This is a genomic window from Bradyrhizobium sp. 199 (assembly GCF_023073355.1).
Taxonomy (GTDB): domain Bacteria; phylum Pseudomonadota; class Alphaproteobacteria; order Rhizobiales; family Xanthobacteraceae; genus Bradyrhizobium.
Genome location: NZ_JADPJI010000006.1, coordinates 344,108 through 437,984, shown reverse-complemented (window position 1 = coordinate 437,984; position 93,877 = coordinate 344,108). Strand labels below are relative to the sequence as shown.

Sequence of the window (93,877 nt, the reverse complement as noted above, 5' to 3'; positions counted from 1 at the left end):
CTCCCCCTCCACCCCTTTAGGGCGCTCCCGCCTCACCCAGCCGGGAGCATCCTCGCCCGAGCCCGACGATCCCGGCCAGACACCATCAAGCCGGATGGGGGACCCGCCAGGCCGGACCAAGCCTCCCCCGAAGCCAGACTGGGAGGACCTTTAACGCCTGCCGTTCAGGAAACTTTTTCCATGACAGGCGCCGTACTTGAGCCACAATCCCGCGGCGTTCTGATAAGAGACAAGCTTGAATCGCGGGGGATGCCAGAGGGGGCTGCCGGCGGTTTTCATGGGTCAGAGGAAGGCGATCTTGCAGATGACGCAGCCTTCCCCGGACATTCGAGAGACATCAAGAGAGCTTTACCCGTCCAGCTGTTCGTAATTTCGGCCGGCCCCATCGAGGGGCCTTCTGAGCACGGACGCCTGTGCGGCTTGCCTTTTTCCGGCGATCCCCTTCGAGAGGGCGACCGGGACAAGGTTCGAAGCGGGCTTCTTGGGTCGTTGATTGGGGGACTTGAGTGAACCACAGGACGTCACGCGGCGCTTACGGGCGTGAGACCGGGATCATCGATCTCGGCCACGAGCCGCCGCTGTCCGTCGATGGTTCTGAAGCCGCCGTGATCGACCGCCGCCGCGTCTCGGTGCAATGGTTCAGCGGGACAATCTTGACCGGACTCTGCGGCGCAGCCCTGATCGGCGGCGCCGTTTTCGCATCTCTGGACGGCGAGATGACCTTCGCCAAGGTGCCGGAGCGGGTCGAGGGCGCGCTGCGCGGCGCATTCGGCGCCGCCGATCGCGCCGCCACGCTGCACAAGAGCGACCGCCTGCCGCCGCCGAACGAATCCACGGCGTCCCGCAACATCGTGCGCGTCTCCACGGTCGCCCGCGTCGGCAACCGCGACGTGATGCGGGTGCGTCCGTTCGTGCGGATCGCCGGCAATCTGTCGATGACGACGAGCGATCTGTCGGCGAAGATTCCGCCGTTCAACGCCCAGCGCCTGCTCACCGATGTCGGCTCCGATCCGAAGACGGCAGCGGAAGACCCCAACAATCCGGAAGCCGTCGAGCCCGACGCGGAAGTCTCCTTCGTCACCAAGGACCTGTCGCCGGTGCTGCCGAAGGCCAAGATTTCCGCGGTGGTGGCGCTCGATGACATCCTGATGCGGGTTCGCGACGCCGCCAATTGGCGCGGCAATGGCGGGGTGCGCTACGCCTCCCTCGCCAATGCCGCCGCCGACATCTCCGGCGCGACCGGCCACTCCGACATCAGAACCGCCTACGCGGCCGAATCCTCGCCGTCTGATCCCTATGCCGGATTCGAGACGCGCGTGGTGCCGGAAAACGTCACGCTGCTGCCCAAGACGAAGGAGCAGATCACCGGCGGCAATCCCAACGGCGAACGCGTCCATCTGGTCAAGAAGGGCGACAGCGTCGCCGCCGTGCTGCGCGATCTCGGCGCGAACGCCGACGAGATCAAGGCGATCACCGCGACGCTCGGCCCTCGCGGCCGCGACGGCGGCCTCAGGGAAGGCGAGAAGCTCCGCATCCTGATGGCGCCTGCGAACCCCGGCGCCCGCCTCCAGCCCTACCGTGTCGTCGTCGCAAACGAGACCATGGTCGAGGCGATCGCGGCGCTGTCCGATCTCGGCAAATACGTCGCGGTCGACGTTTCCAGCATGAACACCGTCGCGGACGCTGCGGCCAGCGCCAACAGCGACGACGATGACGACGATGACGGCTCCGGCGTGCGGCTGTACCAGAGCATCTACGAGACCGCGATGCGCAACAAGGTGCCGATGCCGGTCATCGAGGACATGATCAAGATCTATTCCTACGACGTCGATTTCCAGCGCAAGGTGCAGCCGGGCGATTCCTTCGACGTGTTCTACGCCGGCGAAGACGAGGGCGTGACCTCGAGCGAAAAGAACGACGTGCTGTTCGCCTCCCTCACCGTTGGCGGCGAAACCAAGAAATACTACCGCTATCAGAGCCCCGACGACGGCGTCGTCGACTACTATGACGAGACCGGCAAGAGCGCGAAGAAGTTCCTGGTGAGGAAGCCGGTCAACAACGCCATCATGCGCTCCGGCTTCGGCGGCCGCCGCCACCCGATCCTCGGCTACGTGAAGATGCACACCGGTGTCGACTGGGCCACCTCCTACGGCACGCCGATCTTCGCCTCCGGCAACGGCCTGATCGAGAAGGTCGGCCCCGAGGGCGGCTACGGCAAATACATTCGGATCAAGCATTCCAACGGCTACGAGACCGCCTACGGTCACATGTCGGCCTTCGCCAAGGGCATGGAGGCGGGCAAGAAGGTGCGTCAGGGCCAGGTGATCGGCTTCGTCGGTTCGACCGGCCAGTCGACCGGCCCCCATGTCCATTACGAGATCCTGGTCAACGGCCGCTTCGTCGACCCGATGCGCGTGAAGCTGCCGCGTGGCCGCTCGCTCGAAGGCCCGATGCTCGCAGGCTTCGAGAAGGAGCGCGACCGGCTCGAGGGCATGATGAGCGGCCGCGGCGGCGCCATTGCCCGCATGTCGGATGCGACCGGCGGCCCGCTACAGGTCACCAACCGGTAGGAAACCGGTTATCGGCCGACATCGGCCTGATATCTCCGCACACGATCCGAATTTCGACGTAGTCGCGCGAAGTCGCTTCGCTGCGTCACAATTTCAAGTTTCGTTTGCCAAAGCCGCGTGAGGGGCGAATACTTCCCAAAAAAACGGGAGGTCTCGCCATGAAGAACAGGCTCGCCTGCGCAGCCTTCGTCGCTGCGCTTTTTGCCACCACCAGCGCATCCGCCGAGGGCTGGGAGGTCACGAAACTCGTCCCGGGCTCCGCGTTCCACGGCGTGCACGGGCTCGGCATCGACAAGGCCGGCCATCTGTTCGCCGGCAGCGTCGCCGGCGCGGCGCTCTATGAGGTGGACATATCAGCCGGTAGCGCCAAGGTTGCAATCCCTTCTCCCGTCGGCATGGCCGACGACATCGCATTCGCGCCTGATGGCACCATGGCCTGGACGGGATTTTTGGCCGGCGATCTCTATTCGCGCAAGGGCGACGGTCCGATCAAGAAGCTCGCCAGCGGGCTTCCCGGCATCAATTCGCTCGCCTTCCGCAAGGACGGCAGGCTCTACGCCACCACCGTTTTCCTGGGCGACACGCTCTATGAGATCGACGTCGAGGGCGTCAAACCGCCGCGCCAGATCATGGAGAAGATGGGCGGCCTCAACGGCTTCGAGTTCGGCCCCGACGACAAGCTCTACGGTCCGCTCTGGTTCAAGGGCCAGGTCGCCAAAGTCGACGTCGACAAGGCCGAGCTGACCGTCGTCGCCGACGGCTTCAAGGTCCCGGCCGCGGTGAACTTCGATTCCAAGGGCAATCTCTGGGTCGTCGATACCGCGCTTGGCCAGCTCGTCCGGGTTGACCCCAAATCCGGCGCCAAGACCGTGGTGGCGCAGCTGAAGCCCTCACTGGACAATCTCGCGATCGACGACAAGGACCGCATTTACGTCTCCAACATGGCCGATAACGGAATCCAGGAGGTCGATCCCGCGACTGGCCAGGCGAAGCAGATCATCATCGGCAAGCTCGCGCTGCCCGGCGGCATCGGCGTCACCTCGGAAAACGGCAAGGATACCATCCACGTCGCCGACGTGTTCGCCTATCGCACGGTGGACGGCACGACCGGCGAGGTCACCGAGAAGGCGCGCATGCACGCTGCCGGCACCACGCTCGAATACCCGATGAGCGCGACGGCGAGAGGCAACGACGTGGTGCTGTCGAGCTGGTTCACCGGCACCGTACAGGTGATAGACGGCAAGACCGGCGCAACGCGCGACATGCTGCACGGCTTCAAGGCGCCGCACGATGCGATCGTGCTCGCGGACGGAAGCATCCTGGTGGCCGAGCTCGGCACCCAATCGCTGGTCAAGGTGACCGGCGAGCACGGCAAGGATCGCACCACGCTGATTGGCGACCTCCAAGGCCCGGTCGGGCTCGTCGGCGGGAAGGCTGACGAGGTCTACGTCACCGAGGCCTTTGCCGGCACCGTGTCCCGGATCGACAGCAATGGCGAGAAGACCGTGCTCGCCAAGGAGCTGAAAATGCCCGAGGGCATCGCACGCGGGAGCGACGGCAAGCTGATCGTGGCGGAAGTCGGTGCCAAGCGGCTGATCGAGATCGAACCGGAGAGCGGCAAGGTCTCCGAGATCGCGGCCAATCTTCCGATCGGCCTGACCGGCGCGCCCGGCGGGCTGCCGAGCAACATTCCGACAGGTGTGGCGGTCGGAGCTTCAGGCGTGATCTACTTCTCTTCCGACATCGAGAACGCGATCTACAAGGTGGCCAAGAAATAGCGGCGGCCGGCGGCCTCCGCAAAAGCAAACCGCCCCGGAGAGGCTGACCTCTCCGGGGCGGTTTGTCGTTTCAGGCTCGAATGCCGCTGCTCAATTCAACTTGCGTTTCGCCACCGGCGCCTCGAACTGCGCAATCTCAGCGGTCTGCGGCGCCTTGCCGTTGAAGGTCAGCACGTTGCCTTCGGACGAGATCGCGACGGCATCTCCGTCCCTGACATCGCCGGCCAGGATCATCTCGGCGAGCGGATCCTGGACGTGACGCTGGATCACGCGCTTGAGCGGCCTTGCGCCATAGGCGGGATCCCAGCCCTTGGCTGCGAGCCAGTCGCGGCCGGCTGCATCGAGCGTCAGCACGATCTTGCGGTCGGTGAGGAGCTTCTGCAGCCGTGCGAACTGGATCTCGACGATCCGGCCCATCTCGCTCCGCTGCAAGCGGTGGAACAGGATGATCTCGTCGACACGGTTGAGGAATTCGGGGCGGAAATGCCCGCGCACCATTCCCATCACCTGCTCGCGCACGGCCGAGGTGTCCTCGCCTTCCGGCTGGTTCACCAGGAATTCCGAACCAAGGTTCGAGGTCATGATGATCAGCGTGTTGCGGAAGTCGACGGTGCGGCCCTGGCCATCGGTCAGGCGGCCGTCATCGAGCACCTGCAGCAGGACGTTGAAAACATCAGGATGCGCCTTCTCGATCTCGTCGAACAGCACTACCTGATAGGGCCGGCGCCGCACCGCTTCGGTGAGCGCACCGCCCTCATCATAGCCGACATAGCCCGGAGGCGCGCCGATCAGCCGCGACACCGAGTGCTTCTCCATGTATTCGGACATGTCGAGGCGAACCATCGCAGTCTCGTCGTTGAACAGGTACTCCGCCAGCGCCTTGGTCAGCTCTGTCTTGCCGACGCCGGTAGGCCCCAAGAACATGAACGAGCCGGTGGGGCGGTTCGGGTCCTGCAGGCCTGCGCGAGAGCGACGCACGGCGGTTGCGACCGCACGCACGGCCTCGGCCTGACCGACGACACGGTTGCCGAGCTGCTCCTCCATCTTCAGGAGCTTCTCCTTCTCGCCCTCCAGCATCTTGTCGACGGGCACACCGGTCCAGCGCGAGACCACCTGCGCGATGTGGTTGGCGGTGACCGCCTCCTCCATCATCTCGCCGGAGCCTTCGCGCGCTTCGATATCCGCAAGCTGCTTCTCGAGCTCCGGGATCCGGCCATAGGCCAGCTCGCCGGCCTTCTGGAATTCGCCGCGCCGCTGCGCATTGGCAAGCTCGACACGCAAGCCATCGAGTTCGGCCTTCAGCTTCTGGGCATCGGAGAGCTTGTTCTTCTCCGCGCTCCAGCGCGCCGTGAGGGCAGCGGACTTCTCCTCGAGCTCGGCGAGGTCCTTCTCAAGGGTCTGGAGCCGGGTCTTGGAGCCCGGATCGCTTTCCTTCTTCAGCGCCTCCTGCTCGATCTTGAGCCGGATGATCTCGCGGTCCAGCGAATCCAGCTCTTCCGGCTTGGAATCGACCTGCATCTTCAGCCGCGCCGCGGCCTCGTCCATGAGGTCGATCGCCTTGTCGGGCAGGAAGCGATCGGTGATGTAGCGGTTGGACAGCGTCGTGGCGGCCACGAGCGCGGAATCGGTGATCCGCACGCCATGATGCTGCTCGTACTTGTCCTTCAGCCCGCGCAGGATCGAGATGGTGTCCTCGACCGAGGGCTCGCTGACGAAGATCGGCTGGAACCGGCGTGCCAGCGCGGCATCCTTCTCGACGTGCTTCTGATACTCGTCGAGCGTGGTCGCGCCAATGCAGTGCAGCTCGCCGCGCGCGAGCGCCGGCTTGAGCAGGTTGGAGGCGTCCATCGCGCCGTCGCCCTTGCCGGCGCCGATCAGCGTGTGCATCTCGTCGATGAACAGGACGAAGGTGCCTTCGCTCCCGGTCACTTCCTGAAGCACGGCCTTCAGCCTTTCCTCGAACTCACCACGATATTTGGCGCCGGCGATCAGCGCGCCGAGGTCCAGCGACAGCAGCTTCTTGTCCTTCAGGCTCTCCGGCACGTCACCGTTGACGATGCGCAGCGCAAGGCCTTCGGCGATGGCGGTCTTGCCGACGCCGGGCTCGCCGATCAGGACGGGGTTGTTCTTGGTTCGGCGCGACAGCACCTGGATGGTACGGCGGATCTCCTCGTCGCGGCCGATGACCGGATCGAGCTTGCCGTCGCGCGCAGCCTGGGTCAGGTCGCGGGCATATTTCTTTAGCGCGTCATAGGCATTCTCGGCGGTCGCGCTGTCGGCCGTGCGGCCCTTGCGCAGCGCCTCGATCGCCGCGTTGAGGTTTTGCGGGGTAACGCCGCCCTTGCTGAGGATCGTACCAGCCTCGCTGGTCTTCTCCAGCGCGAGACCAAGCAGCAGCCGCTCAACGGTAACGAAGCTGTCGCCGGCCTTCTCACCGGCCTTTTCCGCCGCGTCGAAGGTGCGGGCGAGCTCGGGCGCCAGATAGATCTGCCCGGCACCGCCGCCTGAGACCTTCGGCACCTTGTTCAGGGCGTCCTCGGTCGCCTTCAGAATTGCACGGGAATTGCCACCGGCGCGATCGATCAAGCCGGAAGCGAGGCCCTCATTGTCGTCCAGCAGGACCTTCAGCACGTGTAGGGTCGAAAACTGCTGGTGCCCCTCGCGCATCGCGAGCGACTGCGCAGACTGGACGAAGCCCCTGGAGCGTTCGGTATATTTGTCGATGTTCATCTTTCTGTCCCTCGGCCTGCCCTTGGGGCCCTCTAAGGCACCCCAACACGGCATCTTCATTGGGTTTCCGCTCACCGCAATGAGGTTTCTCAAGCGGGAACGGGCGTGTTTGCCGGCGCGGGACGCCGGCCTGAGACAAATGTGGGAAGCGGGTTGCGGATGCGAAAGAGGCGCGTTCACAATTTCGTGCTCTCATCCGGCGGCTTGGCGGGTCCGGGCCGAATCCCTTAAGTAGCAGCATGACAGCCAGCCACATCGCCGAGATCACCGGCCTGTATCGCTACCCGATCAAGGGCCTGACGCCGGAACGCCTGTCGCGCGTCCCTTTGCGGGTTGGTCAGACCCTGCCCGCGGACCGCCGCTACGCCATCGAGAACGGCCCGAGCGGGTTCGACCCTGATGCGCCCGAATGGAAGCCGAAGATCCAGTTTCTGATGCTGGCGCGCAACGAGCGGCTGGCTGAGCTCGACAGCCGGTTCGACGACGCCACCAATGTGTTGACCATCCGCAAGGACGGCCTGACCGTCGCCAGCGGCAATCTGGAGACCGCTGCCGGGCGCGCCGCCATCGAGCGCTACTTCACGGAGAATTTTCAGCCCGAGCTGAAGGGGCCGCCCAAGGTGCTATCGGGCCGCGAGCACAGCTTCTCCGACGTCGCCCGCAAGGTCGTCTCCATCATCAATCTCGGCAGTGTCCGCGCCATCGAGGCCATGCTGGGCGGCGCTGCCGTGCATCCGCTGCGCTTCCGCGCCAATCTCTACGTGAAGGGCTGGCCGGCCTGGTCGGAGCTCGATCTCGTCGGCCAGACGCTTGCGATCGGGCAGACCCGGCTGAAGGTTGTCAAGCGCATCGTCCGCTGCCCCGCCACCAATGTCGATCCTGAGACCGGCAAGCGCGATCTCGAAATCCCGCCCACGCTTTCGCGCACGCTCGGCCACATGGACTGCGGCATCTATGCCGAGGTGGTCGCCGACGGCGAGATTGGGGTCGGCGATGCGCTTGCGGTGGAAGAGCCGAAGCTCATCTAAGCTGCTGTAGGCGGGCAAAGCTTAGCGTGCCCACCATTCCGGTTTTCAAACGTTGATACACCGCTGGTGGGCACGGCGCTTGCGCGCCTTTGCCCACCCTGCCGCTGCATCACTAGTTTGGCATCACATACGCATAGATGCGGCCGCGCGAGACCGGCGCCTCGCGGACGCGGTTGCCGTTGTTGCCGGAGATCATGATCGGATTGCCCTGCGCGTCGATGCCGGTGATGATGCCGACATGGCCACCGCGGCCGCCGCGCGACATCACCGCGATGGCGCCGACCTGCGGACCGGAGACGCGGGTGCCGTAACGCGCGAACGAGCTCGCCATGTCGGAGCCGGTGCCCTGATGCCCGGTCTGCTGCAGCACCATGTTCATGAAGCGCGCGCACCACAGGCTCCCACGCCCGGTCGGATTGCTCCCGACATAGCGGCGTGCCTCCGAGACGAGACCCGATCCACCGCCGAAGCCGCCGCTATTCATGCCATTGCCGGCCATGCCGCCGTTCGCACCCGTCGCCATTCCATCGCTACCGCCATCGCGCATGGCCATTCGACGGCTACCGATCGAGGCCATTCGACCGCTGCCCCTAATAATCGTTTCACCGTTGCCCCTCATGGCAAGGCTGGGGCTATTGGCGTTCGGATCATAGCTGGCAAAGGCGCCGCCGAATCCGCCCGCCTGTAACTGCGCCGCGCTGCGCTCGAAGCGCGAGCTGCGTGCATGGTGGCGGTAATGATGCTGCCTGGCGTGGTGAACGTAAGCGTGCCGCTCTGCGCTATGACGATGATGCGGCCGCGCTGAGGCCGGAGAGACGAACGCGGCAACCGCTGCGAAGAAGATCGCCAGCGCGACAACACAACGCGACAGGCGAGACGCAAACAACTCAAACATTCTTCATCCTTCGTTGACACCCCACTTCCCGATCGGCCCGTGCGGTGGCCGACATCTGCTTTGCGTATCAGAATCCTGATGTGGCGAGATCAAGACGCGTTCTGGAAGATTTTGCGCGCAGGTTAACGGATGTTAGAACTCACATGCGTGAACTGCAGAACGGCATTCCAATGCCGCAACATCCTAAGGGAGAAAACGCGATGCCTTACGCCGTCACCGAGGACAAGTGCCGTCTCTATTTCGAAGAAGCGGGCAGCGGCACGCCGATCATCTTCCTCCACGAATTCGCGGCCGACTACACCAATTGGGAACCGCAGATGCGCTACTTCTCACGTGGCCATCGCTGCATCACCTATTCGGCGCGCGGCTACACGCCATCGGACGTGCCCGAGGGCGAAGTCTATGGCTACACGCACTTCTACAGCGACGCGCTCGCGGTGCTCGATCATCTGAAGATCGAGCGCGCGCATCTCGTCGGCCTGTCGATGGGCGCCTATTCGTCGCTCCAGATCGGGCTCAACGCGCCGCAACGCGCGCTGTCGATGACGCTGGCCGGTGTGGGCTCAGGTTCGGAGATCGAGAACCTCGACGCCTGGCGCCAGCAGTGCCGCGCTAACGCGGAGCAATTCGAGACGCTGGGCTCCGCCGAGGTCGCAAAAGTCACGCGCGAGGCGCCGAGCCGGATTCCGTTCCTGGTGAAGGATCCGCGCGGGCACGCCGATTTTTACGCCGCGCTGGCGCGCCACGATGCCAAGGGATCGGCGCGGACAATGCGCGGCTTCCAGGGCGGCCGCCCCTCGATCTACACAATGACGGATGCGATCAAGAAGGCGACGACGCCGGCGTTGATCATCTGCGGGGACGAGGACGATCCGTGCGTGGGCGCAAGCCTGTTCCTGAAGAAGCACCTGCCGACAGCGGGCTTGGCGATGTTTCCGAAGTCGGGCCACGTGCTCAATCTGGAAGAGCCCGCGCTGTTCAACGAAAGCGTGGAGCGGTTCGTGACGCTGGTGGAAGCGGGCCGCTGGCCGGTGCGCGATCCGAGGTCGCTCGCGGCGCATTAGCCGTCATTCCGGGATGCGCAGGCCCGGAATGACGGAGGGACTATTTCCCGCCGCCGCGGCTCAGCAAAAACACGCCCTGCTCGCCGAACATGTTCCACACCCACCAGGGCAGGTTCAGCGGCACCGGGCGGCCGTAGAGATCGAGCGCGACCGAGCGCTCCATCTTGACGTTGATCTCGTCGCAGAGCTGCACGAAGTCCTTGATGGTGCAGAAATGGATGTTGGCGGTGTCGTACCAGGTCGCCGGCAGGTTCTCGGTGCGCGGCATGTGGCCGCCGATCAGGAGCTGGAGCCGCATCTTCCAGAAGCCGAAATTCGGGAACGAGACGATGGCACGGCGGCCGATGCGCAGCAGATTCTCCAGCACCACCCTCGGCTGCCGCGTCGCCTGCAGCGTCTGCGACAGGATCACGTAGTCGAAGGCGTCATCCGGATAATTGACGAGGTCGGTGTCGGCATCGCCCTGCACCACCGCAAGGCCCTTGGCCACGCAGCGATTGACGCCCTCGCGCGATAGCTCGATGCCGCGGCCGTCGATGCCGCGGGTTTCCAGCAACTGAAGCAGATCGCCCTCACCGCAACCGACGTCGAGCACCTTCGAGCCCGGCTTGACCATCTCGGCGACCAACCGATGATCGGCGCGAAAATCACCGGACTGCCCGGTCGCAACGCCGCCCAGCGGCAAGACTTCCTGCACCGACATGCTAGCTCCCCTTCAGTCCGCGCGCCTTGCCTGCCGATTGCAGGAATGCGCGGGAAATGTCGAAGAATTCCGGAACGTCGAGCAGGAAGGCGTCATGCCCGCGATCGGTCTCGATCTCGGCGAACGACACCCGCGCGCTCGAGGCGTTCAGCGCGTGCACCAGCGCGCGCGATTCCGAGGTCGGAAATAACCAGTCGCTGGTGAACGAGACCACGCAGAAGCGGGTCTTGATATCGGCGAACGCCTTCGCCAGCACGCCGCCATGGTCTGCGGCGATGTCGAAATAATCCATCGCGCGCGTCAGATAAAGATAGGAGTTGGCGTCGAAGCGCTCGACGAAGGACGATCCCTGGTAGCGCAGGTAGCTCTCGACCTGGAAATCGGCATCGAACGAGAAGGTCGGCAGCTCGCGGTCCTGCATGCGCCGGCCGAACTTGCGATGCAGCGCGGCGTCCGAGAGATAGGTGATGTGTGCCGCCATCCGCGCCACGCCGAGTCCGCGATGCGGATGGATGCCGTGATCGGCATAGCCGCCACCGTGCCAATCGGGATCGGCCATCACGGCCTGGCGGCCGAGCTCATGGAAGGCGATGTTCTGTGCCGAGTGCCGCGTCGAGCAGGCAATCGCCAGCGCGGAGAACACGCGCGCCGGATAGGCCGCCGTCCATTGCAGCACCTGCATGCCGCCCATCGAGCCGCCGACGACCGCAAACAGCGTGTCGATGCCGAGCCGGTCGACCAGCATCGCCTGCGCGCGCACCATGTCGGGGATGGTGATGACAGGGAAATCCAAACCCCAGACCTTGCCGGTGGAAGGATTGATCGAGGCGGGTCCGGTCGAGCCCATGCAGCCGCCGATCACGTTGGAGCAGATGATGAAGTACTGCTTGGGATCGATGGGCCGGCCGGGGCCGACCAGCGTCTCCCACCAGCCGGGCTTGCCAGTCACGGGATGCACATTGGCGACATGCTGATCGCCGGTCAGCGCATGGCAGATCAGAACGGCGTTGGAGCGATCGGCATTGAGCTCGCCATAGGTCTGGTAGGCGATCTGGAACGGGGTGAGATCGACGCCGCAATCGAGCCGCAGCGGCTGCTCAGCGCCGAAATGTGCGACCTGCGAACTCGGATGATCCACCTCGTGCGACCGCTCGTCGGTGCTGATCGCAGGACTCGGTATCGACTTGACGCCACCCATCTGACCATCGACCTCGTTTGCGATCAGACGTAAGATCGCAGTGACATCAGGCCATGAAAAACCCGGCCTGAACGATAGGTTCGGCCGGGATCAGAAGCGTCCCCGGCCTGTTTAGCGAGTTTTTTAACGTGGCTGCAAGCCGGCCGGCTCAAATGACCACGGAACGGGCAAAAGCTACCGTCTTGGGCGGTTTTCGTCAAGTCGCGGGCCGGATCGATCGGATTTGCTTCCGGGCCGTGGGCTGGAGCATGCCGTCATTTCTCTTTGCTTTCGCCGCCCTGACTGCCTAATCAGGACATCAACCGCAGCGGTGCCGGCACTGGCCGAACCGCATTGGAAAGCCTCTCAACAGCGCAAGCTCTTCAACAGTCCAAGTCAGATATGTCCCAACGTCCGCCCGCGCCGCCATCGCTGCAGGAACTGCGCAAGGAGATCGACGCGATCGACGAGGGCATGCATCGCCTGTTGATGCAGCGCGGCGACATCATCGACCGCCTGATCCAGGTGAAGCAGACCCAGGAGGTCGGCTCGGCGTTCCGTCCGGCGCGCGAGGCCGCCATGATGCGTGACCTCGTGCAGCGCCATCGCGGCATCCTTCCGCTCGACACCGTCGAGAGCATCTGGCGCGTCATCATCTCGACCTTCACCTATGTGCAGGCGCCGTTCTCGGTGCATGCCGACATATCGGTGAGCGAGCCGGCGATGCGCGATTCCGCGCGTTTCCATTTTGGTTTTACCGTGCCCTACGTCGCGCATTTCAGCGCGCAGGCCGCGGTCGAAGCGGTGGCGAAGTCCAAAGGCGATCTGGCGCTGGTCTCGGCGACGTCCAGCCGCACGCCATGGTGGCTCTCGCTCGAGCAAGAAGGCGCGCCAAAAATCATCGCACGGCTGCCGTTCGTCGAGCGCGCCGACCATCCGGCGGCGATGCCGGTGTTCGCGGTCTCGCGGGTCGCCGACAGCGCCCTGGTCACGGAAGTCGAGACCTTCAGCGTCCGCGTCTCCGGATGGAATGCCGAGGTCGCGCGTGCCCTGTCGCCGCTCGCCGAGATCGTGGCAGTACCTGACGCCGCCTTCGACGGCGCGGCGCTGCTGGTCTCAGTCACGGGTGCGACCAGCATCGACAAAGTCAGGGCTGCCCTGATCGAGGCGGGGGCCTCGGTGCGCTCCACGGCCCTCGTCGGCAGCCACGCAACGCGCTATACGGTGCCCCCGACCGGGGCGAAATCGTAATCCGCGCGCCACGCCCCGCCATCTCGGAGTTGAAGATGTCCCGCCCCGTGCCGAATCCCGGCATTCTCGACATTGCGCCCTACACGCCCGGCAAGAGTCCGGTCGCCGAGCCGGGCCGCAAGGTGTTCAAGCTGTCCGCCAACGAGACGCCCTTCGGGCCCTCACCCAAGGCGATCGAGGCGTTCAAGGGCGTGGCGGACCATCTGGAAGACTATCCGGAAGGAACCTCGCGCGTGCTGCGCGAGGCGATCGGCCGTTCTTTCGGGCTGGACCCCAACCGCATCATCTGCGGCGCGGGTTCGGACGAGATCCTCAACCTGCTCGCGCACACCTATCTCAGCCACGGCGACGAGGCGATCTCGACCACCCACGGCTTCCTGGTCTACCCGATCGCGACTATGGCGGTCGGCGCCAAGAACGTGGTCGCGCAGGAGACCAACCTCACCTGCGACGTCGACGCCATCCTGAAAGCCGTGACGCCGCGCACCAAGCTGGTCTGGCTCGCCAACCCCAACAATCCGACCGGGACCTATGTGCCGTTCGACGAGGTCAAGCGGCTGCGCGCCGGCCTGCCCTCCCACGTGCTGCTGGTGCTGGACGCTGCCTATTGCGACTACGTCTCGCGCAACGATTACGAGATGGGGATCGAGCTCGTCGCCACCACGGAGAACACGGTGGTGACCCACACCTTCTCCAAGATCCACGGCCTCGCGGCGCTGCGCATCGGCTGGATGTTCGGCCCCGAGCACATCATCGACGCCGTCAATCGCATCCGCGGTCCGTTCAACGTCTCGACGCCGGCGATGTATGCCGCGGTCGCCGCGATCGAGGACACCGCGCACCAGGCGATGTCGAGGCAGTTCACCGAGACCTGGCGCAACTGGCTCACCGAGGAGATCGGCAAGCTCGGTCTGAAGGTGACGCCGAGCGTCGCCAATTTCGTGCTGATCCACTTCCCAACCGACAAAGGCAAGACCGCCGACGACGCCGACGCGTTCCTCACCAGGCGCGGTCTGGTGCTGCGCGCGTTGAAGAATTACGGCCTGCCGCATTCGCTGCGCATGACCATCGGCACCGAGGAGGCCAATCGCCTCGTGGTCGATGCCTTGCGCGACTTCACGGCCGGCAAATGAGCGCGGATCCGCACTTCCAGCGTGTCGCGCTGATCGGCTTCGGCCTGATCGGCGGCTCGATCGCGCGCGCTGCGAAGCTTCAGGGCCTGGCCGGCGAGATCGTTACCACCGCGCGCTCGGAGAAGACGCGCGCGCGGGTGATGGAGCTCGGTATCGTCGACCAGGTGGTAGCGACCAATGCGGAGGCGGTGAAGGATGCCGATCTCGTCATCCTCTGCATTCCCGTCGGCGCCTGCGGCCCCGTCGCCCAGGAGATCGCCGCGCACCTGAAGCCGGGCGCTGTCATCTCCGACGTCGGCTCGGTGAAGGGCGCGATCGTCAGGGACATGGCGCCGCATCTGCCGAAGTCGGTTCATTTCGTGCCGGCGCATCCGGTCGCAGGCACCGAGCATTCGGGGCCGGATTCAGGTTTCGCCGAGCTCTTCATCAACCGCTGGTGCATTCTCACCCCGCCCGAAGGCGTCGACGCCGCGGCCACCGATCGCCTGCGCGCGTTCTGGGCGGCGATGGGCGCCAAGGTCGAGGTGATGACGCCGGATCATCACGATCTCGTGCTCGCCATCACCAGCCATCTGCCGCATCTGATCGCCTACACCATCGTCGGCACCGCCGACGAGTTGGCGCAGGTGACGGAATCCGAGGTCATCAAGTTCTCCGCCGGCGGCTTTCGCGATTTCACCCGCATCGCCGCCTCCGACCCGACGATGTGGCGCGACGTCTTCCTGGCCAACAAGGAAGCCGTGCTGGAGATGCTCGGCACCTTCACCGAGGACCTCGCAAAGCTCACCCGCGCCATCCGCCGCGGCGATGGCGAGGCGCTGTTCGACCACTTCACCCGCACCCGCGCCATCCGCCGCGGCATCGTCGAGATCGGCCAGGATTCGGCCGCGCCCGATTTCGGCCGGCCGCATGCGGCGCTGAAGAAGCCGTAGCGCGCTCTCACCTCCTCATTGCGAGGATCGCAACGACGAAGCAATCCAGACTGTTTCCGAGGAGAAAGTCTGGATTGCTTCGCTTCGCTCGCAATGACGGAGGGGTCAATACAGCGGCGGGATCTGGCCGACCTTGACGGGCCCGAGCAGCACGGCGCCGTCGACGAATTTCAGCGGGAAGCTTCTCGCCTTCTTGCCTTCCAGCGTGCTCTCGGTGCCGATCGAGTTGATGCCGGCGGCAACGCCGGCATTGGCGTTCTGCTTGATGACCTTGCCGAGACCGGGCACGGCGCGGTCGAGCGCGCCGAAGAGGTTGGTGAGATCCTGCGACTTCACGCCGGGCGCGACGCGGTCGAGCGTTGCCTGCGGTACGCCCTCCTCCAGCATCTTCTCGATGCCGAGCGCCGGGATCACGCGCTCGAGGCCCGTCACCGTCATCTGCAATTCGCCGTCGAGCCGGCCGTTGGCCGAGAGGGCGAGCGTGCCGGCCGCAACCGCGATCATCTCGCCCTGCTGGATCCGTGACTGCACGATCTCGATGTGACCGCCGGCGGCCTGGATCTCGCGGAAGCGCTGCGGCCAGGGCTTTGGCGTCAGGTCGGAGAGGCCGGTGACCTTGGCGCGCGTGTCCGCCTCGAACGGCTCGGCGAGCAGGGGATGAACGCCCTGGATGCTGCCCTGCGCGACATGGAGCACCGTCTCGATCACAGGATGATCGGCCGGTGATCCCTCTGCGAGGCGACCGTGCAACTCGACCTGCTTGGCGCGTGCCAGCGGCACCTGCACGCTGCCGTCGAGCCGGTTGAGCGAGGGATCGTCGAACACGATGGAGGCGCGGTCCGGCACGGCCGGCAGGCCGACCACGCTGCTACGGCCCTTGCTCCAGTTCACCACGAAGGTGTTCTGCGTGACGCCGTCCGTCAGCGTCGCGGGTGCGGAGAATTCGGCGATAACGCGCTTGGGATCGTACACCTGGGCAACGACCAGGATGTTGTCGAGCTTCGCCGTGAACGGCGTCTTGCTCGCATTCTGCGAGACCAGGGCGACGCTGGCGCCGGAGCACTGGACCTCGAAGCGGAACGGAAAGCCGGCGATCGAACGCCTGGCGCAATCATAGATGCGGCCGGACTTGGCCTCCTGCGCCCGCCAGGCGTCGGCGGCAATTTCGGCCTGCGACGCCGCATAGAACCAGAAGCCGCTCCACGCCACGGCGAGGATCAGGACGAGAACGGGTGCGATGAAAAGGCCCCAACGGGAGCGGCGGCCTGCGGCAACGGTCTTATTGGACATGCAGCGACCCTTTGACCCCAGATTCAGGCAAATGTAAGCGAGGGCGGACTGCGACGAAAGACGGAGAATTCGCTTCGCTTGGGGGCGCGGTTCTGGTAGCCGTGCCCGAAATGTCGGAAATCACCCTTCCCTCCGTCACCACAGCCAGCGGCGATCTCTGGGTGTTCGGCTACGGCTCGCTGATGTGGCGGCCGGGCTTTGCATTCGAGGAGCGCGTCCCGGCGCGGCTGGTCGGCGAGCACCGCGCGCTCTGCGTCTATTCCTTCGTGCATCGCGGCACGCCGGAGAAGCCCGGCCTGGTGCTCGGGCTCGACCGCGGCGGCGCCTGCCGCGGCATCGCCTTCCGTGTCGCCGAAAAGAACCGCGCTGACGTCGTCGCTTACTTGCGTGCGCGCGAGCAGGTCACCTCGGTCTACCGCGAGGTGATGCGCTCGGTGTGGCTGGAGAACGATGCACGGCAGCGCGTTTCCGCGCTCGCTTATGTCGTCGATCGCGGCCATGTCCAATATGCCGGCCGTCTCTCGCTCACCGAGCAGCACCGCCATGTCCTCCAGGGCCACGGCCAGTCCGGCGCGAACCGCGACTACGTGACGGCGACGGTGAAGGCGATCGAGGCCGAAGGCTTTCGCGACACGCAACTGCATCAGCTCGCATTGATGCTGCATGGTGATGCGCATTCCCTGCACGCGCCGGCACCCGCCGAAGACCGCTAAAGCGCGATGCGATTAGGATGAATCGCCATCGCGCTTTAGGTTGTTGTTTAAGCATGATCTTTTCGGAAAACCGCTGCGCACTTTCCCGGATCATGCTTTAGCCCCCGGTCGGGGCATAGCTCGGCGCGGAGCCGATCAACTGCTCCTGCTCTTTCCGGCCCGCTTCGACGAGGCGACCGGTCGCGTCCTCGATGGCCGTCTGCACGCGGGAAAGAAACTGGTCCTTCGGCAGGCCCGGGGGCAACGGATCGAGGAATTCCACCACCAGCGTGCCGGGATAGCGCATGAAGGTCCGGCGCGGCCAGAACAGGCCTGAATTGAGCGCGATCGGCAGGCACGGCACTCCGCAGGACGAATAGATCTGCGCAAAGCCAGTCTTGTAATCGGGCGGTGCACCGGGGGCGCGGCGCGTGCCTTCGGGAAAGATGACGAGCTGCTTTCCGCTGCGCACCGCCTCACGCGCGCGGCGCGTCATGTCGAGCAGCGCCTTCACCCCGGCATTGCGATCGATCGCGATCATGCCAGTCTTGACCAGGAACTGGCCGAACACCGGGATCTGCATCAGCTGACGCTTGAGGATGAAGATCGGGTGCTCGAAGAAGCCCAGCAGCACGAACGTCTCCCAGAACGACTGGTGCTTCGCCACGATCACCAGCGGCCCCTGCGGAATCTTCTCCGCACCCCGGAATTCCACCTTGATGTTGCAGACCAGGCGCATCAGGACCAGCGTCGCCTTCGCCCACCACTTCGCAACCGTCAGCATCGCGCGCGGCGGCAATGCGAAGGTCGGCAGCGCCACGATGGCGAGGCACACCAGCACGGCGTAGAACAGCACGTTGAACACCAGCGAGCGCAGGAAAATCAGAAACATCGATGGTCCGATCAATTTGCCGATCAATTGGCCTGTGCAGTGTTGGGCCGCTTCGGCTGCACGCTTGCGGGCTGCTCCAACATCTCGGGCGAAAGGTCAATCCCGAAATTCTCAAGGCTTACCCTGAGCTCGGCCGCGATATACTTGACATATTCCAACAGCAGCAGCCGCAAGGTGGACGCCGAGGTCCACCACGGCTCCTCGCGCCATTTGTCGCCGACCACCGCGAACGGGATCAGTGTCGTCTGCGGCATCGCATGCGAGAACTCCACCAGCGCGCGCGGCATGTGATAGTTCGAGGTGACCACGATCAGCGATTGGAATCGGCGCCGCTCGGCCCAGCGCCGCGCCTCCGCCGCATTGCCGCGGGTCGATAGCGCGGTGCGGTCGAGATCGACGCAACAGCTCATGAAGGACTGGTTCTCCGGCAGGGTCCGGGAGATGTCGCTCGCCGTCGAGGTCGGATGCACGCCCGAGATCAGCAGCCGCCTGCCGTAGCCGGCAGCGAGCAGCTCCATCGCATCCGACACCCGCGAGGAGCCACCGGTCAGCACCACGATGCCGTCAGCCTTGCGCCCCGGCGCGATCTCGGCGCCGCGCAATTGCGACAGGAAGGCGATGAAACCAGCCGCGGCGCCGACGAAGGCGAACGCAATCGTCGACACCAATGCCGCGCGCAGCCAGCCGCGCGGCAGGTTCGGCGAACGATCGTCGGTCGGCGAGGTCATGTGATGTCGGTGATCCCTTCCCTCAGGTGATTTTATGACGTTTTGAGACGAAGTGGAGTCTGGTTTCTTCATCCTCGCCGCTTGCGGGAGCCGGCTGAGGGGGTTTTCTCCGCGAACTCAATCCACATCATTCAGCGTCGCAAACAGCGTCTGGCGCGCGGCCACCGCGGTGATGGCGCCGATCAGCACGGCCTGGACCGCGAGCACGATGTAGCCGGATGGCCGCAGCGAGAAGGTGCCGAGCAGCGCGGCGAACTGGTCGCCGACGGGGGTACCGGAAAACCAGCCGGCGATCGACTCGGAGAAGCCGAACACCAGCATGGCGGCGCCGCCGCCGATCAGACCGCCCTCCAGCCCCAGCCTGAGGAAATGACGCAGGAAGTGGTTGGCGATGTAGCGGTCGCCGGCGCCGACGAAATGCAGCACCTCGACGATCGGGCGGTTCGCGGCCATGGCGCCGCGGGTCGCAAACGACACCGAGATGATGGTGGCGATGATGACCAACGCGAGAATGCCGAGGCCGGCGAGCACGGTGGCGTTGGTCATCGAGCGCATCCGCTCGATCCAGGCGCGGTGATCGTCGACGCTGGCGCCCGGCGCGACCTGGGTCACGCGCGCGCGCAAGGTGCCGAGATCAAGCGACGTGCCGGGCTGCACGCGCGCGATAATCATGCGTGGCACCGGCAGATCGTCCATCGACAGCCCGGTGCCGAGCCAGGGCTCGAGCAGCTTGCCGCTCTCCTCCCTGCTGAACGGCTTGACCTCGACGATGCCGGCCTGCGCGCGCATTGCCTCGGTCACCGCCGCGGTGTCGCGTTCGAGATCGCGGCCGGCCTGCGGGCGAACCTGGATGGTGATCTCGCTCGCAACGTCCGACTGCCATTCGGCGGCGGAGGCGCTGACCAGCAGCACCGTGCCCGTGGTCATCGAGGCGAGAAAGGTCATGATGGCGACGACGGCGACCAGGGCGCGGCCGTGGATCGAGGCGCGCGGCACGATCGGCGACATGTTGCGCGCCTTCGCGGGGAGCTGCGGACGCTCCTGTCCGAGGTCGACCAGTACGCCGCGCTCGTCGGTCCTACTCATAGACGTGCAGCCGCCCCTGGTGCAGCACGAGCCGCCGTGCCTCGTACTGGTCCATCAGGCCGATGTCGTGAGTCGCGATGATGACGGCGGTGCCCGATTTGTTGAGCTCGATGAAGAGCCGCAACAGGCGGCGTCCGAGCGTCGGATCGACGCTGCCGGTCGGCTCGTCCGCGAGCAGCAGCTGCGGCCGCGAGATCACGGCGCGCGCGATCGCAGCGCGCTGCTTCTCGCCGCCCGACAGAATCGGCGGCAGCGCGTCCATGCGCTCGCCGAGCCCGACCCAACGCAACAAATCGATTACCTCCTTGCGATAGCTCGACTCGCTGCGCCCCATGACGCGAAACGGCAACGCGACGTTCTCATAGGTCGTCATGTGATCGAGCAGGCGGAAATCCTGGAGCACGATGCCGATGCGCTTGCGCAAATCGGCGATCTCGTCCTTTCCGAGCTGCGAGATATCGTGGCCAAACAGATTCACGAGGCCCCGCGTCGGCCGATGCGACAGGAACAGCAGGCGCAGCAGCGAGGTCTTGCCAGCACCCGACGGGCCGGTGAGGAACTGGAACGAATGCGCCGGGATCTGGAAGCTGAGGTCGCGCAAAATCTCCGGCCCCAGACCGTAACGCAATCCGACATTTTCGAACCGAACCAAGCTCAGCTCCGTTCGAGAGGGGGCGCGGGTCGCACTGCTGCGCTCCGCCATACGCGATCAACGGGTTTTGCCGCCGTTATGGTTTCCGGTTCGTTAACGGTCGCGCTGTAGCATACATGGTCAAGTCCTCGTTCATGCATCAAGGCTCGTCCATGCATATCGTCTGCCCCCACTGTATGACATCGTACGCCGTCAAGCTTGCGAGCCTTGGGGCGAACGGACGGGCGGTCCGCTGTTCCCGCTGCAAGGAGACCTGGATCGCCCATGCCGAGGATGCCATTGAGGAGGCGTCCGTCCCGGCTATGGCCGCTGCCAGCCAGGGCGACGACCAGTCCGATCTCGCCGAGCAGTGGAACTCCTATGCCAAGGATGACGGGATGGCTGATGCGCCTGTCGTCGATAGCCCCTCGATCGCCAGCGACTGGCCCGATGAAGAGGCCAGGGAAACCGAGGACGAATGGTCAGCGGCGGCCCGCGAGGTCGAAGAGGAGGTCGTTGGCGCGCAGCATCAGTCCTGGTTCCGCGGCCTGTTCGGCCGCCGCGGTGCACGGGTCAGCCGCCCGGCTGCCACCATTGCTCCGCGAAAATCCTATTTCGGGCTGCCGACCGCCTGCGCCGCGATGGGCGCGCTGGTGCTGGCGCTGGTGATCTGGCGGGGCGACATGGTGCGGCTGCTGCCGCAGACCGCGGCTTTCTACAAGATGGTCGGGCTTGAGGTGAACCTGCGAGGCCTCGCCTTTAAGGACGTGAAGCTCTCCAGTGAGACCGTGGACGGTAAGCAGGTATTGGTGATCGAGGGCGTGATCGTCGGCGAGGGCAAGAAGCCACTCGACATCCCGCGGCTGCGCTTCGCCGTGCGCGACGCGCAAGGAGCGGAGATCTACGCCTGGAACTCGGTGCTGGAGCAGACCGTGCTGCGGCCCGGCGAGCGCGCCTTCTTCCGCTCTCGGCTCGCCTCGCCGCCGCCCGAGGGCCGCAATATCGACGTTCGCTTCTTCAACCGGCGCGACATCGCCGGCGGCAGCGTATAATTAACTTGTAGAGTCCCGCACGGGAGGGTTCGTCCCATGCCGAAAATCCTGATCGCCGATGACGAGGATTCGATGCGCACGCTGGTCGCGCGCGCCATCGCCATGGACGGCCACGAGACCGTCACCGCGCAGGACGGTGCCGAGGCGCTGGAGATCCTGACCCGCGAAGGCGGCGCCTTCGACCTTCTGCTCACCGACATCCAGATGCCCATCATGGACGGTATCGCGCTGGCGCTCTCCGCCGCGCGCGATTTCCCTGATCTGACCATCTTGCTGATGACCGGCTTTGCCGACCAGCGCGAGCGCGCCTCGAACCTGAATGCGCTTGTGCACGACGTCGTGACAAAACCGTTCTCGGTCGCCGACATCCGCACGGCGGTGGCGGACGCCCTCGCGGCGAAGAACGGGTAGCGGCGAGGTCGGCCACGTATTCCGTTGTCATGCCCCGGCTTGACCGGGGCATCCAGTACGCCGCGGCCTATCGATTGAATCACAATGTCTCGGAATACTGGACGCCCGATCAAGTCGGGCGATGACAGTGAGTTAGGGGTGAGTTCGCCTCAAAAATCCTTCAGCAGCCGCTCGATGTAATCGAGCTCGATCTGCGGGCGCGAGCTGTCGCCGAGGCGGCGGCGGAGCTCTTCGAGGATGCGGCGGACGCGCTGGGCGTCGATCTCGCCGGGGATCTTGACAGAGTAGTCGTCGCTGAGATCACGGCCGTGAAGCGGACGCCCCAGCGGATCGGTCTGATTGCCGCCGCTCTGCTGACGGCCTGGCCGGTTGCCGGGACCATCGCCCTGCCCGTCGCCATCGCCCTGCTGCATCGCCTCGGCCATCTTCTGCGCGCCCTTGCGCATCGCGTCGAGTGCCTTGCCCTGCGAGTCCACGGCCCCGTCGGCATTGCCCTCGCCGAGTTTTGAACCGGCATCGCCCATGGCGCCGTCCGCGGTGTCGAGGCTGCCATCGTCATCGCCGTCGTCGCCGTCCTGATCGCCGTTCTGGCCCTGGTCGCCCTGCTGGCCTTTCTGTCCCTGCTGTCCCTGTTGACCCTGCTGGCCCTTCTGACCCTTTGGTCCCTTCTGCGCGAGGCCGCGCTTGGCGAGCTCGTCCTGCAGCTTCTTCAGGCGGTCGCGCAGCGACTGCTGATCCTGCTGGAGGTCCGACATCGACTGATCGCCCTGCTTGCCGCGCGAGCGGTCACGCCGGGAGTCTTGCCCCTGCTTGAATGTCTTGTCGCGCAATTGCTGCTGCTTGCGGATCATGTCGCTGAGCTCGTTCAGCGCCTGCTCCATCTCGCTCTCGCCGGATTGCCCAGGCTGCGCCATCTGGAGATTTTCCATGATCTGCGCGAGCTGCTCGAGCATGCGCTGCGCAGCCTCTTTATTGCCCTCGCGCGCCGCCTTCTCGATCTGCCGCAACAGATCGTCCAGATCCCGCTGCGTGATGACGGAACGATCGCGGCTGGAAGATTGGCTTCTCTCCGTCGCGCGCTTGTATTCCTCGAGCTTCTGAATGGCGTCGGATTGGTTGTTCAGGCTCTTCCCGGACTCCTTCTGCCTGAGGCTGTCGCCGGAATCCTGCATCGCCTTTTCCGCGCTGTCGAGCAGCGCATCGGGGTCCTGATCCTGCTGCGCCGCGACGCGGGGAACGCCTCCCAACAGGACGACGAGACAGGCGATCGACATCGCCTTCAAGACTGGCACGCGTGCTAGCTTCCGCATTTCCGGTCCCGCGTAAACTGGTTGGTCTTGTCGTCCACCGCCTTGTTGGCACGGCTGTTCGCCGACTTCCGGTAGGCTTGAAGCTGCTCGCGCAAGACGTCCTGCTGCTGCGCCAGCTCTGCGAGCTGCTCGGGCGTCGCATGCTGGGTCTTTTGCCGCAGCTCGATCGCTTTGTCGAGGATGAGCTGCACCTCCGCGGGGAACGGCTGCCGGGCCCCGAGCGGATTCTGCTCGGCGCGCCGGGCGACGTCGCGCACCTTGCCGGCCATGGCCTCCCGCAGCTTCTGCGTCAGGACCCTGAGCTCGTCCTCGCCGGCACCGCGTTCCAGCGCGGCCTTGAGCGCGTCCTGCGCCGAGCGCAGCGCGGCGTTGACGCTGCCGGCAACACCGTCGTCCTCGATGGTGACCGCGAAAGCCCACATGCTCGCCACGACATTGCGCAGGGCGACGTCGGTGCGGGCAGCCTCGAGCTGGCTCGCGAGGCTCCGGAGGCCGAGATAGCAGCCGGCATCCGGCGTGAACAATTCGGGCGCGATCATCAGCGCGTCGAGCGCGGTGTAGACGTCGGAATTCCTGTTGGCGTCGAGCGCGAGGATGCGGCGTTGCTCGATCAGCGCGCGCGCGAGCGAGTTGGTGAACAGACGCTCGGGCAGGCGCATGTTGAAGGGTTCGCTCTTGGCCTCATTGCCGGCCTCGTCCTTGGCGGTCAGCGTCAGCGTGACGTCGGCGCCGGCATAGGGGTCCTCGCTGAGGTCCTTCACCGTCTGGCCGACGCCGTTGCGGGTGCGCGCGTTCGGCAGCACGAGCGGAAATTGCGGCGGCTCGAACAACGGCCGCGCCGCGGCCTTGCCGTCGGTCTCCTTGCTGCCATCTTTGGCCTCGGCAGGGCGCAAGGCAATGTGCGCATCCGCGCCGGTGACGCCGTAATCGTCCTCGATCCTGTAGGAGAGCTGCAGCCCGCCGCGCGCCTGGCGCTCGGGATCCTTGGCGAGCGCGATCGTCGGCGCACGGTCCGGCGTGGCCGCAAACGCCCATTGCGGCTGGCCGGAGGGCGCGCGGACACGCGCGGTGCCGTCAGCGGTGATGGCAAAATGCTTCTCGTTGGTGCCCTTGGGTGCGGCCTCCGCGGGAGCGATTTCCTTGAGGCCGCCGGAGACGGCGACATCCAGACTGCCGCCGGAGGAGCGCACGATCAGGGTCGAGCCTGCGGGAACGGCAAGCGGGCCTGAAGCCGGCAGCGCGGCGGCCTCCTTATTGGCGGCCGACAGGATGACCGGCGGTTTGCCGGTGTAGATCGGCGGGGTGACCCAGGCATCGACGCGAATATTCGGCGGCGCCAGCACGCCGTTCCAGTCGAAGGCGGCACCGAGCCGCATCGCGCGCTCGTCGCCGGCGGCGAAGAAGGTCGCAACCAGCATGACCATGACCAGCGCGCGCAGCGCCCAGGGATCATGGAGCGCGAGCCGCGGTTGGGGCAGACCGGCGCGGATGCGCTTGAGCGAGGCCAGCGTCCGCTCGCGCTGCGCCTGCCACAGCGCCCGTGCCACCGGATCCTGTGAGGATAGCGTGTCGGTCAGCGTCGTCGCCGGGCGGTGACGGATGCCGGAGCCACGGTCGAGCCGGCCCAGCGCCTCCTCGCGGCTCGGCCAGCGGAAGCGAATCAGGGGCAACAGGACGGCGATTGCGATAGCGGCGAAAACGACGAGACCGATGGCACGGGCGATGAACGGCAGCACGAGCCAGAGGCCGGCCCAGGACACCACCAGGAACAGGCCGACGACGGTCAGAAGCCGCGCCAGATTTGGCCAGGCACGCTCCCACGCGATGGCATAGGTGGCCCGGTCGAGGGCCTGCGCCAGCTTCAGCCGCGACAGAGCGTCGCTGTTGCGGATCGGGTCTGACGGGTCGGGGGTGACGCCGTTCAATCAACTCTCCAGGTTGCCCGGTGGAGAGGAGCCTATCACAACGGCAGCACTGAGGCATCCGTTCCGGTACGGGAGACACCCCTTTTCCCGCATAACACGAGGACGTGACTGGCCCCGCCCAAGCCCGTAACTTCCGCGCACCACCCCAGAGAAACGCAAGGGAAGTAAGGGAAGCGCCATGGACAAGAAGATGCACGACAAGGGCCTGGAAGTCCGCAAAGCGGTGCTGGGCGAGACCTATGTCAACAACGCCCTGAAGAGCGTCGATGATTTCAATCGTCCGTTCCAGGAGATGCTGAACGAGTATTGCTGGGGCGCGGTGTGGGGCCGCGAGGAGCTGCCGCGCAAGACCCGCAGCATGCTCAACATCGCCATGATCGCGATCCTCAATCGCCAGCATGAGTTCCGCGCGCATCTGAAAGGCGCACTCACCAACGGCGTCAGCCGCGAGGAAATCCGCGAGATCCTGATGCAGGTCGCGATCTATGGCGGCATGCCCGCCGCGGTGGACAGCTTCCGCATCGCGCGCGAGGTGTTCGCGGAGATCGACGGGAAGGCTTAAGCCGAACAGTAGCTTTCAACGTATCGCTGCGTCATTGCGAGCAAAGCGAAGCAATCCAGAAATCCCTCCGCGGACACGTCTGGATTGCTTCGAAGCTTCGCTCCTCGCAATGACAACAGGAAGGAAACACCATGGACATTGGATTCATCGGCCTCGGAAACATGGGTTTCCCGATGGCGCGGCGGCTGATCGAGGCGGGACACAGGCTCGTCGTGTTCGACGCGCGCAAGGAGGTCATGGGCAAGCTCGTGGCGCTTGGCGCTACGCCCGCGACATCGCCGAAGGACGTCGCCGACCAGGTCGAGACTGTGATGGCGAGCCTGCCCTCGCTGCAGGCCTCACTCAAGGTCGCAACCGGGGCGAACGGCGTGATCGAGGGCAGCCGGGCAAAGCGCTTCATCGATCTCTCCACGGTCGGCTCGGCAATGGCCGCAAAGATTCACGGCCTCCTCGCCAGACGCAACATCGTGCAGATCGACTGCCCGGTCTCCGGCGGCGTCGGCGGCGCTGAGAAGGGTACGCTGGCGGTGATGGTCTCCGGGCCGAAAGCCGAGTTCGAGCTGCTCAAGCCCGCCCTCGACGTGATCGGGAAAGTATTCTTCATCGGCGAGAAGCCCGGCGCGGCGCAAACCATGAAGCTCGCCAACAACTTCCTCTCGGCCACCGCGATCGTGGCAACGTCGGAAGCCGTGGTGATGGGGGTGAAGGCCGGGCTCGATCCCGCCGTGATGATCGACGTCATCAATGCCAGCTCCGGCATGAACACGGCAAGCCGCGACAAATTTCCGCGCGCGGTGCTGCCGCGCACGTTCGACTTCGGCTTCGCCACGGGATTGATGGTGAAGGACGTCCGGCTGGCGCTGGAGGAGATGAAGCAACTCGGCCTGTCGATGGAGGTCGCCGACGCAGTTGGGCGGTTGTGGGAGACCGTGATAGCTGCGGAAGGCGCCGAGTCCGATTTCACGGCGGCGATCAAGCCGATCGAGAAGAAGGCGGGCGTGGTGGTTGGCGGGAAGGCATAACGCCAGGCCCGTAGTCCGGATGGAGCGAAGCGTATCCGGGGCTTTGTTACGGCTTGGCGAGACCCCGGATTTCGCTCCGCTCCATCCGGGCTACGATAGGTTGCTCACAGCCACGGCGCCGGCTTATCCATCGCGATCAGCTGCTCCACCTCCATGCGCGGGCGGACCACGGCGTACTGATCGTCCTTCACCATCACCTCCGGCACCAGGGGCCGGGTGTTGTACGTGCCGGCCTGCACCGCGCCGTAGGCGCCGGCGGTCATGATGGCGAGGAGATCGCCGGGCGCGGGCGTCGGCAGCGTGCGGTCAAGCGCGAGATAGTCGCCGGTCTCGCAGACCGGGCCGACGACATCGGCCGTGATGGTGGCGGCGCCCCTGACAGGCTGCTTCACCGGCAGGACGTCGTGATGCGCCTCGTACAGCGTTGGGCGAATGAGGTCGTTCATCGCAGCGTCGATGATGACAAAATTCTTGCCGTCGCCGTACTTCGCATAGATCACCTTGGCGACCAGGATGCCGGCATTGCCGACGATCATGCGGCCGGGCTCGAACATCAGCGTGCAGCCGAGATTGTGGCTGACGCGCTTGACCATCGCGGCATAGGCGGCCGGCGCTGGCGGCGCCTCGCGGTCCATGTCATAGGGAATGCCGAGACCACCGCCGAAATCGACGTGGCTGATGTTGTGACCGTCGGCGCGCAGGGTCTGCACGAATTCGGAGAGGATGCGGAACGCGGTCTCCATGCCGGAGAGCTCGGTGATCTGGCTGCCGATATGCACGTCGGTCCCGGTCACCTCGATGCCCGGCAGCTTGGCGGCGCGGGCATAGACCTCACGGGCATGCACGATCGGGATGCCGAACTTGTTCTCGGACTTGCCGGTCGAGATCTTGGCGTGGGTGCCGGCGTCGACATCGGGATTGACGCGGAGCGAGATGCGCGCGGTCTTGCCCATCTCGGTGGCAACGCGCGACAGCAGCTCGAGCTCGGGCTCGGATTCGACGTTGAGACAGAGGATGTCGGCGGCCAGCGCTGCGCGCAGTTCGGCTTCGGTCTTGCCGACGCCGGAGAACAGGATCTTGTTTGGCGGAATGCCGGCGGCCAGCGCGCGCTTCAATTCACCACCGGAGACCACGTCGGCGCCGGCCCCGAGCTTGGCCAGCGTGCGCAGCACCGACTGATTGGAGTTCGCCTTCATGGCGTAGCAGACCAGCACCTTCTCGCCGGCGAAGGCCTCGGTGAAGACGCGGTAGTGCCGCTCCAGCGTCGCAGTCGAATAGCAATAGAACGGCGTGCCGACGGTCGCGGCCAGCTCGGACAGGTTCACCGCCTCGGCGTGCAGCACGCCGTTGCGATAGTCGAAATGGTTCATGGCTTAAGCTCGGTTGTCCCGGCTTATTTCTTGCCGGGAGGATCGTCCAGGAGCGGGTCGAGAATAAACGGTTTCTTCCGGCCCTTGGCCGCCGCGGGCGCGGCATCCGCACCATTGGCAGGATTGAACACGCTCGGCGTCCGCTGAGCTTCGGTCTCGGTATCGGATGGTGCGGCACCGCTGGCCGTGGACGCGTTGGAGGCGGTCGGCGGCAAATCAAGCGGACCCTTGCGGCCGCAGCCGGCAAGCGCAAGCGCCGTCAGGCTCAAGACAATGATGGCCCACCCCGAACCGGCCGGGCGAAACTTTGACGTCACGACGAAATCCCCACTACGCGCGGTGCACCATACAGAGATTGGCGCGCTCTGGCGAGAGCCGGATGGCCATGAAACATCAGGGAAATTTTACCCTCAGCCCAATTTTCGCTCTTTTTCCAGCCGCCTCACCCAAGCCTTGGCCTGGGCCGCCACGTTCTTCGGCGCGGTGCCGCCGAAGCTGGTGCGGCTCTTCACCGACGATTCGACCGAGAGCACGCCGAACACGTCCTTGGTGATTTTTGGCTCGATCGCCTGCATCTCCTTGAGCGGCACCTCGTGCAGCGCCACGCCGCCCTCGGCGGCCTTGGCGACGATGCGGCCGGTGACGTGATGGGCCTCGCGGAACGGCATTTTCAGCGTCCGCACCAGCCAGTCGGCAAGGTCGGTCGCGGTGGCATAGCCCTCGCCCGCAGCAAGCTTCATCTTGGCTTCGTCGGGCACGAGGTCGCGGACCATGCCGGTCATGGCGCGGATCGCCAGCGACAGCGCGGCAAAGCCCTCCATGGCGCCCTGCTTGTCCTCCTGCATGTCCTTTTGATAGGCGAGGGGCAGGCCCTTCATGACGATCAACAGGCCGTTGAGCGCGCCGATGACGCGGCCAGTCTTGGCACGCACCAGTTCGGCCGCATCAGGGTTGCGCTTCTGCGGCATGATCGAGGAGCCCGTGGTGAACTTGTCGCTGAGCCGGATCAGGCCGACGAGCGGCGAGGTCCAGATCACGATCTCCTCGGCAAAGCGCGACATGTGCACGGCGCAGATCGAGGCTGCCGACAGCGTCTCCAGCACGAAGTCACGGTCGGAGACCGCATCGAGCGAATTCGCCATGGGACGATCGAACAGAAGCGCCTTTGCGGTAGCGTGGCGGTCGATCGGGAACGAGGTGCCCGCGAGCGCCGCCGCGCCGAGCGGCGATTCGTTCAGCCGCTTGCGCGCGTCGTGGAAGCGGCCGCGATCGCGCGCGGCCATCTCGACATAGGCGAGCAGATGATGGCCGAAGGTCACGGGCTGTGCCGTCTGCAGATGCGTGAAGCCGGGCATCACGGTGCCTGCGTGCTCCAGCGCACGCTCGACCAGCGCCTGCTGGAACGCGGCGAGCGCGGCGTCGGTCTCGTCGAGAACGTCACGCACATAGAGACGGAAATCGGTCGCGACCTGGTCGTTGCGCGAGCGGGCGGTGTGCAGGCGGCCGGCGGCGGGGCCGATCAGCTCAGACAGGCGGCTCTCGACATTCATGTGAATGTCCTCGAGCGCGCGCTTGAACGCGAAGCCGCCCTTGCCGATCTCTGACAAAATCGTGTCTAGACCCTTGCCGATATTTTTCGCATCAGAGCCCGTGATGATGCCTTGGCTGGCGAGCATTGCAGCGTGGGCCTTGGACGCGGCAATGTCCTGGGCGTAGAGGTGACGATCGACGTCGATGGAGACGTTGATCTCTTCCATGATCTCATCGGGACGTTCAGAGAACCGGCCGCCCCACATCTTGTTGCTCATGATCGCCTGCTCACGCCTTGATTTGCCGCACGTTTGCTGGCCGGTGCCAGCCGTATTAAGAGGCACCTGATAGCCATATCTGCGACCGGATGACAAACGATATGCTCGACAAGACGCCCTCCGCCACGCGCCGGGTCCCTCTCGTCATCGCCGCCGTGGCGGTCGGAGGGCTGGCCGGCTTCGCCGCGCTGTACGGGCTGGGCCTGAGCCGGGCGCCATCAGGCGATCCGACCTGCAAGCCGGCGGTGGCGACGGCGCAAAAAATCGCTCCGCTCGCCCATGGCGAGGTGGCGGCGCTGACCATGGCGAGCGCCCCGCTCAAGCTGCCCGACCTCGCCTTCGAGGACGCCGACGGCAAGCCGAAAAAGCTGTCCGATTTCCGCGGCAAGACGCTACTTGTGAACCTCTGGGCGACCTGGTGCGTGCCCTGCCGCAAGGAAATGCCGGCGCTGGACGAGCTCCAGGGCAAGCTGTCGGGCCCGAATTTCGAGGTGGTGGCGATCAATATCGACACCCGCGACCCCGAGAAGCCGAAGACTTTCCTGAAAGAGGCCAATCTGACCAGGCTAGGCTATTTCAGCGATCAAAAAGCCAAGGTTTTCCAGGATCTTAAGGCTATAGGCCGGGCGCTGGGCATGCCGACCTCCGTGCTGGTGGATCCACAAGGCTGCGAGATTGCGACGATCGCGGGGCCGGCGGAATGGGCGAGCGAGGACGCGCTCAAGCTGCTCCGGGCGGCAACCGGCAAGGCCGCCGCGTCCCTCTAAGAATGGTTCAGGCGGTGACGTTGAGGTTGCCGCCGACGCCGGAGCCGACATTGGCGAGCGAGGGCTGGCCGGCACCGAGCAGCGTCAGGACGGTGGATTTCTCCATATCCGCGTTCTGCTTGGTCAGGGTCGCCGCAATATTCGACTGCAGCGCGCCTTGCTGAGCGGCCAGCATGGTGCTGACCATTGCCATCATGTCCATTACGCGAACCCTCGTACCGGCCGTAAACCTAGGCGCGGGAGGTTAACGGCACATGAAACGTCACGTGCGGTGCCCACCGAGGGCAATGGTGCCGCAGGGTGGCAAAGCCGCACCTGACCGCGCCCAACATCTGTCTACATATTGGAATGAAGCGGTGGGCACGCTTGGCTTTGCCCCCCTGCGGCACCGCCGCCTTAGCGCGTCGGAACCGGCTTGGCGCCGCGGTAGTCGTAGAAGCCGCGCTGGGTCTTGCGGCCGAGCCAGCCGGCCTCGACATATTTCACCAGCAGCGGGCAGGGACGGTACTTGGAATCGGCCAGGCCTTCGTGCAGCACCTGCATGATGGAGAGGCAGGTATCGAGGCCGATGAAATCGGCAAGCTCGAGCGGACCCATCGGATGGTGCGCCCCGAGCTTCATCGCCGCGTCGATCGCCTCGACATTGCCGACGCCTTCATACAGCGTGTAGATCGCCTCGTTGATCATCGGCAGCAAAATGCGGTTGACGATGAAGGCCGGGAAATCCTCGGAGACCGCGATCTGCTTGCCGAGCTTGCCGACGAATTCCTTGGATGCCTCGAAGGTCGAATCGTCGGTGGCAATGCCGCGGATCAACTCGACCAGTTCCATCAGCGGCACCGGATTCATGAAGTGAATGCCGATGAAGCGCTCGGGGCGGTCGGTAGCGGCGGCGAGCCGCGTGATCGAGATCGAGGAGGTATCGGAGGCGACGATCGCCTCCGGCTTCAACACCGCGCAGAGCTCGTGGAAAATCTTGCGCTTGACCTCTTCCTTCTCGACCGCGGTCTCGATCACGAGGTCGCAATCGGCGAGATCGTCGAGCTTTTCGGCGGCCGTGATGCGCGCCATCGCCTTGGCTTTGTCGTCTTCGGACACGGCCTTCTTGGAGACCTGCCGGGCCAGATTGCCGTTGATGGTGGCCATCCCCGACTTGAGGCGGTCGGCCGAGATGTCGTTGAGCACCACGTCGAAGCCGGCCAGCGCCGCAACGTGCGCGATGCCGCTGCCCATCTGACCCGCGCCGATCACGCCGACCTTCTTGATCACTGCCGCCATCTTGTCATCCACCGAAGGGCGCGCTGCTAACCGCGCCTGCTATCCCCCTGAGCCGGGAGGTCCGATTTAATCAGAACCCGGCCTCGAAACCTAGATTGGATCGCTTCGAAGGCGTGCCCCACGCCAAAGAAAACGCCTCAGAAATGAAACACCGGCCGGAGTTTATAGCTCCGGCCGGTGTTTTGGCTGTTTTACTTGCCGAGCTTGCCGAGTTCGGTCGTCAGCTCGGGAACCGCCTGGTAGAGATCGGCGACCAGGCCGTAATCGGCGACCTGGAAGATCGGCGCGTCCTCGTCCTTGTTGATCGCGACGATCACCTTGGAGTCCTTCATGCCGGCCAGGTGCTGGATGGCGCCGGAAATGCCGACGGCGACATAGAGCTCGGGGGCCACGACCTTGCCGGTCTGGCCGACCTGCCAGTCGTTGGGCGCATAGCCGGCGTCGACCGCCGCACGCGAGGCGCCGACACCGGCGCCCAGCTTGTCCGCGAGCGGCTCGATGTACTTGGCGAAATTCTCGCGGCTCTGCATGGCGCGGCCACCGGAGACGATGATCTTCGCCGAGGTCAGCTCGGGACGGTCGCTCTTGGCGACCTCCTCGCCGACAAAGGACGACAGGCCCGGATCGGCGGCCGCCGCGACGCTCTCAACCGACGCGCTGCCGCCTTCACCCGCCGCAGCGAAGGTGGAGGTGCGCACCGTGATAACCTTCTTGGCGTCCTTCGACTTCACGGTCTGGATGGCGTTGCCGGCATAGATCGGGCGCTCATAGGTGTCGGGGGCGACCACCTTGATGATCTCCGAGACCTGCATGACGTCGAGCAGGGCTGCGACACGCGGCATCACGTTCTTGAAGCGCGAGGTCGCGGGCGCGACGATCGCGTCATAGCCGGAAGCCAGCGAGACGATCAGCGCGGCCAGCGGCTCGGCAAGATCGTGCGCGTAGAGGTCGCCGTCGGCGAGCAGCACCTTCTTCACGCCCGCAAGCTTGGCGGCGGCGTCCGCCGCGGCCTTGGCGTTCTGGCCGGCGACCAGCACCTCGACATCCGCGCCGAGCGCGGCAGCCGCAGTCAGAGCCTTGTTGGTCGCATCCTTGAGCGACGCATTGTCGTGTTCGGCAATCAGAAGCGTCGTCATCAGAGCACCCCGGCTTCGTTCTTGAGTTTCGACACCAGCTCGGCGACGTCCTTGACCTTGACCCCCGCCTGGCGGCCGGGCGGCTCCGTCGTCTTGACGACCTCGAGACGCGGAGCGACGTCGACGCCATAGTCGGCAACGGTCTTGTCCGCGATCGGCTTTTTCTTCGCCTTCATGATGTTGGGCAGCGAGGCGTAGCGCGGCTCGTTGAGACGAAGGTCGGTGGTGACGATCGCCGGTCCCTTCAGCTTCACGGTCTGCAAACCGCCGTCGACTTCGCGGGTGACCTTGAAGTCAGAACCTTCGACCTCGAGCTTCGAGGCAAACGTCGCCTGCGACCAGCCGAGCAGCGCAGCCAGCATTTGGCCGGTCTGGTTGCTGTCATCGTCGATCGCCTGCTTGCCGAGAATGATCAGGCCCGGCTGCTCTTCTTCTGCGATCTTCTTCAGGATCTTGGCCACCGCGAGCGGCTCGACGCTGCCCTCCGCCTTCACCAGGATGCCACGGTCGGCGCCCATCGCAAGACCCGTGCGGATCGTCTCCGACGCCTGCGCCGGTCCAATGGAAACCACCACGACCTCGGTGGCCTTGCCGGCTTCCTTCAGGCGCAGCGCTTCCTCGACCGCGATTTCGTCGAAGGGGTTCATCGACATCTTGACATTGGCGAGTTCAACGCCCGATCCATCGCCCTTGACGCGGACCTTGACGTTGTAATCGACCACCCGCTTTACCGGCACTAAGACCTTCATCGATCCTCTTTCACTCAATTTGGGAAGGGGGTTATCAACTGGCGCGGAACCTAAAGGCCTGATCTGCCCCGGTCAACGCGCGAACGGGCCTAATTTTGGCCTCCTGAAATGCGGCGGCTCGATCGGTCAGCGGTTCTGGCCCGGAACCCAGAGCACGTCGCCGGCACCATTGCCGTTGGCGGCTCGGCTGGCCACGAACAGAAAGTCTGACAGGCGATTCATATATTGGATGCCAGCTGCGCTGACCGGCTCGTCGGGCCTGGCCGCCAGTTCCACCATCACGCGTTCCGCCCTGCGGCATATCGTACGCGCAACGTGGAGATGGGCTGCGGCCGGCGTGCCGCCCGGCAGCACGAAGGAAGTCAGCGGTGCGAGCTTGTCGTTGAGCGCGTCGATGTCGCGCTCGATCCGCTCGACCTGGCTCACCACCACCCGCAGCCGCTCCGCCTTGCCTTCACGCGCGGGCACCGCAAGGTCGGCGCCAAGATCGAACAGATCGTTCTGGATGCGGCCGAGCATCGCGTCGAGCTCGGGCATGTCGCCGGCATGGAGCCGGACGACGCCGATCGCGGCGTTGGTCTCGTCGACGGTGCCATAGGCTTCGATGCGCAGATCGTATTTCGGACGCCGCTCACCGGTTCCGAGCGCCGTCGTGCCATCGTCCCCGGTCTTCGTGTAGATGCGGTTCAACGTGACCATTTAGCGCCCCATCGCCCAGACCGCAGCCATCGCGATGACGATCGCCACGAATTGAAGCAGCACGCGCCAGCGCATCAGCTTTTGCGAGGTGTTGGGCGAGCCGCCGCGCATCATATTGATCAGACCGAGCAGCAGCACCAACGCCACGGCGCCGACCGCAATCGGCAGGATGAAAGTACTCAGGATAGATGCCATTGGGGGGTGATAACACCGTGCGCGCCGGTCCGCTATGGTGCCGCGAGAGCGTCCGGCGTCATTCCGGGGCGATGCGAAGCATCGATCTTGGAATTCGTCGGGCCATCTGTCCTGCGGCGAAACGGATTCCGGGCTCGCGCTGCGCGCCCGGAATGACAACGGGGTGCTTCGCGAACTGGCTTTTGGGCCAATAATATCAGATGGTAGTCGCGATGATTTCCGATTTGCGCCCATTGCCTGTTCTCTCGATCTCTCCCTGCGCGCAGGGGGAGAGAGCAGCAGTGTAGGTGCCCCGTGAAAGCCGTCCGTTACATCTACTGCGTCTTGGAAGATGCGTTCTACACGTTCCTGGCCGATGACGGCTGGGCGATCGCGAGCCACATCGCCCTGTCGACGCTGATGGCGCTGTTCCCGTTCCTGATCGTGCTCACCTCGCTTGCCGGCTTCTTCGGCTCCAAGGACCTCGCCGACCAGGCCGCCAGCCTGATGCTGCAGATCTGGCCCAAGCAGGTCGCCGATTCGATTTCGGGCGAGGTCCACGACGTGCTGACCACGACCCGCACCGGCATTCTCACCATCGGCGCGGCGCTGTCGGTCTATTTCGCCTCCAACGGCGTCGAGGCGCTCCGGGTCGCCCTCAACCGCGCCTATGCGGTGGTGGAGATGCGGCGTTGGTACTGGCTGCGACTGGAATCGATCCTCTACACACTGATCGCTGCTTTCACCGCGCTCGCCATGGCGTTCCTGATCGTGCTCGGCCCGCTCCTGATCGAAGCGGCACGGCGCCATATCCCGCTGTTCGTCGAATCGAACGAGAGCATCCTCACCTGGCTGCGCTACGGCATCACCATCAGTGCGCTGGTGGTGGCGCTGATCATCCTGCACGCCTGGCTGCCGGCGGGACGGCGCAGCTTCGTCCAGATCCTGCCCGGCATCGTCTTCACCATCGTGGCCTCGCTGATCTCCAGCGTCGTGTTCGGACAATATCTGGCCCGCTTCGCCAACAACTACGTGACGATGTATGCGGGGCTCGCCTCGGTGATCATCGCGCTGGTGTTTCTGTACTTCATCGCCGCGATCTTCGTTTACGGCGGCGAGCTCAACGCCGCGATCATCAAGTCGCGGCTTCCTCACGGCGTGTCGCTTCAAGCAGCGCAGTCGCTAGCGCCCGCGGAGACACAGGCTTGACCAGGAAGGCGTCGGCGCCGGCCTCGCGCGAGGCCGCCTCGTCCTCGCCCCGCCCGGAAACTCCGATGATGGGGATCTGAGCCAGCGGTGCCGGCATCGCGCGGATCCGCCGGATGGCTTCGACGCCGTCGATCCCCGGCAGCACCATGTCCATCAGCACCGCGTCGAATGCGCCCTGCTCCAGCCGCTTCACGGCGTCCTCGCCGCGCCCGATGAACTCGGCATGATGGCCGAGCTCGGTCAAAATGGTGTTGAGCACGACACGACCGAACGGATTGTCCTCGACGCTAAGGACACGCAGCGCCGCGACCGCATCTGCGTCCGCTTGGCCCTTCGTCTTGCCGGATTTGCGAGGTTCTGCGGCATCGACCGACACCGTCAGCGTGAAGGTGGCGCCGCCGCCGCGGCGCGGTGCGACGGTGATGTCGCCACCCATCGCGCGTGCCAGCTGCTTTACCGAGGATAGGCCGAGGCCGGCGCCGCCGAAGCGCGAGGCAATGGTGACGTTGGCCTGGGTGAACGGGCGGAACAGCCGCTTGATCTCGGCCATGGTCAGGCCGATGCCGCTGTCCGACACCGCGAAAGCAATGCCGACCCTGCCTTTGGCTTTGACTTTGCCGTTGACGGGACGCCACGGCTCGACCGCAAGCGCCACGCCGCCCTGATCAGTGAATTTCACGGCATTGTCGATCAGGTTCTCGAGCGCGGCACGCAGGCGGACGGGATCGCCGACCACCAGCCCCGGCAGCCTTTCGGAGATTGCCACCTCGGCTTTCAGCCCCTTGGCCGCGGCCCGGCCGGCCAGCGAATCGCCGGCATTGCGGGCAAGCGTTCGCAGGTCGAACAGGTCCTGCCGCAGCGCGCTGCCGCCCTGCCCCGTTCTCGCAGCGTCCACGAACAGCGTGGCAAGGCTCGCCAGATGCTCGGCACCGGCCTTGATGGTGTCGGCCCAGCGCCGTTCCCGTTCGCCGAGATCGGAGGTCGCGAGCAGGTCGCTGATCGCCAGAATGCCGGTCAGGGGGGTGCGGACCTCATGGGCAAAGGCAGCAAGCGCGGCCTGGACCACATCAGGCGTGACCGCCTTGGTGCTGCGCCTGGGCAACCTGGCGGTCGGCCCGGACCGCTTCCGAACCACTCGCTTGGACGTTCGCGTAGTGCGCGCTGCGCGCGTTTTCGCCGCCATAACTCCCCTTCGAAGTATCCCTTCGAACCCCGGGCCGTCAGGCGAGCATGGCACGGCGGAACACCCGGAGTCACGGCGGCGTTTGGCTAACCCCCAGAGAAACTTAACCTAATCCCACCAGCTGACGGATGCCGGCAGGCATAATGCCGGCCGCGCGCAATTCGCGCAGACCGGTCGAGCCGCTCGATTTCGACAGCTTCCGCCCCTCGGCGTCGCAAACCAGCCGGTGATGGCGGTAGGCGGGTTCGGGCAGGCCGAGCAGGACCTGGAGCAGGCGGTGCACTGAAGTGGCGTGGAACAGGTCTTGGCCGCGCACGATCTCGCCGACGCCCTGGAGCGCGTCATCGACGACAACAGACAGATGGTAGCTGGTCGGTGTCTCCTTGCGGGCCAGAATCACGTCGCCCCACGCCTCGGGGCGTGCCGGGACGATGCCGCGTGCGCCGTCGAGGCCCTCCCCGAGCTCGCTCCACGTCAGCCCCCCGGCGGCGCGCTGACAGGCGGCCGCCATGTCGAGCCGCAGCGCGTAAGGCACGCCTGACGCGATCAACCGCGACCGCTCGTCGGCGGGTAGCGATTTGGATTCGCCGGGATAGAGCGGCGCGCCGTCGGGATCATGCGGCCACGGGCCATCCGCCTCACGTATGGCAACGAGCTTTGCGATCTCGGCACGGCTTTCGAACGCGGGATAGACGAGGCCAAGCGCCGACAGCCTCTCCAGCGCGGCGCGATAATCGGCGAGGTGCTCCGACTGCCGCCGCACCGGTCTCTCCCAGTCGATCCCGAGCCAGACGAGATCCTCGTAGATCGCCGCCTCGAATTCCGGCCGGCAGCGCGTCGCGTCGATGTCCTCGATCCGCAGCAACAGCCGCCCGCCGGTCTCGCGCGCCCGCTCGAAATTCAGCAGCGCCGAATAGGCATGGCCGAGATGCAGGTAGCCGTTCGGGCTGGGGGCGAATCGGAAAACAGGTGGCATGATGCGAAAGAACTCGTCATGGCCGGGCTTGACCACCACGGCTGTCATTCCGGGGCGGTCGGCAGGACCGAACCCGGAATCTCGAGATTCCGGGTTCGATGCTTCGCATCGCCCCGGAATGACGGAGTAGAATATTCGGTACCGGGTCAAGCCCGCGCATGACGAGTTTGATGCATCATGACCATTCACCTCGAAACCCAGTCCGACCTCGAAGAGGCCGTCCACGCGCTGATCAAGCGCGACTCGCGCCTGAAACCGGTGCTCAAGATCGCGGGCATGCCGGCGCTGCGGCGGCGCGAGCCGGGTTTTGCGGGCCTTGCCCACATCGTCTGCGGGCAGCAGCTCTCGACCGCGAGCGCGGCCGCGATCTGGGGGCGGCTGTCTGCAGCGTTCGACCCGTTCGATCATGAGGCGGTGCGCCGCGCCCGGGCCGATCGGCTGGGGCGGCTCGGGCTCTCGGCCGCCAAGATCAAGACGCTGAAGCATCTCGCGCGCGAGATCGGCGCGCAGCGGCTGAACCTCGACGTGCTCGCCGAGGAAGATGCCGACGCCGCGCATCACACGCTGATCGCGCTGCCCGGCATCGGCCCCTGGACCGCCGACGTCTATCTGCTGTTTTGCCTCGGCCATGGCGATGCCTGGCCGGCCGGCGACCTCGCCGTGCAGGAGGGCATCAAGATTGGCCTCGGCCTTCAGGCGCGGCCGACGGAGAAGCAGATGGCGCCGCTCGCCGAACCCTGGCGTCCGCTGCGCGGCGCGGCGGCGCATTTGTGGTGGAGCTATTATCGCGCGGTGAAGAAGCGCGAGGGCGTGCTCACCGGAGCGAACTAGCCGCGCAGCCGCTCGCGATCGGCGCGGGCGCATCCAGCCACGAAGTCGATCACGGCTCGCACCGCAGGGAGCTCGACGAGGTCCGGATGGGCTAGCAGCCACAGGTCGGCCACGCTGGCGAGCTTCTGCGGAGCGACGCGCACGAGGTCGGAATAGCTCTCCGCGACGAAGCACGACAGCGTGGAAATTCCGATCCCCGCGCGGACCGCCGCCAGCATGTCCCCCTGCGACGAGCAGCGCATCACGATCGTGCCCTGGCGCGTGATCGCATCGCTCCAGCGCGCCAGCTGTGCGTTGGAACCCTGGTCGGCAAAGCCGATCACGCTGTGCCCCTTCCACTCGGCGCTGCGCTCCGGCAGGGACCGGCTCGCAGCATAGTCGCGCGAGGCATAGAAGCCGGTGCCGAGACGGCCGATCTTGCGGCCGACCAGGTTTTCCTCGCCGCTGTCGAGCGGCCGCAGCACGACATCGGCTTCCCGGCGCCGCACGCTGGCCGGAAATGGATGGGTGATGATCTCGAGCCGGATGTGATCATGCGCGCTCAGAAAGGCTTGCAGTCGGGGCATCAGCCAGTGCGAGGCCAGCGTTGCCCCGATCGACAGCTTGACCGTGCCGCGCGCCTTGCGCCCGCCGGCGCCGACGGCCGCCTCGGCGCGGAGCGCGGCAGCCGCCATCGCCTCGGCGTGCTCACGCAAAGTACGGCCATCGGCAGTGAGTACGAAGCCGTCGGCAGCGCGGGCCAGCAGCTTGGTGCCGAGCTGCGCCTCCAGCGCCGCGATCTTGCGGCTGACGGTCGGATGGCTGGCGTGCAGCCGCCGCGCCGCGGCGGTAAAGCTGCCGGTATCCGCCACTGCGACGAAGATCTTGCAGAGTTCCCAATCCACCGGCAGCTCCGTTCAAAACTGAATATGTGTATGTTCAATCTTGAACGATCCTGTGCGCGCCGTCCAACCCTATAGTGGGTCAAACCGCGAGGCGGAGCACCCCGCCAGCGCGACAATCGACATGGAAGCGCTCACCATCGGCCGGAAGAACCGGCGATGGGCGTCGTCAGGAGGATCGGATGGCGTTGCCTGCCCTGCTCAAGAACAATCTGGAGCTGCCGGTCGTCGGCTCCCCGCTCTTCATCGTCTCCGGACCGGAGCTGGTGATCGCCCAGTGCAAGGCGGGCGTCGTCGGGTCCTTTCCCGCGCTCAACGCCCGTCCGGTCGAGAAGCTCGACGAATGGCTGAGTCGCATTGAAGACGAGCTCGGCGAATACAAATCGCGCAATCCCGGCAAGAAGGTCGCACCCTACGCCGTCAACCAGATCTGCCATGCGTCGAACGACCGGCTGATGAAGGACATGGAGACGTGCGTAAAGCACAAAGCGCCCATCATCATCACCTCGCTGCGGCCGCCGGCGGAGATCGTCGAGGCCGCGCATTCCTATGGCGGGCTGGTGTTCCACGACGTCATCAACGTCAAGCATGCGCGGAAAGCCGCCGAGCAGGGTGTCGATGGCCTGATCCTGGTCTGCGCCGGTGCGGGCGGACATGCCGGCACGCTGTCGCCCTTCGCGCTCGTGCGCGAGGTCAAGCAATGGTTTGGCGGCGCGATCCTGCTGTCGGGAGCGATCAGCGACGGTTTTGGCATCGCCTCAGCGCTGACGCTGGGCGCCGACCTCGCCTATATGGGCACGCGCTTCATCGCGACACGGGAAGCCAATGCCGACGAAGTCTACAAGTCCTCGCTGACGAAGCACGCCGCGCACGACATCGTCTACACGAACCTGTTCACCGGCGTGCATGGCAATTATCTCGGCCCTTCGATCGCGGCCGCCGGGTTGGACCCGGACAATCTTCCGGCAGCTGACAAGTCGAAGATGAATTTCGGCTCCGGCGGCAACACGAAATCGAAGGCTTGGCGCGACATCTGGGGATCGGGCCAGGGCATCGGCCAGATCACCGATGTCCCGCCCGTCGCGGAGCTGGTCGACCGCATGAAGGGTGAATTCGATCAGGCCCGGCAGGATTTCCTGATGCGCGCAAGCGCCTGAGCACCGACAAGAACAAAACGGGAGGATACCATGAAGCTGGCAGCCGCACTGATCGGCCTATCGTTGCTGACGCTCGCCGGCGGCAGCGTCCATGCCGAAGGCAGCGACGAGATCCGCATCGGACAGACCCTGCCCTATAGCGGCCCGGCCTCCGGATTCGGTGCGATCGGGCGGACGCAGGAAGCCTTTTTCGAGAAGGTCAATGCCGAAGGCGGCATCAACGGCCGCAAGGTCAAGTTCATCACGCTGGACGACGCCTACTCGCCGCCGAAGACGGTCGAGCAGACCCGCAAGCTGGTGGAGCAGGACGAGGTGCTGATGATGTTCGGCTCGCTCGGCACCGCCACCAACAGCGCGGTGCAGCGCTACCTCAACAGCAAGAAGGTGCCGCAGCTGTTCGTGCTGTCGGGTGCGACGAAATGGGCCGATCCGCAGAAATATCCCTGGACCATGCCGGGCATGGCCGCCTACGAATCCGAGGGTGTGGTCTATGCCAAGCACGTGTTGCGGGCCAAGCCAGGCGCCAAAATCGCCATCCTGTCCCAGAATGACGATTTCGGCCGCGATTATGTCGCCGGCTTCAAGCGCGCGCTCGGCGACAAGGCAGCTGGCATGATCATCGCGGAGCAGACCTATGAGACCAGCGCACCGACGATCAGCTCGCAACTCTCGACTCTGAAGGCATCAGGCGCCGATGTGCTGTTCGGCGTCGTGCTCGGCAAGTTCACCTCGCAGATGATCAAAGGCGTGGCCGAGATCGGCTGGAAGCCCGAGCTGTTCTTCGTGCCGACCTCGGCCTCGTCGATCTCGTTCCTGGAGCCGGCAGGCCTCGACAACGCAGTCGGCCTGATCTCGTCGAGCAACCAGAAGGACACGATGGATCCGCAATGGGCCGACGATGCCGGCGTGAAGGAGTACTTTGCCTTCATGAAGCAATACATGCCGAACGCAGACCTTTCCAATTCCAACTACGGGGCCGGCTATCACTATGCGACGCTGCTGATGACGGTGCTGAAGGCCTGCAAGGATGATGTCAGCCGCGACAACATCATGCGCCAGGCCGCGTCTCTGAAACAGGCGAAGTTGCCGCTGCTGCTGCCGGGCATGAGTGTAAGCACCGGCCCCGACGATTATCTGCCGTTTCAGCAGCTTCAGCTCCGCCGGTTCAACGGCAAGAGCTGGGTGGGATTCGGCGACGTGCTGGATGATCGCTGACACGAGGCGGAACAGGACAGACCATGATCATCAGCGGCGAACGCCTGATCGGCTATGACGCGATCCAGGCGCGCATCAAACGCGCGGCGAGCGGGCTTCGCGCCCTCGGCCTTGCCGAAGGCGCGCCGGTTGCCATGATGCTGCGCAACGATTTCGCCTTGTTCGAGGTGGTTGCGGCCTCGGCGGCACTGGGCAGCCCGGTGGTGCCGATCAACTGGCATCTCAAAGCGGAGGAGGTCCGTTACATCCTGACCGACAGCGGCGCCAAGGTCCTGGTCTGCCATGCCGACCTGCTGCCGCAGATCCGCTCCGGCATTCCGGAAGACGTCCGCCTGCTCGTTGTCGCGACGCCGCCCGAGTTCGCGGCGACCTTCGCCATTCCCCCTGATCTGACCGAGGTCCCGGCCGGACTGACCGATTGGGACCTCTGGCGCGACGGGCATCCCGAAAGCCAGGAGCCGCCGCGCCGAGCGGCGGCGATGATCTACACCTCGGGGACCACGGGCATGCCGAAGGGCGTGCGGCGCATGCCGATGCAGCCCGAACAGGCGGCCGCTTCCGAACGCGTCGGCGCGATCGCCTATGGCATCAAGCCGCGCGAGGAGCAGGTCGTGCTGATCAACGGGCCGATGTACCATTCCGCGCCGCATTCCTACGGCATGATGGCGTTCCGCAATGGCTGCACCATCGTCCTGCAGCCGCGGTTCGACGCCGAGGAGCTGCTTGCGCTGATCGAGCGTCACCGCGTGACGCACATCCACATGGTGCCGACCATGTTCGTGCGCCTGCTCCGCCTGCCCGAGGCGGTCAGGCGGCGCCACGATCTCTCGTCGCTGCGTTTCGTCGTGCACGGCGCCGCGCCCTGTCCGCCCGACGTGAAGAAGGCGATGATCGACTGGTGGGGACCGGTCATCAATGAATATTTCGGCTCGACCGAGACCGGCATCCCGGTCTGGCACTCCGCCGAGGAGGCGCTGAAAAAACCCGGCACGGTCGGCCGCACCATCGATGGCGGCATCGTCAGGATTTTTCGCGAGGACGGCAGCCTCTGTGGTGCCAACGAGGTCGGTGAAATCTACATGCGCCAGACGGCGGTGCCCGATTTCGACTATCACGGCAAGGCGCAGGCGCGCGCCGAGGCGGGGCGCGACGGTCTCGTCAGCGTCGGTGACGTCGGCTATCTCGACGAGGACGGCTATCTGTTCCTGTGCGACCGCAAGCGCGACATGGTGATCTCGGGCGGCGTCAACATCTACCCCGCCGAGATCGAGAACGTGCTGATCACGATGCCGCGCGTGCGCGATTGCGCCGTGTTCGGCATTCCCGACGCCGAATATGGCGAGCGGCTGTGCGCCTGCATCGAGCCGGAGACGGGCGCGCAGCTCGCAGCCGCCGAGGTGCAGGGCTGGCTGCGCGAGCGGCTGGCCAACTTCAAGGTGCCGAAGCAGATCCAGTTCATGGATGCCCTGCCGCGCGAGGCGACCGGAAAGATATTCAAGCGCAAGCTGCGCGATCCCTACTGGGCTGGCCGCGGTCCGCGCGGCGCTTGAACGCTCTCCGGCCGCCATCCGCGCGCGGAATGCCGGGCCATATTCCGTCCGAGCAGGTGCGCATGCCTGCCTAGCTCAGGTCTGCGGCTTTTGGCGGGCGAGGAAACCGTATAGCGTTCGATCTCAGAGGAAACGCCGCGGAGACGGCTACGAGGTCGCGCATGCTGGACAGAACGAAGGATATTTCCGTCGCCGCGCAAGCCTGGCTCGACGAATTCGAGCATATGCTGGGCAGGTCCGATCCCGCCACGCTGGAGCGCCTCTTCCTCGCCGACAGCTTTTGGCGCGACGTGCTGGCGCTGAGCTGGAACCTGCAAACGCTCGCCGGCCGCAACACGATCGCGCCAGCGCTGGCCGCGCTCGCGCCAAAAGCGGCACCGACTAATTTCAAGATCGCGCCCGGCCGCGCGCCCCCGCGCTGGGTGAGCCGCGCCGGCACCAACACCATCGAAGCCATCTTCAACTTCGAAACCGCAATCGGGCGCGGCAGCGGCATCGTCCGGCTCATTCCTGACAGCACCGACGGCGATGGTCTGAAGGCGTGGACGCTGCTGACCGCGCTGGACGAGCTCAAGGGGTTCGAGGAGCAACTCGGCACGTCGCGCCCGCGCTGCCAGGCCTATTCCCGCGATTTCCGCGGACCGAACTGGCTGGATTTGCGCAACGCCTCGCGCGACTATGCGAAACGCGATCCGGCCGTGCTGGTGGTCGGCGGCGGCCAGGCCGGGCTTGCGATCGCAGCGCGGCTGAAGCAGTTGCAGATCGACGCGCTGATCGTCGATCGCGAGATGCGGATCGGCGACAATTGGCGCAAGCGCTATCACGCGTTGACGCTGCACAACCAGGTGCAGGTCAATCACCTCCCCTACATGCCGTTTCCGCCGAACTGGCCGACCTATATCCCCAAGGACAAGCTCGCCAACTGGTTCGAGTCTTACGTCGATGCCATGGAGCTGAACTTCTGGACCGGCACCGAGCTCGAGGGCGGCACCTATGACGAGGCCAAGGAGCGCTGGGAGGTCACGCTGCGCGGCGCCGACGGCAGCAGGCGAACCATGCATCCGCGCCATGTCATCATCGCGACCGGCGTCAGCGGCATCGCGAACATCCCTGACATTCCGAGCCTCGCCAATTTCCGGGGGACGCTGCTGCATTCCAGCCGCTACGAGGACGGCGAGAACTGGACAGGCAAGCGCGCGATCGTCATCGGCACCGGCAACAGCGGTCACGACATCGCGCAGGATCTCTATTCCAGCGGCGCCGAGGTGACGCTGGTGCAGCGCGCGCCCACCCTGGTCACCAATATCGAGCCGTCGGCGCAGCTCGCTTATGCGACTTACAATGAAGGCACGCTCGAGGACAATGATCTGATCGCGGCCTCGATGCCGACGCCGCTGGCGAAGAAAACCCACGTGATGCTGACCAAGCAGTCGAGGGAACTTGACAAGGAACTGCTCGATGGCCTCTCGCGCGTGGGCTTCAGGCTCGACTTCGGCGAGGCCGGAACGGGATGGCAGTTCAAATATCTCACCCGCGGCGGCGGCTATTATTTCAATGTCGGCTGCTCCAACTTGATCATCGAGGGCAAGATCGGGCTCCGGCAGTTTGCCGACATCGAGGGCTTCGTCGCTGAAGGCGCGCGAATGAAGGACGGCTCGATCATCGCCGCCGATCTCATCGTGCTCTCGACCGGCTACAAGCCGCAGGACTATCTGGTACGAAAGCTGTTCGGTGATGGGATCGCCGACCGCGTTGGCCCGATCTGGGGTTTTGGGGACGGCCTCGAGCTGCGCAACATGTATACGCGTACCCGCCAAGCCGGCCTCTGGTTCATCGCCGGCAGCCTGGCGCAGTGCCGCATCAACTCGAAATATCTCGCGCTGCAGGTCAAGGCGATCGAGGAAGGGATTTTGGGGCGCGAGGTGGGCACGACCTGAGCTTCTCGTCATGCGAGCGCAGCGGATGCAAAAGAACACATCGAGGACAGCGAAGGAAGGGACCACACATGCCAGCCATTCTCGGCAGCGGCGAGCACCGCTACCGCGTCGTCGACAATTTCGCAAAGCTGCCGGACGGCTGGCAGCTCACCGACGTCGCCTCGGTCGCGGTCGACAGCCGGGACCAGATCTACGTCTTCAACCGCGGCGCCCACCCGATGGTGGTGCTGGACCGCGAGGGTAATTTCCTGCGCAGCTTCGGCGAAGGGCTGTTCTCGCGCGCGCACGGCCTGCATATCGATGCCGACGACAATCTCTATTGCACCGACGACGGCGACCACACCGTGCGCAAATGCACCACCGAGGGCAAGGTGCTGCTGACGATCGGCATCCCCGCAAAGCCGTCACCGTTCATGAGCGGCGAGCCGTTTCATCGCTGCACCCATACCGCGCTGTCGCCGAAGGGCGAGATCTACGTCTCCGACGGCTATGGCAATGCGCGCGTGCACAAATTCACGCCCGACGGCAGGCTGATGATGAGCTGGGGCGAGCCGGGCACCGACCCCGGCCAGTTCAACATCGTGCACAACATTGCCACGGATGCCGACGGCTGGGTTTACGTCGCCGACCGCGAGAACCATCGCGTCCAGGTGTTCAACGGCGAGGGCAAATACGAGGCGCAGTGGAACAATCTGCATCGGCCCTGTGCGCTGTGCTGCTGCGGCGGGGCCAAGAGCCCGACCTTCGTGATTGGCGAGCTTGGCCCCGGCATGGCCGTCAACCGCAAGGTGCCCAATCTCGGCCCGCGGCTGTCGATCGTTGACGCCAGCGGCAAGCGCATCGCGCGGCTCGGCGGCGAGGAGGGCCCGGGCGTTGTCAGCGGAAAATTCCTGGCACCCCACGGGATCGCGCTGGATTCGAAAGGCGACATCTATGTCGGCGAGGTCGGCGTCACCGACTGGAAGACGAGCTTTCCGGACGAGGAGATGCCCGAAGCGGTGCGCGCCACGCGCTGTTTGCAGAAGCTGGAGCGGGTACGGGAGTAGCTGCCGGACAAGGCACGACGCGCAGAGACAGCCGGTTCCGGACCAGCCAGATTGGCCCCTTTGGGGGCGCGGCTTTTTGAGCGCTTTTGCCACTCCGCCGCCGCATTGCTTGCGCCTGAATAAGTCGCTCAACGGGCTTCACAATCCCGTCACGCTGCATGTAGTATGTCAGTACATGCTGCTTCGCAGCGTATATTGGAGGCCGGGAGCGTTACTTGAACGCACATGTCTCGCAAGGCAGTTGGCCGGTGTTGGTGCTGAATGCGGACTTCCGGCCGCTGAGTTACTACCCGCTGTCTCTTTGGTCGTGGCAGGACGCGATCAAGGCGGTGTTCCTCGACCGCGTCAATATCGTCGCTCACTACGACCAGGCGGTCCACAGTCCGACGCTGCAGATGCAGCTGCCGAGCGTCGTCTCGCTCAAATCCTTCGTCAAGCCGACCACGCATCCGGCCTTCACCCGATTCAACGTCTTCCTGCGCGATCGTTTCGCCTGCCAATATTGCGGCTCGCCCGAAGACCTGACCTTCGATCACATCGTCCCGCGCAGCAAAGGCGGCCAGACCACCTGGGAGAACGTCGTCGCGGCGTGCTCGCCGTGTAACTTACGCAAGGGCAATCTCACGCCGGCTCAGGCCAGGATGTTTCCGCGCCAGAGCGCGTTCGCGCCCACAGTGCATCAGCTCCATCGCAACGGCCGCCTGTTCCCGCCGAACTACCTGCACGACAGCTGGCTCGACTATCTGTACTGGGATACGGAGCTGGATCCGTAGGGTTGCGCCTGCTCCAGGTCGATCTGATAGACGGAAATCCGGTCGATCTCGAATGCGACGCTCGTCGGCGATTCCGCATCGACGGCACCGACCCCGTGAAGAGCTCAGCCGTGTGCGCGCGGGCAACCGCGGCATCCAACGCCAGCGGGCGATTTGAAAACCCATTTCTCTCGCCTTCCCTCCGCCTCGGACAGCGCGCTCGACCCTCTCCCGATGCATTGCCAGGGCTATCGCATATGGGAGCGCTTTCTCTGATGCCATCCTGCGAGACGCCCGCCGTTGGCGGGCCCTCAGGATGAGGACCGAGTGTGCGGCAGCAGTTTCAACACGCTCAATGCCGCTTAGCCTCATCCTGAGGAGACCGCGAAGCGGTCGTCGCGAAGGACGAGGCGCGCGCTCAGCTCGTGACAAATACCAAATGCGATAGGCCTGCGCTGCATGCGGCGATTACGGGACGGAACCCGGAGGACTGGCGCTCGTTCAGATCAGAGCGCACGCGGCAAGGCGTGCCCCAGCGCAACCGAGGGAGCCTCATCATGCCCACAGCCGAACATGATCACGTCTACAAGATCCTGGACCTCGTCGGATCGTCCGAGATCTCGATCGAGGATGCGATCAAGAACGCGGTCAGCCGCGCCGCCAAGACCGTTCGCGAGATGAAATGGTTCGAGGTGGTGCAGACGCGCGGCCACATCGAGAACGGCACCGTCCGCCACTACCAAGTGACGCTGCGCGTCGGCTTCACGCTGGAGGGATGACGCGGCGGACGACGGGCGGAACCGTCGCGTGCGGCGCCGCGTAAACATCCGCCCGACGCGAGGCGATCGTGATATCCACAACCGTCTCCGGTCCAGTACGGACCAGCGCAATCATCGCAAATATTGCAACAGGCCGTTAAGGCGAAAGTGAGAGGTTTGCACCGATTTGGAGCAAGCCTGATGGTCACGAGCCGCGAACTCGGCAAGACGCGTCTTCCGCTCTGGGCGGCCGGGTTCGTCGTGCTGATTTGCCTCGCGATCCTGGGCATGAGTGCCTGGCGCGAATGGGAAGCCCGCGAGGCCGATCTCAGGAACGCCGAGATCGACGTCGCCAATCTGGCGCATTCCCTGGTCCAGCATGCGGACGACACGTTCGAGCTCGTCGACACGCTCCTGGTCGGGCTGGTCCATCGGCTCGAACTCGACGGAACGGGACCGGACACGATCTCAAAGCTCCAGGCGTATCTGCCGACGCGCAAATCATCGGACCGCATCCGCGGCATTTTCATCTATGACGCGAGCGGCCGCTGGCTTGCCACGACCGAGCGCCTCGACTTCTCCAAGCTCAACAACAGCGACCGCGAGTATTTCCGGCGCCATCGCGACTCTCCGGAGCCGGGCACGCTGATCGGACCTCCGGTCAAGAGCCGCGCCGGAGGCCAATGGATCATCACCGCGTCCCGCCGGGTCAACGATGCCGATGGCGGTTTCGCCGGCGTTGCTCTGCTCACGATCGACGTCAGCTATTTCGTCAAATTCTACGAGCGGTTCGACATCGGTCCGAACGGCTCGGCATCGTTGCTCAACAACAGCGGCATCATGCTGGCGCGCAGCCGCGACGAGAGCGGCGCCTTCGTCGGGCGAGACCTGTCCGACTCCCCCTTGTTCAAGGGATGGGAAAGCCGCCCCGCCGCGGCGGTCTACTATTTCAAGTCGCCGCTCGATGGCGTGCAGCGGCTGAGCTATTACCAGCGCAGCAGCCGCTATCCACTGATGGTGCTGGCGAGCAAGTCGCAGGCGGACGTACTGGCCCCCTGGCGGCGCGCGGCGGCCACGCGCATGACCTTCGTCCTCGGACTCGTCCTGCTGATCGCGGTGATCGGCTACTATCTTGTCCGTCAGTTGCTGCAGCGGCAACGCATGGCACAGGCCCTCGTCGCCAAGGAAGCTAATTTCCGCCTGCTGGCCGAGCAATCCAGCGACATGGTGACCCGCATCGGGCTGGATAACCGGCTGCTCTACGTTTCTCCCTCCTGTGCACGCATCACCGGCTGGTCGGCCGAAGAGCTGCTGGGCACGTCGGCGCTGGCCGGCATTCACGCGGACGACATGGAGCGGGTCGAGCAGGCGATCGCCGCGCTGAAGAACGGCGAAGCAGAGGAGGCGCGGTTCGTCTATCGCCAGCGTCATCGCGACAAGCGCGAGATCTGGGCCGAGGCGGCGCTGCACGTGACCCTGGCGTCGGACAGCGGCGCGATCGACGGCGTCGTCGCGGTCGTGCGCGACATGACCGAGCAGAAGGATCTTCAGGACAGGCTCGCCTCGCTGGCAACGACCGACGGCCTCACGGGTCTTGCAAACCGGCGCGCATTCGACGAACGCCTTGCCGACGAATGGGCACGGGCTCGGCGCGACGGCACGCAGCTCTCACTGCTGCTGATCGATCTCGATCATTTCAAGAAGTTCAACGACCACTACGGACATCTGGCGGGCGACGCCTGCCTGCGCGCGCTCGGCCGGATTCTATCCACTCAGGCCAGGCGCCCGGCCGATCTCGCCGCGCGTTATGGTGGTGAGGAATTCGCCGTGTTGTTGCCGAACACCGGCCCTGATGGCTGCGCCGAAGTCGGCGAAGGAATTCGCCAGGCACTGCACGAGCTCGCCATGCTGCATGTGCAAAATCCGCCGTCCCGGCTGGTGACTGCGAGCCTCGGCGGGGCATCGGCTGTTCCGTCCGGGACCACGATGGACTGCAGCACGCTGGTCGCCGCAGCCGATCGCGCCCTTTACGCCGCCAAGGACGGCGGCCGTGACCGGCTGGTGATGTCGGGACAGGTCATCCCTTGGCCCGCGAAGTCGGCGTGACAGGATCGGCCGGCGTTTGTCGCGCGCATCTGGCAGGGTATGACTCGGATCACGGCCGGCTCGAGGCGCCATGAGCGGACGCTGGGTCAGGCAAGCTCCGCGCCGCGCCGCTCGGGAACCAGCGCGAGCAGCACCACGACATCGAGAAGGTAGAGCAGCGCCAGAGCACCTATCGCGGTTGGAAAGCCGTAGGATGCGCTGACCAGGCCGACGACCAGCGGACCGAAGCCCGCGACCGCGCGGCCGATATTGAAGAACACGTTTTGTGCGGTCGCCCGCGAGGCGGTCGGATAAAGCTCGCTCATGAGCGCGCCGTAGCCACCGAGCATGCCGTTGACGAAGAAGCCCATTACCGCTCCGCCGACCAACAGCGCCGCCGCGGCGGTCAACTGCGAATAGACCAGCACCATGATTGCGGCGCCCAGCATGTAGACCAGGAACGCAGGGCGGCGGCCGAAGCGATCGGCCGCGTGGCCAAACAGAAAGATGCCAAGCGCCATGCCGGCAATGGTGACGGAAGTCCAGACCGCCGATTGGGTGAGGCCATAGCCGAACCGCGTCGAGAGATAGTTCGGCAGCCAGATCATGATGCCGTAGTAGCCGAAATTCTGCACCGAACAGAGGATGATCATTGCAAGGCTGATTTTCGCCGTCTGTCTGTCGGCGACGAGCGCGCGAAGCGAGCCGATGGCATCTGTCGTCGCGGCCCTGCGTGCCAGGAAGATATCCGGCTCGTGCAGTCTGCGCCGGATCACATAAGCAGCGAGAGCCGGAAACAGCCCGATCGCGAACATGCCGCGCCAGCCAATGAGGGGCAGGAGCATCGGCGTCACCAGCGCCGCGCTGAGTACGCCGAATTGCCAGCCGAGACCGACATAGGAGGTTGCTCGCGCCCGCTTGTCCGACGGCCAGGCCTCGGCGACCAGCGCCATGCCTATACCGAATTCGCCACCGAGCCCGATGCCTGCGATAGCCCGGTAGATCATGAGATCCCAATACCCCTGGGCCAATGCACACAGTCCGGTGAAGACTGCAAACAGGACAATGCTCCAGGTCAGGACGCGGACCCGCCCCAGCCGGTCAGACAACAGGCCGAAGATCAAGCCGCCGAGCACCGCGCCCACCAGTGTTGCGGTCACCAGCGAGGCGGCCTGCGGCTGCGTCAGATGCAGGTCCTTCGAGATCGCGGTCAGCATGAAACCAAGGATGAGAAGATCGAACCCATCCATGCCGTAGCCGAGCGCGGATCCCCACAGCGCCCGGCGCGCATCGGCGCCGACATCGGTCGTCCGAATCGAATGCGGCTGCGCTCCAGCTGCGGTGACACCGGCTTCCTGCATCTGACCCCCGTCCTCTCCTCGCGCCGATCCGTCGAAATCGCCTGCCGGCGTCAGGCGAGATGGCACGACACGAAGTGTCCGCCCGCTCCTTCCCTCAGCTCCGGCGCGCTTTCCGCACAGCGCGGCTGGGCGATCGGACAGCGGGTGTGGAAGTGGCAGCCCGATGGCGGCTTCATCGGGCTCGGCACGTCGCCCTTGAGGCGGATGCGCTCGCGCTTGAGTTTTGGATCAGGCACCGGCACCGCGGACAGGAGGGCCCTGGTATAGGGATGCTGAGGATTGCGGTAAAGATCGCTGGCCTTCGCGAGCTCGACGATGCGGCCGAGATACATCACCGCGACGCGGTCGGAGATGTGCTCGACCACGGAGAGGTCGTGCGCGACGAAGAGATAAGTGAGGTTCAGCTCGGCCTGCAGGTCTTCCAAGAGGTTGATGACCTGGGCCTGGATCGACACGTCGAGCGCCGAGACCGGCTCGTCGCAGACGATCAGCTTCGGCTCGACCGCGAGCGCGCGCGCGATGACGATGCGCTGGCGCTGACCGCCGGAGAATTCATGCGGATAGCGCCGCATATGCTCGGCCTTGAGCCCGACCTTGACGAGCAGGCTGGCGACACGCTCTTCGCGCTCCTTGGCGGACGATCCGAGCTTGTGAATGATCAGCGCCTCGCCGAGGATCGCACCGACTGTCATTCGCGGATTGAGCGAGGCGAACGGATCCTGGAACACCAGCTGCATGTTCCGCCGCATCGCCCGCAGATCGTTGCCGCCGAGCTGACGTACGTCCTGGCCGTCGAAGGTGACCTCGCCGTCGGTCGGCTCGATCAGGCGCAGCACGCAACGTCCCGTGGTCGACTTGCCGCAACCGGATTCGCCAACGAGACCGAGCGTCTCGCCGCGGTTGACCGAGAACGACACGCCGTCGACCGCATAGACGGTGCCGACCTGGCGCGACAACAGGCCGCCGAACACGGGGAAATGTTTCTTCAGGCCGCTGACGCGCAGCAGGGGCTCGCTCATGGCGCGTCTCCCAGATGTGTATCGCCGAGGTGACAGGCCATGCGGTGGCCAGGCGAAACCTCTCGCAGCAGCGGCTCCTTCTCGGTGCAGATGTCCATGGCGAACTTGCAGCGCGGCGCAAAGCGGCAGCCGACGGGCGGATTGATCAAAATCGGCACCGAGCCGCCGATCGCCTCGAGCCGTGTCTTGTGCTGGCTGTCGAGATCGATGCGCGGGATGGAGCGGATCAACCCTTGCGTATAGGGATGGCGGGGATTGCCGAACAGCTCGTCGACGGGCGCCTCCTCCACCACCTTGCCGGCATACATCACGACGACACGCTGCGCCGTCTCGGCGACCACGCCCATGGCGTGGGTGATCAACATCACCGCCATGCCGAAGCGCTCCTTCATGTCCTGGAGCAGGTCGAGGATCTGCGCCTGGATGGTAACGTCGAGCGCGGTAGTGGGCTCGTCGGCGATGATCAGCTTCGGCTTGCAGGCCAGCGCCATCGCGATCATCACGCGCTGGCGCATGCCGCCGGAGAACTGGTGCGGGTAGTTGTGCAGCCGGCCTTCGGCATTCGGGATCTGCACCAGCTTCAGCATCTCGACGGTGCGCTCGAGCGCCTGCTTCTTCGTCACGGCCTCGTGGCGGCGCAGAGTCTCGGCAATCTGCTCACCGATGGTGAGCACCGGGTTGAGCGAGGTCATCGGCTCCTGGAAGATGAAGCCGATCTCCTTGGCCCTGATCTCGTCGAGCTGATTGCTCGTCAGCGGCACGAGATCGCGGCCCTCGAAGATGATCTGCCCCGCCGCGATCCGGCCCGGCGGCATCGCGATCAGCTTCAGGATCGACATCGCGGTCACGGTCTTGCCGCAGCCGGATTCGCCGACGACGCAGAGCGTCTCGCCCCGGTTGATGGAGATGTCGACGCCGTCGACGGCCTGGAGGATGCCGTCGTCGGTGGAGAAGTGGGTTTTCAATCCCTTGATCTCGAGCAGCGGCGCCATCAAATCACCCGCCGCGCATCGAGCGCGTCACGCAGACCGTCGCCGATGAAGTTGATGGCGACCACCGCGATGAAGATCGCGCCGCCCGGAAACAGCGCCCAATGCGGGCCGATGTCGAGAAAGTCCTTGGCGTCGTACAGCAGACGGCCCCAGGTCGGCGTATCCGGCGGGAAACCGAGGCCGAGGAAGGACAGCGTCGATTCGGCGATGATCGCGGCGGCAACGTCGATGGTGCCGGCGATGATCACCGGGCCGAGCGCATTGGGCAAAATATGCCGCACCACTTGCCGCACCGGGCTGGCGCCGAGTGCACGCGCCGCCTCGACGAACTCCTTTTCGCGGATCGACAGGAACTGGGCGCGCACGAGCCGCGCCACCGGCATCCAGCGCAGTCCCCCGATCACGAGCACGATCAGGATGAAGATGCCGCCCTCGGGCCCGAATACCTGCTTCAGCCCGTCGCGAAACAGGTAGATCAGCAGCAGCAACAGTGGCAGTTGCGGCAGCGACAGGAACAGGTCCGTGAGCCACATCAGTCCGTGCCCGAGCGCACCGCGCGACATGCCGGCGAGCGCGCCGATCAGCGTGCCGATGACGACGGAGACCAGCATCGCGGCGAGGCCGACCGCGAGCGAGATGCGGCCGCCATAGATCATGCGCGCCAGAATGTCCTGGCCGAGATCATCGGTGCCGAAGGGATGGGCGAACGATGGTCCTTGCAGGCCCGCGACGATATCGATGTCGTTGATCTTCACACGCCACACGAAGGGCCCGAGAACGACGGCGAGCACCAGAATGAGGAGCAGGAAGGCGCTGACGACGGCGAGCTTGTGGCGGCTATAGCGCCGCCACGTCTCGCGCCATGGCGAGTAGACGCGCCGCTCAGCGGAGGGAGATGCGAGGGTCAAGCCAGCCATAAAGAACGTCCGCGATGAGATTGAACAGCACGACGAGACACGCGAAGACGAAGGTCACGGCCATCACGACCGGCGTGTCGTTGGACAGAATCGAAGAGATCAGCAGCGAGCCGATCCCGGGGATGCGGAAGATCTGCTCGGTGACGATGGCACCGCCGAACACCGCCGGGATTTGCAACGCGATCAGCGTGACGACCGGGATCATGGCGTTCCGCATCACGTGCTTGATGATCACCCGTCGCTGGCCGATGCCCTTGGCACGCGCGGTGGTGACGTAGTCTAGTCGGATCACGTCGAGCATCGCCGAGCGCACGAAGCGCGTCATCGACGCAGCCTGGAACAGGCCGAGCACCGCCACCGGCATGATCGCCTGACGGATCGTCTCCAGCAGCCAGTGAATGCCCCTGCCCTTGATGTCGGTTGTGTAGACAAAAGGCAGCCAGTCCAGCGTCACCGAGAAGATCAGGATGAACAGGATGCCGGTGAAGAAGGTCGGCAGCGAGAAGCCGACGAAGGCCAGCGTGTTGGCGATCTGGTCGAACAGCGAGTACGGCTTCGTCGCGGCATAGACGCCAACGGGAATCGCTATCAGCAGTGCGAGAATCTGCGCGGAGCCGATCACATAGAGCGTCGTTGGCAAGCGCTGGAAGATGAGCGTGTCGACGTCCATCCGGCTGACGAAGGAAAAACCCCAGTCGCCGTGCAGCATGGCATTGAGCCAGTGCAGGTAGCGGAGGTGAATCGGATCGTCGAGGCCGAACTTGGCCCGAAGTGCGGCCTGCACTTCGGGCGGGACGTTCGGATTCGTCGCCAGTTCCGAGAAAGGATCGCCCGGCGCGAGCGCCAGCACGAAGAACAGCACAGCCGAAATGCCGAGCAAGCTCGGAATCGCGATCAGCAGGCGACGCAGGACGTATTGGCTCATGAGGGAAGGCCCCGTCTAGAGTTGGGGGATCATTCCTCGCGGTACCAGTCGAACAGATTGTCGGTTTCGTTGGCCCAGCCCGAGATCACCGGACGCAAATTGTTCGCGGCCGCCTCGACCTTGAGACGATGCATCACGGGGATGAACACCGTGTCCTGCCACATCAGGTCGTTGGCCTTGATGTAGAGCGCCGCGCGCTTGACCGGGTCCATCTCCGTGTCCGCCGCGTTGATCGCCGCGTCATAGTCCTTGTTGACCCAGCGCGGGAAGTTGGTGCCCTGCCACTTGTTCTCCTTGGTCGCGGCTGCCGTGGAGAGATAGCGGCGCATGTGCTGCGACGGGTCCGGCTGGCTCAGCGGGATCTGGAACATCTCGATGTCAGCATAGAACTTCGGATAGGTGTCGGGATTGGCGACGTCGGACGAGAAGAACACCGAGGCCACCACCGACTTCAGCTCGACATCGATGCCGGCCTTCTGACAGGCCTGCTTGACGATGGCCTGAGTCTTCTGGCGCGGACCGTTGATCGCGGTCTGGTAGACGATCTTGAGTTTCTTGCCGTCCTTCTCGCGAATGCCGTCGGCGCCAGGCTTCCAGCCGGCGTCCTCGAGCATCTTTGCCGCCTTTTCGATGTTGAACTCCCAGGTCGTGTTCTTGGAGACGAACTTTTCGGGGCCGTTGAGGAAGTTCGCGGTGGTGCGGCCGGCACGGCCGTAGATCGCCTTCTTGACGGATTCGCGATCGACCAGCAGGGACAGCGCCTTTCGCACGGCGGGATCCGAGAACAGCGGATGCTTGGTCTTCATGGACGAACGCTCGCCGTCGACCTCGACATTCGGATCGGTAAAGTTGAGCGCGATGAACTCGGTGTCGCCGCCAACGGCATAGACGGTCTTGCCCTTGCCGCCCTTCTCCAGGCGCAGCAGCACGTCGTCCTCGACCTGAATGTTCCAGCCGAAATCGTACTCGCCGGTCTGAATCACCGCACGCGCCGCCGAGACGGCGTCGCCGCCGCCCTTCATCTCGAGTGAATCGAAATAGGGACGGTTGGCCATGTGGTAGTCGGGATTGATCACGCCGCGGATGAGATCGCCCGGCTTGAACTCGACGAACCTGTAGGGACCGGTGCCGACGGGTGCGAGATTGGTCGGCGCCTCGCGCGATTTGGAGCCGATGAAATCGGCGAAGAGATGCTTCGGCAAGATCTGGCCTGCGCCGGCGCCGACGAAAGCATCGGCCCAGAACGGAGTCGGCTGCGGAAAGGTGATCTTGACCGTGAGATCATCGATCTTCTCGACGGTGATGTCGCGATAGACACCGATGGTGACGGCTGCGGTCGCGGGATCCTTGGCATACTGCCAGGTGAAGACGAGGTCGTCGGCCGAAAACGGCTTGCCGTCATGCCACTTCACGCCCGGCTTCAGTTTCCACGTCACTGACTTGCCGTCGGCGGCAAGCAGGCCGTTCTGGATCGACGGAATCTCCGCCGCCAGCACCAGCTTCATGTTGCCTTCCGGATCCCAGCAGGCGAGCGGCTCGTAGAACAGGCGCGAGCCGTCCTGGTCCTTGGTGCCGGTGGCGAAATGCGGATTGAGCAAGGTCGGTCCCTGCCACCACAACAGCTTCAGCGCGCCGCCGCCGCCACGCTTGGTCGGCTTGTAGGTCGAGGCGCCCTCGGCCATCGCGACGCCGCCAAGCGCGAGGATCTGGTTGGCCAGGGGAACGGTGAGACCGACTGCGGCCATGCGCTTGATGAAGGCGCGGCGATCCATCCGCCCGTCCTTCACTTTGCCGATCATCGAACGCAGTTCTTTATCCAGCATGGTTGTCCCCCGTCTGGTTCCCATAGCGATGAGGGCGGCCGGAGAAACGCGGCTGCCCATTTGGCTGGCAGTAGATGGCACACCGAATGGGGGGCGCGTCAACTGCGACCGTGTGTGTGCAAACGGTCTTCTGGCTGTCTGTTGGGCAAAACTGCGTTCTGCAGCCCATCCGTTCGGCAATCCAGCATCAAAACATGCTGGATTGCACGCTGCAGTGCGAAAAATTTGTTCGCCGGATCAGACGAAGTATCGAGGCGAAATTCTACGCGATGGACATGTCGAGCGGTGGCTCAACATGATCCGGCAGCGGACAGACATAGGGCGTCTTGGCGGTCCGCTTTTTGAGGTCGGCCTTGGCTGCCTTGATCAGTTCCGGATCCGTCAGCGCCTTGATGCCGAGACCAGCCATCGCCTTGGCGGCCTGCACCATGGCCTTGTGGGCATGCGCGCTCTTGCCCTGCGCCACCACCTGCCAGGTGTGGAAGGGCGTGCCGATCGCAACTGTGGGTGCGTGAACCTGCACGGTCGGCACCACCCAGCTGACGTCGCCGACGTCGGTCGAGCCGACCAGCGGATTGCGCTTGGCATCGAGTGGCACCAGGAAGTCGGCCAGCGGCCGGTCGGTCGGCTCCATGCCGATCGCGTAATAGACCGACTCGATATCCTTGTCGCTCAATGTCGCGCGGATCTGGCCGGCAAAGCTCTTGTCCGCGTCGTCGAAATGCGGCGGTCCGAGCTCTTCCATGACCCGGTGCAGCGCCTGCTCAAGCGGCGTGTTCGGCAGGATGTTGGAGACCGCGGAGATGATCTTCATCTCCACCTTGGTCTCGGTCATCAGCGCCGCGCCCTCGGCGATCTTGCTCACGCGTCCGACCAGCTCGTTCATGCCGGGAAGATCACGGGCGCGGATCGAATAGCGCACGCGCGCATGGGCCTGGACCACGTTGGGCGCGATACCCCCGGTGTCGAGCACCGCGTAATGCACGCGCGCGTCGCTCGGCATGTGCTCGCGCATGTAGTTCACGCCGACATTCATCAATTCCACCGCATCGAGCGCCGAACGGCCGAGATGCGGCGAGGCGGCGGCGTGCGAGGTTCGGCCGGTGAAGATGAAGTCCGCGCGCGTGTTGGCGAGCGACGGCGTCACCGCGACCTCCCAGAAGCTGTGCGGATGCCAGGTGATGGCGATATCGGCGTCCTCGAACGCACCGGAGCGCACCATGAAGGCCTTTGCCGCGCCGCCCTCTTCCGCCGGGCAGCCGTAATAGCGTACCCGACCGGGCGCCTTGTTCTCGGCGAGCCAGTCCTTCATCGCGGTGGCGGCGAGCAGCGCGGCGGAACCGAGCAGATTATGACCGCAGCCATGGCCATGCCCGCTGGCCTCGATGGGACGATGTTCGGCGACACCTGCTTCCTGGCTGAGGCCGGGCAGCGCGTCATATTCCCCCATGAAGGCGATGATCGGACCGCCCTCGCCCCACTCGCCCATCACCGCGGTCGGAATGCCGGCGACGTTCTCCGTAATGCGGAAACCCTGATGGCGCAGCTCCGCGAGATGCTCGGCGGCGGACCGCGCCTCGGTGTAGCACACCTCGGGCATGCCCCAGACCTTGTCGCTGAGGTCGATGAAACGCGCCTTGATCGTGTCGACGCCACGCCAGATGTCGCTGCGGTTGTCCATGCTTCGGTCCGTGATCCCTTGGTCAAACCAAGCGGCAATCGGTAGCAGCTTCATTGCACTCCGCCTAGCACCTCGCGCGACGGCAGCCATGCGGCTGAGGCCGGAATGAGCAGCCGCCTGCCTCGTGGGCATGTCCCGGTCCTGCGCTTTGCGAAGATTTCACGCGGCCTGCTCCGGAATAGTTGGGAACGAGGCTTTCAAGACGGCCTTCCCCGACCTAAATTATGGCTGCTTCGCGCGTCGCTCCTCAGCAATCGCGGAAGCGCACTCAGCCAGGAGAACACCATGCCCGCCCTGACCGAATGGAGAGTGCCGCCGGCCAATCAGCCGCGTGCGGGCGACTACGGTTTCGATCTCGACCGGGCGCTCGCATCCGTCGTCGGCCTGCATGCCATCATCCCGCCGGACGCCTTCAGCGCCGAGACGCTGGGCACCGAACGCGCCGGCAACGGCGTCGTGATCGACGACGGGCTGGTGCTCACGATAGGTTATCTCGTCACCGAGGCAGAGTCGGTCTGGCTCCACCGCGCCGACGGACGCGTGGTGGAAGGTCATGCGCTCGGCTTCGATTCCGAGACCGGATTCGGTTTGGTGCAGGCGCTCGGCCAGCTCGACGTCGAGCCGCTGCCGCTCGGCTCGTCGGCGGCAACCCGGATCGGCGACCGCGTCGTTGTCGGCGGCGCCGGCGGCCGCACGCGCTCGGTCGCGAGCCAGATCGTGGCCAAGCAGGAATTCGCCGGCTACTGGGAATATCTGCTGGACGAAGCCGTCTTCACCTATCCCGCGCATCCGAACTGGGGCGGCACCGCGCTGCTCAATGAGCGCGGCGAGTTGATCGGCATCGGTTCGCTTCAGCTCGAGCGCGAACGTGACGGCAAGGCCGAGCACGTCAACATGATCGTGCCGATCGATCTGTTGAAGCCGATCCTGGAGGATCTGCGCAAGTTCGGTCGCGTCAACAAGCCGGCGCGGCCATGGCTCGGGCTCTACTCGACCGAGATCGACAACCGCGTGGTGGTGATCGGGATCTCCGCCAACGGTCCGGCGGCGCGCGCCGAGCTCAAGACCGACGACATCATCCTCGCCGTCGACGGCGACAAGGTCACGAGCCAGACCGCCTTTTACAAGAAGATGTGGTCGCTCGGCGCCGCCGGAGTAGACGTGCCGCTGACCGTGCATCACCAAGGCGTCACCTTCGACGTCACGGTGACCTCGACCGACCGCTTCAAGCTCTTGAAGGCGCCGAAGCTGCATTGAATCCACGCTGAAGGGATCCGCAATGACCGAGGCCGTTGTGGACGACAGCGTGGCCGTGCTCCCGCCACTGCTCAATGCGCTGGAAGCGCTTGGATTTTTCCAGAGGCAATTGCATCCCCCGGCCTTTGCTTCCGTCATGAATGCGATCGGCGCGCCGGACGAGGCGCTGCAGGCCGCACGCACTGCGATCGGCGATTGGCCGGAGCAGTTCGCAGGCCTGCGCGAGCGACTGGATCGCGCCTGCGACGAGACGCTGGCCGCCTTTGCCGGCATTCGCGAGGTCGAGCGCGGCAATGGCGATCTCGTCGCGGTCTTCCGCGCGCTGCGCCACCTGCCGCGCGCGCAGGAGGCGCTCTATCCTCTGGCGCTGCAGTTTCCACCGGTGAGCAGCTTCTTCCTCAACGCTGCCAATCGCGAAAATGCGGACCTGTTGTCGCGGCTCGAAGTCAGCGCGAGCGAAATCACCGGCATCTTCCACGATCACAACGACCCCGGCAGCCGCGGCGGCTTCTCGGTCTATGTGCCGGAATATTACACCGCTGATCGCGCCATGCCGCTGGTGATGGCGCTGCATGGCGGCAGCGGCAACGGCCGCGGCTTCCTGTGGAGCTGGCTGCGCGACGCCCGCAGTCTCGGCGCGATCCTGGTGGCGCCAACCGCGACCGGTCCGACCTGGGCGCTGATGGGCGACGATGCCGATACGCCCAATCTCATGCGCATCCTCGAGACCGTGCGCAGTCGCTGGACCATCGATGCCTCGCGCATGCTGCTGACCGGCATGAGCGACGGCGGCACCTTCTGTTACGTGAGCGGGCTCGACGGAGCCTCGCCCTTCACCCATCTGGCGCCGGTGTCCGCGACCTTCCATCCGTTGATGGCGGAGATGGCCGATGCCACGCGCCTGCAGCGTCTGCCGATCTTCATCACCCACGGCAAGCTCGACTGGATGTTTCCGGTGCAGACCGCGCGCCAGACGCAGGCGGCACTCGCAGCCGCCGGCGCTGATGTCACCTATCGCGAGATCGACGACCTCAGCCACACCTATCCGCGCGAGATCAACGCGGAGCTGGTGCAGTGGCTGAATGGAGAGTGAACGAGCCGTCCTTCCTGCGCCGCACTCTCGCGGAACCATCAGTCGGCGCCGACGTTATCGCCCGTCACCGGAGGTTTCGCCATGCGGATGTTTCTTGGAATGATTTTAGGCGCGCTGCTGCTTGCCTGCGGCGTATACGTCTATGACTCCATGCAGACGTCGTCGGTCGCCAATGGCGGGGTCGCGACGACCAATCGGACTATCGTGAACTGGGATGTCGCCAAGGCCGATTGGGACGCGCTGCGCGATCGCGCGCACAAGGACTGGGTCCGGATCTCGTCGAAGTAACCACGACGTATCATGAACAAGGCGCCGTCGCGGATCCGCGGCGGCGCCTTTGTGTTGGCTACGATCAATGCTGCGCGTCAGTTCATCTTGGCCTTGCGGGCATCGGCAATGACCTGCTCGAACTCGGTCATGCTGAGCACGCCGGGTACGCGGTACTTGCCGACGATGAAGGAGGGAGTGCCGCTGAAACCGAAGGCTTCGGCTTGCTCGTTGTTGCGCTTGAGCAGGGCGTCGATGTCGCTGCCATGGTCGGTAAGATCACGCTTCAGGCGATCCATGTCGACGCCGGCGGCCGCGAGCAGCTCGTTGATGCGCGGCTCGGTCAGGCGTGAGCTGACACCCATCAAGGCGTCGTGGGCCGGATGGTACTTGTCCTGGAATTTCGCCGCGAGCGCGATCCGCGCCGCCGTGACCGAGACCGGCCCGAGAATCGGCCAATCCTTCATCACCAGCCGCACCTTGCCATCGTCCTGGACGACCTGGCGCAGCTCGGGTTCGAGCTTGCGGCAATAGGGGCAATTGTAGTCGGACCATTCGACGATGGTGATGTTGCCGTTGGGGTTGCCGGCGACCGGCGTGTCGGGATCGCGCAGCACCTTGGCTTCGGTCAGCACCTCGCCATCATCGGCGGCTGCCCGTACCGAGGTGATGCGGCCCGCCGCGAGGGCGCTCGCCCCGATCAGCGTCAGCGCCGCGCGCCGCGTCGGCAGGCCCTTATTTCCGGATTCAGCCATATCTCGTCCCGTTTCGGTCCCATCTTTTCGCAACTACGGTTCGGGACCGGGAGTTGTTACGGCTCATATAGAGCGTTACGGGCGCAAAGTCATCGCACGCTAGACACGGGGCAGCATCGCCATCAGCGTTCCGGTCATGGTGGCGATCAGCGTGGTCTTGCCTTCGTGCTCTGCAAAAGCTCTGGCCTCGCAGAAGGTTAGGGTACGGCCGGGCTTGACCACCTCGGCCTTGAAGACGAAGCGTTCGCCGCCGGCGGGGGCAAGCAGCGTGGTCTTGAACTCGACGGTGAGGATGCCGGCCTCGGCTGGCATCAGAGTGAAGGCGGCGACACCGCAGGCATTGTCCAGGCCTGCGGTGATGATACCGGCATGGACAAAGCCGTTCTGCTGCGTGAAGGCCGGCGAATGCAGCATCGCCAGTTCGACCTCGCCCGGCGCGAGGCGGACGATCACGATGCCGAGCGTGCGCATCGCCGGCTGGCCGTCGAACAAGGCAATGGCAGCCGCGCGATAGCCTGGATTTTTCGGCTCGAACGGGGCCATGGCTTACACCTCGACCGGCTCGGCAAGCTGCCGCAACGCAGTTTTGCGGACGGCGTCGGCAAACGGTGTGGACTTGCGCTGGCTGCGATCCATGTGCACACCGGTGATCTCGCAAGTCGGGGCGAACTTGCCGACATGCCACATGATGTTCATGTGGCCGACATGATCGCACTGCGACGGATAAACCGTGCCGCGATAGGTCGCCTCCTGCTCCATGGCAATTCCTCCTGCCGAGTTCTGCCTTTGGTTGGCTTCTTGATACGGTAGCGTATCAGGGCTCCGTCGCGCTAGCAATACGGTACCGTATCAAGAATCGGCGAGGCTTCCTTCATGAGCGACGGCAAGGGCGATGTCTGGATCGAGGCGGGGTTTGCCGAGCTCGCCCGCTCGGGGGTCGAGGGTGTCAGGGTCGAGGTGCTCGCCAAGAGCCTCGGCGTCACCAAGGGCGGCTTCTACCGCCGCTTCGCCGACCGCGCCGCGCTGCTCGATGCCATGCTGCAACGCTGGCGCGAGGGGCGCGCAGCGTCGATCGCGCAGCAGACGCGCCTCGACGGCCAAGAGCCCCGCGAACGGCTGAAGGCGGTGATCCAGCTCTATTCGGAGCGGCTCAATCCGGAAGCCATGGCGATCGAGCTCGCGATCCGGCAATGGGCCCGCTCGGACGAGAACGCCGCGGCGGCTGTGGCGGGCGTGGACGCCGCGCGGCTCAAGCACGTGGCCGAGCTCTATCGTGCAACCGGGCTTGCGGCCGAGGAGGCCGACGCGCGGGCCTTCCTGTTCTACTGCTTCATCTTCGGCCAGAGCCTCTTGTTCGTCGAGCGCGGCCCGCGCAAGCGGGCGCAGCTGGTGGCGAAGTCGGCCGAAAAGCTGCTCGACTAAAGCGCGATGCGATTAGGATGGAACCGCCATCGCGCTTCAGGTTGTTGTTCAAGCATGATCTTTTCGGAAAACCGCTGTGCAGTTCATGCTTTGGCGAAAAGGCCGGAGCGTTGCTCCGGCCTTCGCATCGATACGAAGCTCAGGCAGCGCCCTTTAGCTTCTTGTTGCATTCGCTGTAATAGCCGCCGCCCTTCTCGATCCACTTCATGCCGCCGTTGCCGTTGGTGGTCTTGTTGGCGTTGTACTGGTCGACGCAGGTGTGCAGGCGCCCCTTGCCGGGAGTCTCCTTGGCGTATTTCGGATCGACCGCGTTCGGATAGATCGCGGGGCCGGCCGGCAGGGTCGGCGCGGCGGCGGGGGCCGCCTCCTTCTTCGCCTGCTTCGGCTCGGCGGGAGCGGCGGGCGCGGCCGCAGCCGGCGCAGCAGCGGGCGTTGCATCCGCGCCGCACTGAGCCTTGCGGAAGTCATTCCATTTCGTGGTGCCGAGCGAGCCGTCTTTCTTGGCCGCCTGGTATTTCGCGCTGCACTCCTGCGATGTCAGCGCCTGTGCTGGCGCCGCCACCGTCAACGCAGCAAATCCCGACAAAGCAATCGCGCACAGCCATTTTGATTGAATGGTCATCCCTGGTCTCCTCCTTGGTCTTCCCCCGAGGGAAGTGAAACGAACATTACTATCCTAGCGTGCCGGCCGCTTGGGACAAGGATGCGATGCGTTGCGCCGGCAAAATATAGTGATCCTGTCGTTCTCATCATTCATGTCGCGTTCAGCAACGTAGGCCGACGGTCCCTGCTCTCCGCAATTCTCGCAAGCAGAGTGCAGCACATGACCTTCACGTCCCGCCTCGCCGCCGCCGCTCTGGCCTCCCTGCTCGTCAGCGGCATTGCCTTCGCGCAGACGACCGCGCCGGCAACCAAGCCCGACGCAGCCGCCATTGCCGATAGGAAGGCGCCGAAGGAGCGTTCGGCGGAGTCGCTGGAATGCTCCAAGCAGGCTGACGCCAAGGGCTTGAAGGGCAAGGAGCGCAAGAAATTCCGCCGCGAGTGCAAGAAGGCAGCGAGGGCCGGCACCGCGGCGCCCGCCGCCCCTGCCGCCGACAAGAAGTAAGCTCGCCGCGATCCTCCACGAGCATCAGGAAGAGGCGCACGCATTGCGGCATGACGAGCCTGCAATTGTGCGCCTCTCGCTGATTTGCGATAAGGTGGCGTGAAGCAAACCACCGCCTCCCTGCCGTTCGAATGGCCAAGCCGCGCCAGGCTCTTGAGCACCGCGGAGACGCTCGTCATCGGCACCGCCGGAGGCCTGGTGTTTCTGCTCGCCGGCCTTCCCGGCGGGCTGATCTCCGGCTCGATGATCGCAGTCGCCATCGCCGCAATCGCCGGCCGCCAATTGTCGCTGCCGCCACTCCTGGCCCAGACCGTGCTGGTGCTGCTCGGTATTTCGCTGGGCTCGGTGGTCTCGCGCCATCTGCTGCAGCAGGTCGGCGCCTATCCCCTCACCATCGGGCTGCTTGCGCTCGCAACCTTCTGCTCGACCTTCGGCTCGAGCTATTACCTCCAGCGCGTCCATGGCTGGGACCGCACCTCGGCCTTCCTTGCCGGCAGCCCCGGCGCGCTGTCGCAGATCACGATTCTGGCGGTCGAGCGCGGCGCCGACCTGCCGGGCATCGCGGTGGTGCAGACCATGCGCGTCATCATCCTCACCGCGGCACTACCGATGCTGCTCGCGTTCGCCGGCGTGGTGCCCTCTGCCGCGCCGCCGGCGACGACGACGATCGCCTCGCCGCTCGGGCTCGTGGCGCTGGTCGCAGCCTCGCTGGCCATGGCGCTGTTCCTGCGTCTGATCAAGTTTCCGGCGAGCTGGATGTTCGGTGCCATGATCGCGTCCAGCGTGCTGCATGGCGCCGGCTGGGTCGAGGGCGGCCTGCCCGACTGGGGGCGCGGCGTGGCTCTGGTCGGGATCGGCGCGCTGATCGGCAGCCGTTTCGCGCGGATGCGGATCAAGACGCTCGCCGGTCACATCAACGCGGCGCTAGGCTCGTTCACCGTCGCGATCGCCGTCTCCGCCATTTTCGTCGGGATCGTGGCACTCACCACGCAGGTCAGATTCTCCGACGTCGTCGTCGCCTTCGCGCCGGGCGCGATGGACGCCATGCTGGCGCTGGCATTGACGTTGCACATCGACCCGATCTTCGTCGGCGCCCATCATTTGTCGCGCTTCGTGTTCGTGACGATCGCGACGCCTGGCATCGTGCATCTGTTCGGACGGACCCAGGACGACGTGGATGATTGAGCTTTAGCGCTTCGCCGTCGCCACAAATCCCCACGCGGCGATCGCGGCCATCACGAGCGAGATCAGCAAATTGTAGCCGGCGAGCGAGAGGCCGAGGAAGCGCCACTGCACCTCGTCGCAGCGCACCACCTTCACAGTGTCGAGCCTTGAAAAAAGATCGCCGGCGTTGCCGAGGTTGACGATGGGACCGGTGCAATCGGTCGGCCCCTTCCAGAATCCCCATTCGACGCCGGAATGATAGGCGCCGAGGCCGGCATTGGCGAGTGTGGCCAGCACCAGGATCGCGAGCCCCGCCAGCAGCAGCGGCCGCGGCGCGCCGCTTCGAGCCGCAATCGCCGTCAGCGCACCGAGCGGAATCGCGAGATAATAGGCGTAGCGCTGCTCCAGGCAGAGCGGGCAGGGCAGGATCTCCAGCACGAGTTGGAAGAACCAGGCGCCCGCGATCGTCACAGCCGCAATCAGCGTGACGAGCAGCGAGGCCGTCAGCGCGGAGCTGCCGGCAGCCGGCTTGAACGCAGGTATGGCGGCACTCTCGGTCGTCACGGCAGCCTCTTTCCGGTGGGTCGCTCCTTTAAGCCTCTAGCCCCCGTCCATGCGCCTGTCGAGAACGGCCGGGATCACTTTGGCGCGGGTTGACCCCGCTTTGTCCATGGCTATAGTCCGCCGGCTTCGCGACGCTCCCTCAAGGGCTGACCGGGGGCCCCTGTGGCGGAACTGGTAGACGCGCTCGACTCAAAATCGAGTTCCGCAAGGAGTGCTGGTTCGATTCCGGCCAGGGGCACCAGCCTTCGCTGCTTCGCAGCTACGGCTGGGCGAGCCACGCTGAACCGAAGGTTGAAGCGTGTCCGTCCGACGAAGCCTCTTGGCGAAGACGGACTGTCTCAGCAAAGCTCAATCGCTTCCCTCCCGGACGCCGCCTCACAGACATCAACCGCGTAGCGACCTGCGAGTTGTGGCGCTGATCGGCACGACGAGCGCGCGCACTTCAGTTTTCAAATAACGAGACACGCCGCGACAGCCTCGCAGCGCATGACGCCCGAGTCCTGTGCTTCTCTTGACACCCTTTCCTGACGAAAGGGCGCAGGGAAGGCCGGGCGCCGGCTGGCACCCGCGGTCCGCTGTGCGCAAATTGCGCGAAAACAGATGCACAGCGGCATACAGGGCAGCCCGGACATCCCGGCCTTTCCCTGCGCAGTGGTTTGACGGCTTATGGCGTGCTCTCCCCCGGGAGCGATGCACTATTGCCCCCGTCGCCTTGCGGCGGATCGATGCGCGCACCGGTTGGCCGCCACATCACCGCAAGACTTGACGCACAGACCCCGGGCGTCAGGACCACACGCTTTTGCCGTACGCGGACCGCACCGGTCGTGTGCGCGCTGCTCAACCGCTCACGGGGCAAGCCCGCCCTGCGATTGCTGGCGCGCCGATGCGCTCCACGTCCACCGTCACCCGCCCGCGTATCGTGACGATCGCGAAACGCCCCTTGTCCATGGGCCGGGATGAACCCGACATACGATATTTCCGAATTTCGGTCAAGCAGAATTTGAATCGCGAAGCGGTGAGCCTTCGGACAGACCTTGTTCCGGGCGAGAACCATCCTCTGCGAGAGCTTCGTTCTTGCCCCCGCGTGTATCCACATCCTCATTGCGAACGCAGCGAAGCAATCAGGAATGCATCCGGGGAATATTCTGGATTGCTTTCGTCGCAAGAGCTCCTCGCACTTGCATAGCATGACGAGGAGGAGCGATTGCCCGCCCGACTGCCGTGTCGGCGCGGACGCCTCAGGAGCGAAATGGCACCAGCCGTGCGAGCGCCGAACTGTCGATGGGGATTAGATCCTGTACCGCCGCGAGGCAATCGACTTCGCACGGCCGCTCCCTATATCCTCTCGCAAACGATGGGACGCAGTGAGCAGCTTTGATGGCCAGGACACGCGCGACGGACGCCGAGGAGATCCCCCGCTATTTCGTCTGGGTCCGTGGCCTGGAAGGGCCCGAGCCGCAGAAATGGACGGCGATGGATTTCGGCGTCGGCGACTGGAAGCGGCCGCTCGTGCTGGCTTATCTGGAGCTCCCGGAGGACGAACGGCGTCTGTCGCTGTCGATGCTGGCCCGGCGCTATCCGCCGCCGCGGGTCGATTTTTCTTGAACCGGCTGGGGTGCGCACGCCCGAGGCCGGGTCCGCAAGGCAAAGCGGAAGTTACCCCGGGGGATCGTGATCGACGGCTTGCGACACGAAGCGACGTACGAACGCTGTTCACCCTTGTGACTGTCAGAGTTTCCACGGCGTGCTCGACTTGGCTCAATCAGTTAAGCTGATGGCTCACGATGGCCGAACGTTCGTTCAGAGCCTATGAGGTTGATCCGGAAGGTCATATCGTCGGCGCAGGGCCCTTGTGGGCTGCGCATGTGACAATGAAGCACGCCAACTTGTGAGCCGGATGGCCGATGGGCACCCGATGGAACTATGGGACGGGTCTCGTTTGGTCGAAAGGTTCGCGCCTGCGGCCAGTGATCGGGAGAGTTGGCTTTATCCGCATGAACTTCGAAAGCAAGCGTCGGACATGCGCAAAGCGCGATGAGCGTACGCATCGACCGTAGCGTCTGACCCATAAACCTGGCATTCCGGGCATCGCCGGCATGTTGCCGAGCCCCAACGCTGGCTTCCTTCAATTGATTGCAACCCTTGCATGGGAAGCTTATTGTTCCGGCATCACCGGCTTCGGCTTTGTCCGTAGGCGTCGGTGGCTGAGAGACCATTGGGCTCCCGCCTGCATCGCACAGGGAGCATACAATGCCGCACCAACAGCTGATATCGCGCCTACAGGCCGTTAGCGGCCTATCCGAACAAGATCGGACCAGGCTCACGCGCCTGAGATACAAGGCGAAATCGCTGGCAGATGGCGAATACGTGCTGCGCCAGGGCGACAAACCTCAGAGCTGCATTGTCGTGATGAGCGGCCTTCTGTCTCGGCAAAGAGTGGTGAACGCTCGAACTCAGATATCGTCGTTCTACATAGCCGGAGACATGCCCGATTTGCCTACCCTGCATTTGCCAGTGGCGGATTGTGATCTTTGCAGTGTGGGGAGTTCGACGATAGCCGCTGTGCCCCATTCAGCACTCAGAGAGATCATGAACGAATCGCCCGGACTTACGCACGCTTTATGGCGCGAGACGCTAATACACGCTGCGATCTATCGCGAATGGGTTGAGAATCTCGGATCACGCCAGGCGCTGGGTAGGGTCGCGCATCTTCTCTGCGAGCTTACCACCCGCATGGAATTCGTCGGGCTTGCGGACAACGGCAACTTCCGACTTCCGCTCACGCAGCAGGATGTTGCCGACGCATGTGGGCTTTCGGTAGTTCACGTGAACAGGACCATCCAGGAACTCAGGGGTTTGGGCCTCATTGAATGGCAAAACCACACGGTGACTCTGCTCCGCCCAGAAGAACTGAAAGCTGCATCCGAGTTCAGTCCTGAATATCTGCACGAGCTGCAACCAAGCGCCAGATGAAAGATCAGCAAACGCGCTTGGAGTTTTAGGAACGTCATCGCAGCGACAGATTTAGGCTCGGCATGCCGCGCTTTCATTTCGACTATCACGAGGAGGAACGCGTCACTCTCGACGAGGTCGGGCGGGAAGTACAGAGTGCTGATATAGCTCGCCGCATGGCCATGGTTGCGCTAGGCGAGGCTGTGCGCGATTTCACCTTCGCTGCTCGTCCGGGCAGCATAGCCATTGTGGTCAGGAATGACGCCGGCATTCTCCTGAGAGTCCGTGCCATCATTGAGCAGACCGAAAGCTGGTGACCTTCGGATCCGACTCTCTTGGCGGGCCCTCTGTCACCTTCGGTGTCGTCTGTGGGCCAGCTCGGGCGTCTAGTCAGTTACCGCAATGGGCCGGTGTCTGGGGCAGAGCAGACCTGGACGGCCAGATCGTCAGCATCGTCGCTCTCTCCGAACGTGACCATGAGGGCGCGACCATCACGGCCGCCGCAATTCCCCGGCGTTCCCGCGCTCACGCCGACACCGGGCGCCGACGCCGGGCGTAGCGACCCCGCCCTCGCAACCGGCGCTCCCACCACGGCCGCAGTCGGCCGCGCCACGCAGCCCGGCAAATCCTGCGCCGATCATATCGGCAAGCCGCCGCACATGAACGCCTGCCTGCGCGAGAACAAGTCGAAGCTCTCGGACTCCTGCCGCAAGGTCGTCGAATCGCGCGGCGGCTAGTCTTTCTTCCTTCTCCCCCGGGAGAAGGCAGAGAGGGCGGCGCTCTGCCGCCCTCCCGAACGCGCCGCTACTCCTGCATCATCTCGCCGCTGCCGCCGAATTCGGCCGGGAAATCCTTCAGCTTGGGCAGGCCATCGCGCATCGGCAGCACGGTCTCGGCATAGTTGACGTGAACGCCGGGCGCGAATGCGAGCGTGGGGATGGTGGCGGTGAAGACGTCGATCAGGCCGAGCGGCGGATGGTTGGTCATGAGATGACCGCCGCACTTCCTGCAAAATTTGCGCTCGCTGAGCGGCGTCTTGGCAAACGTCTCGACGTTCTCCGCGCCTTCGGTGACGCGCACGGATTCAGGCTTCCAGAGGCTGAAGGCATTGACCGGGCCCCCGGACCAGGAGCGGCAGGAACGGCAATGGCAATAGCCCATCGCCTCCGGTGCACCCGTGACCTCGATCGTGACCGCGCCACAGAAGCAGTTTCCGACATGTTTCATTTGGTCGTCTCCGTTTGATGAAGGATCGTTATCGCGCGTCGGCATACCGCGAGTCCTCGATTCCGCAGACGCGCGGTGCGAGGCAGAGATTATACCTAACGGCGCCAGGGAATAAGCATCGACACCCGTTGTTTGTACTGCCGGTACTCGTCACCGAAGAGAGCGACGAGGTCGTGCTCCTCCAGCGCGATGCCGACGAAGATGTAGAGCGTGGTGACGGCCGCGAACAGCAGATGGCCCGCGGTCATGGTCGGCGCCGCCCAGAACGCAATGATGAAACCAAGATAAATCGGATGACGGACGAAATTGTAGAGCAGCGGCGTCTTGAAGCGCGGCGGCGTCATCTCCTTCCCGACCAGATGGTTGGCCACCTGATGCAATCCGAACAATTCGAAATGGTTGATGATGAAGGTCGAGGTGAAGACCAGGACCCAGCCGGCGAAGGACAGCGTGACCAGTGTCACGGCAAGATCCGGATTCTCCACGTTCCATATGACTGAGGGCAGCGGACGCCACTGCCAGAATAGCAGAAGCAATGACAGGCTCGCCAGCAGCACGTACGTGCTTCGCTCGACTGGCTTGGGGACGAACTGCGTCCACCAGGCCTTGAACTGCTGGCGCGCCATCACGCTGTGCTGAATGGCGAACAGCGACATCAGGAGCAGATTGATGATGACGGCTTCGGTCGCCGGGGTCTGGCTTCCAGTGTCGATGGTCTTGGGCACCACCAGTCCGGTGACGAAGCCGATGGCGTAGAGAATGGTGACGAAAAACACGACATACGCCGCAATTCCGTACAGAAAGGCGAGGAACCTGAAAATGCGTGAGCCCGCAACCGCTGGGCGGATGGAATGAACCTGATCAATCTGGGACATGGACAGCTCCGTTGTGCCAAAAGCGCCGGCACTTGGTTGGTCGCTTCACCATGCATTCCGGACGGGCTTGAAGCTTTCGCGGACCATTGATTTTTGCCTGAGACGACTTTGATTTTTGCTTGAGACGACAAAAACGCAATCGTGGGCGGCGATCGAACCGCAGATCCATGCGGCAGAGAACTTCCGCGCCGATCGCAAGCCGCCGTCGAGCCGCGCGATCTCGTGGCCGGGAAGCGCCTCGGGGATCCCGGTGAAGGCGAGGCATTCGGCGACGTCGACCAGCGCATCGTCGCCGTCGAGATAGAAGTGTGGATGCACCGATGTGTCGGTGTCGAAGAACGACTTGATGCCGTCGCCGCGATCCGGCGCAGCAGGCCAGCCTCGGTGAACTGGTTCAGCGTGTTGTAGACGGTCGCGAGCGACAGATACGCGTTGGCCGCCATCGCCTCTTCATAGAGGCTCTCTGTGGAGTTTCACGGCTGAAGGGAGCAGGACAAACAGTTCCGGGTCCCGGCAGTTGCCATTCGATCGCAAAAGCGGCGGCTTGGCTTTGATCCGGATCAAATCCGCAGCAGAGCCTCCTCTGACCTATCGCAAGGCGGTCCCGTTTATTCGCGTGCCGCAGGAGGGCTCTGACCGCCGTCCCGCGACCCTGTGTCGCTGGTCCAGCGCCATGTCGGCCGATGACCGACATCATCACGGCTCCCCGGCAATAAGAGGCCTATCCATCAAACAGGACGCCCTGTACATTTTTTATGCTGACACTGTCGCGACTTTCATCTTGCGGCCCCGAACGAGACTATGTGAGCCTCGATATCGGATGGGGACTGGGATGGGCCGGCCGTAGCTTTGCGCGCGAGGGCGCTTGCGAAGCGTTCACGGCTGGTTTCGCTTGAGAAAGATACGACATGCCAAAACGAGTGTTGCTTGGTCTCCTCCTGGCTTGCGGCCTCACGGCCCCGGCACTGGCGCAAGAGCCGAAAACGGGGGGCGTGATCAATGCCGTAATCCAGCCCGAGCCGCCCGGCCTGATGCTCGCGCAGATCCAGAACGGCCCGACACAGATGGTGTCGGGCAATATCTTCGAGGGGTTGCTGCGCTACAGCCCCAAGCTCGAACCGCAGCCGGAGCTCGCCGAGAGCTGGAGCATCAGCGAGGACGCCAAGTCCTACACCTTCAAGCTCAGGAAGGGCGTGACCTGGCATGACGGTAAGCCCTTCACCGCTGCCGACGTGCTGTTCTCGGTCGAGATGCTGAAGCAGACCCACGCGCGCGCCCGCAACAACCTCGCGCAGGTCGACAAGGTCGAGGCGCCCGACGAGTACACCGTGGTATTCACCCTGAAACAGCCGTTCGGCCCGTTCCTCGGCATCTTCGAGGTCGGCTCGATGCCGATGGTGCCGAAGCATCTCTATGAAGGCACTGATTGGAAGACCAATCCCTATAACAACGCGCCTGTCGGCACCGGCCCGTTCGTGTTCAAGGAGTGGCAGAAGGGCTCGTTCATCCGCCTGGTCAAGAACCCGAACTATCACGAGAAGGGCAAGCCCTATCTCGACGAGATCTACTGGCAGATCATCCCCGACGCCGCGGCGCGCTCGGTAGCGTATGAGACCGGCAAGGTGGACGTGCTGCCCGGCGGCTCGATCGAGAATTTCGACGTGCCGCGGCTGTCCAAGCTGAAGGACACCTGCGTCACCGGCGCCGGCTGGGAGTTCTTCTCGCCCCTGGCCTGGCTGTGGCTCAACAACCGCCAGGGTCCGCTCGCCGACAAGCGGGTGCGGCAGGCGGTCATGTACGCGATCGACCGCGATTTCGCCAAGGACGTGATCTGGAACGGGCTCGGCAAGGTCGCGACCGGCCCGTCCGCCTCGACCATCAAATACTACACCGACGACGTGCCGAAATATCCGCACGATCCAGCCAAGGCCAAGGCGCTGCTGAAGGAAGCCGGCTACAAGGGCGAGAAGATCCGCCTGCTGCCGCTCGCCTATGGCGAGACCTGGCAGCGCTGGGGTGAAGCGGTGAAGCAGAACCTGATGGACGTCGGCATCAACATCGAGACCATCGCCACCGACGTCGCCGGCGGCAACCAGAAGATCGGCGACTGGGACTACGACATCGCCTTCACCTATCTTTACCAGTACGGCGATCCCGCGCTCGGCGTCGGCCGCAATTACGTCTCGAGCGCCATCGCCAAGGGCCAGGTGTTCAACAATGTCGAGGGCTACTCCAACCCGGAGATCGACAAGCTGTTCGCCGACGGCGCGGTTGCGACCCCGGACTCCAAGCGCAAGGAGATCTACGAGAAGGCGCAGAAGATCCTGGTCGAGGACGTGCCGGTGGCCTGGATGCTCGAACTGCAATTCCCGACCATCACGCGCTGCAAGGTCAAGAACCTGATCACCACGGCGATCGGCGTCAATGACGGCTTCAAGGACGCATGGCTCGACAAGTGATGGCGGCGCCCACCTCTCCCGTAGGGAGAGGTCGGATCGCATCGCTGGATGCGATCCGGTGAGGGTTTTCGCTCCCTCGTGGGACCTGAGCCCCTTCACCCGCGCCTTCGGCGCGACCTCTCCCCGTTGGGGAGAGGTGATCCGCGCGGCACGACCGTTTCAATCAACCAGCTTGCGGACCTAGATGCTCTCCTTCCTCGCTCAGCGTGTCCTCAAGGGCGTGATCGTCCTGCTTGCGATCGTCGTCCTCAATTTCTTCCTGATCCGGCTTGCGCCCGGCGACCCCGCGGTCGTGATGGCGGGCGAGGCCGGGGCCAGCGACCAGGTCTTCGTCAAGCAGCTCCGGGAAAAGTTCGGCCTCGACAAGCCGCTGCCCGAGCAGCTCTTCATCTACGTCAAGGGCGTCGTGACGCTCGACCTCGGCTTCTCCTTCCGCCAGCAGGCACCGGTCGCAAAGCTGATCGGCGAACGGCTGCCGGCGACGCTGCTGCTGACGCTGACCGCATTCGCGATCTCGCTCGCGCTCGGCATCCTGTTCGGCACCTTCGCGGCGCGCTTTGCCGGAACCTTTCTCGACACGGCCATCACCGTGTTCGCGCTGATCTTCTACGCCATGCCGCTGTTCTGGGTGGCGCTGATGGGCATCCTGCTGTTCTCGGTCACCATGGAGTGGCTGCCGAGTTTTGGTTACGAGACGGTCGGTGCCAACCTCACCGGCCTTGCCCATGCCGTCGATGTCGCAAAGCACCTGATCATGCCGGCGATGACGCTCGGCCTGTTCTTCATGGCGACCTACACCCGCATGACGCGCGCCTCGATGCTGGAGGTGAAGCGGCTCGACTTCGTCAAGACGGCGCGGGCCAAGGGCCTTTCCGACGCCGTGATCCAGCGCCGCCACGTGCTGCGCAATGCGCTGCTGCCGGTGGTGACGCTGGCCGGCGTGCACTCCGGCACGCTGATCGGCGGCGCCGTCATTACCGAAACCGTGTTCGCCTGGCCCGGGATCGGACGCCTGATGTACGACGCCCTGCTCCAGCGCGATTACAATCTGCTGCTTGGCGTCTTCGTGATCTGCTCCGCCATGGTGCTGATCTTCAACCTGATCACCGACCTGGTCTACCGCCTGGTCGATCCGCGCATCGAATTCGCCTCATGAAGCAGTTCTGGAAATCGATGCTGAGAAGCCCGAGCGGTGTCATCGGGCTCGTTATCCTGATCCTCGCGATCGCGGCCGCATTGTTCGGGCCGTTGCTGTTCCCGAACTCGCCCTGGCGCATGGTGCAGCGACCGTTCCTGCCGCCGTTCACGCTCTCGGCGGTGCCGCTCGGCACCGACGCGCTCGGCCGCGACGTGTTCGCCGGCATGATCTTTGGCGCACGGGTCTCGCTGCTGGTGGGCCTCGTCTCCACGCTGGTGGCGCTGGTCGTCGGCATGCCGATCGGCGCCATGGCCGGCTATTTCGGCGGCAAGGTAGACGACGCCCTGATGCGCTTCACCGAGTTCTTCCAGACGATTCCGAGCTTTGCGCTGGCGATCGTGCTGGTCGCGATCCTGCAGCCATCGATCTATTCGATCGTGGCCTCGATCGCGCTGGTGAGCTGGCCGCCGGTGGCCCGTCTCGTTCGCGGCGAGGTGCTGTCGCTGCGCACGCGCGAATATGTCCAGGCCGCGATCGTCACCGGCCAAAGCAACACCTGGATCATTCTGCGCGAGATCCTGCCCAACGCGCTTTCGCCGGTGATCGTGCTGGCCTCGCTGATGGTGGCGACCGCGATCCTGCTGGAATCCTCGCTGTCCTTTCTCGGCCTCGGCGATCCCAACCTGATCTCCTGGGGCTACATGGTCGGCGCCGGCCGCACCGTGATCCGCCAGGCCTGGTGGATCACGGTGTTTCCCGGTGTCGCCATCCTGATCTCCGTGCTCGGGCTGAACCTGATCGGCGAAGGCCTCAACGACGCCCTCAATCCGCGCCTGTCGCGGGAGGGACGCTGACGATGACCGTCCCACCCGCCGTCTCCATCAAGAACCTCAGGATCGCGCTGCCTAAGGGAGCCGAGCGTCCCTTCGCCGTCGACGGCATCTCGCTGGACCTGCGGCCCGGCAAGATCGTCTGCGTCGTCGGCGAATCCGGCTCCGGCAAGTCGATGTGCGCGCATGCGCTGATGGGCCTGTTGCCTGATACGGTGTCTATCGCCTCCGGCGAGATCCAGTTCGAAGGCCGCGACCTGCTCAAGCTCGATGACGCCGGCTGGCGCGATCTGCGCGGCCGCAGGCTGGCCATGATCTTCCAGGAGCCGATGACCGCGCTCAATCCGTTGATGCGGATCGGCGACCAGATGGCGGAGATGTTCGAGGCGCACGGGCTGCTGACGCCGAGGGAAAGGCGCGCGAGAGCGCTGGCGCTGGCGCGTGAGGTCGGCCTGCCGGACCCCGAGCGCATCGTCCGCGCCTATCCGCACCAGCTCTCCGGCGGCCAGCGCCAGCGCGCCATGATCGCGATGGCGCTCGCGCTCGAGCCGGCCGTGCTGGTTGCGGACGAGCCGACCACCGCGCTGGACGTCACCACGCAGGCGCAGATCCTCAAGCTGATCCGCAACCTCCAGCGCAACCGCAACATGGCGGTGATGTTCATCACCCATGATTTCGGCGTGGTCGCCGACATCGCCGATCAGGTCATCGTGCTCCGGCATGGCAAGGTCCTGGAGGAAGGCCCGGCCGCAACCGTCTTCAACGAGCCGCAGCACGACTACACCAAGGCGCTGCTCGCAGCCGTGCCCTCGATGGATCCGCCGGCGCGAAAGCCGCTCGACGATCAGGCCAGGGCGGTCGAGGTGATCGGGCTGGACAAGACCTACGTGACATCGGGCGGCTGGTTTCGCGAGGACCGCCGCGTCGATGCGGCGCGCGCCGTCAATTTTGATATCTTCAAGGGCGAGACGCTCGGCCTCGTCGGCGAATCCGGCTCCGGCAAATCGTCGGTGGCGCGGCTCGTGATGCGGCTGATCGAAGCCGACCGCGGCACGGTGCGGATCGGCGAGACCGATCTCACGTCAATCTCTGGCAAGGCGCTACGCACTGAGCGCCATCGCATCCAGATGATCTTCCAGGACCCGTTCGCCTCGCTCAATCCGCGGCGCAAGGTCGGCCACATCATCGCCGACGGCCCGATCGCGGCCGGTATCGATCCGAAGGTCGCCTTCGACCGCGCCCGCGATCTCCTCAAGATGGTGGGTTTGGACGCCGGCGCCCTCGAGCGCTATCCGCATGAATTCTCCGGCGGCCAGCGCCAGCGCATCGGCATCGCGCGCGCGCTCGCGCTCGAGCCCGAGATCATCGTCGCGGATGAGGCCGTCTCGGCGCTCGACGTCTCCGTGCAGGCGCAGGTCCTGAGGCTGCTCGAAGACCTCAAGGCCCGCCTCGGCCTGTCGATGCTGTTCATCACCCATGATTTGCGGGTCGCCGCCCAAATCTGCGACCGCATCGCGGTGATGCAGCGCGGCGCCATCGTCGAGTTGAAGCCGACCGCGCAGCTTTTCGCCGCGCCGGAGCATGCCTATACGCGGGAGCTGCTTGCGGCGGTGCCGGGCCGCAAGGAACGCGCACCGGCGGCGTGAACGAGCGCCGGTGGCAGCTGAATTCGAGATCGTTCCAAAACTTGCACGCCGCATCGTGAGAAACCTATTCGGTTGAGCGGCATTTTCTTGACAGGACGTCCTTGCTGGCGGCGGCAAGGGGAAATTTGCAGCGGCCTTCGCGCGTGACGAGGGCAGTGCCGCGGCATCGTAATTCACGTGAGAGGACAAGCCGGGACATCGGACGCCGGAGTGCCATCACGCGCTTTTGTTCTGACGTGACCGGCTGCGCCGTTTCATAGCCGAAACGGCGCCATAGATCGACTTGGAATGATCACCGTCATCTGATGACGGATGTGCCAACTGATATCCACTGATATTCGGAGCTGCCATGGGCGAAGTTATTCAATTTGTCTCGAAGTCCGAGCGGGAGCGAGTGCGCCTCATTCAGGAGGCCCGCGCCATCTACGACAGTATCTTCCCGCCGGACGATCCAGCTAACGAGGGACAGAACGAGGCAACGATTGGCCGGCGGTTGATCGGCCGCGACGGGAGTAACCTGTCGTGATCAAGATCATCGCCGTGCTTTGCAGCCTCGCCTCCCCGACCAACTGCCACGAGCAGATCGTCACCACCTCGGATTTTGCGGAGATTTCGGTGCAGTCCTGCCTGATGGGCGCGCCGCAGCTCGCCGACTGGATGAATCAGCATCCGGCAGAGCGCCTGGCCGCGTGGCGCTGCGTGATCGGCCAACAGGCCCGACGGGGAATCTAGCTATTCGCGCTCGCCAGCACCTGCCGATCGGCATCGCTCTATCGGGTGGTGTTATTCCAGGTGGGGACCGAACTGGTCACGCCGACCGAGGGCCAATTGTAGGAGCCAATTGACGGCGCCGTGACGGTGCCGGCCGTCTGTCCGGATGACCCGTAGGACGCCCTCGGCTGCGCTGCCGGCGCTCCCGCACCGCCATAGTTCGGCGCCACCACACCTGTGCTGTAATGTCGGCTCGACCGGCTCTTCTTTGCTTCAGCCGCGAAAGGCGCGGCAAGCAATCCGGTCGTGATGAGCGCGGCAATGGCGAATTTGATGGTTTTCATGGCTGATCTTTTCTCCCGCCGCGGGCCCCGCTATTCCAACTGTTCATGCGCCGGACAATTTCCATAGGTCTCGGTTCATAACTCCGTGCGCGAACGAAGGTGCCGAAGCACAGGGAGCACGCATCCGCCGCCTTCGGTTGGACCCGAATCAGCGTTAGTGCATTGCGTTCAGTGACTTCCCTGGACGCGAGCAGCATGACCGGCCCCGAACTGAAGCAACTCCGCAACGACCTCTCCGAGGCCCTCGAGCGCAAGCTCACAGCGGCGGACATGGCGAAGCTCTGCGGATTGCCGGAGAAGGGCGGCGGCGACACCATCCGGCGCTGGGAGGTCAGCGGCCCGACGCCATCGGCGACCAAACTGCTGCGGGTGCTCGCGATGGCGAGCGAGCGCTATCCGATCATGGAGAAGTTCGACATCTTCGATCGCCACGACGTGCGCGAGGAAGACCGGCCCGCAAAACGCGCGGCTTTCCGCGAACAGATGCGCGATGAGGCGCGGCGGCGTCTCGGTTAACGAAGCACGCGCAGAGGTTACCCGGCAGAGGCGAAATTAAGCCTTCCTTCAGCATTTCTTAAGCCGGCATTAAGCACGAAAATTGATTGCAGCCCAATAAGTTAGGTTGGCTGCTGCTGTGCCACGGATGTGACAGCATTTTCGTCAAAAGCGAGCTATCTGCAGAACCAACGCGGCGCGGAAAGCGCGCCTGCCGGGGACATTGAGTGCTGGAGTTCAAGACGATGAAGACGATTCTGTTTGCGACCGTTGCGCTGCTCGTGCTGGGCGCCGCTGCGCCGGCCGTCGGTGCCGATCTCGGCAACCGCAACTACTACAAGACGCCCGCGCCGGCCTATGCCGCGCCGATCTACAACTGGACCGGCTTCTACGTCGGCGGCCATGTCGGCGGCGCCTTCTCCAGCGACAACAATTTCAATGGCCTCTCCACCGGCAACAACGGCAACGGCCGTTTCCTCGGCGGCGTGCAGGCCGGTGCGGACTGGCAGTTGAACCCGAACTTCGTGGTCGGTGTCGAAGGCCAGTATTCCTGGCTCTCCGGCAGTGTCGGCGCAGTGTTTCCGGGCGGCATCGCCTACACCAACGACCAGCGTGGTCTCGGTTCGATCACCGGCCGCGTCGGCTACACCTGGGGCCCCGGCCTCGTCTACGTGAAGGGCGGCTATGCCTATTCGGACAACAATGAGAAGGTCACGGTCGGTGGCGTGCCGTCTGCCTTCGTGATCACTGGCGATCACCGCAACGGCTACACGGTCGGGGCCGGCCTCGAATATATGTTCGCCCCGAACTGGTCGGCCAAGGCCGAGTACCAGTACTATAATTTCGGTAACGCGAGCTTCACCGGCGGTCCGCTGGCTGGCACCGGCAGCTTCACCACCGACGACCACACCATCAAGGCGGGCGTCAACTACCGCTTCAACTGGGCCAGCCCGACTGTGGCGCGCTACTGATCGGTTACCGCAATCTTACCGTGACAGAAGGGCCGGCGATTCGCCGGCCCTTCTTTTTTCGTCCTGCGGAACACGCTCAACCGTTTGCGGAGATTGCGATTTTTTAACTCGCCGTGTGGATACTGCCGGCCACAAGCAGAAGCAGAATGTTGGGGGAATTCCATGGCGATCCGTCTCAGCCTTAGCGGCTCACTTGGCCGAATGCGGCCTCGTTTCAAAATGCCGACCTGGGGCGTGCGCGGCAGCCTGTTCGCGGCCTTCGCGGTGATCGCGGGCATGGGCCTCGTGATCTCGGCCGGCGCCGGCCTCGTGCTGCAAAACCTCGGCGGACGAATGACCGAACTGAGCGGGCGGGACATTCCGCGCCTTGCCGCCAGTCTGCAATTGTCGGCACTGAGCGCGAGCCTTGCGGCACAGGGGCCGGCTCTGCTTGCGGCTCAAACCGAGGACGCTTTGAAGGAGCGCACCGCGAAGCTCAAGGAGCTGCAGGAGCAGACGCAGAAGAAGCTCAACGAGATCATCGAGCTCGGCGGCGACAAGAATGTCGTCTCTGGACTCAGCGAGACCATGAAAAGCATCAACGAGGCAGCCCAGAGCCTGGCCAAGGCCGCCCGCGAACGGCTGGATGTCGCCGCCCTTCACGACAAGCAATATGACGCGCTGCGCAGCGCGCAGGGCGCCTTCGTCGGCGCGGCCAGCCCGGCGATGCTCGACGCGCAGACCCGGGTCAACGCCATTCTCGGCTCGGCCGATTTGTCCACCGCAGATGCCTCCGACGCCGCGCAGATCGTCGGCCAGCTCGGCAACGTCGTCGCCAGCGGCAATCTCGCCGCCGCCGACATGAGTGCGGCGCTGTCGGCCAACACGAGCGACAAGCTCGACGACATCCAGAAGGGATTCAAGACGGCACAGGGCCGCCTGCGCTCCAACCTCGATCTGTTGCCGGACAATCAGGGCAACAAGATGCTGCGCGAGGCAGCGGAGAAGCTGCTCGCGCTCGGCACCGGCAAGACCGGTGTGTTCAATCTGCGTGAGAAGGAGCTCGATTCCGTCGACTACGGCCAGACCATCCTGGACGAGACCCGCAAGCTCAATGTCGGCCTTGGCATCAGCGTGCAGCAGCTCGTCGAGGGCGTGCAGAAGGAGACCAACGCCTCGACCTCCCAGGCGCAGCAGGAGACCTCGCTCGCGACAACCGCGATGCTGGCCCTCGGGGCGCTGATGCTGGTCGGCTCGGCGCTGTTCGTCTGGCTCTATGTCGGCCGCAACATCCTGCGCCGCATCGGCGAGCTTCAACGCGCCATGCAGCTGCTGTCGGCCGGCGATCTCGACACCGAGATCGTCCGTTCCCGGCAGAACGATGAGATCGGCGTGATGAAGGAAACGCTGACCGTATTCCGCGACAGCATGATCGAAGCACGGGCGCTCGCCAGCGAGCAGGAAAAAGACCGTATCGTCAAGGCCGAGCGGGCCGCGCGCATGGAAGCGACGATCACCGAATTCGAAAACACGGTGCGCTCCGCGCTCGACAATCTGGCGCAGTCGGCCAATTCGATGCAATCGACCGCACAGAGCATGTCGACCACCGCCGACCAGTCCAACGCGTTGGTGAACGCGGTCGCCTCCGCCGCCGAGGAGACCTCGGTCAACGTGCAGACCGTGTCGTCGGGCACCGAGCAGCTGTCGTCCTCGATCGAGGAGATCAGCAAGCAGGTCGTCACTTCCGCTGCGATCGCCAAGAAGGCGGTCGACGAGGCCGGCGCCACCGACGCAACGGTGCAGAGCCTTGCCGACAGCGCAAGCCGCATCAGCGTCGTGGTCGATTTGATCCAGACAATCGCCTCGCAGACCAATCTGCTCGCGCTCAACGCCACCATCGAGGCGGCGCGCGCGGGCGAGGCCGGCCGCGGCTTTGCCGTGGTTGCCTCCGAGGTGAAGAGCCTCGCGAGCCAGACCGCCAAGGCGACGGAGGAAATCCGCGCCCAGATCGCCAGCATGCAGAACATCACGACATCGGCGGTCGGCGCCATCCAGGGCATCGGCCGGATCATCGGCGAGATCGATGGCGTGACCACGACGATCGCGGCCGCGGTCGAGGAGCAGGGCGCCGCCACCCGCGAGATCGCGCGCAACATCCAGCATGCGGCCGGCGGCACCAGCGAAGTCTCCAGCAACATCGTCGGCGTCTCCACCGCCTCCGCCGAAGCCGGCGCCGCGGCGAACGAAGTGCTGGGCGCCTCGGACGCGCTGCGGCGCGAGGCCGACATGCTGCGCGGAGAGATCGACGCGTTCCTCAACAACATGCGGGCGGCCTGATTGTCATCCGGGGCGCCCCGCAGAGGCGAACACGGAATCTCGCGCTACAATCTCTTAGATTCCGCGTTCGCGCGTACGCGCGCCCCGGAATGACTGGGTTTTTTCGCGCTTCAACCGAGACGCGGAAAAACACTGCCCCGGGTATGACCGCCATGCGGAGACCACGGCCTGTCCTTTTTCGGCTGGCGCGCCGCCCGCGGCGGGTTTAAGTCGGTAGCATGAGCTCAAAAACCGACACGGTGCACTCCTCAGCCGAGGCCCTGCGCTATCCCTGGGAACAGCACCCCGGCCCCGAAGAGATCGTGGAGGTGCGTCCCGGCGTATTGTGGGCGCGGCTGAAGCTGCCGTTCCGCCTCAACCACGTGAACGTCTACCTGCTCGCCGACGGCGACGGCTATGCCATGGTGGATACCGGCTTCGGCAACGAGGAGACGATCGAGGCCTGGACCAAGCTGTTCGACGGACCGCTCAAGGGCGTCGACATCACGCGCCTGATCGTTACCCACTCCCACCCCGACCATGTCGGACTTGCGGGCTGGGTCGTCGAGCGGTTCGATTGCCCGCTGGTGATGTCGCAGGTCGAATATCTGCAATCGGTGTATCACCAGAATCGCGGCACCGCGGAGCGGCAGGAGGCGCAGCGGCTGTTCTTCCGCCGTCATGGCATGGACGAGTCGCTCACCGAAAAGCTGCTGGGCCGCGGCCAGGATTATCTCAAGCGCGTCTCGGTGCTGCCGCCCTCCTACCGCCGCATCTCCCACGGCGACGACGTCGTGATTGGCACGCGCCGCTTCAAGGTGATCACCGGCGGCGGCCACGCGCTCGACCAGGTGATGCTGTACTGTGCCGACGACAAGCTGTTCCTCTCCGCCGACCAGGTGCTGAGCAAGATTTCGCCCAATGTCAGCGTCTGGGCGGTCGAGCCCGACCAGAACTCTCTCGGCGAATATCTGGCCTCGCTCGCCAGCCTCACCACGACGCTCCCCTACGACGTCTTGGTGCTGCCCGGCCACGGCGTGCCGTTCTACGGACTGAAGACCCGCATCAAGCAGCTCGCCGACCACCATGAGGAGCGCTGCCGCCTGATCGCCGAAGCCTGCCGCGAGGTGCCGCAGACCTCGCGCGCCCTGGTGCCCGTCGTGTTCAACAAGCATGTGCTCGACGAGCACCAGATGGGCTTCGCCGCCGGCGAACTGGTCGCTCACGTCAACTACATGATCGTCGAGGGCCGGCTGACGGTGGAGACGAAGGACGGCGTGCTGCAGTTCCGGACGACGTGAGTGGTGGTTCACCTCGCCCCGCTTGCGAGGCTACAACATCGATGCGCCTGCTGCGCAATCATGGACGGAGCGCTTCCCGTGGACAAAATGTCCATGGCAGCTGCCAGGGGTCCGACCCTTCCCTGGAGCCCCGGTCCTCGCGATCAGGCCCCTGCTAGGCGTTTGATCCATATCAACTATCGCCGGCGATACGCCGCTATCAATATACCCGCGCGCATCGTTACAAATGTGGGCTGGCGCATAGACATTGGAGCCGGAAAAGCTCTAGAAACGAGCGGCCGCCGTGGCCGGGTTCCGTGCAGGTTTTGCCGATGGATTACAACCAGTTCTTCGATTCCGCCCTCGATCGTCTCCACGCCGAGCGGCGCTATCGCGTGTTCGCGGACCTCGAGCGCACGGCCGGCCGATTCCCGCACGCCACCTGGCACTCGCCCGAGGGCAAGCGCGACGTCGTGATCTGGTGCTCCAACGATTATCTCGGCATGGGCCAGCACCCGAAGGTGGTCGGCGCCATGGTCGAGACCGCGACGCGCGTCGGCACCGGTGCCGGCGGCACCCGCAACATCGCCGGCACGCATCATCCGCTGGTCCAGCTCGAGGCCGAGCTCGCCGACCTCCACGGCAAGGAAGCCGCACTGCTGTTCACCTCGGGCTATGTCTCGAACCAGACCGGCATCCCGACCATCGCAAAGCTCATTCCGAACTGCCTGATCCTGTCGGACGCGCTCAACCACAATTCGATGATCGAGGGCATCCGCCAGTCGGGCTGCGAGCGGGTCGTGTTCCGCCACAACGATCTTGCGCATCTCGAGGCGCTGTTGAAGGCGGCCGATCCGAACCGGCCGAAGCTGATTGTCTGCGAGAGCCTCTATTCCATGGACGGAGACGTCGCCCCGCTCGCCAAGATCTGCGATCTCGCCGAGAAGTACAAAGCGATGACCTATGTCGATGAGGTCCACGCGGTCGGCATGTACGGCCCGCGCGGCGGCGGCATCGCCGAGCGTGACGGTGTCATGCATCGCATCGATATTCTGGAAGGCACGCTGGCGAAAGCGTTCGGCTGCCTCGGCGGCTACATCGCCGCCAACGGCCAGATCATCGATGCCGTGCGCTCCTACGCGCCGGGCTTCATCTTCACGACGGCGCTGCCGCCGGCGATCTGCTCGGCCGCGACCGCCGCGATCAAGCATCTGAAGACCTCGAACTGGGAGCGCGAGCGCCACCAGGACCGTGCCGCCCGCGTCAAGGCGATCCTCAACGCCGCCGGCCTGCCTGTCATGTCGAGCGACACCCACATCGTGCCGCTGTTCGTCGGCGATCCCGAGAAGTGCAAGCAGGCGTCCGACCTCCTGCTCGAAGAGCACGGCATCTACATCCAGCCGATCAACTATCCGACGGTCGCCAAGGGCAGCGAGCGGCTGCGCATCACGCCCTCGCCCTATCACGACGACGGCCTGATCGATCAGCTCGCCGAAGCCCTGCTGCAAGTGTGGGACCGCCTCGGCCTGCCGCTGCGCGAGAAGTCGCTGGCGGCGGAGTAGACTGTTTCACGTCTTCTTCGATCTATCTTTCACCATCCCCGGAGCTACTGGACCTCCTCCGTTGCGGGCAGGGCTATCGCATTTGGTATTTGTCACGAGCTGAGCGCGCGCCTCGTCCTTCGAGACGACCGCTTCGCGGTCTCCTCAGGATGAGGCTAAGCGGCACCGAGCCCGTTGAAACTGCTGCCACACACTGGGACCTCATCTTGAGGGTCCGCCGATGGCGGGCGTCTCGAAGGATGGCCACAGAGAAAGCGCTCCCATATGCGATAGCCCTGCCGTTGCGCGGGAAGGTCAGGGAGGGGGGTGCCACACCGGGGCTCTCTCGTAGGCCCGACAACACCGCGCGCTGCCCCTTAACGACGACCCCGGTTCCCGCCCCTACCAGGCATTTGGCTGTCGCCTCTCCCTGCCCAACGCGCTAGGTTTGCAGGGAAAATGAGACCGGGCGTCCTCGCGCCCAGGGAGAGAGCCCCCGACCCATGCTGCACGATTGGGGCGTGATCGCCGCCGCCTTCGGCTATATCGGCTTCCTGTTCCTGGTGGCGAGCCATGGCGACCGCCGCTCGCCGGCCGGCCGCGGTCGTGCCTCCGGGCTGATCTATCCGCTGTCGCTGGCGATCTACTGCACCTCCTGGACCTTCTTCGGTTCGGTCGGCTTCGCCACCCGCACCTCGACCGACTTCCTTGCCATCTATGTCGGCCCGATCCTGATGATCGGGCTCGGCGCGGGCGTCTTGCGCCGCGTGATCCAGCTGGCGAAAGCCCACAACATCACCTCGATCGCCGATTTCATCGGGGCCCGCTACGGCAAGAGCCAGGCGGTGGCGGCCACCGTCGCGCTGATCGCCATCATCGGCTCGGTCCCCTACATCGCGCTCCAGCTCAAGGCGGTGGCATCCTCGCTGGAGACCATCCTGAGCGAGGACCAGGCCTTCTCCCATATCCCGATCGTCGGCGACATGGCGCTGATGGTGACGCTGACGATGGCGGCCTTTGCGGTGCTGTTCGGTACGCGGCAGACCGATGCCACCGAGCACCAGCACGGCCTGATGCTGGCGGTCGCGACCGAATCCATCATCAAGCTGGTCGCCTTCCTCGCCGCCGGCATCTTCGTCACCTTCTGGATGTTCTCGCCGCATGAGCTGATCGAGCGCGCCATGAAGACGCCGGAGGCGGTGCGCGCCATCAACTATTCGCCATCCATCGGCAACTTCCTCACCATGACGCTGCTGTCGCTCTGCGCGATCATGCTGCTGCCGCGCCAGTTCCACGTCAGTGTGGTCGAGAACTCCAGCGATGCCGAGGTCGGCCGCGCGCGCTGGCTGTTCCCGCTCTACCTCATCGCCATCAACCTGTTCGTGATCCCGATCGCGCTCGCCGGCCTCGTCAGCTTTCCGTTCGGCGCGGCCGACCCCGACATGTACGTGCTGGCGTTGCCGATGGAGGGCGGTGCGGATCTGCTCAGCGTCGCCATCTTCGTCGGCGGCCTGTCGGCGGCAACGGCGATGGTGATCGTCGAATGCGTCGCGCTCTCCATCATGGTCTCGAACGACCTCGTGGTGCCCCTGGTGCTGCAACGACGGCCTGAGGGGCGCACCGGGGGCGCAGATTTCAGCGACTTCCTGCTGCGCTCGCGGCGGCTCGCGATCTTCGCCATCATGGTGATGGCTTATTTCTACTACCGCGCGCTCGGCAATACCCAGCTCGCGGCGATCGGCCTGCTCTCCTTTGCCGCCATCGCCCAGCTCTCGCCGAGCTTCTTCGGCGGACTGCTGTGGCGGCGCGCGACCGCGCGTGGCGCGATCGGCGGCATGCTGGTCGGCTTCGCGGTGTGGCTCTACACGCTGTTCATGCCGAGCTTCATGGACACCTCGACCACGGGAATCCTGCTGCTCCAGCATGGACCGTTCGGCATCGAGGCGTTGCGGCCGCAGGCGCTGTTCGGCGCCGATCTGCCGCCGCTGATGCACGGCGTCATCTGGTCGCTGTCCCTCAACATCCTGACCTATGTGCTGCTGTCGCTGGCGCACCGGCCGTCTTCGATCGAGCTGGTACAGGCCGATTTGTTCGTGCCCAACACGCTCGCGCCGATCTCCCCGGGCTTCCGCCGCTGGCGCACCACCGTCACAGTGCAGGACATCCAGACCACCGTCGCGCAATATCTCGGACCCGACCGCGCGCGGCAGTCCTTCGAGGCCTTCTCTGCGCGGCGCAATGTCCGGCTGGAGTCCGGGGCTCCCGCTGATTTCGAGCTGTTGCAGCACGCCGAGCACCTAATCGCCTCCTCGATCGGCGCGGCCTCCTCGCGCCTTGTGATGTCGCTGCTGCTGCGCAAGCGCACGGTCTCGGCCAAGGCCGCACTCAAGCTGCTCGACGATTCGCACGCGGCCCTGCATTTCAACCGCGAGATCCTGCAGACCGCCCTCAACCACGTTCGCCAGGGCATCGCGGTGTTCGACGCCGACCTGCAGTTGATCTGCTCCAACCGCCAGTTCGGCGATCTCCTCAATGTTCCCCCGCATTTCATTCAGTTCGGCACGCCCTTGCGTGAGATCCTGGAATTCATGGGCGTGAGCGAGCCGGATGACGCGGTCGAGCGGGAGGCCATGCTGGAGCGTCGGCTCGCAGCTTACACCACCGACAGCGAGCCTTATCTCGAGCGCCTGCCCGACCGCCACATGGTGATCGAGATTTTGACCAACCGCATGCCCGGCGGCGGCTTCGTCATTACCTTCACCGACGTCACGCCGACGTTCGAGGCGGCCGAAGCACTGGAGCGCGCCAACGCGACCCTGGAAAAGCGCGTGCGCGACCGCACCGAGGAACTGACACGGCTGAACTCCGAGCTGGCCCTGGCCAAGAGCACGGCGGAAGACGCCAGCATCTCCAAGACGCGCTTCCTCGCCGCCGCCAGCCACGACATTCTCCAGCCGCTGAACGCGGCGCGGCTCTATGTCACCAGCCTGGTCGAGCGCCAGCACAGCGGCGAGGAGACTCGGCTGGTCGAGAACATCGACGAATCGCTGCAGGCGATCGAAGAGATCCTCGGTGCGCTGCTCGATATCTCCCGCCTCGACGCCGGCGCGATGACGACATCGATCTCGAGCTTCAAGATGGCCGACCTGATGCGCTCGCTGGAGATCGAGTTCGCCCCGATCGCGCGCGCCAAGAGCCTGGAGCTCGCCTTCGTGCCCTGCTCGCTGCCGGTCGAGTCGGATCGGCTCCTGCTGCGCCGGCTGCTGCAGAACCTGATCTCCAACGCGATCAAATACACCCCGCGGGGCCGCGTGCTGGTCGGCTGCCGCCGGCAAGGCCCTTCGCTCAAGATCTGCGTCTACGACACCGGCGTCGGCATCCCGCCGGTCAAGCGCGGCGAGATCTTCAAGGAATTCCACCGCCTGGAGCAGGGCGCGCGGATCGCGCGCGGGCTCGGGCTCGGCCTCTCGATCGTCGAACGCCTGGCGCGCGTGCTCAAGCACGGCATCGCCATCGACGGCAACAAGAGCGGCGGCTCGGTGTTCTCCGTGACGGTGCCGACCGCCAAGGCGATCACCCATACCGCCGCCGTGACCAGCGCGACGCCGCTGGCGCGCACGCCGATCTCGGGCGCCCTGATCGTCTGCATCGAGAACGATGCGGCGATCCTCGACGGCATGCGCACGCTGCTGAAGGCCTGGGACGCCGAGGTGATCGCGGTCGCCGATCCCGAAGCTGCGATCGCCGCAATCGAAACCGCCGGAAGACGCGTCACCGGCCTCCTGGTCGACTATCATCTCGACCGCGGCAACGGCATCGCCGCGATCCGCGACATTCGCCGCCGCTTCGGCGATACCATCCCCGCGATCCTGATCACCGCCGACCGCAGCCCCGCCGTGCAAGCGGCTGCACGCGACGAGAAGGTCGCGGTGCTCAACAAGCCGGTCAAGCCGGCATCGCTCCGCGCCCTCCTTGGCCAATGGCGCACGCAACAGATGGTGGCCGCGGAGTGAGAGGCGCTGCCGAAGGCCAGCCGGCGTTCGCAACTCGGGTAGGAAACGGCCCCCCAGCCGCCGGTCGCGGCATCAGCCTGTCGGCGTGCCCTGCTTCCACTGGCCGCCGGCAATCTTCGCGGCGGCGATCACCGCCTGGGTGCGGCTTTCGACGCCGAGCTTTTGCAGGATCGCCGAGACGTGCGCCTTGATGGTCGCCTCGGACACGCCGAGCTCATAGGCGATCTGCTTGTTGAGCAAGCCCTCCGACAGCATCATCAGAACCCGGACCTGCTGCGGCGTCAGCGTCACCAGGCGGTCGCGCAGGCGCGTCATGTCGGGGTCGGCGGCCGCCGACAGATCGGTGTCGCCGGGAACCCAGACGTCGCCTTCCATCACCTTGAGGATGGCGTCGCGCAAGGTCTCGACGCCGAAACGCTTCGGAATGAAGCCGGAGGCGCCGAAATCGAGCGAGCGGCGGATCGTGGCGCTGTCGTCGGAAGCCGAAACAATCACTACCGGGATCGCCGGATATTGCGCGCGCAGGTAGATCAGGCCGGAAAAGCCTGAAATCCCGGGCATCGAGAGGTCGAGCAAGATCAAGTCGACGTCCGAGGTTTGTTCCAGGAGCTTGGTCAGATCCTCGAACGATCCGGCCTCGTCGATTTTGGCCGTGGTCAGCACGCCGGCCACCGCCTGCCGCAGCGCGTCGCGGAACAACGGGTGGTCATCGGCGATGACGAGATGGGTCGAGGCAGCGTTCATCGTTCTCTTGCTGGCAATCGCACCGGGCCAGTAAGCCGGCGCGGGGCCTTGGTCAATTCTTTCTCGACCAGCGGTGGCATGCAAGTGGACATTATCCCTTTGCGGCAACGGGGTTAATCCACGGGTCGGCACTATGTTGCCGGGTGCAAGGTCCGCGGCGTCAGCTGCACGTCAGTGCGCAAGGCCGAAAGTCGTATTGGGGCGGGTTTCACGCCGATGTTACCTTGCGGGCAAGACCTGGGTTGATCCGGCATGTCCGGACATCTGGGGCGCGAGGAAACGCATTTCGGGGAGCGACTCAACATGTCCACAATGGCTGTATCTCAAGCAGGCGCGGGAGGGATGACGAAGGACGAACGGTTCGTCATTCTTGCTTCCTCGCTCGGTACCGTCTTCGAGTGGTACGATTTCTACCTCTATGGTTCGCTGGCCGGCATCATCGGCGCCCAGTTCTTCTCGGCCTATCCGCCGGCTACCCGCGACATCTTCGCGCTGCTCGCGTTCGCAGCCGGCTTCCTGGTGCGTCCGTTCGGCGCGATCGTGTTCGGCCGGGTCGGCGACATTGTCGGCCGCAAATACACCTTCCTCGTCACCATCCTGATCATGGGTCTGTCGACCTTCATCGTCGGCCTGCTGCCGAACGCGGCCACCATCGGCATCGCGGCTCCGATCATCCTGATCGCGTTGCGCCTCGCCCAGGGCCTGGCGCTCGGCGGCGAATATGGCGGTGCGGCGACCTATGTCGCGGAGCACGCTCCGAACGGCAAGCGCGGCTACTACACCTCCTTCATTCAAACCACCGCGACGCTCGGCTTGTTCCTGTCGCTGCTGGTGATCCTGTTCACCCGTTCCGCGCTCGGCGAAGCCGACTTCGCGGCGTGGGGCTGGCGCATTCCGTTCCTGGTCTCGGTGCTGCTGCTCGGCATCTCGGTCTGGATCCGGCTTCGCCTCAATGAATCCCCGATCTTCCAGAAGATGAAGGACGAGGGGAAGAGCTCGAAGGCGCCGCTGACGGAAGCCTTCGGCAATTGGCAGAACGGCAAACTCGTGCTGCTCGCGCTGCTCGGCGGCGTGATGGGCCAGGGCGTGGTCTGGTACACCGGCCAGTTCTACGCGCTGTTCTTCCTGCAATCGATCCTGAAGGTCGACGGTTACACCGCCAACCTGCTGATCGCCTGGTCGCTGCTGCTCGGCACCGGCTTCTTCATCGTGTTCGGCGTGCTGTCCGACAAGATCGGCCGCAAGCCGATCATTCTCGGCGGCTGCCTGATCGCGGCACTGACTTTCTTCCCGATCTTCAAGATGATCACGACCAACGCCAACCCGGCGCTGGAAAAGGCGATCGAAACGGTCAAGGTCGACGTGGTGGCCGATCCCGCAGGTTGCGGCGATTTGTTCAACCCGGTCGGCACCCGCGTCTTCACCTCGCCTTGCGACACCGCACGTGCCTACCTGTCGCAGTCGTCGGTCAAGTACTCGACCACGCCGGGCGCAGCCGGCTCCGGCGTGAAGGTGGTGGTCAACGGCAAGGACGTCGCCTACACCAACGCGAAGGATAGCAATCCTGCCGTCCTCGCCGCCGTGCAGGCAGCCGGATATCCGAAGCCCGGCGATGCGGGCATCGTGAAGATGGCGCATCCGTTCGACATCTTCCGTCCGCAGGTGGCCGCGGTCGTCGGACTGCTGTTCGTCCTGGTGCTCTTCGTCACCATGGTGTACGGCCCGATCGCCGCGATGCTGGTCGAACTGTTCCCGACCCGCATCCGCTACACCTCGATGTCGCTGCCCTACCACATCGGCAACGGATGGTTCGGTGGCCTGCTGCCGGCGACTGCCTTCGCCATCGTGGCCTCGACCGGCGACATCTATGCCGGCCTCTGGTATCCGGTCATCTTCGCATCGATTACCGTCGTGATCGGCTTCTTCCTCCTGCCCGAGACCAAGGACGTCGACATCAAGGCGACCTGATCGACAAGCACCGATCTCAACCACACGAACCGGCCGCGGCTTCCCGCGGCCGGTTTTGTTTATGGGAGCTTTTTGTTTCGACGCGTTTTCTTGACGCGAACCGGCGCCCACTTCGCTCGAAAAAGCCCTATTGATTGCTGCCGATGAATTGCAGCACCACCTCGCGCCGGTGCGGGCGCTTGCGATGCTCGATCAGATAGATCGCCTGCCAGGTGCCGAGTGCAAGCCTCCCGTTCAGGACCGGGACCTGAAGCGAGGCCCCGGTCAACATCGTCTTGACGTGGGCCGGCATGTCGTCCGGCCCTTCGGTATCGTGGGTCCATCCGGCATTCTCCGGCGCGAGCCGGGACAGCGCGGTCGTGAGGTCGACGAGGACGGAAGGATCGGCGTTCTCCTGAATCGTCAGCGACGCTGAGGTATGGCGGATGAACAGCGTCAACGCGCCCTCGCGCCCGTGAGCCTCGGCGACGAATTTTGCGGCTTCGCTGGTGAGATCAGTGAAGCCGCGACCCGGCGTCTGCACGGTGAGCAACGACGAAGCGATCGTGGTGGCTTGCACGGAGGATGCTGGCGAGCGTGTGACGGATTTAGCTGACGTCATGAAAGGTCTCGACTGATCGAACACTGCCCGTGCGTGGGCAAAGCGAAACGTGCCCACGTCTTTTTTCGTCGTTCTGGAGACATGGTGGGCACGGCGTAAGAACGCCTTTGCCCATCCTGCGGCACCTCAACCCATGGAGGGACCGTCAAATCTTGCCCGAGACGTCCTTCTGAACGCGGTTGGCCATGTCGATCAGCCGCCGCCAGGCCTTTTCCAGAAACGACATCACGCGATCGACGTCCTGATCGCTCGGCAGCGGGATCTCGATCTTGCGCTCGCCCTCGGCGGACTTGCGCTCGGCCGACTTGGGTTCGGCTTTCGTCAAGGGGTCGGATTTCGGCAGCGCCTCGTCGATCTTGCCCGGTACCGTCGGCGCCGCCGCGAGCTGCCCCTTCAGCCTCTCGACCTCGGCCTGGAGCCTGCCGATCTCGGCGTCGAGCGCCGTTCGTTCGTCCGGCACCGCGTAGCAGGCCCAGCCGGCGCCGTTCCTGGTGCAGGTCGACACCGTGCCGGTCCGGGTGTCGAGCCGCAGCACGCCCTCGGGCATCGGCGTCATGCTGTAGCGACCGTTTTCGCTGTCCGGCGCAGATTGCGCCGCCTCGAGGCCGCCGCTGAGCGCCGTCGCCGCGGCCAATGCCGCCGCTGCAAGCCAGAATGTTGTGGATGATTTCACGGGTCTCATCGCGCTCTCCGCCACGACGTGCAGGTGGCAATCTGGCAAATTCTACACCCCGGTGAGACGATCCGCCGCCCAAAACGCACACCCGACATCAACGATCGCGGCAGCGTCTTCGATCCCGGAAGCGTCGCGAAAGGGCAGCCGCGTTCGCGGATCATGAAGCGATCTGCTGCGGTGCGGCGTCACGCTGTGTGCAGCGCTGCCGTGCGCGCCAATAACATCATATAAATCAGACACATAATCGAAAGCGACACGATCGTGACTTGGCTTGACTTGATTATGGGCCATCAGTATGGTCCGCGCGGCTTTTGAGGGTGGCGGGCGTAATTTCCATTCAGCC

89 protein-coding genes, 1 tRNA gene and 1 riboswitch are annotated in these 93,877 nt (G+C 64.8%); of the genes, 48 read left to right on the top strand and 42 right to left on the bottom strand.

From position 1 onward, the window contains the following. The first annotated feature begins 506 nt into the window (after positions 1-506). Both IVB28_RS22505 and IVB28_RS22500 read left to right on the top strand, forming a co-directional pair. Positions 507-2,570, top strand: a complete 2,064-nt coding sequence (locus IVB28_RS22505; RefSeq protein WP_247529108.1) for a M23 family metallopeptidase — start codon at positions 507-509, stop codon at positions 2,568-2,570. Between the two features lie 158 nt (positions 2,571-2,728). Next, the gene (locus IVB28_RS22500) at positions 2,729-4,348 is read left to right on the top strand and encodes a hypothetical protein (protein ID WP_247529106.1); all 1,620 of its coding nucleotides are present in this window, start codon (positions 2,729-2,731) and stop codon (positions 4,346-4,348) included. 90 nt (positions 4,349-4,438) lie between these two features. Here IVB28_RS22500 and clpB read toward each other — a convergent pair whose 3' ends face one another. Further along, the gene (gene clpB / locus IVB28_RS22495; protein ID WP_247529104.1) at positions 4,439-7,078 is read right to left on the bottom strand and encodes an ATP-dependent chaperone ClpB; all 2,640 of its coding nucleotides are present in this window, start codon (positions 7,076-7,078) and stop codon (positions 4,439-4,441) included. Between the two features lie 239 nt (positions 7,079-7,317). Between clpB and IVB28_RS22490 the strand changes: the two genes are divergently transcribed. Continuing rightward, on the top strand, positions 7,318-8,106 hold the full coding sequence (locus tag IVB28_RS22490; RefSeq protein WP_247529102.1) for an MOSC domain-containing protein: 789 nt from the start codon (positions 7,318-7,320) through the stop codon (positions 8,104-8,106). Between the two features lie 112 nt (positions 8,107-8,218). On the opposite strand, the gene IVB28_RS22485 is transcribed toward IVB28_RS22490, so the two are convergent. Next, complete coding sequence (locus IVB28_RS22485) at positions 8,219-9,001, bottom strand: TIGR02594 family protein (protein ID WP_247529100.1); 783 nt, start codon at positions 8,999-9,001, stop codon at positions 8,219-8,221. A gap of 200 nt (positions 9,002-9,201) precedes the next feature. On the opposite strand from IVB28_RS22485, the gene IVB28_RS22480 reads away from it, so the two are divergent. Then, positions 9,202-10,065, top strand: a complete 864-nt coding sequence (locus tag IVB28_RS22480) for an alpha/beta hydrolase (RefSeq protein WP_247529098.1) — start codon at positions 9,202-9,204, stop codon at positions 10,063-10,065. 40 nt (positions 10,066-10,105) lie between these two features. Here the strand turns inward: IVB28_RS22480 and metW are convergent, their stop codons facing one another. Further along, positions 10,106-10,768 (bottom strand): methionine biosynthesis protein MetW, encoded by a 663-nt coding sequence (gene metW / locus IVB28_RS22475; RefSeq protein ID WP_247529097.1) that lies wholly within the window; start codon positions 10,766-10,768, stop codon positions 10,106-10,108. Position 10,769: 1 nt separating this feature from the next. Further along, on the bottom strand, positions 10,770-11,966 hold the full coding sequence (locus IVB28_RS22470) for a homoserine O-acetyltransferase (RefSeq protein ID WP_247529096.1): 1,197 nt from the start codon (positions 11,964-11,966) through the stop codon (positions 10,770-10,772). A gap of 90 nt (positions 11,967-12,056) precedes the next feature. Continuing rightward, a riboswitch (SAM riboswitch) is annotated at positions 12,057-12,136 on the bottom strand. Positions 12,137-12,347: 211 nt separating this feature from the next. Here IVB28_RS22470 and IVB28_RS22465 point away from each other — a divergent pair. The 3 genes from IVB28_RS22465 to IVB28_RS22455 are packed head-to-tail and all read left to right on the top strand — an operon-like array spanning position 12,348 to position 15,261. Then, entirely contained in the window at positions 12,348-13,196 is an 849-nt protein-coding gene (locus IVB28_RS22465) for a chorismate mutase (RefSeq protein WP_247529094.1), read from the top strand. A gap of 35 nt (positions 13,197-13,231) precedes the next feature. Further along, a complete protein-coding gene (hisC, locus tag IVB28_RS22460; RefSeq protein ID WP_247529092.1) occupies positions 13,232-14,329 on the top strand; it encodes a histidinol-phosphate transaminase in 1,098 nt (365 codons plus the stop codon). Beyond that, entirely contained in the window at positions 14,326-15,261 is a 936-nt protein-coding gene (locus IVB28_RS22455; protein ID WP_247529089.1) for a prephenate/arogenate dehydrogenase family protein, read from the top strand. The genes hisC and IVB28_RS22455 overlap by 4 nt, the downstream gene beginning before the upstream one ends. Before the next feature lie 105 nt (positions 15,262-15,366). Here IVB28_RS22455 and IVB28_RS22450 read toward each other — a convergent pair whose 3' ends face one another. Beyond that, positions 15,367-16,551, bottom strand: a complete 1,185-nt coding sequence (locus IVB28_RS22450) for a DUF2125 domain-containing protein (RefSeq protein WP_247529087.1) — start codon at positions 16,549-16,551, stop codon at positions 15,367-15,369. A 110-nt stretch (positions 16,552-16,661) separates the two neighbouring features. Between IVB28_RS22450 and IVB28_RS22445 the strand changes: the two genes are divergently transcribed. Further along, positions 16,662-17,264, top strand: a complete 603-nt coding sequence (locus IVB28_RS22445) for a gamma-glutamylcyclotransferase (RefSeq protein ID WP_247529085.1) — start codon at positions 16,662-16,664, stop codon at positions 17,262-17,264. 97 nt (positions 17,265-17,361) lie between these two features. Here IVB28_RS22445 and IVB28_RS22440 read toward each other — a convergent pair whose 3' ends face one another. The 4 genes from IVB28_RS22440 to ftsE form a co-directional block, all read right to left on the bottom strand. Then, positions 17,362-18,135 carry a lysophospholipid acyltransferase family protein gene (locus IVB28_RS22440; RefSeq protein ID WP_247529084.1) on the bottom strand — a complete coding sequence of 258 codons (774 nt, stop codon included), beginning with the start codon at positions 18,133-18,135 and terminating at the stop codon, positions 17,362-17,364. Between the two features lie 23 nt (positions 18,136-18,158). Continuing rightward, the gene (locus tag IVB28_RS22435) at positions 18,159-18,863 is read right to left on the bottom strand and encodes a YdcF family protein (protein ID WP_247529083.1); all 705 of its coding nucleotides are present in this window, start codon (positions 18,861-18,863) and stop codon (positions 18,159-18,161) included. A 117-nt stretch (positions 18,864-18,980) separates the two neighbouring features. Next, entirely contained in the window at positions 18,981-19,949 is a 969-nt protein-coding gene (locus tag IVB28_RS22430) for an ABC transporter permease (protein ID WP_212079822.1), read from the bottom strand. After that, positions 19,942-20,601: a cell division ATP-binding protein FtsE gene (gene ftsE, locus IVB28_RS22425; protein ID WP_063694655.1), complete on the bottom strand. Its 660-nt coding sequence runs from the start codon at positions 20,599-20,601 to the stop codon at positions 19,942-19,944. The genes IVB28_RS22430 and ftsE overlap by 8 nt, the downstream gene beginning before the upstream one ends. A gap of 152 nt (positions 20,602-20,753) precedes the next feature. Here ftsE and IVB28_RS22420 point away from each other — a divergent pair, with 152 nt between their 5' ends. Together IVB28_RS22420 and IVB28_RS22415 are read left to right on the top strand one after the other, a co-directional pair. After that, the gene (locus IVB28_RS22420; protein ID WP_247529082.1) at positions 20,754-21,632 is read left to right on the top strand and encodes an MJ0042-type zinc finger domain-containing protein; all 879 of its coding nucleotides are present in this window, start codon (positions 20,754-20,756) and stop codon (positions 21,630-21,632) included. A gap of 36 nt (positions 21,633-21,668) precedes the next feature. Further along, entirely contained in the window at positions 21,669-22,043 is a 375-nt protein-coding gene (locus tag IVB28_RS22415; protein ID WP_247529081.1) for a response regulator, read from the top strand. A 149-nt stretch (positions 22,044-22,192) separates the two neighbouring features. On the opposite strand, the gene IVB28_RS22410 is transcribed toward IVB28_RS22415, so the two are convergent. Both IVB28_RS22410 and IVB28_RS22405 read right to left on the bottom strand, forming a co-directional pair. After that, a complete protein-coding gene (locus IVB28_RS22410) occupies positions 22,193-23,353 on the bottom strand; it encodes a DUF4175 family protein (RefSeq protein WP_247529080.1) in 1,161 nt (386 codons plus the stop codon). After that, the gene (locus tag IVB28_RS22405; protein ID WP_247529079.1) at positions 23,341-25,278 is read right to left on the bottom strand and encodes a TIGR02302 family protein; all 1,938 of its coding nucleotides are present in this window, start codon (positions 25,276-25,278) and stop codon (positions 23,341-23,343) included. The genes IVB28_RS22410 and IVB28_RS22405 overlap by 13 nt, the downstream gene beginning before the upstream one ends. 178 nt (positions 25,279-25,456) lie before the next feature. Here IVB28_RS22405 and IVB28_RS22400 point away from each other — a divergent pair, with 178 nt between their 5' ends. Beyond that, positions 25,457-25,840 carry a carboxymuconolactone decarboxylase family protein gene (locus IVB28_RS22400; protein ID WP_247529078.1) on the top strand — a complete coding sequence of 128 codons (384 nt, stop codon included), beginning with the start codon at positions 25,457-25,459 and terminating at the stop codon, positions 25,838-25,840. A 131-nt stretch (positions 25,841-25,971) separates the two neighbouring features. After that, a complete protein-coding gene (locus IVB28_RS22395; RefSeq protein WP_247529077.1) occupies positions 25,972-26,862 on the top strand; it encodes an NAD(P)-dependent oxidoreductase in 891 nt (296 codons plus the stop codon). Between the two features lie 104 nt (positions 26,863-26,966). On the opposite strand, the gene lysA is transcribed toward IVB28_RS22395, so the two are convergent. The 3 genes from lysA to argH all read right to left on the bottom strand — a co-directional run bounded on the left by lysA (position 26,967) and on the right by argH (position 30,040). Next, the gene (gene lysA, locus IVB28_RS22390) at positions 26,967-28,232 is read right to left on the bottom strand and encodes a diaminopimelate decarboxylase (RefSeq protein WP_247529075.1); all 1,266 of its coding nucleotides are present in this window, start codon (positions 28,230-28,232) and stop codon (positions 26,967-26,969) included. A gap of 23 nt (positions 28,233-28,255) precedes the next feature. Then, the gene (locus IVB28_RS22385) at positions 28,256-28,549 is read right to left on the bottom strand and encodes a lipoprotein (RefSeq protein ID WP_247529074.1); all 294 of its coding nucleotides are present in this window, start codon (positions 28,547-28,549) and stop codon (positions 28,256-28,258) included. Between the two features lie 93 nt (positions 28,550-28,642). Continuing rightward, entirely contained in the window at positions 28,643-30,040 is a 1,398-nt protein-coding gene (gene argH, locus IVB28_RS22380; protein ID WP_247529073.1) for an argininosuccinate lyase, read from the bottom strand. 101 nt (positions 30,041-30,141) lie between these two features. On the opposite strand from argH, the gene IVB28_RS22375 reads away from it, so the two are divergent. Continuing rightward, positions 30,142-30,807, top strand: a complete 666-nt coding sequence (locus IVB28_RS22375) for a TlpA disulfide reductase family protein (protein ID WP_247529129.1) — start codon at positions 30,142-30,144, stop codon at positions 30,805-30,807. A gap of 7 nt (positions 30,808-30,814) precedes the next feature. On the opposite strand, the gene IVB28_RS22370 is transcribed toward IVB28_RS22375, so the two are convergent. The 6 genes from IVB28_RS22370 to IVB28_RS22345 form a co-directional block, all read right to left on the bottom strand. Further along, a complete protein-coding gene (locus IVB28_RS22370; RefSeq protein ID WP_247529072.1) occupies positions 30,815-31,009 on the bottom strand; it encodes a hypothetical protein in 195 nt (64 codons plus the stop codon). A 194-nt stretch (positions 31,010-31,203) separates the two neighbouring features. Continuing rightward, entirely contained in the window at positions 31,204-32,085 is an 882-nt protein-coding gene (locus IVB28_RS22365; protein ID WP_247529071.1) for a 3-hydroxybutyryl-CoA dehydrogenase, read from the bottom strand. A 191-nt stretch (positions 32,086-32,276) separates the two neighbouring features. Then, positions 32,277-33,221, bottom strand: a complete 945-nt coding sequence (locus tag IVB28_RS22360; RefSeq protein WP_247529070.1) for an FAD-binding protein — start codon at positions 33,219-33,221, stop codon at positions 32,277-32,279. After that, on the bottom strand, positions 33,221-33,970 hold the full coding sequence (locus IVB28_RS22355) for an electron transfer flavoprotein subunit beta/FixA family protein (protein ID WP_247529069.1): 750 nt from the start codon (positions 33,968-33,970) through the stop codon (positions 33,221-33,223). Before IVB28_RS22355 ends, IVB28_RS22360 begins: the two co-directional genes overlap by 1 nt. Before the next feature lie 126 nt (positions 33,971-34,096). After that, the gene (locus IVB28_RS22350) at positions 34,097-34,669 is read right to left on the bottom strand and encodes a cob(I)yrinic acid a,c-diamide adenosyltransferase (RefSeq protein WP_247529068.1); all 573 of its coding nucleotides are present in this window, start codon (positions 34,667-34,669) and stop codon (positions 34,097-34,099) included. Beyond that, a complete protein-coding gene (locus IVB28_RS22345; RefSeq protein ID WP_008543342.1) occupies positions 34,670-34,864 on the bottom strand; it encodes a twin transmembrane helix small protein in 195 nt (64 codons plus the stop codon). Positions 34,865-35,158: 294 nt separating this feature from the next. Here IVB28_RS22345 and IVB28_RS22340 point away from each other — a divergent pair, with 294 nt between their 5' ends. Next, positions 35,159-36,052 carry a YihY/virulence factor BrkB family protein gene (locus IVB28_RS22340; protein ID WP_247529067.1) on the top strand — a complete coding sequence of 298 codons (894 nt, stop codon included), beginning with the start codon at positions 35,159-35,161 and terminating at the stop codon, positions 36,050-36,052. On the opposite strand, the gene IVB28_RS22335 is transcribed toward IVB28_RS22340, so the two are convergent. After that, a complete protein-coding gene (locus tag IVB28_RS22335) occupies positions 35,979-37,235 on the bottom strand; it encodes an ATP-binding protein (protein WP_247529066.1) in 1,257 nt (418 codons plus the stop codon). The two genes, IVB28_RS22340 and IVB28_RS22335, sit on opposite strands and share 74 nt — an antisense overlap. A gap of 103 nt (positions 37,236-37,338) precedes the next feature. Next, positions 37,339-38,211 (bottom strand): tRNA glutamyl-Q(34) synthetase GluQRS, encoded by an 873-nt coding sequence (gluQRS, locus tag IVB28_RS22330; protein ID WP_247529128.1) that lies wholly within the window; start codon positions 38,209-38,211, stop codon positions 37,339-37,341. A gap of 177 nt (positions 38,212-38,388) precedes the next feature. On the opposite strand from gluQRS, the gene IVB28_RS22325 reads away from it, so the two are divergent. Continuing rightward, entirely contained in the window at positions 38,389-39,042 is a 654-nt protein-coding gene (locus IVB28_RS22325; protein ID WP_247529065.1) for a DNA-3-methyladenine glycosylase 2 family protein, read from the top strand. On the opposite strand, the gene IVB28_RS22320 is transcribed toward IVB28_RS22325, so the two are convergent. After that, positions 39,039-39,926 (bottom strand): LysR family transcriptional regulator, encoded by an 888-nt coding sequence (locus IVB28_RS22320; RefSeq protein WP_247529063.1) that lies wholly within the window; start codon positions 39,924-39,926, stop codon positions 39,039-39,041. The two genes, IVB28_RS22325 and IVB28_RS22320, sit on opposite strands and share 4 nt — an antisense overlap. 179 nt (positions 39,927-40,105) lie before the next feature. On the opposite strand from IVB28_RS22320, the gene IVB28_RS22315 reads away from it, so the two are divergent. The 8 genes from IVB28_RS22315 (at position 40,106) to IVB28_RS22280 (ending at position 50,444) form a co-directional block, all read left to right on the top strand. After that, on the top strand, positions 40,106-41,080 hold the full coding sequence (locus IVB28_RS22315; protein WP_247529062.1) for a nitronate monooxygenase family protein: 975 nt from the start codon (positions 40,106-40,108) through the stop codon (positions 41,078-41,080). A 30-nt stretch (positions 41,081-41,110) separates the two neighbouring features. After that, positions 41,111-42,295 (top strand): ABC transporter substrate-binding protein, encoded by a 1,185-nt coding sequence (locus tag IVB28_RS22310; protein WP_247529061.1) that lies wholly within the window; start codon positions 41,111-41,113, stop codon positions 42,293-42,295. Between the two features lie 23 nt (positions 42,296-42,318). Beyond that, the gene (locus tag IVB28_RS22305) at positions 42,319-43,845 is read left to right on the top strand and encodes an acyl-CoA synthetase (protein WP_247529059.1); all 1,527 of its coding nucleotides are present in this window, start codon (positions 42,319-42,321) and stop codon (positions 43,843-43,845) included. 161 nt (positions 43,846-44,006) lie between these two features. Further along, positions 44,007-45,782 carry an NAD(P)/FAD-dependent oxidoreductase gene (locus IVB28_RS22300; RefSeq protein ID WP_247529057.1) on the top strand — a complete coding sequence of 592 codons (1,776 nt, stop codon included), beginning with the start codon at positions 44,007-44,009 and terminating at the stop codon, positions 45,780-45,782. Between the two features lie 68 nt (positions 45,783-45,850). Beyond that, complete coding sequence (locus IVB28_RS22295) at positions 45,851-46,828, top strand: peptidyl-alpha-hydroxyglycine alpha-amidating lyase family protein (RefSeq protein ID WP_247529056.1); 978 nt, start codon at positions 45,851-45,853, stop codon at positions 46,826-46,828. A gap of 215 nt (positions 46,829-47,043) precedes the next feature. Continuing rightward, a complete protein-coding gene (locus IVB28_RS22290; RefSeq protein WP_246925965.1) occupies positions 47,044-47,601 on the top strand; it encodes an HNH endonuclease in 558 nt (185 codons plus the stop codon). Between the two features lie 536 nt (positions 47,602-48,137). Further along, the gene (locus tag IVB28_RS22285; protein ID WP_247529054.1) at positions 48,138-48,359 is read left to right on the top strand and encodes a dodecin; all 222 of its coding nucleotides are present in this window, start codon (positions 48,138-48,140) and stop codon (positions 48,357-48,359) included. A gap of 180 nt (positions 48,360-48,539) precedes the next feature. Next, entirely contained in the window at positions 48,540-50,444 is a 1,905-nt protein-coding gene (locus tag IVB28_RS22280) for a sensor domain-containing diguanylate cyclase (protein WP_247529053.1), read from the top strand. A gap of 86 nt (positions 50,445-50,530) precedes the next feature. Here IVB28_RS22280 and IVB28_RS22275 read toward each other — a convergent pair whose 3' ends face one another. From IVB28_RS22275 to IVB28_RS22245, 7 genes are all read right to left on the bottom strand, one after another. Beyond that, on the bottom strand, positions 50,531-51,784 hold the full coding sequence (locus IVB28_RS22275; RefSeq protein WP_247529051.1) for an MFS transporter: 1,254 nt from the start codon (positions 51,782-51,784) through the stop codon (positions 50,531-50,533). 50 nt (positions 51,785-51,834) lie between these two features. After that, positions 51,835-52,803, bottom strand: coding sequence for a dipeptide ABC transporter ATP-binding protein (locus IVB28_RS22270; protein WP_247529050.1), 969 nt, complete (start codon positions 52,801-52,803; stop codon positions 51,835-51,837). Beyond that, positions 52,800-53,795, bottom strand: coding sequence for an ABC transporter ATP-binding protein (locus tag IVB28_RS22265; RefSeq protein WP_247529049.1), 996 nt, complete (start codon positions 53,793-53,795; stop codon positions 52,800-52,802). Before IVB28_RS22265 ends, IVB28_RS22270 begins: the two co-directional genes overlap by 4 nt. Continuing rightward, positions 53,795-54,712 carry an ABC transporter permease gene (locus IVB28_RS22260; RefSeq protein ID WP_247529047.1) on the bottom strand — a complete coding sequence of 306 codons (918 nt, stop codon included), beginning with the start codon at positions 54,710-54,712 and terminating at the stop codon, positions 53,795-53,797. The genes IVB28_RS22265 and IVB28_RS22260 overlap by 1 nt, the downstream gene beginning before the upstream one ends. Beyond that, complete coding sequence (locus tag IVB28_RS22255) at positions 54,678-55,637, bottom strand: ABC transporter permease (RefSeq protein WP_247529045.1); 960 nt, start codon at positions 55,635-55,637, stop codon at positions 54,678-54,680. The genes IVB28_RS22260 and IVB28_RS22255 overlap by 35 nt, the downstream gene beginning before the upstream one ends. Before the next feature lie 29 nt (positions 55,638-55,666). Next, complete coding sequence (locus IVB28_RS22250) at positions 55,667-57,460, bottom strand: peptide ABC transporter substrate-binding protein (RefSeq protein ID WP_247529043.1); 1,794 nt, start codon at positions 57,458-57,460, stop codon at positions 55,667-55,669. A gap of 262 nt (positions 57,461-57,722) precedes the next feature. After that, complete coding sequence (locus IVB28_RS22245; protein ID WP_247529042.1) at positions 57,723-59,141, bottom strand: M20 family metallopeptidase; 1,419 nt, start codon at positions 59,139-59,141, stop codon at positions 57,723-57,725. A 285-nt stretch (positions 59,142-59,426) separates the two neighbouring features. On the opposite strand from IVB28_RS22245, the gene IVB28_RS22240 reads away from it, so the two are divergent. The 3 genes from IVB28_RS22240 to IVB28_RS22230 all read left to right on the top strand — a co-directional run bounded on the left by IVB28_RS22240 (position 59,427) and on the right by IVB28_RS22230 (position 61,779). Further along, the gene (locus IVB28_RS22240) at positions 59,427-60,398 is read left to right on the top strand and encodes a S1C family serine protease (RefSeq protein ID WP_247529041.1); all 972 of its coding nucleotides are present in this window, start codon (positions 59,427-59,429) and stop codon (positions 60,396-60,398) included. A gap of 22 nt (positions 60,399-60,420) precedes the next feature. Beyond that, on the top strand, positions 60,421-61,491 hold the full coding sequence (locus tag IVB28_RS22235; RefSeq protein WP_247529040.1) for a phospholipase: 1,071 nt from the start codon (positions 60,421-60,423) through the stop codon (positions 61,489-61,491). A gap of 81 nt (positions 61,492-61,572) precedes the next feature. Continuing rightward, positions 61,573-61,779 (top strand): hypothetical protein, encoded by a 207-nt coding sequence (locus IVB28_RS22230; protein WP_247529039.1) that lies wholly within the window; start codon positions 61,573-61,575, stop codon positions 61,777-61,779. 77 nt (positions 61,780-61,856) lie between these two features. Here IVB28_RS22230 and IVB28_RS22225 read toward each other — a convergent pair whose 3' ends face one another. The 3 genes from IVB28_RS22225 to IVB28_RS22215 form a co-directional block, all read right to left on the bottom strand. Next, positions 61,857-62,513, bottom strand: coding sequence for a DsbA family protein (locus IVB28_RS22225; RefSeq protein ID WP_247529038.1), 657 nt, complete (start codon positions 62,511-62,513; stop codon positions 61,857-61,859). Positions 62,514-62,612: 99 nt separating this feature from the next. After that, positions 62,613-63,056 carry a PaaI family thioesterase gene (locus IVB28_RS22220; RefSeq protein ID WP_247529037.1) on the bottom strand — a complete coding sequence of 148 codons (444 nt, stop codon included), beginning with the start codon at positions 63,054-63,056 and terminating at the stop codon, positions 62,613-62,615. 3 nt (positions 63,057-63,059) lie between these two features. Beyond that, on the bottom strand, positions 63,060-63,272 hold the full coding sequence (locus IVB28_RS22215) for a hypothetical protein (RefSeq protein WP_247529036.1): 213 nt from the start codon (positions 63,270-63,272) through the stop codon (positions 63,060-63,062). 114 nt (positions 63,273-63,386) lie between these two features. On the opposite strand from IVB28_RS22215, the gene IVB28_RS22210 reads away from it, so the two are divergent. Continuing rightward, complete coding sequence (locus IVB28_RS22210) at positions 63,387-63,935, top strand: TetR/AcrR family transcriptional regulator (protein WP_247529035.1); 549 nt, start codon at positions 63,387-63,389, stop codon at positions 63,933-63,935. Between the two features lie 139 nt (positions 63,936-64,074). On the opposite strand, the gene IVB28_RS22205 is transcribed toward IVB28_RS22210, so the two are convergent. Then, entirely contained in the window at positions 64,075-64,557 is a 483-nt protein-coding gene (locus IVB28_RS22205; protein WP_247529034.1) for a hypothetical protein, read from the bottom strand. Between the two features lie 201 nt (positions 64,558-64,758). On the opposite strand from IVB28_RS22205, the gene IVB28_RS22200 reads away from it, so the two are divergent. Together IVB28_RS22200 and IVB28_RS22195 are read left to right on the top strand one after the other, a co-directional pair. Further along, a complete protein-coding gene (locus tag IVB28_RS22200; protein ID WP_247529033.1) occupies positions 64,759-65,040 on the top strand; it encodes a PsiF family protein in 282 nt (93 codons plus the stop codon). A gap of 99 nt (positions 65,041-65,139) precedes the next feature. Next, on the top strand, positions 65,140-66,225 hold the full coding sequence (locus IVB28_RS22195; RefSeq protein ID WP_247529032.1) for an AbrB family transcriptional regulator: 1,086 nt from the start codon (positions 65,140-65,142) through the stop codon (positions 66,223-66,225). A 3-nt stretch (positions 66,226-66,228) separates the two neighbouring features. Here IVB28_RS22195 and IVB28_RS22190 read toward each other — a convergent pair whose 3' ends face one another. Beyond that, positions 66,229-66,768 (bottom strand): disulfide bond formation protein B, encoded by a 540-nt coding sequence (locus IVB28_RS22190; RefSeq protein ID WP_247529031.1) that lies wholly within the window; start codon positions 66,766-66,768, stop codon positions 66,229-66,231. 156 nt (positions 66,769-66,924) lie between these two features. On the opposite strand from IVB28_RS22190, the gene IVB28_RS22185 reads away from it, so the two are divergent. The 5 genes from IVB28_RS22185 (at position 66,925) to IVB28_RS22165 (ending at position 70,457) form a co-directional block, all read left to right on the top strand. Next, positions 66,925-67,009 (top strand) — tRNA-Leu (locus tag IVB28_RS22185). A gap of 1,136 nt (positions 67,010-68,145) precedes the next feature. Continuing rightward, positions 68,146-68,373 carry a hypothetical protein gene (locus IVB28_RS22180; RefSeq protein WP_247529029.1) on the top strand — a complete coding sequence of 76 codons (228 nt, stop codon included), beginning with the start codon at positions 68,146-68,148 and terminating at the stop codon, positions 68,371-68,373. A gap of 645 nt (positions 68,374-69,018) precedes the next feature. After that, on the top strand, positions 69,019-69,741 hold the full coding sequence (locus tag IVB28_RS22175; RefSeq protein WP_247529028.1) for a Crp/Fnr family transcriptional regulator: 723 nt from the start codon (positions 69,019-69,021) through the stop codon (positions 69,739-69,741). A 62-nt stretch (positions 69,742-69,803) separates the two neighbouring features. Next, a complete protein-coding gene (locus tag IVB28_RS22170; RefSeq protein ID WP_247529027.1) occupies positions 69,804-70,037 on the top strand; it encodes a hypothetical protein in 234 nt (77 codons plus the stop codon). A 159-nt stretch (positions 70,038-70,196) separates the two neighbouring features. Continuing rightward, a complete protein-coding gene (locus tag IVB28_RS22165; RefSeq protein ID WP_247529026.1) occupies positions 70,197-70,457 on the top strand; it encodes a hypothetical protein in 261 nt (86 codons plus the stop codon). A 67-nt stretch (positions 70,458-70,524) separates the two neighbouring features. Here IVB28_RS22165 and IVB28_RS22160 read toward each other — a convergent pair whose 3' ends face one another. Both IVB28_RS22160 and mddA read right to left on the bottom strand, forming a co-directional pair. Continuing rightward, entirely contained in the window at positions 70,525-70,947 is a 423-nt protein-coding gene (locus IVB28_RS22160; protein WP_247529025.1) for a GFA family protein, read from the bottom strand. A 95-nt stretch (positions 70,948-71,042) separates the two neighbouring features. After that, positions 71,043-71,822, bottom strand: a complete 780-nt coding sequence (gene mddA / locus IVB28_RS22155) for a methanethiol S-methyltransferase (protein ID WP_249797889.1) — start codon at positions 71,820-71,822, stop codon at positions 71,043-71,045. 222 nt (positions 71,823-72,044) lie between these two features. On the opposite strand from mddA, the gene IVB28_RS29365 reads away from it, so the two are divergent. The 7 genes from IVB28_RS29365 to IVB28_RS22120 all read left to right on the top strand — a co-directional run bounded on the left by IVB28_RS29365 (position 72,045) and on the right by IVB28_RS22120 (position 78,627). After that, positions 72,045-72,230 (top strand): hypothetical protein, encoded by a 186-nt coding sequence (locus IVB28_RS29365; protein WP_249797913.1) that lies wholly within the window; start codon positions 72,045-72,047, stop codon positions 72,228-72,230. Between the two features lie 500 nt (positions 72,231-72,730). After that, on the top strand, positions 72,731-74,281 hold the full coding sequence (locus IVB28_RS22145; protein WP_247529023.1) for an ABC transporter substrate-binding protein: 1,551 nt from the start codon (positions 72,731-72,733) through the stop codon (positions 74,279-74,281). A 184-nt stretch (positions 74,282-74,465) separates the two neighbouring features. Next, entirely contained in the window at positions 74,466-75,437 is a 972-nt protein-coding gene (locus IVB28_RS22140) for an ABC transporter permease (protein ID WP_247529022.1), read from the top strand. Further along, positions 75,434-76,273 (top strand): ABC transporter permease, encoded by an 840-nt coding sequence (locus tag IVB28_RS22135; protein ID WP_247529021.1) that lies wholly within the window; start codon positions 75,434-75,436, stop codon positions 76,271-76,273. Before IVB28_RS22140 ends, IVB28_RS22135 begins: the two co-directional genes overlap by 4 nt. A gap of 2 nt (positions 76,274-76,275) precedes the next feature. After that, positions 76,276-77,895 (top strand): ABC transporter ATP-binding protein, encoded by a 1,620-nt coding sequence (locus IVB28_RS22130; protein WP_247529019.1) that lies wholly within the window; start codon positions 76,276-76,278, stop codon positions 77,893-77,895. 349 nt (positions 77,896-78,244) lie between these two features. Then, positions 78,245-78,421 (top strand): hypothetical protein, encoded by a 177-nt coding sequence (locus IVB28_RS22125; protein ID WP_247529017.1) that lies wholly within the window; start codon positions 78,245-78,247, stop codon positions 78,419-78,421. After that, the gene (locus IVB28_RS22120) at positions 78,418-78,627 is read left to right on the top strand and encodes a hypothetical protein (RefSeq protein ID WP_247529016.1); all 210 of its coding nucleotides are present in this window, start codon (positions 78,418-78,420) and stop codon (positions 78,625-78,627) included. Before IVB28_RS22125 ends, IVB28_RS22120 begins: the two co-directional genes overlap by 4 nt. 38 nt (positions 78,628-78,665) lie before the next feature. Here the strand turns inward: IVB28_RS22120 and IVB28_RS22115 are convergent, their stop codons facing one another. Beyond that, complete coding sequence (locus IVB28_RS22115) at positions 78,666-78,950, bottom strand: hypothetical protein (RefSeq protein WP_247529015.1); 285 nt, start codon at positions 78,948-78,950, stop codon at positions 78,666-78,668. 195 nt (positions 78,951-79,145) lie between these two features. Here IVB28_RS22115 and IVB28_RS22110 point away from each other — a divergent pair, with 195 nt between their 5' ends. The 6 genes from IVB28_RS22110 (at position 79,146) to IVB28_RS22085 (ending at position 89,545) form a co-directional block, all read left to right on the top strand. Beyond that, positions 79,146-79,466 (top strand): hypothetical protein, encoded by a 321-nt coding sequence (locus IVB28_RS22110; protein ID WP_247529012.1) that lies wholly within the window; start codon positions 79,146-79,148, stop codon positions 79,464-79,466. A gap of 224 nt (positions 79,467-79,690) precedes the next feature. Beyond that, entirely contained in the window at positions 79,691-80,416 is a 726-nt protein-coding gene (locus IVB28_RS22105) for an outer membrane protein (protein WP_247529011.1), read from the top strand. Between the two features lie 162 nt (positions 80,417-80,578). Beyond that, positions 80,579-82,732 (top strand): methyl-accepting chemotaxis protein, encoded by a 2,154-nt coding sequence (locus IVB28_RS22100; protein ID WP_247529010.1) that lies wholly within the window; start codon positions 80,579-80,581, stop codon positions 82,730-82,732. Between the two features lie 218 nt (positions 82,733-82,950). Beyond that, positions 82,951-84,012: an MBL fold metallo-hydrolase gene (locus IVB28_RS22095; protein ID WP_247529009.1), complete on the top strand. Its 1,062-nt coding sequence runs from the start codon at positions 82,951-82,953 to the stop codon at positions 84,010-84,012. Positions 84,013-84,323: 311 nt separating this feature from the next. Continuing rightward, positions 84,324-85,553 (top strand): 5-aminolevulinate synthase, encoded by a 1,230-nt coding sequence (gene hemA, locus IVB28_RS22090; protein ID WP_247529008.1) that lies wholly within the window; start codon positions 84,324-84,326, stop codon positions 85,551-85,553. A gap of 482 nt (positions 85,554-86,035) precedes the next feature. Next, on the top strand, positions 86,036-89,545 hold the full coding sequence (locus IVB28_RS22085) for a hybrid sensor histidine kinase/response regulator (protein WP_247529007.1): 3,510 nt from the start codon (positions 86,036-86,038) through the stop codon (positions 89,543-89,545). A 72-nt stretch (positions 89,546-89,617) separates the two neighbouring features. On the opposite strand, the gene IVB28_RS22080 is transcribed toward IVB28_RS22085, so the two are convergent. Beyond that, positions 89,618-90,289, bottom strand: a complete 672-nt coding sequence (locus tag IVB28_RS22080; protein WP_247529006.1) for a response regulator transcription factor — start codon at positions 90,287-90,289, stop codon at positions 89,618-89,620. Positions 90,290-90,631: 342 nt separating this feature from the next. Here IVB28_RS22080 and IVB28_RS22075 point away from each other — a divergent pair, with 342 nt between their 5' ends. Then, entirely contained in the window at positions 90,632-92,257 is a 1,626-nt protein-coding gene (locus IVB28_RS22075; protein ID WP_247529005.1) for an MFS transporter, read from the top strand. 127 nt (positions 92,258-92,384) lie between these two features. Here IVB28_RS22075 and IVB28_RS22070 read toward each other — a convergent pair whose 3' ends face one another. From IVB28_RS22070 to IVB28_RS22060, 3 genes are all read right to left on the bottom strand, one after another. Continuing rightward, positions 92,385-92,858, bottom strand: coding sequence for a secondary thiamine-phosphate synthase enzyme YjbQ (locus IVB28_RS22070; protein WP_247529004.1), 474 nt, complete (start codon positions 92,856-92,858; stop codon positions 92,385-92,387). Positions 92,859-93,003: 145 nt separating this feature from the next. Next, entirely contained in the window at positions 93,004-93,540 is a 537-nt protein-coding gene (locus IVB28_RS22065; RefSeq protein ID WP_247529003.1) for a hypothetical protein, read from the bottom strand. Between the two features lie 42 nt (positions 93,541-93,582). After that, positions 93,583-93,825, bottom strand: coding sequence for a hypothetical protein (locus tag IVB28_RS22060; protein WP_247529002.1), 243 nt, complete (start codon positions 93,823-93,825; stop codon positions 93,583-93,585). Positions 93,826-93,877 lie beyond the last annotated feature (52 nt).

Bases quoted from the DNA above. Each gene is read 5' to 3' on its own strand.
- argH (WP_247529073.1), bottom strand. From the start codon at position 30,040: ATGAGCAACAAGATGTGGGGCGGCCGGTTCTCTGAACGTCCCGATGAG.
- IVB28_RS22400 (WP_247529078.1), top strand. From the start codon at position 25,457: ATGGACAAGAAGATGCACGACAAGGGCCTGGAAGTCCGCAAAGCGGTG.
- IVB28_RS22265 (WP_247529049.1), bottom strand. From the start codon at position 53,795: ATGGCGCCGCTGCTCGAGATCAAGGGATTGAAAACCCACTTCTCCACC.
- IVB28_RS22310 (WP_247529061.1), top strand. From the start codon at position 41,111: ATGAAGCTGGCAGCCGCACTGATCGGCCTATCGTTGCTGACGCTCGCC.
- IVB28_RS22215 (WP_247529036.1), bottom strand. From the start codon at position 63,272: ATGGAGCAGGAGGCGACCTATCGCGGCACGGTTTATCCGTCGCAGTGC.
- mddA (WP_249797889.1), bottom strand. From the start codon at position 71,822: ATGTCCCAGATTGATCAGGTTCATTCCATCCGCCCAGCGGTTGCGGGC.
- IVB28_RS22115 (WP_247529015.1), bottom strand. From the start codon at position 78,950: ATGAAAACCATCAAATTCGCCATTGCCGCGCTCATCACGACCGGATTG.
- IVB28_RS22275 (WP_247529051.1), bottom strand. From the start codon at position 51,784: ATGCAGGAAGCCGGTGTCACCGCAGCTGGAGCGCAGCCGCATTCGATT.
- IVB28_RS22315 (WP_247529062.1), top strand. From the start codon at position 40,106: ATGGCGTTGCCTGCCCTGCTCAAGAACAATCTGGAGCTGCCGGTCGTC.
- IVB28_RS22480 (WP_247529098.1), top strand. From the start codon at position 9,202: ATGCCTTACGCCGTCACCGAGGACAAGTGCCGTCTCTATTTCGAAGAA.
- IVB28_RS22180 (WP_247529029.1), top strand. From the start codon at position 68,146: ATGGCCAGGACACGCGCGACGGACGCCGAGGAGATCCCCCGCTATTTC.
- IVB28_RS22210 (WP_247529035.1), top strand. From the start codon at position 63,387: ATGAGCGACGGCAAGGGCGATGTCTGGATCGAGGCGGGGTTTGCCGAG.
- clpB (WP_247529104.1), bottom strand. From the start codon at position 7,078: ATGAACATCGACAAATATACCGAACGCTCCAGGGGCTTCGTCCAGTCT.
- IVB28_RS22085 (WP_247529007.1), top strand. From the start codon at position 86,036: ATGCTGCACGATTGGGGCGTGATCGCCGCCGCCTTCGGCTATATCGGC.
- IVB28_RS22350 (WP_247529068.1), bottom strand. From the start codon at position 34,669: ATGGTCACGTTGAACCGCATCTACACGAAGACCGGGGACGATGGCACG.
- hemA (WP_247529008.1), top strand. From the start codon at position 84,324: ATGGATTACAACCAGTTCTTCGATTCCGCCCTCGATCGTCTCCACGCC.
- IVB28_RS22200 (WP_247529033.1), top strand. From the start codon at position 64,759: ATGACCTTCACGTCCCGCCTCGCCGCCGCCGCTCTGGCCTCCCTGCTC.
- IVB28_RS22420 (WP_247529082.1), top strand. From the start codon at position 20,754: ATGCATATCGTCTGCCCCCACTGTATGACATCGTACGCCGTCAAGCTT.
- hisC (WP_247529092.1), top strand. From the start codon at position 13,232: ATGTCCCGCCCCGTGCCGAATCCCGGCATTCTCGACATTGCGCCCTAC.
- IVB28_RS22470 (WP_247529096.1), bottom strand. From the start codon at position 11,966: ATGGGTGGCGTCAAGTCGATACCGAGTCCTGCGATCAGCACCGACGAG.
- IVB28_RS22105 (WP_247529011.1), top strand. From the start codon at position 79,691: ATGAAGACGATTCTGTTTGCGACCGTTGCGCTGCTCGTGCTGGGCGCC.
- IVB28_RS22205 (WP_247529034.1), bottom strand. From the start codon at position 64,557: ATGACCATTCAATCAAAATGGCTGTGCGCGATTGCTTTGTCGGGATTT.
- IVB28_RS22325 (WP_247529065.1), top strand. From the start codon at position 38,389: ATGACCATTCACCTCGAAACCCAGTCCGACCTCGAAGAGGCCGTCCAC.
- IVB28_RS22295 (WP_247529056.1), top strand. From the start codon at position 45,851: ATGCCAGCCATTCTCGGCAGCGGCGAGCACCGCTACCGCGTCGTCGAC.
- IVB28_RS22250 (WP_247529043.1), bottom strand. From the start codon at position 57,460: ATGCTGGATAAAGAACTGCGTTCGATGATCGGCAAAGTGAAGGACGGG.
- IVB28_RS22135 (WP_247529021.1), top strand. From the start codon at position 75,434: ATGAAGCAGTTCTGGAAATCGATGCTGAGAAGCCCGAGCGGTGTCATC.
- IVB28_RS22500 (WP_247529106.1), top strand. From the start codon at position 2,729: ATGAAGAACAGGCTCGCCTGCGCAGCCTTCGTCGCTGCGCTTTTTGCC.
- IVB28_RS22450 (WP_247529087.1), bottom strand. From the start codon at position 16,551: ATGTCCAATAAGACCGTTGCCGCAGGCCGCCGCTCCCGTTGGGGCCTT.
- IVB28_RS22140 (WP_247529022.1), top strand. From the start codon at position 74,466: ATGCTCTCCTTCCTCGCTCAGCGTGTCCTCAAGGGCGTGATCGTCCTG.
- IVB28_RS22355 (WP_247529069.1), bottom strand. From the start codon at position 33,970: ATGAAGGTCTTAGTGCCGGTAAAGCGGGTGGTCGATTACAACGTCAAG.
- IVB28_RS22305 (WP_247529059.1), top strand. From the start codon at position 42,319: ATGATCATCAGCGGCGAACGCCTGATCGGCTATGACGCGATCCAGGCG.
- IVB28_RS22110 (WP_247529012.1), top strand. From the start codon at position 79,146: ATGACCGGCCCCGAACTGAAGCAACTCCGCAACGACCTCTCCGAGGCC.
- IVB28_RS22070 (WP_247529004.1), bottom strand. From the start codon at position 92,858: ATGACGTCAGCTAAATCCGTCACACGCTCGCCAGCATCCTCCGTGCAA.
- IVB28_RS22065 (WP_247529003.1), bottom strand. From the start codon at position 93,540: ATGAGACCCGTGAAATCATCCACAACATTCTGGCTTGCAGCGGCGGCA.
- IVB28_RS22285 (WP_247529054.1), top strand. From the start codon at position 48,138: ATGCCCACAGCCGAACATGATCACGTCTACAAGATCCTGGACCTCGTC.
- IVB28_RS22165 (WP_247529026.1), top strand. From the start codon at position 70,197: ATGAGGGCGCGACCATCACGGCCGCCGCAATTCCCCGGCGTTCCCGCG.
- IVB28_RS22345 (WP_008543342.1), bottom strand. From the start codon at position 34,864: ATGGCATCTATCCTGAGTACTTTCATCCTGCCGATTGCGGTCGGCGCC.
- IVB28_RS22485 (WP_247529100.1), bottom strand. From the start codon at position 9,001: ATGTTTGAGTTGTTTGCGTCTCGCCTGTCGCGTTGTGTTGTCGCGCTG.
- IVB28_RS22280 (WP_247529053.1), top strand. From the start codon at position 48,540: ATGGTCACGAGCCGCGAACTCGGCAAGACGCGTCTTCCGCTCTGGGCG.
- IVB28_RS22240 (WP_247529041.1), top strand. From the start codon at position 59,427: ATGCCCGCCCTGACCGAATGGAGAGTGCCGCCGGCCAATCAGCCGCGT.
- IVB28_RS22100 (WP_247529010.1), top strand. From the start codon at position 80,579: ATGGCGATCCGTCTCAGCCTTAGCGGCTCACTTGGCCGAATGCGGCCT.
- IVB28_RS22225 (WP_247529038.1), bottom strand. From the start codon at position 62,513: ATGGCTGAATCCGGAAATAAGGGCCTGCCGACGCGGCGCGCGGCGCTG.
- IVB28_RS22095 (WP_247529009.1), top strand. From the start codon at position 82,951: ATGAGCTCAAAAACCGACACGGTGCACTCCTCAGCCGAGGCCCTGCGC.
- IVB28_RS22370 (WP_247529072.1), bottom strand. From the start codon at position 31,009: ATGGACATGATGGCAATGGTCAGCACCATGCTGGCCGCTCAGCAAGGC.
- IVB28_RS22490 (WP_247529102.1), top strand. From the start codon at position 7,318: ATGACAGCCAGCCACATCGCCGAGATCACCGGCCTGTATCGCTACCCG.
- IVB28_RS22235 (WP_247529040.1), top strand. From the start codon at position 60,421: ATGACCGAGGCCGTTGTGGACGACAGCGTGGCCGTGCTCCCGCCACTG.
- IVB28_RS22260 (WP_247529047.1), bottom strand. From the start codon at position 54,712: ATGGCTGGCTTGACCCTCGCATCTCCCTCCGCTGAGCGGCGCGTCTAC.
- IVB28_RS22415 (WP_247529081.1), top strand. From the start codon at position 21,669: ATGCCGAAAATCCTGATCGCCGATGACGAGGATTCGATGCGCACGCTG.
- IVB28_RS22270 (WP_247529050.1), bottom strand. From the start codon at position 52,803: ATGAGCGAGCCCCTGCTGCGCGTCAGCGGCCTGAAGAAACATTTCCCC.
- IVB28_RS22455 (WP_247529089.1), top strand. From the start codon at position 14,326: ATGAGCGCGGATCCGCACTTCCAGCGTGTCGCGCTGATCGGCTTCGGC.
- IVB28_RS22255 (WP_247529045.1), bottom strand. From the start codon at position 55,637: ATGAGCCAATACGTCCTGCGTCGCCTGCTGATCGCGATTCCGAGCTTG.
- IVB28_RS22125 (WP_247529017.1), top strand. From the start codon at position 78,245: ATGGGCGAAGTTATTCAATTTGTCTCGAAGTCCGAGCGGGAGCGAGTG.
- IVB28_RS22170 (WP_247529027.1), top strand. From the start codon at position 69,804: ATGCCGCGCTTTCATTTCGACTATCACGAGGAGGAACGCGTCACTCTC.
- gluQRS (WP_247529128.1), bottom strand. From the start codon at position 38,211: ATGCCACCTGTTTTCCGATTCGCCCCCAGCCCGAACGGCTACCTGCAT.
- IVB28_RS22335 (WP_247529066.1), bottom strand. From the start codon at position 37,235: ATGGCGGCGAAAACGCGCGCAGCGCGCACTACGCGAACGTCCAAGCGA.
- IVB28_RS22410 (WP_247529080.1), bottom strand. From the start codon at position 23,353: ATGCGGAAGCTAGCACGCGTGCCAGTCTTGAAGGCGATGTCGATCGCC.
- IVB28_RS22145 (WP_247529023.1), top strand. From the start codon at position 72,731: ATGCCAAAACGAGTGTTGCTTGGTCTCCTCCTGGCTTGCGGCCTCACG.
- IVB28_RS22230 (WP_247529039.1), top strand. From the start codon at position 61,573: ATGCGGATGTTTCTTGGAATGATTTTAGGCGCGCTGCTGCTTGCCTGC.
- IVB28_RS22175 (WP_247529028.1), top strand. From the start codon at position 69,019: ATGCCGCACCAACAGCTGATATCGCGCCTACAGGCCGTTAGCGGCCTA.
- IVB28_RS22130 (WP_247529019.1), top strand. From the start codon at position 76,276: ATGACCGTCCCACCCGCCGTCTCCATCAAGAACCTCAGGATCGCGCTG.
- IVB28_RS22060 (WP_247529002.1), bottom strand. From the start codon at position 93,825: ATGGCCCATAATCAAGTCAAGCCAAGTCACGATCGTGTCGCTTTCGAT.
- IVB28_RS22465 (WP_247529094.1), top strand. From the start codon at position 12,348: ATGTCCCAACGTCCGCCCGCGCCGCCATCGCTGCAGGAACTGCGCAAG.
- IVB28_RS22080 (WP_247529006.1), bottom strand. From the start codon at position 90,289: ATGAACGCTGCCTCGACCCATCTCGTCATCGCCGATGACCACCCGTTG.
- lysA (WP_247529075.1), bottom strand. From the start codon at position 28,232: ATGAACCATTTCGACTATCGCAACGGCGTGCTGCACGCCGAGGCGGTG.
- IVB28_RS22300 (WP_247529057.1), top strand. From the start codon at position 44,007: ATGCTGGACAGAACGAAGGATATTTCCGTCGCCGCGCAAGCCTGGCTC.
- IVB28_RS22075 (WP_247529005.1), top strand. From the start codon at position 90,632: ATGACGAAGGACGAACGGTTCGTCATTCTTGCTTCCTCGCTCGGTACC.
- IVB28_RS22245 (WP_247529042.1), bottom strand. From the start codon at position 59,141: ATGGACAACCGCAGCGACATCTGGCGTGGCGTCGACACGATCAAGGCG.
- IVB28_RS22440 (WP_247529084.1), bottom strand. From the start codon at position 18,135: ATGTTTCTGATTTTCCTGCGCTCGCTGGTGTTCAACGTGCTGTTCTAC.
- IVB28_RS22445 (WP_247529085.1), top strand. From the start codon at position 16,662: ATGTCGGAAATCACCCTTCCCTCCGTCACCACAGCCAGCGGCGATCTC.
- IVB28_RS22430 (WP_212079822.1), bottom strand. From the start codon at position 19,949: ATGAGTAGGACCGACGAGCGCGGCGTACTGGTCGACCTCGGACAGGAG.
- IVB28_RS22360 (WP_247529070.1), bottom strand. From the start codon at position 33,221: ATGACGACGCTTCTGATTGCCGAACACGACAATGCGTCGCTCAAGGAT.
- IVB28_RS22435 (WP_247529083.1), bottom strand. From the start codon at position 18,863: ATGACCTCGCCGACCGACGATCGTTCGCCGAACCTGCCGCGCGGCTGG.
- IVB28_RS22160 (WP_247529025.1), bottom strand. From the start codon at position 70,947: ATGAAACATGTCGGAAACTGCTTCTGTGGCGCGGTCACGATCGAGGTC.
- IVB28_RS22375 (WP_247529129.1), top strand. From the start codon at position 30,142: ATGCTCGACAAGACGCCCTCCGCCACGCGCCGGGTCCCTCTCGTCATC.
- metW (WP_247529097.1), bottom strand. From the start codon at position 10,768: ATGTCGGTGCAGGAAGTCTTGCCGCTGGGCGGCGTTGCGACCGGGCAG.
- IVB28_RS22220 (WP_247529037.1), bottom strand. From the start codon at position 63,056: ATGGCCCCGTTCGAGCCGAAAAATCCAGGCTATCGCGCGGCTGCCATT.
- IVB28_RS22365 (WP_247529071.1), bottom strand. From the start codon at position 32,085: ATGGCGGCAGTGATCAAGAAGGTCGGCGTGATCGGCGCGGGTCAGATG.
- IVB28_RS22395 (WP_247529077.1), top strand. From the start codon at position 25,972: ATGGACATTGGATTCATCGGCCTCGGAAACATGGGTTTCCCGATGGCG.